The organism is Megasphaera elsdenii DSM 20460 (assembly GCF_003010495.1).
In the GTDB taxonomy this organism is placed as follows: Bacteria; Bacillota; Negativicutes; order Veillonellales; family Megasphaeraceae; genus Megasphaera; species Megasphaera elsdenii.
In genome coordinates this window covers 857,844-973,186 of record NZ_CP027570.1, presented here as the reverse complement: position 1 = coordinate 973,186, position 115,343 = coordinate 857,844, and the positions used below count along the sequence as shown (strand labels likewise).

95 protein-coding genes, 2 tRNA genes, 3 rRNA genes and 1 riboswitch (2 of these 101 cut by a window edge) are annotated in these 115,343 nt (G+C 52.6%); of the genes, 37 read left to right on the top strand and 63 right to left on the bottom strand.

The window, feature by feature from the left end; translation table 11 throughout:
* The 4 genes in view from xdh to ssnA are tightly spaced (at most 17 nt apart) and all read right to left on the bottom strand, a layout consistent with a single transcriptional unit that may run on beyond the window.
* Positions 1-1,723 carry the 5' portion of a selenium-dependent xanthine dehydrogenase gene (gene xdh, locus C6362_RS04555; RefSeq protein ID WP_014015571.1) on the bottom strand. Its footprint begins 968 nt before the window's first position, so 1,723 of the gene's 2,691 nt are visible here — the first part of the coding sequence; it begins with the start codon at positions 1,721-1,723; its stop codon lies off the left edge, out of view.
* A 12-nt stretch (positions 1,724-1,735) separates the two neighbouring features.
* Positions 1,736-3,127: a dihydropyrimidinase gene (hydA, locus tag C6362_RS04550; protein ID WP_014015570.1), complete on the bottom strand. Its 1,392-nt coding sequence runs from the start codon at positions 3,125-3,127 to the stop codon at positions 1,736-1,738.
* A gap of 17 nt (positions 3,128-3,144) precedes the next feature.
* The gene (gene ygfK / locus C6362_RS04545; RefSeq protein ID WP_014015569.1) at positions 3,145-5,655 is read right to left on the bottom strand and encodes a putative selenate reductase subunit YgfK; all 2,511 of its coding nucleotides are present in this window, start codon (positions 5,653-5,655) and stop codon (positions 3,145-3,147) included.
* A gap of 13 nt (positions 5,656-5,668) precedes the next feature.
* Positions 5,669-7,006 (bottom strand): putative aminohydrolase SsnA, encoded by a 1,338-nt coding sequence (gene ssnA / locus C6362_RS04540; RefSeq protein WP_014015568.1) that lies wholly within the window; start codon positions 7,004-7,006, stop codon positions 5,669-5,671.
* 342 nt (positions 7,007-7,348) lie between these two features.
* On the opposite strand from ssnA, the gene C6362_RS04535 reads away from it, so the two are divergent.
* The 6 genes from C6362_RS04535 to C6362_RS04510 all read left to right on the top strand — a co-directional run bounded on the left by C6362_RS04535 (position 7,349) and on the right by C6362_RS04510 (position 14,513).
* Entirely contained in the window at positions 7,349-7,987 is a 639-nt protein-coding gene (locus tag C6362_RS04535; RefSeq protein WP_014015567.1) for a helix-turn-helix transcriptional regulator, read from the top strand.
* Between the two features lie 291 nt (positions 7,988-8,278).
* The gene (dpaL, locus tag C6362_RS04530; RefSeq protein ID WP_041647094.1) at positions 8,279-9,487 is read left to right on the top strand and encodes a diaminopropionate ammonia-lyase; all 1,209 of its coding nucleotides are present in this window, start codon (positions 8,279-8,281) and stop codon (positions 9,485-9,487) included.
* 32 nt (positions 9,488-9,519) lie between these two features.
* Complete coding sequence (locus tag C6362_RS04525) at positions 9,520-10,839, top strand: YgeY family selenium metabolism-linked hydrolase (protein ID WP_014015565.1); 1,320 nt, start codon at positions 9,520-9,522, stop codon at positions 10,837-10,839.
* A gap of 34 nt (positions 10,840-10,873) precedes the next feature.
* The gene (gene ygeW, locus C6362_RS04520) at positions 10,874-12,067 is read left to right on the top strand and encodes a knotted carbamoyltransferase YgeW (protein WP_014015564.1); all 1,194 of its coding nucleotides are present in this window, start codon (positions 10,874-10,876) and stop codon (positions 12,065-12,067) included.
* 109 nt (positions 12,068-12,176) lie between these two features.
* On the top strand, positions 12,177-13,127 hold the full coding sequence (gene arcC / locus C6362_RS04515; RefSeq protein WP_014015563.1) for a carbamate kinase: 951 nt from the start codon (positions 12,177-12,179) through the stop codon (positions 13,125-13,127).
* Between the two features lie 24 nt (positions 13,128-13,151).
* The gene (locus tag C6362_RS04510; RefSeq protein WP_041647413.1) at positions 13,152-14,513 is read left to right on the top strand and encodes a uracil-xanthine permease family protein; all 1,362 of its coding nucleotides are present in this window, start codon (positions 13,152-13,154) and stop codon (positions 14,511-14,513) included.
* Here C6362_RS04510 and C6362_RS04505 read toward each other — a convergent pair.
* Positions 14,479-15,369, bottom strand: coding sequence for a LysR family transcriptional regulator (locus C6362_RS04505; RefSeq protein WP_014015561.1), 891 nt, complete (start codon positions 15,367-15,369; stop codon positions 14,479-14,481). The two genes, C6362_RS04510 and C6362_RS04505, sit on opposite strands and share 35 nt — an antisense overlap.
* Positions 15,370-15,479: 110 nt before the next feature.
* On the opposite strand from C6362_RS04505, the gene C6362_RS04500 reads away from it, so the two are divergent.
* The 4 genes from C6362_RS04500 to C6362_RS04485 all read left to right on the top strand — a co-directional run bounded on the left by C6362_RS04500 (position 15,480) and on the right by C6362_RS04485 (position 18,389).
* Positions 15,480-16,364 carry a DMT family transporter gene (locus tag C6362_RS04500; RefSeq protein WP_014015560.1) on the top strand — a complete coding sequence of 295 codons (885 nt, stop codon included), beginning with the start codon at positions 15,480-15,482 and terminating at the stop codon, positions 16,362-16,364.
* Positions 16,365-16,420: 56 nt separating this feature from the next.
* Positions 16,421-16,816, top strand: a complete 396-nt coding sequence (locus C6362_RS04495) for a hypothetical protein (RefSeq protein WP_014015559.1) — start codon at positions 16,421-16,423, stop codon at positions 16,814-16,816.
* Between the two features lie 380 nt (positions 16,817-17,196).
* Positions 17,197-17,478 (top strand): transposase, encoded by a 282-nt coding sequence (locus C6362_RS04490; RefSeq protein ID WP_014015018.1) that lies wholly within the window; start codon positions 17,197-17,199, stop codon positions 17,476-17,478.
* Complete coding sequence (locus tag C6362_RS04485) at positions 17,475-18,389, top strand: IS3 family transposase (protein ID WP_014015019.1); 915 nt, start codon at positions 17,475-17,477, stop codon at positions 18,387-18,389. Before C6362_RS04490 ends, C6362_RS04485 begins: the two co-directional genes overlap by 4 nt.
* 507 nt (positions 18,390-18,896) lie before the next feature.
* Here the strand turns inward: C6362_RS04485 and rrf are convergent.
* The 4 genes from rrf to C6362_RS04465 form a co-directional block, all read right to left on the bottom strand.
* A 5S ribosomal RNA gene (gene rrf / locus C6362_RS04480) occupies positions 18,897-19,013 on the bottom strand.
* A 267-nt stretch (positions 19,014-19,280) separates the two neighbouring features.
* Positions 19,281-22,193 (bottom strand): 23S ribosomal RNA (locus tag C6362_RS04475).
* 102 nt (positions 22,194-22,295) lie between these two features.
* A tRNA-Ala gene (locus tag C6362_RS04470) sits at positions 22,296-22,371 on the bottom strand.
* A gap of 86 nt (positions 22,372-22,457) precedes the next feature.
* Positions 22,458-24,020: ribosomal RNA gene (locus C6362_RS04465) — 16S ribosomal RNA — on the bottom strand.
* The 16S, 23S and 5S rRNA genes sit together here with 1 tRNA gene alongside, the layout of an rRNA operon.
* 498 nt (positions 24,021-24,518) lie before the next feature.
* On the opposite strand from C6362_RS04465, the gene C6362_RS04460 reads away from it, so the two are divergent.
* Positions 24,519-24,594: transfer RNA gene (locus C6362_RS04460), tRNA-Thr, on the top strand.
* 232 nt (positions 24,595-24,826) lie between these two features.
* Here the strand turns inward: C6362_RS04460 and C6362_RS04455 are convergent.
* The 4 genes from C6362_RS04455 to C6362_RS04440 form a co-directional block, all read right to left on the bottom strand.
* Positions 24,827-25,387, bottom strand: coding sequence for a GNAT family N-acetyltransferase (locus C6362_RS04455; protein WP_014015557.1), 561 nt, complete (start codon positions 25,385-25,387; stop codon positions 24,827-24,829).
* A 131-nt stretch (positions 25,388-25,518) separates the two neighbouring features.
* Positions 25,519-26,088, bottom strand: coding sequence for a hypothetical protein (locus C6362_RS04450; protein ID WP_014015556.1), 570 nt, complete (start codon positions 26,086-26,088; stop codon positions 25,519-25,521).
* A gap of 226 nt (positions 26,089-26,314) precedes the next feature.
* Positions 26,315-27,103 (bottom strand): hypothetical protein, encoded by a 789-nt coding sequence (locus C6362_RS04445; protein ID WP_014015555.1) that lies wholly within the window; start codon positions 27,101-27,103, stop codon positions 26,315-26,317.
* A 95-nt stretch (positions 27,104-27,198) separates the two neighbouring features.
* Positions 27,199-28,551 carry a purple acid phosphatase family protein gene (locus C6362_RS04440; protein WP_014015554.1) on the bottom strand — a complete coding sequence of 451 codons (1,353 nt, stop codon included), beginning with the start codon at positions 28,549-28,551 and terminating at the stop codon, positions 27,199-27,201.
* 139 nt (positions 28,552-28,690) lie between these two features.
* On the opposite strand from C6362_RS04440, the gene C6362_RS04435 reads away from it, so the two are divergent.
* Entirely contained in the window at positions 28,691-29,248 is a 558-nt protein-coding gene (locus C6362_RS04435) for a manganese efflux pump MntP (protein ID WP_014015553.1), read from the top strand.
* A gap of 74 nt (positions 29,249-29,322) precedes the next feature.
* Here the strand turns inward: C6362_RS04435 and C6362_RS04430 are convergent, their stop codons facing one another.
* On the bottom strand, positions 29,323-30,348 hold the full coding sequence (locus C6362_RS04430; protein ID WP_014015552.1) for a branched-chain amino acid aminotransferase: 1,026 nt from the start codon (positions 30,346-30,348) through the stop codon (positions 29,323-29,325).
* Positions 30,349-30,577: 229 nt separating this feature from the next.
* On the opposite strand from C6362_RS04430, the gene C6362_RS04425 reads away from it, so the two are divergent.
* The 3 genes from C6362_RS04425 to bioA are packed head-to-tail and all read left to right on the top strand — an operon-like array spanning position 30,578 to position 33,192.
* Positions 30,578-31,144 (top strand): biotin transporter BioY, encoded by a 567-nt coding sequence (locus tag C6362_RS04425; protein ID WP_014015551.1) that lies wholly within the window; start codon positions 30,578-30,580, stop codon positions 31,142-31,144.
* A 17-nt stretch (positions 31,145-31,161) separates the two neighbouring features.
* Entirely contained in the window at positions 31,162-31,830 is a 669-nt protein-coding gene (gene bioD / locus C6362_RS04420) for a dethiobiotin synthase (protein WP_014015550.1), read from the top strand.
* 15 nt (positions 31,831-31,845) lie between these two features.
* Positions 31,846-33,192: an adenosylmethionine--8-amino-7-oxononanoate transaminase gene (gene bioA, locus C6362_RS04415; protein WP_014015549.1), complete on the top strand. Its 1,347-nt coding sequence runs from the start codon at positions 31,846-31,848 to the stop codon at positions 33,190-33,192.
* Here the strand turns inward: bioA and C6362_RS04410 are convergent.
* The 4 genes from C6362_RS04410 to C6362_RS04395 all read right to left on the bottom strand — a co-directional run bounded on the left by C6362_RS04410 (position 33,189) and on the right by C6362_RS04395 (position 36,686).
* The gene (locus tag C6362_RS04410) at positions 33,189-33,470 is read right to left on the bottom strand and encodes a glutaredoxin family protein (RefSeq protein ID WP_014015548.1); all 282 of its coding nucleotides are present in this window, start codon (positions 33,468-33,470) and stop codon (positions 33,189-33,191) included. The two genes, bioA and C6362_RS04410, sit on opposite strands and share 4 nt — an antisense overlap.
* Before the next feature lie 33 nt (positions 33,471-33,503).
* Entirely contained in the window at positions 33,504-33,902 is a 399-nt protein-coding gene (locus C6362_RS04405) for a NifB/NifX family molybdenum-iron cluster-binding protein (protein WP_014015547.1), read from the bottom strand.
* Between the two features lie 280 nt (positions 33,903-34,182).
* Positions 34,183-35,301, bottom strand: coding sequence for a L,D-transpeptidase family protein (locus C6362_RS04400; protein WP_014015546.1), 1,119 nt, complete (start codon positions 35,299-35,301; stop codon positions 34,183-34,185).
* A 56-nt stretch (positions 35,302-35,357) separates the two neighbouring features.
* Entirely contained in the window at positions 35,358-36,686 is a 1,329-nt protein-coding gene (locus C6362_RS04395) for a nucleobase:cation symporter-2 family protein (protein WP_014015545.1), read from the bottom strand.
* A gap of 222 nt (positions 36,687-36,908) precedes the next feature.
* Here C6362_RS04395 and C6362_RS04390 point away from each other — a divergent pair, with 222 nt between their 5' ends.
* Positions 36,909-37,538 carry a DUF47 domain-containing protein gene (locus C6362_RS04390; RefSeq protein WP_014015544.1) on the top strand — a complete coding sequence of 210 codons (630 nt, stop codon included), beginning with the start codon at positions 36,909-36,911 and terminating at the stop codon, positions 37,536-37,538.
* Complete coding sequence (locus tag C6362_RS04385) at positions 37,531-38,526, top strand: inorganic phosphate transporter (protein WP_014015543.1); 996 nt, start codon at positions 37,531-37,533, stop codon at positions 38,524-38,526. The genes C6362_RS04390 and C6362_RS04385 overlap by 8 nt, the downstream gene beginning before the upstream one ends.
* Before the next feature lie 100 nt (positions 38,527-38,626).
* Here C6362_RS04385 and C6362_RS04380 read toward each other — a convergent pair whose 3' ends face one another.
* Entirely contained in the window at positions 38,627-39,631 is a 1,005-nt protein-coding gene (locus C6362_RS04380) for a 1-aminocyclopropane-1-carboxylate deaminase/D-cysteine desulfhydrase (protein ID WP_014015542.1), read from the bottom strand.
* 67 nt (positions 39,632-39,698) lie between these two features.
* Positions 39,699-41,306 carry a gamma-glutamyltransferase family protein gene (locus tag C6362_RS04375; protein WP_014015541.1) on the bottom strand — a complete coding sequence of 536 codons (1,608 nt, stop codon included), beginning with the start codon at positions 41,304-41,306 and terminating at the stop codon, positions 39,699-39,701.
* Between the two features lie 164 nt (positions 41,307-41,470).
* On the opposite strand from C6362_RS04375, the gene C6362_RS04370 reads away from it, so the two are divergent.
* Together C6362_RS04370 and C6362_RS04365 are read left to right on the top strand one after the other, a co-directional pair.
* Positions 41,471-42,367 carry a diacylglycerol/lipid kinase family protein gene (locus C6362_RS04370; RefSeq protein WP_014015540.1) on the top strand — a complete coding sequence of 299 codons (897 nt, stop codon included), beginning with the start codon at positions 41,471-41,473 and terminating at the stop codon, positions 42,365-42,367.
* Between the two features lie 24 nt (positions 42,368-42,391).
* Positions 42,392-43,648, top strand: a complete 1,257-nt coding sequence (locus C6362_RS04365; protein WP_014015539.1) for an amidohydrolase family protein — start codon at positions 42,392-42,394, stop codon at positions 43,646-43,648.
* 363 nt (positions 43,649-44,011) lie between these two features.
* Here C6362_RS04365 and rpsR read toward each other — a convergent pair whose 3' ends face one another.
* The 4 genes from rpsR to C6362_RS04345 form a co-directional block, all read right to left on the bottom strand.
* Entirely contained in the window at positions 44,012-44,242 is a 231-nt protein-coding gene (gene rpsR, locus C6362_RS04360; protein ID WP_014015538.1) for a 30S ribosomal protein S18, read from the bottom strand.
* A 45-nt stretch (positions 44,243-44,287) separates the two neighbouring features.
* Positions 44,288-44,728 (bottom strand): single-stranded DNA-binding protein, encoded by a 441-nt coding sequence (locus C6362_RS04355; RefSeq protein WP_014015537.1) that lies wholly within the window; start codon positions 44,726-44,728, stop codon positions 44,288-44,290.
* A gap of 16 nt (positions 44,729-44,744) precedes the next feature.
* Positions 44,745-45,029 carry a 30S ribosomal protein S6 gene (gene rpsF / locus C6362_RS04350; RefSeq protein WP_014015536.1) on the bottom strand — a complete coding sequence of 95 codons (285 nt, stop codon included), beginning with the start codon at positions 45,027-45,029 and terminating at the stop codon, positions 44,745-44,747.
* Positions 45,030-45,249: 220 nt separating this feature from the next.
* Positions 45,250-48,993 (bottom strand): phosphoribosylformylglycinamidine synthase, encoded by a 3,744-nt coding sequence (locus C6362_RS04345; RefSeq protein ID WP_014015535.1) that lies wholly within the window; start codon positions 48,991-48,993, stop codon positions 45,250-45,252.
* Positions 48,994-49,167: 174 nt separating this feature from the next.
* Between C6362_RS04345 and C6362_RS04340 the strand changes: the two genes are divergently transcribed.
* Both C6362_RS04340 and C6362_RS04335 read left to right on the top strand, forming a co-directional pair.
* Positions 49,168-49,743 carry a xanthine phosphoribosyltransferase gene (locus tag C6362_RS04340; RefSeq protein WP_014015534.1) on the top strand — a complete coding sequence of 192 codons (576 nt, stop codon included), beginning with the start codon at positions 49,168-49,170 and terminating at the stop codon, positions 49,741-49,743.
* Between the two features lie 10 nt (positions 49,744-49,753).
* Positions 49,754-50,374, top strand: a complete 621-nt coding sequence (locus C6362_RS04335) for a hypothetical protein (protein ID WP_014015533.1) — start codon at positions 49,754-49,756, stop codon at positions 50,372-50,374.
* Here the strand turns inward: C6362_RS04335 and C6362_RS04330 are convergent.
* The 3 genes from C6362_RS04330 to pepD form a co-directional block, all read right to left on the bottom strand.
* A complete protein-coding gene (locus tag C6362_RS04330) occupies positions 50,357-51,058 on the bottom strand; it encodes an FprA family A-type flavoprotein (RefSeq protein WP_014015532.1) in 702 nt (233 codons plus the stop codon). The genes C6362_RS04335 and C6362_RS04330 overlap by 18 nt on opposite strands.
* Complete coding sequence (locus C6362_RS04325; RefSeq protein WP_014015531.1) at positions 51,055-51,312, bottom strand: 4Fe-4S binding protein; 258 nt, start codon at positions 51,310-51,312, stop codon at positions 51,055-51,057. Before C6362_RS04325 ends, C6362_RS04330 begins: the two co-directional genes overlap by 4 nt.
* A gap of 169 nt (positions 51,313-51,481) precedes the next feature.
* On the bottom strand, positions 51,482-52,936 hold the full coding sequence (gene pepD, locus C6362_RS04320) for a beta-Ala-His dipeptidase (RefSeq protein WP_014015530.1): 1,455 nt from the start codon (positions 52,934-52,936) through the stop codon (positions 51,482-51,484).
* A 254-nt stretch (positions 52,937-53,190) separates the two neighbouring features.
* Between pepD and C6362_RS04315 the strand changes: the two genes are divergently transcribed.
* Both C6362_RS04315 and C6362_RS04310 read left to right on the top strand, forming a co-directional pair.
* Positions 53,191-55,281, top strand: a complete 2,091-nt coding sequence (locus C6362_RS04315) for an OPT family oligopeptide transporter (RefSeq protein ID WP_014015529.1) — start codon at positions 53,191-53,193, stop codon at positions 55,279-55,281.
* A gap of 187 nt (positions 55,282-55,468) precedes the next feature.
* Entirely contained in the window at positions 55,469-56,767 is a 1,299-nt protein-coding gene (locus tag C6362_RS04310) for a nickel pincer cofactor-dependent isomerase, group 22 (protein ID WP_014015528.1), read from the top strand.
* Between the two features lie 117 nt (positions 56,768-56,884).
* Here C6362_RS04310 and C6362_RS04305 read toward each other — a convergent pair whose 3' ends face one another.
* The 10 genes from C6362_RS04305 to uxaC form a co-directional block, all read right to left on the bottom strand.
* Positions 56,885-57,472 (bottom strand): phosphatase PAP2 family protein, encoded by a 588-nt coding sequence (locus C6362_RS04305; protein WP_014015527.1) that lies wholly within the window; start codon positions 57,470-57,472, stop codon positions 56,885-56,887.
* Positions 57,473-57,496: 24 nt separating this feature from the next.
* A complete protein-coding gene (locus tag C6362_RS04300; protein ID WP_014015526.1) occupies positions 57,497-57,937 on the bottom strand; it encodes an Rrf2 family transcriptional regulator in 441 nt (146 codons plus the stop codon).
* Positions 57,938-57,949: 12 nt separating this feature from the next.
* Complete coding sequence (locus C6362_RS04295) at positions 57,950-58,294, bottom strand: hypothetical protein (protein WP_014015525.1); 345 nt, start codon at positions 58,292-58,294, stop codon at positions 57,950-57,952.
* A gap of 359 nt (positions 58,295-58,653) precedes the next feature.
* Positions 58,654-59,292, bottom strand: a complete 639-nt coding sequence (locus C6362_RS04290) for a bifunctional 2-keto-4-hydroxyglutarate aldolase/2-keto-3-deoxy-6-phosphogluconate aldolase (protein WP_014015524.1) — start codon at positions 59,290-59,292, stop codon at positions 58,654-58,656.
* 69 nt (positions 59,293-59,361) lie between these two features.
* Complete coding sequence (locus tag C6362_RS04285; protein ID WP_014015523.1) at positions 59,362-60,309, bottom strand: sugar kinase; 948 nt, start codon at positions 60,307-60,309, stop codon at positions 59,362-59,364.
* A complete protein-coding gene (locus tag C6362_RS04280; protein WP_014015522.1) occupies positions 60,302-60,736 on the bottom strand; it encodes an HIT family protein in 435 nt (144 codons plus the stop codon). Before C6362_RS04280 ends, C6362_RS04285 begins: the two co-directional genes overlap by 8 nt.
* Positions 60,737-60,748: 12 nt before the next feature.
* On the bottom strand, positions 60,749-62,182 hold the full coding sequence (locus C6362_RS04275) for a glycoside-pentoside-hexuronide (GPH):cation symporter (RefSeq protein ID WP_014015521.1): 1,434 nt from the start codon (positions 62,180-62,182) through the stop codon (positions 60,749-60,751).
* 12 nt (positions 62,183-62,194) lie between these two features.
* Positions 62,195-63,685, bottom strand: coding sequence for a UxaA family hydrolase (locus C6362_RS04270; protein WP_014015520.1), 1,491 nt, complete (start codon positions 63,683-63,685; stop codon positions 62,195-62,197).
* 3 nt (positions 63,686-63,688) lie between these two features.
* Positions 63,689-65,146, bottom strand: a complete 1,458-nt coding sequence (locus C6362_RS04265) for a tagaturonate reductase (protein ID WP_014015519.1) — start codon at positions 65,144-65,146, stop codon at positions 63,689-63,691.
* A gap of 15 nt (positions 65,147-65,161) precedes the next feature.
* Positions 65,162-66,571 (bottom strand): glucuronate isomerase, encoded by a 1,410-nt coding sequence (uxaC, locus tag C6362_RS04260; RefSeq protein WP_014015518.1) that lies wholly within the window; start codon positions 66,569-66,571, stop codon positions 65,162-65,164.
* A 354-nt stretch (positions 66,572-66,925) separates the two neighbouring features.
* Here uxaC and C6362_RS04255 point away from each other — a divergent pair, with 354 nt between their 5' ends.
* Entirely contained in the window at positions 66,926-67,921 is a 996-nt protein-coding gene (locus tag C6362_RS04255; RefSeq protein WP_014015517.1) for a LacI family DNA-binding transcriptional regulator, read from the top strand.
* A 91-nt stretch (positions 67,922-68,012) separates the two neighbouring features.
* Here the strand turns inward: C6362_RS04255 and C6362_RS04250 are convergent, their stop codons facing one another.
* From C6362_RS04250 to C6362_RS04220, 6 genes are all read right to left on the bottom strand, one after another.
* Entirely contained in the window at positions 68,013-68,651 is a 639-nt protein-coding gene (locus C6362_RS04250) for a GntR family transcriptional regulator (RefSeq protein WP_051014187.1), read from the bottom strand.
* Positions 68,652-68,710: 59 nt separating this feature from the next.
* Entirely contained in the window at positions 68,711-69,967 is a 1,257-nt protein-coding gene (locus C6362_RS04245) for an RNA-guided endonuclease InsQ/TnpB family protein (protein WP_014015515.1), read from the bottom strand.
* A 1,087-nt stretch (positions 69,968-71,054) separates the two neighbouring features.
* Entirely contained in the window at positions 71,055-72,002 is a 948-nt protein-coding gene (locus C6362_RS04235; protein WP_014015513.1) for a 2-hydroxyacid dehydrogenase, read from the bottom strand.
* 121 nt (positions 72,003-72,123) lie between these two features.
* The gene (locus tag C6362_RS04230; protein ID WP_014015512.1) at positions 72,124-72,558 is read right to left on the bottom strand and encodes a MarR family winged helix-turn-helix transcriptional regulator; all 435 of its coding nucleotides are present in this window, start codon (positions 72,556-72,558) and stop codon (positions 72,124-72,126) included.
* A gap of 11 nt (positions 72,559-72,569) precedes the next feature.
* Positions 72,570-73,784, bottom strand: a complete 1,215-nt coding sequence (locus tag C6362_RS04225; RefSeq protein ID WP_014015511.1) for an MFS transporter — start codon at positions 73,782-73,784, stop codon at positions 72,570-72,572.
* 469 nt (positions 73,785-74,253) lie between these two features.
* Positions 74,254-74,808: a 3'-5' exonuclease gene (locus C6362_RS04220; protein ID WP_014015510.1), complete on the bottom strand. Its 555-nt coding sequence runs from the start codon at positions 74,806-74,808 to the stop codon at positions 74,254-74,256.
* Positions 74,809-74,886: 78 nt separating this feature from the next.
* On the opposite strand from C6362_RS04220, the gene C6362_RS04215 reads away from it, so the two are divergent.
* Complete coding sequence (locus C6362_RS04215) at positions 74,887-75,609, top strand: M48 family metallopeptidase (protein WP_014015509.1); 723 nt, start codon at positions 74,887-74,889, stop codon at positions 75,607-75,609.
* On the opposite strand, the gene C6362_RS04210 is transcribed toward C6362_RS04215, so the two are convergent.
* The 4 genes from C6362_RS04210 to C6362_RS04195 form a co-directional block, all read right to left on the bottom strand.
* Positions 75,597-76,766, bottom strand: coding sequence for an ABC transporter substrate-binding protein (locus tag C6362_RS04210; protein WP_014015508.1), 1,170 nt, complete (start codon positions 76,764-76,766; stop codon positions 75,597-75,599). The genes C6362_RS04215 and C6362_RS04210 overlap by 13 nt on opposite strands.
* A 199-nt stretch (positions 76,767-76,965) precedes the next feature.
* Positions 76,966-77,988, bottom strand: coding sequence for a peptidoglycan DD-metalloendopeptidase family protein (locus C6362_RS04205; RefSeq protein ID WP_014015507.1), 1,023 nt, complete (start codon positions 77,986-77,988; stop codon positions 76,966-76,968).
* Between the two features lie 16 nt (positions 77,989-78,004).
* The gene (locus C6362_RS04200; RefSeq protein WP_014015506.1) at positions 78,005-78,535 is read right to left on the bottom strand and encodes a DUF4446 family protein; all 531 of its coding nucleotides are present in this window, start codon (positions 78,533-78,535) and stop codon (positions 78,005-78,007) included.
* A gap of 28 nt (positions 78,536-78,563) precedes the next feature.
* Positions 78,564-79,415, bottom strand: coding sequence for a ParB/RepB/Spo0J family partition protein (locus C6362_RS04195; RefSeq protein WP_014015505.1), 852 nt, complete (start codon positions 79,413-79,415; stop codon positions 78,564-78,566).
* Between the two features lie 162 nt (positions 79,416-79,577).
* On the opposite strand from C6362_RS04195, the gene C6362_RS04190 reads away from it, so the two are divergent.
* The gene (locus C6362_RS04190; RefSeq protein ID WP_014015504.1) at positions 79,578-80,231 is read left to right on the top strand and encodes a hypothetical protein; all 654 of its coding nucleotides are present in this window, start codon (positions 79,578-79,580) and stop codon (positions 80,229-80,231) included.
* A 176-nt stretch (positions 80,232-80,407) separates the two neighbouring features.
* On the opposite strand, the gene C6362_RS04185 is transcribed toward C6362_RS04190, so the two are convergent.
* The gene (locus C6362_RS04185; protein WP_014015503.1) at positions 80,408-81,691 is read right to left on the bottom strand and encodes an adenylosuccinate synthase; all 1,284 of its coding nucleotides are present in this window, start codon (positions 81,689-81,691) and stop codon (positions 80,408-80,410) included.
* A 196-nt stretch (positions 81,692-81,887) separates the two neighbouring features.
* On the opposite strand from C6362_RS04185, the gene C6362_RS04180 reads away from it, so the two are divergent.
* From C6362_RS04180 to C6362_RS04155, 6 genes are all read left to right on the top strand, one after another.
* The gene (locus C6362_RS04180) at positions 81,888-83,012 is read left to right on the top strand and encodes an NADH:flavin oxidoreductase (RefSeq protein WP_014015502.1); all 1,125 of its coding nucleotides are present in this window, start codon (positions 81,888-81,890) and stop codon (positions 83,010-83,012) included.
* Between the two features lie 74 nt (positions 83,013-83,086).
* Positions 83,087-83,830, top strand: a complete 744-nt coding sequence (locus C6362_RS04175; RefSeq protein ID WP_014015501.1) for a hypothetical protein — start codon at positions 83,087-83,089, stop codon at positions 83,828-83,830.
* Positions 83,823-84,236 carry a GerW family sporulation protein gene (locus tag C6362_RS04170; protein WP_014015500.1) on the top strand — a complete coding sequence of 138 codons (414 nt, stop codon included), beginning with the start codon at positions 83,823-83,825 and terminating at the stop codon, positions 84,234-84,236. The genes C6362_RS04175 and C6362_RS04170 overlap by 8 nt, the downstream gene beginning before the upstream one ends.
* 103 nt (positions 84,237-84,339) lie before the next feature.
* Positions 84,340-84,768: an OmpH/Skp family outer membrane protein gene (locus tag C6362_RS04165; RefSeq protein WP_014015499.1), complete on the top strand. Its 429-nt coding sequence runs from the start codon at positions 84,340-84,342 to the stop codon at positions 84,766-84,768.
* Positions 84,769-85,075: 307 nt separating this feature from the next.
* Positions 85,076-85,396 (top strand): metal-sensing transcriptional repressor, encoded by a 321-nt coding sequence (locus C6362_RS04160; protein WP_014015498.1) that lies wholly within the window; start codon positions 85,076-85,078, stop codon positions 85,394-85,396.
* Between the two features lie 13 nt (positions 85,397-85,409).
* Entirely contained in the window at positions 85,410-88,259 is a 2,850-nt protein-coding gene (locus tag C6362_RS04155) for a heavy metal translocating P-type ATPase (protein ID WP_014015497.1), read from the top strand.
* Here C6362_RS04155 and C6362_RS04150 read toward each other — a convergent pair.
* Genes C6362_RS04150 through C6362_RS04135 form a run of 4 tightly spaced genes read right to left on the bottom strand, consistent with a single transcriptional unit; the run spans position 88,225 to position 90,750 of the window.
* Positions 88,225-89,373, bottom strand: a complete 1,149-nt coding sequence (locus C6362_RS04150; protein ID WP_014015496.1) for a sensor histidine kinase — start codon at positions 89,371-89,373, stop codon at positions 88,225-88,227. The genes C6362_RS04155 and C6362_RS04150 overlap by 35 nt on opposite strands.
* Positions 89,360-90,076, bottom strand: coding sequence for a response regulator transcription factor (locus C6362_RS04145; RefSeq protein WP_232501481.1), 717 nt, complete (start codon positions 90,074-90,076; stop codon positions 89,360-89,362). Before C6362_RS04145 ends, C6362_RS04150 begins: the two co-directional genes overlap by 14 nt.
* Before the next feature lie 13 nt (positions 90,077-90,089).
* Entirely contained in the window at positions 90,090-90,479 is a 390-nt protein-coding gene (locus tag C6362_RS04140; RefSeq protein ID WP_014015494.1) for an HI0074 family nucleotidyltransferase substrate-binding subunit, read from the bottom strand.
* Positions 90,466-90,750, bottom strand: coding sequence for a nucleotidyltransferase domain-containing protein (locus C6362_RS04135; protein WP_014015493.1), 285 nt, complete (start codon positions 90,748-90,750; stop codon positions 90,466-90,468). Before C6362_RS04135 ends, C6362_RS04140 begins: the two co-directional genes overlap by 14 nt.
* A gap of 500 nt (positions 90,751-91,250) precedes the next feature.
* Between C6362_RS04135 and ltrA the strand changes: the two genes are divergently transcribed.
* A complete protein-coding gene (ltrA, locus tag C6362_RS04130) occupies positions 91,251-92,642 on the top strand; it encodes a group II intron reverse transcriptase/maturase (protein WP_198407942.1) in 1,392 nt (463 codons plus the stop codon).
* Between the two features lie 265 nt (positions 92,643-92,907).
* Here ltrA and C6362_RS04125 read toward each other — a convergent pair whose 3' ends face one another.
* The 4 genes from C6362_RS04125 to C6362_RS04110 all read right to left on the bottom strand — a co-directional run bounded on the left by C6362_RS04125 (position 92,908) and on the right by C6362_RS04110 (position 95,800).
* Positions 92,908-93,525, bottom strand: coding sequence for a DUF6803 family protein (locus C6362_RS04125; protein WP_014015492.1), 618 nt, complete (start codon positions 93,523-93,525; stop codon positions 92,908-92,910).
* 28 nt (positions 93,526-93,553) lie between these two features.
* Positions 93,554-93,853 carry a hypothetical protein gene (locus tag C6362_RS04120; RefSeq protein ID WP_014015491.1) on the bottom strand — a complete coding sequence of 100 codons (300 nt, stop codon included), beginning with the start codon at positions 93,851-93,853 and terminating at the stop codon, positions 93,554-93,556.
* Positions 93,854-93,952: 99 nt separating this feature from the next.
* Positions 93,953-94,798: a pantoate--beta-alanine ligase gene (panC, locus tag C6362_RS04115; RefSeq protein ID WP_014015490.1), complete on the bottom strand. Its 846-nt coding sequence runs from the start codon at positions 94,796-94,798 to the stop codon at positions 93,953-93,955.
* Positions 94,799-94,825: 27 nt separating this feature from the next.
* Positions 94,826-95,800, bottom strand: coding sequence for a bile acid:sodium symporter family protein (locus C6362_RS04110; RefSeq protein ID WP_014015489.1), 975 nt, complete (start codon positions 95,798-95,800; stop codon positions 94,826-94,828).
* Between the two features lie 454 nt (positions 95,801-96,254).
* On the opposite strand from C6362_RS04110, the gene C6362_RS04105 reads away from it, so the two are divergent.
* The 4 genes from C6362_RS04105 (at position 96,255) to C6362_RS04090 (ending at position 106,581) form a co-directional block, all read left to right on the top strand.
* Positions 96,255-96,602, top strand: coding sequence for a LytTR family DNA-binding domain-containing protein (locus C6362_RS04105; protein ID WP_014015488.1), 348 nt, complete (start codon positions 96,255-96,257; stop codon positions 96,600-96,602).
* A 72-nt stretch (positions 96,603-96,674) separates the two neighbouring features.
* The gene (locus C6362_RS04100; protein ID WP_014015487.1) at positions 96,675-103,772 is read left to right on the top strand and encodes an ESPR-type extended signal peptide-containing protein; all 7,098 of its coding nucleotides are present in this window, start codon (positions 96,675-96,677) and stop codon (positions 103,770-103,772) included.
* Positions 103,773-103,938: 166 nt separating this feature from the next.
* On the top strand, positions 103,939-105,345 hold the full coding sequence (locus tag C6362_RS04095; protein WP_014015486.1) for a sodium:solute symporter family protein: 1,407 nt from the start codon (positions 103,939-103,941) through the stop codon (positions 105,343-105,345).
* A gap of 420 nt (positions 105,346-105,765) precedes the next feature.
* A complete protein-coding gene (locus C6362_RS04090; RefSeq protein ID WP_014015485.1) occupies positions 105,766-106,581 on the top strand; it encodes a basic amino acid ABC transporter substrate-binding protein in 816 nt (271 codons plus the stop codon).
* A 45-nt stretch (positions 106,582-106,626) separates the two neighbouring features.
* Here C6362_RS04090 and ptsP read toward each other — a convergent pair whose 3' ends face one another.
* The 7 genes from ptsP to C6362_RS04055 all read right to left on the bottom strand — a co-directional run.
* Positions 106,627-108,258 (bottom strand): phosphoenolpyruvate--protein phosphotransferase, encoded by a 1,632-nt coding sequence (ptsP, locus tag C6362_RS04085; RefSeq protein WP_014015484.1) that lies wholly within the window; start codon positions 108,256-108,258, stop codon positions 106,627-106,629.
* A gap of 20 nt (positions 108,259-108,278) precedes the next feature.
* A complete protein-coding gene (locus C6362_RS04080) occupies positions 108,279-108,536 on the bottom strand; it encodes an HPr family phosphocarrier protein (protein ID WP_014015483.1) in 258 nt (85 codons plus the stop codon).
* Positions 108,537-108,619: 83 nt separating this feature from the next.
* Complete coding sequence (locus C6362_RS04075) at positions 108,620-110,569, bottom strand: PTS fructose transporter subunit IIABC (protein ID WP_014015482.1); 1,950 nt, start codon at positions 110,567-110,569, stop codon at positions 108,620-108,622.
* 49 nt (positions 110,570-110,618) lie between these two features.
* Positions 110,619-111,524, bottom strand: coding sequence for a 1-phosphofructokinase (gene pfkB, locus C6362_RS04070; protein ID WP_014015481.1), 906 nt, complete (start codon positions 111,522-111,524; stop codon positions 110,619-110,621).
* Positions 111,521-112,282, bottom strand: a complete 762-nt coding sequence (locus C6362_RS04065) for a DeoR/GlpR family DNA-binding transcription regulator (protein ID WP_014015480.1) — start codon at positions 112,280-112,282, stop codon at positions 111,521-111,523. Before C6362_RS04065 ends, pfkB begins: the two co-directional genes overlap by 4 nt.
* Before the next feature lie 518 nt (positions 112,283-112,800).
* Positions 112,801-114,039: an L-lactate MFS transporter gene (locus C6362_RS04060; protein WP_014015479.1), complete on the bottom strand. Its 1,239-nt coding sequence runs from the start codon at positions 114,037-114,039 to the stop codon at positions 112,801-112,803.
* 73 nt (positions 114,040-114,112) lie between these two features.
* Positions 114,113-114,197: riboswitch (ZMP/ZTP riboswitch) on the bottom strand.
* A gap of 50 nt (positions 114,198-114,247) precedes the next feature.
* Positions 114,248-115,343, bottom strand: partial view of a D-alanyl-D-alanine carboxypeptidase family protein gene (locus C6362_RS04055; RefSeq protein WP_014015478.1) — the 3' portion only. Its footprint extends 50 nt past the window's final position; only the last 1,096 of its 1,146 coding nucleotides appear in the window; its start codon lies beyond the right edge, outside the window — the gene reads right to left on this strand; its stop codon occupies positions 114,248-114,250.

Sequence of the window (115,343 nt, the reverse complement as noted above, 5' to 3'; positions counted from 1 at the left end):
CGGCGTCCAGTGTTTCGGCTAAGCCTGTCGACGGATCGGCAATCTGGCCATTGGGCAAAACCTGGCCCGGCCGGATGGCATTGCGGTAGCGGATTTCCCAGGGGTCGATGCCGACGAGTTCCGCCAGTTTATTCAAGTTTAATTCCGTCGCAAAAATAGTCTGAGTGACGCCAAAGCCGCGGAAAGCCCCGGCTGGCGGATTGTTGGTATAAACAGCTTTGCCGTCGATATCGATGGTCTGGTAATTATACGGCCCAGCGGCATGAGTACAAGCGCGCTGTAGAACAGGGCCACCCAAGGAAGCATAAGCCCCGTTATCGGTGACGGCGACGAGTTTCATGGCCGTCAGCTTCCCCTTTTCATCACACGCCGTCGTCAGGTCCATACTGAACTGATGGCGTTTGGGATGGATGAGGATGCTCTCCTGCCGTGTCAACTTCACTTTACATATCCGTTTACACACATAGGCGACGAGAGCTGCCAAATGCTGGACTGTCACATCTTCCCGGCCACCGAAGCCGCCGCCGACGAAGCAGTTTTCGACGATGACTTTATCTTCCGGCAGGCCCAGCATAAGGGCCGTTTCCCGGCGCGTATCGTAAATGCCCTGATCCGACGAATAGATGAAGACGCCATCATCAAAAGGCATGGCGACGGCACATTCCGGTTCCAGGAAGGCGTGTTCCGTCCACGGCGTCTCAAAGTGATGCGTCACTTTATATTTCGAGGCCGCAATGACAGCGTCGGCATCGCCGCGGACCAGGTGTTCATGGGCCAGGATATTCGTACCGGCCGACGGATGGACCAGCGGAGCCCCTTCTTTCAAAGCGTCAGCAGCACAGGTCAGGGGCGGCAGTTCTTCATATTCGATGTCGACGAGCTTCTTGGCCTGTTCCAGTATTTCCGGCGTTTCCGCAGCCACCAGGGCAATGGCGTCGCCCAGGAAGTGCGTCGTCGAGCCCACAGGGATGAGCGTATCCCAATCGGCCTTCAAGTGGCCGACTTTGACAGAACCCGGAATGTCATCGGCCGTCAGGACACAGACGACACCGGGCAGGGCCTTGGCCTTTTCCGCATGGATGGCCTTGACGACAGCCCGCGGATAGGCACTGCGGATGGCACTGCCATAACACATGCCGGGCAGGTCGACGGCATCCAGGTCATCCGTATACTTGCCGATACCCAGGACCTTGGCTTTGACGTTGATGCGCTGGCAAGGATCGCCGACACCGCGGTAGCCGCCGCGGACCGGGATTGCCTGGCCTGTGCGCAGCAAGTCCGCTGCCATGGCGATGGCGTCGATGATTTTCTTATAGCCCGTACAGCGGCAGATATTGTTGCGGATGGCGGCGGCGATTTCCAGCCGCGACGGCACCGGGTTGGCGTCGATGAGGGCCTTGCCGCACATGACCATGCCGGGGATGCAGAAGCCGCACTGGACGGCGCCGGCTTCGCCAAAAGCATAGACGAAGACATCCTTTTCCCGCTGGGACAGGCCTTCGACAGTCAACACGTGTTTACCAGTCATGCGGCTGACCTTCTGGACACAGGTCTTGGTCGCCTTGCCGTCGATGACGACGGTACAAGTCCCGCAAGCCCCTTCACTGCAACCATCCTTGACGGATTTCAGGCGCAGGTCGTTGCGCAGGACGTCGATGAGTTTCCGGTCCCCATCTGCCTCTATTTCACGGTTGTTTACCCATAGTTTACATAATTCACTCATAATGCCACCTTCCTAATGATCAAGATTATCTTTCATCGCGGACCGATGCAACAGGGTTCCATAGCCGCGTTTTCCACAGAATTGGTTGTCTTTTGCAATGATTTCACCGCGAAGCATAGTCAGCCGGATCGTTGCCCGGACGGTCATGCCTTCATATGGCGAATAGCCGCAGGTCGTGTGCAGGTTCTCTTTGGCAAAGGTCCGTTCACCTTTCGGGTCGATGAGGACGAGGTCGGCATCGCTGCCGGGCAGCAGCGTCCCTTTGCGCGGGTACAGGCCAAAAATTTTCGCCACATTGGCACTGGTGACTTGGACGAACCGTTCCAGGGTCAGCCTCCCTTTCAGGACGCCTTCGCTGAACAACAAGGGCACCCGTTCTTCGACGCCGGATACACCGCCGGGACACTGGCGGAAATCACTGACATTCTCCTGTTTTTCAGCTATCGTAAAGGGACAGTGGTCCGTCGCCACCGTCTGTACGGTCCCCTCTGCCAGGGCCTGCCATAAGGCCCGGTTGTCTTCTTCTTTCCGCAGCGGCGGTGCCAGCATATATTTGATGCCTTCCAGGGGGCCGCCCTGGCGGAATTTATCTTCTGTCAGCAATAAGTATTGCGGACACGTTTCACTGTATATGTGGCGCTGGCCCTGGCGCCGGGCCAGGCGTATCTGGTCCAGGCTCTCATGGGCCGACGTGTGGACGATATAGACCGGTGCATCGCCGCAAGCCCGGGCCGCTGCCAGGACATTGGCAACGGCTGAGGCTTCGGCTGCGTTAGGCCGCGTCCTGGCCTGTCCGATAGGCTGCAAATCCTGTGGCCCCAGGGAATCCCGCAAGGCGTTGGTAATGCCGTCGCTTTCGGCATGGACCGTAAGCAGTCCGCCATGCTTCTTGATGACCGGCAGGAGCTGCATCAATTCTCTTTCACCGACAGGATAGCCATACGTCGTATAGGCCTTGAAGCTGGGAAACCCTTCGTCGATGAGCTGGCCCAATTCTCGCAGGACCTGATCATCGACGTGCTGGATGACGCCATGGAAGCTATAGTCGACCGGACAGGGTGCCGCCAATTTTTTATACTGTTCAAAAGGATAGCGCAGGGAACAGCCGGCCGGCCCAAAGGCCATATGGTCCAGGATGGTCGTCGTGCCGCCGCAGGCCGCCGCAACGCCGCCGCTGTAAAAGTCATCACAGGCGCGATACTTCGGCGATTGCTGCAGGTCCATATGGGTATGAGCATCGATGCCGCCAGGGCAGACATAGAGGCCATCGGCGTCGATGACTTTTTCATGGCCATTGTGGACAGCCTTTCCCAGGGCCTGGATCTTTCCCTCCCTGACGGTGACGTCAGCCCGGAAATGTTCCCCTTCCAGGCAGACCGTCCCGTTTTTGATGACGTAATCCATGGTTTCCCCTTCTTTCTCTATTCAATCAGCAAATAGCCGTAATCGCGGCAGACCGTTTCCATAAAGGTCCGGATATCTTCTGGGATGGCTTCATCAGCCGTCCCTAAGGTCGTCGACCGGATTTCCCCATCCAGGCGGACCTTGCAGAAGCCGCTGACCTTGTCGATGACGACAAAGCCCTGATTATCACTGTGTTCCAGGTCCTCTTCGTTGGCAAAGAGGGTGAATTTATCTTTATACGGCGCACCGCCCCAGGGACAGAAAGTCCGGCAGTTGCCACATTCATTGCACATATAGTCGACATGGAGAATCTGGGCCTGCATATGGCCCGGTACGGCAATAGCCACATTGGCCCGGTTCGGGCAGACTTCCACACAGGCTTCACAGACGCTGTCGCAATGGAGGCAACGGCCGTCACAGCCCGTTACCGGCGCCGCTTCCAGGACGCCTCGGCGAGAGTAAACGTCGTTTACATCGGCTGGAATCAGGGTATCGACACTGGTCATCTGTCCCAAGATAGCTTCAGCTGCCTTTTGGCCGTCGGCGATGCATTCTACGACAGACGTGGTCTTACCGTAATGGCCGTCGCCGATGATCGTCAGCCCGTCGATAGTGCTGGCCAAGGTATCCCCAATTTTCCCTTTGACGCCGCAGGCTGCCAAGATTACATCATAACCCTGCAGTTCATCGAGCGAGGCAATCGCCTTGCCGACGACGAGGTGAACGCCCATCTTTTCGATGAGAGCCACATCGCGATCGATGGCTTCCGGCGAAATCTGGCCTTTTTTTTCACATAAGAAGGTCCGCACCAGACCGCCAGGTTCATCGTTCTTATCGAAGACAGTCACATCGAAACCGCCGCGAGCCAAGAAATAGGCAGCCGACAGTCCGGCAGGGCCGGCACCGATGACGGCAGCTTTCTTCCCATTAGGCGACGTAGCCTGCAAGGTCGTCATGACGCTGGCATAGCCCTTTTCAGCGGCAATCAGTTTATTGCGCCGGATTTCGACAGGGTCATCGCAGAAATTGCGCGTACAGCTGTTCATGCAGGTATGGTAGCAGACGGTCCCCGTCGTAAAGGGCAGGGGGTTCTTTTCCAGGATGATCTGCAGCGCCTGGTCATATTTCCCGGCTGCGACGAGGTCCATATAAGCCGGGATATCCTGATGGATAGGGCAGGTCTGGCTGCACGGAGCCATGAAGCAGTCCATCATGGGCAGAGCCTGGTCGTTCTTGCGCTGCTGGGCCTTGGGATCCAGGCGGGCATAGTGGGCATCGCCTTTCGCCTTGGTCAATAAGGCATCCAGGGCATCGACGTTTACACGAGTAAACGACTGACCCATCTTTCCTTCAAAACACTGGGCCAGCTGGGCAAAGCGTTCATAGCCGCCCGGTTTGAGCAGCGTCGTCGCCACCGTGACCGGCCAGATACCCGTCTGGACGATATCGCCGATATTGTGGGCATCGGCACCGCCGCTATAGGAAATCGGCAGGGTCCCGCCAAAGGCTTCGCTCAGTTTCTTGGCCACGTTCATGGCCAGGAAGAACAGGGGCTTGCCGGACATATACATTTCCGTCCCCGGCAATTCATGGCGCGTAATGTCGACGGGGAAGGTATTGGTCAATTTTACGCCAAATACCAGGCCTTCCGCCCGGCCGGCTTCCTGTAGGCGCTTGAGCATGGGCACGGCGTCTTCATACTGCAAGTCGGCCTTGAAATGGCTGTCGTCAAAGACCATATGGCCGTAGCCAAGGTCATCCATGCAGTGGCGGACGAAGTCATACCCCAGTAAGGTCGGATTGCATTTGACGAAAGTATTGAGGTGTTTTTCCTTCAGTAAATAGCGGGCGATCCGTTCGATTTCATCGGGCGGACAGCCATGCATGGTCGAGACGGTGACAGAATTGCAGATAGCTGCCGGAATGGCTTCGACGTCTTCGCGGCGGAGCTTCTGGAAGCGGTCCAGATGGGCCAGGAGCCAAGCCTTGCAGTCGGCAAAGGCAGCCGTATGGGACGCATCTTTCAGATTTTCGATGAACGAATCGATCTTCGCCGTCTGGATACCGGCCAGGTCGTAGCCGACGGACATATTGAACTGCATCCCGTCCGGACTCCCTAAGCCGTATTCGACGGCCATGACGTGGACCAGGAACCAGGCCTTGATATATTCTTCCAGGGCCTTCGGTACGGTCAGCTCCGTCGACCATTCGACGTTATAACATTCATCGTCGGCTTTGATGCACGGCTTGGGGACGGGCAGGTCTTCACCGTCGATTTTCTGGACCGTCTTCAGTTCGAAGAAACGGGCACCGGCCACATAGCCGGCAGCGATATTCTGGGCCAGCTGGGTGTGCGGGCCGGCAGCCGGGCCAAAGGGCATTTCCAAAGGACGGTCAAAGATATGATAAGTCCGTTCCGGGTCGGCTTGTACGTGATGGTGGACGCCGAAAATCGTCCCTGTCGGCGCTTCTGTCAGGACCCAGTTCATTAATTTTCCAAAGGGAATAGATGTCATGCGATCACTCATGATAGATTCCTCCTTATAAATAGCCATTAATGCGTCCGGCCAGGGTAGCAGCGCCTTCGCGGATCTTAGCCATCAGGGCTTCTTCGTCGACACCGGTGAGCTGGCGGTTTTCCATGAGGACTTTACCGTTGGCAATGGTCGTGACGACGTCGTGGCCGTTCATGCCAAACAAGATGTGGCCGTTGATATTTTCTTCATTCATCGGCGTCGGCGCGATGTAATCCATGACGATGACGTCGGCTGCCGCCCCTTCAGCCAGTACGCCTAAGGGCGCTTTGAAATAGCGGTTGGCAATGACCGCATTGTTATAGAACAACATCTGCGGGACTTCCGTCCAGGCGGCCGTAGCGTCGCAGAGGTGATGTTTGTGGAGAATGTTGGCGACTTTATAGGACTCGATCATGTCGTGCGTATAGCCATCGGTCCCCAGGCCGGTCAGTATGCCGCGGTGTACCATGTCCATCGTCGGCGGGCAGCCGCAGGCATTGCCCATATTCGATTCCGGATTGTGGACGACCATCGTGTCCGTTTCCTTGATGAGGTCCATTTCATGCGGATTGACGTGGATGCAGTGGCCGAGCAGCGTCTTCGGGCCCAGGATATTCCAGTCATAGAGGCGGTCGATGATGCGCTTGCCGTGCTTTTTCAGGCAATCCTGCAAATCTTCGATGCCTTCGGCGACGTGGATATGATATCCCACACCATCCGGTTTATGTTCCGCTGCCAGGGCCATCGTTTCGTCGCTGATCGTGAACTGGGCATGCATACCCATCATGCCGGCGAGCATGTCCGTCGTATCGGCTTGGGCGTGGCGGATCCAGGCTTCATTTTCCAGGACGGCCTGCCGGGCTTTATCCTGGCCGTCGCGGTCAGAAACTTCATAACAGAGGCAAGAGCGGACGCCCAGTTCCTGTGCGGCCTGGCCGATGGCAAAGAGGCTGTCCTTGATTTCACCAAAGCTGGCATGGTGGTCGAAGACCGTCGTCACGCCGTTCTTGATACATTCGACATACGTTTCCATGGCACTCAGGTAGGTCAGGTCATTGGTCAAGTGGCGGTCGATGTTCCACCACAACCCGTCGAGGATGTCCAGGAAGCCCTTAGGCGCATAGCCGTTGATATTCAGGCCCCGGGCCATGGCACTGTAAATGTGTTCATGGGTATTGATGAAAGCCGGCATGATGACGCCGCCTTTGGCATCGATGAAGTCCGCATCGGGGAAAGCCCTGCGTATTTCGGCGGTCTGGCCGACGCGGCAGATCTTCATCCCGTCCATGGCTACGGCGCCATCGGGAACATATTGATTCTTGGCATCACGCGTGATAACGTGTCCATTTCCGACGATTAACATATGAATTACCTCCTTCGAACATATGTATAAACCATAATCCGTTATAAGTTCTTGCGTTTTGTTCATGATATTTTTGTCATTCCCGTATCTATCTTAATAGTACCTTCTTCCGACCGACCTGTCAATTTTTTTTTAGCCTAAAAATTTTTTATTATCTTTTTGTTATAACTCGACGGGAAAGATGTTTTTTCGACATACCTTTTTTGGCTTGAAACCGTTGATTTATCGCGAAAATATGATATATTAACAGTACCTAAAAATTTTTTAGCAGGCGAGCTAATAAACTGTTTTGACGGTACGCAAGTTAAGAGAATCGTTGTTTTATAAGAGAGGGGTGCCCCTATGTTAGATGATGTTGTACTGAACTTCTTACGCCATTTGGCCAAAGGCCTGGCTGACCAATTCGGCCCGAACTGTGAAGTCGTCATCCATGACCTGAGCGATAATTACAAAGAAAATTCCATTGTAGCCATTGAAAACGGCCACGTCACCAACCGCAAAGTCGGCGATGGCCCGTCCATGGCCGTCCTCGATGCCCTGCGCAGCGAGCCCGACAAACTCCAGGACCATACGAGTTACCTGACCAAGACTAAAGACGGCCGCATCCTCAAATCGACGACCATCTATATCCGCAATGAAAATCAAAAAGTCATCGGCATCTTCTCCATCAACTACGACATTACGGAATTGATGATGGTTGAAAATGCCATCAAGCCGCTCATCTCCGTCGCTTCCAAAGAAGAACAGGTCAGCCCGATTCCTCAGAACGTCACGGACCTCCTGAACGAACTCATCGAAGAATCGACGCGACAGGTCGGCAAACCCGTCCCCCTGATGACGCGCGAAGACAAGATCAAAGCCATCAAGTTCCTCAACGACCGCGGGGCTTTGCTGATTACCAAGGCCGGCGACAAAATATCCAAACACTTCGGCATCTCCAAATACACCCTGTACAGCTACATCGACAGCAGTGAAGAGTGAGATTAGTGGCTCGTGGCTCGTGGCTAGTGGTTTGTGGCTTATGGCTTGTGGCTCGTGGCTCGTGGCTCGTGGCTCGTGGCTAGCATCGTAGGGGCCGCCCAAAGGGCGGCCCTTTTCCTATGCCCAAATGTAACAGCTTCCTTTCATGCCTTGCAAAAAAAGTGTAGGTGCCTAACAAATTTTTAGCTTTCTCCTATTGCAAATCTGCAAGGTCATGTTATACTCTAGGTATACAAAAACTTTTAGATTTACTAAAATATTTTTTTCAGTTTATCTCAGGAGGTACGGATGATGAAGAAAGATATGAAATGGGCTATGAACCATCTGCCCAAATCAGACGATAAAAATTTACCGATTATGTCCCTCAATGAAATCTCTAAAGCCCGGACATTCCACCAGAGCTTCCCGCAATACAGTGAAACGCCCTTGACTCAGCTCACACAGATGGCCCGGTATTTAGGCTTAGGTTCGATTTTCGTCAAAGACGAATCGTACCGCTTCGGCCTCAACGCCTTCAAAGTCCTGGGCGGTTCCTATTCCATGGCCAAATACATCGCCAAGGAAACGCACCGCGACGTATCGGACCTGCCTTATGAAGTCCTGACTTCGGATAAACTCCGCCAGGAATTTGGCCAGGCCACCTTCTTCACGGCCACCGATGGCAACCACGGCCGCGGCGTCGCCTGGGCGGCTCAGAAGCTGGGCCAGAAAGCCGTCGTCCACATGCCGAAAGGCACGACCCAGACGCGGCTGGAAAACATCAAGAAGCTCGGCGCCGACGTCGACATCCTCGACCTCAACTATGACGACTGCGTCCGCCAGGCGGCTAAAGAAGCCGCTGCCACGCCGCACGGCGTCATGGTCCAGGATACGGCCTGGGACGGCTACGAAGAAATCCCTTCGTGGATCATGCAGGGCTACGGTACGATGGCCATGGAAGCTGGCGAACAGCTGAAAGCGCAGGGCGTCGAACGGCCGACGCACATCTTCGTCCAAGCCGGTGTCGGTTCCCTGGCCGGTGCCGTCGTCGGCTACTTCGCCAATCTCTACAAAGACAACCCGCCGAAATTCATCGTCGTCGAAGCATCGGCCGCAGCCTGCCTGTACAAAGGCGCCGCAGCGGGTGACGGCAAGCCCCGCATCGTCGGTGGCGACCTGGATACCATCATGGCCGGCCTGGCCTGTGGCGAACCGAATACGATTTCCTGGGACATCCTCAAGAATCACGTCACGACCTTCGTAGCTGCCGATGACCCCATCACGGTCCGCGGCATGCGGATGCTGGCAGCGCCCCTCAAAGGCGATGCGCCCATCGTATCCGGTGAATCCGGTGCCGTTCCCTTCGGCACGCTGGCTACGATCATGTTATCCGACGAATGTAAAGATATACGCGCTGAGCTCGGTCTCGATGACCGCTCCCAGGTCCTGGTCTTCTCGACCGAAGGCGATACGGATCCGGAACGGTATAAGAATATCGTCTGGCGAGGATTAAATAAATAAAAACATTATATTAAGATATAGGAGTGATTTTCATGACAGTACCGTACGAAAAAATCAAAGAGGCTGCTAAAGGCTATGAACAGGATATGACCCGCTTCCTCCGGGACATCGTCAAATTCCCCGGCGAAAGCTGCGGCGAAAAGGAACACATCGACCGCATCGCCGAAGAAATGCGCAAACTCGATTTCGATAAAGTAGAAATCGACCCCATGGGCAACGTCCTGGGCTACATGGGCACCGGCAAGACCCTCATCGGCTTCGACGCCCATATCGATACCGTCGGCATCGGCAACAAAGCCAACTGGAACTTCGATCCCTATGAAGGCTTTGAATCGGAAACGGAAATCGGCGGCCGCGGCACGTCGGACCAGCTCGGCGGCATCGTATCCGCCGTCTACGGTGCCCGCATCATGAAAGACCTGGGCCTCTTGTCCGATAAGTACACCGTCCTGGTTACGGGTACGGTCCAGGAAGAAGACTGCGACGGCCTTTGCTGGCAGTATATCATCAACGAAGACAAGGTCCGCCCGGAATTTGTCGTTTCTACGGAACCGACAGACGGCGGCATCTATCGCGGCCAGCGCGGCCGTATGGAAATCCGCATCGACGTCCAGGGCGTTTCCTGCCACGGCAGTGCACCCGAACGCGGTGACAACGCCATTTACAAGATGGCTGACATCCTCCAGGACGTCCGGGCCCTCAATGAAAATGACGCCGCCGACACAACGGAAATCAAAGGCCTGGTCAAGATGCTCGACAAAAAATACAACTCCGAATGGGAAGAAGCCAACTTCCTCGGCCGCGGTACCGTCACATGCTCCCAGATTTTCTACACCTCGCCGAGCCGCTGCGCCGTCGCCGACTCCTGTGCCGTATCCCTCGACCGCCGCATGACCGCTGGCGAAACGTGGCAGAGCTGCCTCGATGAAATCCGCGCCCTGCCGAGTGTCCAGAAATACGGCGATGACGTCAAAGTCAGCATGTACGAATATGCCCGCCCGAGCTACACCGGCCTGACCTACCCCATCGAATGTTACTTCCCGACCTGGGTCATCCCGAAAGACCACAAAGTCACGAAGGCCCTGGAAGAAGCTTATACGTCCCTCTTCGGCGACAGCCGTATCGGTGCCGCTGAAACGGAAGCCATGCGCAAAGCCCGTCCCTTGACGGATAAATGGACCTTCTCGACCAATGGCGTTTCCATCATGGGCCGCAACGGCATCCCCGTCATCGGCTTCGGCCCTGGCGCAGAAGCCCAGGCTCATGCTCCCAACGAAAAGACATGGAAACAGGACCTCGTCACTTGTGCTGCCGTCTACGCCGCTCTGCCTTCTGTATACACCGATAAATAATCACATCCCATAACGATTAAAAGGAGACTACCCTATGAAAACCTTACAGGACTACATCGATAAATTAAACGCCCTCAACTTCAAAGATATGTATGAAAACGACTTTTTCCTCACCTGGGACAAGACCGATAACGAACTGGAAGCCATCTGGGTCCTGGCCGATGCCCTCCGTTTCATGCGGGAACACAATATTTCCACCAAAATCTTTGAAAGCGGCTTAGGCATTTCCATCTTCCGCGACAATTCGACGCGTACGCGCTTCTCCTTCGCCTCGGCCTGCAATCTCCTCGGCCTGCAGGTCCAGGACCTGGACGAAAAGAAGAGCCAGATTGCTCACGGCGAAACGGTCCGCGAAACGGCCAACATGATTTCCTTCATGGCCGACGTCATCGGCATCCGCGACGATATGTACATCGGCAAGGGCCATACGTACCAGAAAGAAGTCGTCGACTCCGTCACCCAGGGTTATAAAGACGGCATCCTCGAACAGAAGCCGACTCTGGTCAACCTCCAGTGCGACATCGACCATCCAACCCAGTGTATGGCCGACGCGGCCCATATCATCCATGAAATGGGCGGCCTGGAAAACTTGAAAGGCAAGAAAATCGCCATGACCTGGGCTTACTCCCCGTCCTATGGCAAACCCCTCTCGGTCCCGCAGGGCGTCATCGGCCTCATGACCCGTCTGGGCATGAACGTCGTCCTGGCTCATCCCGAAGGCTATGAAGTCATGCCGGACGTCGTCGACGTCGCCAAAAAGAACGCCGAAAAATCGGGCGGCTCCTTCCGCATCACCCACGACATGGCCGACGCCTTCAAAGACGCCGACGTCGTCTATCCCAAGAGCTGGGCTCCCTTTGCGGCTATGGAAAAACGGACGAATCTCTACGCTGCTGGCGACCAGGCCGGCATCGATGCCCTGGAACAGGAACTGCTGGCTCAGAACGCTCAGCACAAAGACTGGTGCTGCACGGAAGAATTGATGAAGACCACAAAAGACGGCAAAGCCATGTACCTCCATTGCCTGCCGGCCGACATCAACGGCGTCAGCTGTGAAGACGGCGAAGTCGAAGCCTCCGTCTTCGACCGCTATCGCGATTCCCTCTACAAGGAAGCCAGCTACAAGCCCTATGTCATCGCTGCCATGATCATGCTGGCCAAATGCCAGGATCCGGCTCAGACCTTGAAAGCATTAGAAGAACGCGGCATCCTGCGCAAAATGAAATAACCTGACCGTCAAAGGTGCCGGTCCTCCGGACCGGTGCCTTTTTCATTCCCCTATCATGCGTTTTACTCATCATTTATAAAACTTTTGTACACATAAAAGGAGAATTATCATGACCGAGAAAAAGAAACGTATCGTCATCGCCCTCGGCGGCAACGCCCTGGGAAATACACTGCACGAACAGATGCTGGCCGTCAAGACGACAGCCAAGGCCATCGTCGATCTCATCCAGGAAGGCTGTGAAGTCATCGTCGCCCACGGCAACGGCCCGCAGGTCGGCATGATCAACCACGCCATGGCCGCCCTGAGCCGGGAAGATCCGAACCAGCCCAACACGCCGTTGTCGGTCTGCGTCGCCATGAGCCAGGCTTACATCGGCTATGACTTGCAGAATGCCCTGCGCGAAGAAATGTACAACCGCGACATCTTCGACATTCCCGTCGCTACCATGGTCACCCAGGTCCGCGTCGACCCGGAAGACCCGGCTTTCAAGAATCCGTCGAAACCGATTGGCCATTTCATGACTAAAGAACAGGCGGAATACGCCGCCAAAGAATACGGCTACATCGTCAAGGAAGACGCCGGCCGGGGCTGGCGCCGCGTCGTCGCTTCGCCGCTGCCCCAGGAAATCATCGAAATCGGCGCCATCGACACCCTCGTCGAATCGGGACAGCTGGTCATCGCCTGTGGCGGCGGCGGTATTCCCGTCATGCGTCACGGCAACCATCTCAAAGGGGCCAGCGCCGTCATCGACAAGGATTTCGCCAGCGAACGCCTGGCCGAAGACCTCCACGCCGATTACCTCATCATCCTGACAGCTGTCGAAAAAGTGGCCATCCACTTTGGTCAGCCGGACGAACAGTGGCTGTCGGAAATGACCACTGACGAAGCCCGGCAATATATGGCACAAAATGAATTTGCCCCCGGCTCGATGCTGCCCAAAGTCCAGTCCGCCGTCAAATTCGCTGAATCCCGTCCCGGCCGGACAGCCCTGATAACACTGCTCCAGAAAGCCAAAGATGGTATCCTCGGAAAAACGGGGACCCGCATTTACCGAGCCTAAAGGAGGCGCATCATTGTGGAAAAAATGCCTATTTCAAACAGCCGGAGCGCCTCACTCTTTTCCATGGATGGCATCCCTCATTTCTTTGAAGCCCTGCCCCTGGCCTTACAGCACGTCGTCGCCATGATTGTCGGCTGCGTCACACCGGCTATCATCGTCGCCGGTGCCGCCGGCCTGTCCCAGCCCGACCGGGTTCTGCTCATCCAGGCTTCGCTGATTGCTGCGGCTATCGGCACCTTCTTGCAACTCTATCCTATTGGCCGCCGGACAGGGCTCCATTTCGGTGCCGGTCTGCCAGTCATTTTCGGCGTCAGCTTCGCCTACGTACCGACCATGCAGACCCTGGCCAGCGAGTACGGTGTAGCCGCCATTTTGGGCGCCCAGATATTCGGCGGAAGCTGCGCCATCTTAGTCGGCTTAGCCATCCGCCGTATTCGCCATTTTTTCCCGCCCCTCGTAGCCGGGACCGTCGTCTTTACCATTGGCCTGTCCCTTTATCCCATTGCCATCAACTACATGGCCGGCGGCGTGGGCAGCCCGACCTACGGCAGCTGGAAGAACTGGATCGTCGCCTTGTTTACACTCGTTGTTGTGACATTTTTCACAAACTTTGGTAAAGGCCTGCTGCGCCTGGCTTCTATCCTCGTCGGCATCCTAGCCGGCTATATTCTGGCCCTGGCCATGGGCATGGTCCAATTCGACAACGTCATGACAGCCGGGTATTTCGAAATGCCCCAAGTCTTACACTTTGGCTTAGAATTTGACCCGCCTGCCTGCATCGCCATTTCCCTGCTCTTCGTCATCAACTCCATCCAGGCTATCGGTGACTTCTCGGCCACCACTTCCGGAGCCATGAACCGTCAGCCCACATCAGATGAACTGCACGGTGCCATCTTGGGACTGGGGGCGACGAATATCCTCGGCGCTTTCTTTGGCTTCCTGCCGACGTCGACCTTCGGCCAGAATGTCGGCATCGTCACGACGACGAAGGTCATCAACCGGGCTACGCTGGCCCTGGCGGCTATCATCATCCTCATCGCCGGTATAGTTCCTAAATTTTCCGGTCTCTTGACGACCATCCCCTATGCTGTCCTCGGCGGGGCTACGGTCTCCGTCTTCGCATCCATCGCCATGACCGGTATACGCCTGGCCCTGTCCGATGGGGCAACGCCGCGCAACATGTCCATCATCGGCCTGGCCGTCGCCATGGGTATGGGATTGTCAGCCGCGCCGCAATCGCTTTATCTCTTCCCGGACTGGGTGACGACCATCTTCGGCAAAGCGCCCGTCGTCATCGCTTCGATAATCGCCATCAGCCTGAACCTCATCCTGCCCAAACGCCATGGAACGCCTAGTGAGAATCCTTCGGCTCAAGGATCTGACTGATTCCCTGTTGCACGTAATGGATGAATTTCTTGACTGCCGGTGATGCCCCATCCCGACTGGGAATGGCAATGCCAATGGTAATCGTATGGGGCGGATCCATGGGAAGGATAGCCACGCGGCCCTGCCACTGTGCCGTCATGAGGCGATTGTTCATACTGACACCCAGGCCGGCTTCGACCATGCGATAGGTCGTATAGTTATCGATGGCCGTATATCGCGTTTCATAAGAAATATGTTCTTCCTTGAGGATCCGGACGACATCCGTATCCTGCTGCGGCAGTGGTTCAATAAAAGATTCATGACACAACTGCTTCAACGGGTATACCTCGGCTCGTGCCAAGGGATGATTTTCCGGAAGCCACATGACCATTTCATCTTCACATAAGGGAATCCAGTCTCCGGAAAAAGGGCGCCACGTCGTGATACAACAATCGAAGCGCCCTTCTTCCAATCCATCGTACATCACTTTATTGGCGCATTCCTCGATGTGGACGTGGACTGCCGGATAGGCATGCTGGAAAGCCTGTATAATCTGCGGCAGCCAGTTGGCGGCTACACTGAAATAAGAGCCAATGTAAATATCCCCGGCCGTCAATCCCCGGATCTGGGCACTGTACTGCAACAAAGCATCTTCATCACGGATGAGGCGGCGCAGATAAGGGAGCACTGCCTGCCCTTCACGGGTCAGATAAATGCCTTGTGCCGTCCGCCCCAGCAGGGGAAAGCCGATTTCTTTTTCCAGCGATGCAATGGACCGCATGACGCCAGACGGGGTATATCCCAATCGTTCGGCAGCTGAAGAAAAACTGCCCGCCTGGATGACTTGCAGCAAGAGCCTGCATTTTTCCGTATTCATGTCTATCACCTTTGCCTTTTTATCAAAACTATATATATTATTTTGCTATTCTCTCCATACTACTTTTATCGTATCATAAAAGCAAGAAAAAAGTAAGGAGGGACTTTTTCATGAAACAAAGAAATGCAGAAATACTGCTCATCATCGTCATCGCTTCCCGCAGCATTTCCTATCTCCTGTCGAAAATCGGACTGAACGGGATACCGCCTTTAGAATTACTGGCAATCCGCTTCGCCCTGACGACACTTATCCTGCTGCTGCTCTTTCACCGCCGCCTCCCGCTGTTGACGCGCCAGCTATGGAAGGCTGCCGGCCTCTTAGGGACCTTCCTCTTCGCCTGCATGGCCTGTGAACTCATCAGCCTGACGACAATTCCCTCGTCGACAGCGGCCTTCCTGGAAAATACATCCGCCGTCTGGGTCCTGATCCTAATGGCCGTCGTCAGCCACCATTGGCCGGGAAAGCAAGTCCTGACGGCTACGAGCCTGCTCCTTATCGGCATCGCCTGTCTTACCCTGCAAGGCGCCGTTTTCCATCTGGCACCGGGAGAAATCATCTGCCTGACCGGTTCCGTCTTCTACGCCATTTGGATCTGCCTGACCGCCCGCCTGGCCCGGCAGTACGACCCATTGCTGCTGGGGATCTTGCAAATGGGATTCCTCGCCGTGTACAGTACAGTAGGCATGGTCTTATTTGAAAGCCCGGCCGTTCCTGCCGATACGACGACGTGGGGTGCCATCCTGGCCCTGGTCTTCATCTGTTCCGTCTTTGGCTTCACCTTCCAGCCCGTCGCCCAAAAGTATACCAGCGCCGAAAAAGCCGGCCTGTTTACAGCACTGAACCCGCTCATCGCCGCCGTCCTGGGCGTCATTTTCCTGAGCGAAACCTTTACGCCCGTCCAATTAGCCGGAGCCATCTGTATCCTCCTGGGCATCATCATCGTCCAGCTTCCCGAAAAATATCGCTGCAAAACGCATAGCTGTCAAAATGGATGACACCTGCCTTGACAAAACACCTCCGCCCGGCCTATGCTGAATGCGGAGGTGTCTTTATGAAAAAAAATCGTCTTATCGCAGCCGGACTCTTAGGCCTATTGTGGCTTCCCGGCCTGGCACTGGGCCAGGAAGAAGGCGTACAACAAGCCAAGCCAGCAACGGTATGGCAGGACCTGTATTACAGTCGCCAAGAAAAAAAAGACCTCATCATCAGTTCTGATAACAAAGTCCCTCATTCTTTCTACGGCCTGCAGATTGGCGACAAAAAAAGTGACGCCCTGAAAAAGCTGCGTCCAGCCTTCAAATTCATGTATGAACTCAAGGCCATCGGTAACGAATACCTCTTGACCGACGTCGTATACCCGGACTATTACCTGACCCTCATGTTCGACGAAAATGACCGGCTGTTCATGATGATATACCAGGAAAACAAAAAATACGAATTGCAGTAAAAGAACATTTAGAAAAAAGCCATTAGCGGGCGGTCCACCGGACCGCACCCGTAGGGGACGCCTAAAGGGCGTCCCGCCGTGAATCGTGGGTATGACCATTCTGGTATATGGGGCTTTTTTTCACACATCACCTGTCATGAATAGCGTGTACACCATCATTTCAGGCGGGCCGCCCTTCGGGACGGCCCCTACGCACCAGGCCGATGGCCGTATTTTTTTTGTGGGCTGCATTCATTTCCATCGCCTGTATGCGATATCGTAGGGGACGCCCAAAGGGCGTCCCGCCGTGAATCGTGGGTATGGTGTTAGCATATAAATAGGACAAGTCAAACTGAGGTTCCTAATGGTGGTACAATAGGATTAACTAAGGAGGCCTCAGTATGGCAAAATTCAACAAAGAATTCAAAATCAACGCAGTTAAATATTATCATGAACATCGGGAACTCGGCTTGGTTGGCTGTGCTACGAATCTAGGTATTGCTCCACAAACCTTGTCCCGTTGGCAAAAGCAGCTGAAGGACAATGGCGAAATGCCTTATCGTGGTTCCGGCAACTATGCTTCGGATGAAGCTAAGGAAATCGCCCGTCTGCAGCGTGAACTGCGGGATGCGAAGGATGCGTTGAATGTCCTAAAAAAAGCTATCAGCATTCTGGACAAATGACCATTGCCATCTATCGCAGTGTCCAGGAAGAAGCCGAAAATGCCCATCAGGCAGAACGTCGTTTTTCGGTGTCCGGAGTGCTTTCTGAACTCGACGTTTCTTCTTCAGGATATTATGACTGGGCGGCGCGCAAACCATCGAAACAGGCCCAGCACCGCAAGGAGATGAAGAAAAAGATTCAAACTATCTACGACGATTCCAAGCAGATTTACGGAGCCCCGAAGATTGCCCAAGTTATGCAGCAGAACGGGGACAGTATCTCTGAACGCACAGTTGGCGTATACATGCGGCAAATGGGCATTCAGGCCTGCTGGGTAAAGCATTACACCGTAACGACCCGTAACAGTGACTTTGACGTGGCGCTGGTGAATATCCTTCAGGAATGCTTCAATCCTGAAGAACCGGATCAAGTATGGTGCAGCGACATCACCTATATCTGGACAGCTGAAGGTTTCGTCTATTTGGAAAGCATTATGGATTTGTTCTCCAGGAAAATCATCGCCTGGAATCTGGCCCGTAATCTGGACGTCGCCGGCATCGTCAAGATGCTGCAGGAAGCCAAACAATGCCGGAAACCCGGACAGCTGTTGGTTATCCATTCGGACCGTGGCTGCCAGTATGTTTCGCAGGCATATATTCGGGAGACATCCCAAATGCGCCGCAGCTATTCGAAGAAAGGCTATCCATGGGACAATGCCTGCATCGAATCCTTCCACTCCCTGATTAAACGGGAATGGCTCAATCGCTTCAAGATTCAAAATTATCAGCAAGCGTACTTGTTGGTGTTTGAATACATCAATACCTTTTACAACACCGTACGCATTCATAGCCATTGCAACTACATGTCACCGGATGACTATGAAAAGCTGTATGCTGATTTCCAGAAACATAATATGCGTCTGGGAATCTAAGAAACGAAAAACCTCAATTTAATTTGTCCGAAATCTTGACATAGGACCAGTATGACCATTCTGGTATATGGGGCTTTTTTTCACACATCACCCGTCATGAATAGCGTGTACACCATCATTTCAGGCGGGCCGCCCTTCGGGACGGCCCCTACGCACCAGGCCGATGGCCGTATTTTTTTTTGCGAGCCCTATTCATTTCCATCGCCTGTATGCGATATCGTAGGGGACGTCCTGATTAAGGCGTCCCATTGTGAATCGTGGGTATAGCCGGAATTTATGACGAATGACACTCGGTCGTAATACAATCATGAGTCTGTCGCGGCGGTACGCCGCATCTGAGTCCGCGAAAAAAGCCGTGGTTCGTGGTTCGTAAAAGCACACCATCATTCCGAATGAGCTGTGGTCAAATATCACAGCGGGCCGCCCTTCGGGACGGCCCCTACGAGCCACGAGCCACGAACCACGAATCACAAAAAAGCACTAGCATAAGCTAGTGCTTTTTTCTTTAATCAGCGGCTTCCTATCCTCCCAGGGGGCCTCCCCCCAAGTACTTTCGGCGTTTGCGGGCTTAACTGCTGTGTTCGGCATGGGAACAGGTGGATCCCCGCAGCTATCGCCACTGAATTATATTGTTCAGGCGTCGGACAAGTCCGACGTAAGCGATTCACACAGTTTTGCGTGTCGTCTCCGACTCCTTCAAAACTGGTTCTCTGCTTATCGTATCCTGACAACTGCATAAAAATGTTTTTCTTAACAAACTCTCTGCTCGTCTCCGAATCGTCGTTCCCTCTGTGTACCTGTTTCCAGTTTCACAGTTTTCTGAGATTCGGAGTAAGCGATTCACTCAGTTTTGCGCGTCGTCTCCGACTCCTTCAAAACTGGTTCTCTGCTTAAGTCAAGTCCTCGGTCTATTAGTACCGGTCCGCTCCGTACATCGCTGTACTTCCACTCCCGGCCTATCAACCACATCGTCTTTGTGGGACCTTACTTGTTAAAACAATGAGAAACCTCATCTCTAGGCTGGTTTCACGCTTAGATGCTTTCAGCGTTTATCCGTCCCCGACGTAGCTACCCAGCTGCACGGCTGGCGCCATGACTGGTACACCATTGGTCGGTCCACTCCGGTCCTCTCGTACTAGGAGCAGCCCCTTTCAAGTTTCTTACGCCCGCGATGGATAGGGACCGAACTGTCTCACGACGTTCTGAACCCAGCTCGCGTACCACTTTAATGGGCGAACAGCCCAACCCTTGGGACCTACTTCAGCCCCAGGATGTGATGAGCCGACATCGAGGTGCCAAACCTCCCCGTCGATATGGACTCTTGGGAGAGATAAGCCTGTTATCCCCAGGGTAGCTTTTATCCGTTGAGCGATGGCAATTCCACTCTCTACCACCGGATCACTAAGCCCGACTTTCGTCCCTGCTCGACCTGTCCGTCTCGCAGTCAAGCTCCCTTCTGCCTTTGCACTCTTCGCGCGGTTTCCGTCCGCGCTGAGGGAACCTTTGGGCGCCTCCGTTACTCTTTCGGAGGCGACCGCCCCAGTCAAACTGCCCGCCTGAGACTGTCCGCAAGCTCGTTACGCTTCTCGTTAGAATTCCAATAAAACAAGGTTGGTATCCCACCAATGGCTCCACAAATACTGGCGTACTTGTATCTAAGCCTCCCAACTATCCTGTACATCTCTTACCGGAATCCAATCTCAGGTTACAGTAAAGCTCCATGGGGTCTTTCTGTCCAGTCGCGGGTAACCTGCATCTTCACAGGTACTTCAATTTCACCGGGTCCCTCGTTGAGACAGTGCCCAAATCGTTACACCTTTCGTGCGGGTCGGAACTTACCCGACAAGGAATTTCGCTACCTTAGGACCGTTATAGTTACGGCCGCCGTTTACTGGGGCTTCAATTCACTGCTTCGCTTGCGCTAACACTTCCTCTTAACCTTCCAGCACCGGGCAGGTGTCAGCATCTATACATCAGCTTTCGCTTTAGCAGACGCCTGTGTTTGTGGTAAACAGTCGCTTGGGCCTCTCTTCTGCCACCCATCTCCGCTCCGTGCGCTTCTGCACTTCACGTACGCTGGGTTATCCTTTTCCCGAAGTTACGGATATATTTTGCCGAGTTCCTTAACGAGGGTTTTCCCGCGCACCTTAGAATTCTCATCCTGCCTACCTGTGTCGGTTTCGGTACGGGTGCCTGAGTCCTCACTAGAAGCTTTTCTCGACAGTTTAGTGCCAGCCCCTTCGCTTCTGTCTCCAGAAGCTCCCCATCGCATCTCGGCCTCTCGGGAAACGGATTTGCCTGTCTCCCAACCTACCTGCTTGGACGTGCTCTTCCAATCGCACGCGCGCTTTCCTTCCTGTGTCACTCCTTCGCTCAAACGGCCTCAGCCAGTACAGGAATTTCAACCTGTTGTCCATCTCCTACGCGTCTCCGCCTCGGATTAGGTCCCGACTTACCCTGGGACGACGATCGTTGCCCAGGAACCCTTAGGCTTTCGGTGGAAGGGATTCTCACCCTTCTTTTCGCTACTCATACCGGCATTCTCTCTTCCTGCCTGTCCACCTGTCCTTCCGGTCAGGCTTCTCCCATGCAGGAACGCTCCCCTACCCAATTGACTAATGTCAATTGCCAAAGCTTCGGTTCCGTACTTTAGCCCCGGACATCTTCGGCGCAGAGTCTCTCGACCAGTGAGCTATTACGCACTCTTTTAATGGTGGCTGCTTCTGAGCCAACATCCTGGTTGTTTTCGAAATTCCACATCCTTCGCCACTTAGTACGGCATTGGGGACCTTAGCTGTTGGTCTGGGCTGTTTCCCTCTTGACTATGGGCCTTATTACTCACAGTCTGACTCCCATGGATAAGTACAGCCATTCGCAGTTTGATTAGGTTCAGTAGCCGGATAGGCCCCTACCCCGTTCAGTGCTCTACCGCCTGTACTCTCGCCATGAGGCTAGCCCTAAAGCTATTTCGGGGAGAACCAGCTATCTCCACGTTCGATTGGCATTTCACCCCTACCCACATCTCATCCAAAAGCTTTTCAACGCTCACTGGTTCGGTCCTCCACACATTTTTACCTGTGCTTCAACCTGGACATGGGTAGATCACTGTGGTTTCGGGTCTACTCCAACTAACTATACGCCCTGTTCAGACTCGCTTTCGCTTCGGCTCCACGTTTTCCGCTTAACCTCGCTAGCTGAAGTAACTCGCCGGTTCATTCTTCAATAGGCACGCCGTCGACCATATAAAGGTCTTCGACTGCTTGTAGACATACGGTTTCAGGTTCTCTTTCATTCCCCTCCCGGGGTTCTTTTCACCTTTCCCTCACGGTACTATGCGCTATCGGTCCATATCAGTGTTTCGCCTTGGAGGGTGGTCCCCCCAGCTTCCCACAGGGTTTCTCGTGTCCCGTGGTACTCTGGATCCTGCTCCATGCATTTGCTTACGCCTACGAGGCTCTCACTCTCTCTGGCTGAGCTTCCCAGCTCATTCTGCTTCACTCATGCATTTGATAGCAGTCCACAACCCCGGATTGGTTTCCCATTCCGGTTTGGGCTCTGCCCCGTTCGCTCGCCGCTACTAGGGGTATCTCTGTTGATTCCTTTTCCTCCGGCTACTTAGATGTTTCAGTTCACCGGGTGCCCTTCCTCATAGAGGATGACAGCACTACTGCTGCCGGGTTTCCCCATTCGGAGACCTGCGGGTCAAAGGTTACTTGCACCTCACCGCAGCTTATCGCAGCTTATCGCGTCCTTCTTCGGCTGATATGGCCAAGGCATCCGCCGTACGCCCTTACTTACTTGACTAATTTCTATAAACAAGAATTCAAGGTTCGTTAAGATCTCTTTTTAAAAAGAGGTATTTCTAACATTTTTATGCAGTTGTCAAGGTACGATGATAAAAAAGTTTGGTGGAGATGAGGAGAATCGAACTCCTGACCCCCTGCTTGCAAGGCAGGTGCTCTCCCAGCTGAGCTACACCCCCAGCTTCTCTATCTCTTGAGAGGATGGCCTCTCAAAACTGAACAATGAATGAATTGCCAAAGTGCCGACTTCTTAGGTTTTCCCTAGAAAGGAGGTGATCCAGCCGCACCTTCCGATACGGCTACCTTGTTACGACTTCACCCCAATCATCGCCCCCACCTTCGACGGCTGGCCCAAAAGGTTACCTCACCGGCTTCGGGTGTGAATGACTTTCGTGGTGTGACGGGCGGTGTGTACAAGGCCCGGGAACGTATTCACCGCAGTATGCTGACCTGCGATTACTAGCGATTCCTGCTTCATGCAGGCGAGTTGCAGCCTGCAATCCGAACTGGGACTCTGTTTTTGGGGTTTGCTCCGGATCGCTCCTTCGCTTCCCTCTATTAAGAGCCATTGTAGTACGTGTGTAGCCCAAGCCATAAGGGGCATGATGACTTGACGTCATCCCCGCCTTCCTCCGCATTGTCTGCGGCAGTCTCTCCTGAGTCCCCGGCCGAACCGCTGGTAACAGAAGATAGGGGTTGCGCTCGTTGCGGGACTTAACCCAACATCTCACGACACGAGCTGACGACAGCCGTGCACCACCTGTTTTCTTGTCCTCCGAAGAGGAACTGGATATCTCTACCCATAGCAATCAATGTCAAGGCTTGGTAAGGTTCTTCGCGTTGCGTCGAATTAAACCACATACTCCACCGCTTGTGCGGGCCCCCGTCAATTCCTTTGAGTTTCAGCCTTGCGGCCGTACTCCCCAGGCGGGATACTTATTGCGTTAACTCCGGCACAGAAGGGGTCGATACCTCCTACACCTAGTATCCATCGTTTACGGCCAGGACTACCGGGGTATCTAATCCCGTTTGCTCCCCTGGCTTTCGCGCCTCAGCGTCAGTTGTCGTCCAGAAAGCCGCTTTCGCCACTGGTGTTCCTCCTAATATCTACGCATTTCACCGCTACACTAGGAATTCCGCTTTCCTCTCCGATACTCTAGCATCGCAGTTTCGGTCCCCTCACGGGGTTAAGCCCCGCACTTTTAAGACCGACTTACGACGCCGCCTGCGCGCCCTTTACGCCCAATAATTCCGGACAACGCTTGCCACCTACGTATTACCGCGGCTGCTGGCACGTAGTTAGCCGTGGCTTTCTCTTACGGTACCGTCACTTACGACGGGTATTGACCGTCGTACCATTCGTCCCGTATAACAGAACTTTACAACCCGAAGGCCGTCATCGTTCACGCGGCGTTGCTCCGTCAGACTTTCGTCCATTGCGGAAGATTCCCCACTGCTGCCTCCCGTAGGAGTCTGGGCCGTGTCTCAGTCCCAATGTGGCCGTTCATCCTCTCAGACCGGCTACTGATCGTCGCCTTGGTGGGCCGTTACCCCTCCAACTAGCTAATCAGACGCAAGCCCCTCCTTCAGCGAAAGCTCCGAAGAGCCTCCCTTTCTTCCCTCTGCCATGCGATAAAGAGAACGTATTCGGTATTAGCAGCCGTTTCCAGCTGTTGTCCCCATCTGAAGGGCAGGTTGCTTACGCGTTACTCACCCGTTTGCCACTCGAATCAATAAGAAGCAAGCTTCTCATCTCTTCTCGTTCGACTTGCATGTGTTAAGCACGCCGCCAGCGTTCGTCCTGAGCCAGGATCAAACTCTCCATGATATATGGAAGAGCTGTTTGGCTCTTGTTTATTGATTGGTATTACTCATTGTTTGACGTTCTATTGAAATAGAACCTCGCACTCTGGCGTTCATTCAGTTCATTGTTCAGTTTTCAAAGGTCATCGTGTCATCGCCTCATCGCGACGACTTGTATATCTTACCAGACCTCTTCCATCTTGTCAACACATTTTCCCAAAAAACTTGAAATAATTTCTATTCGTCCCTGTATATCGATGTTAGTAACAAGAAATCCGTAGTTAGTCCCCCAATTCGAGAAAATCCCTATAATGTTATTATATAATATGAACAGGCCAGTAGAACCACCTCACAACTACAACCTGAAACCCTTTCACAATCATCACGGAAACAGCCCTGCCAGGTTCTCCTTCCCCGGCAGGGCTGTTTCCGCACGCCATAAGTGTCTCTTCAAAAAAAATCAGAAAAGTTTAAAAAAAGTGTTGACAACTATAGGGCTCGTGAATATAATATAAGAGTACTTGCCACTATAGCTCAGCTGGCAGAGCATCTCATTCGTAATGAGAGGGTCGTAGGTTCGAATCCTATTAGTGGCTCCAATAAAATCAAGGCTTCCGAGAAATCGGAAGCCTTTTTTCTTTGTATTTACGCCTAAATCAATTTATTCTGTTTAGCAAGTTCTTGAATCATGGACAACGATAGCTTGTAAAAGCCTGCAGTATGCCAGAATTGGCTGTGGTTGAATATCACAGCGGTCTGCCCAACTACAGCTGTCCGTTTTGGCAGCCGCATCTGAGTCCGAGGAAAAAGCAGTGACTCGTCGTAAGGGCCTCATTTTTTTGCTGGGAATTTCGGATGAATGGTATGGGGGCCAAGCATTTTTTCCATCCAGACAATATCGTACCAGCGGTCGAATTTGTAGCCACTATGGTGAAGATGACCTGCCAGGATATAGCCCAGGTGCTTATGGAAATTCAGGCTGTCATAGGTAACATAAGGATCATCTTCATCGCGGGGTATAGCAATGCAGGCATTGATGTTTAGGATTCCCATAGATTTCAACGCTTCTTCCAAGGCTTTATAGAGTGTACGGCCAATGCCGTGTTTACGGACATTTACATCAACGTAAATGCTCGATTCGACCGACCAGGCATAGGCTTCACGACCGTAAAAGGCATGGGCATAGGCATAGCCGACAACCTGGCCGTCTAATTCGGCCACTAAATAGGGATAGTGCTGCGAAATTTCTTGGCGCCGCCGTTCCATTTCTACAGCATCCGGCGCGGTGTACTCGAAGGTAATGGCCGTCTGATTTACGTAATAGGCGTAAATCCGAGCCAAAGCCCCTGTATCATCTCCGCAGGCTTGCCGAATCAAAATGCTACTGTTCATCTGCATCACTCCTTTTTAAGAACCTCTCAGACTGCCTTCGGCAGCCAGCTCCCCTACCATGGGAGCCTAAAAAAAAGACTATGGCATGTTCTCAGAAATTCCATGCTATAGTCCCTGTTCTCAGTATGTGATTATTTCCAAAATTCCCACCAATGATGGTTGGCTTTTTCAGCCAGCTGCTGGCGCAGTTTGTCCCGTTCGGCCTGGACGGTGGCCAATGTTTCCTGGAGTTGTTTGTGTTCGTCTTCGATGAGGCTGCCTTCTTTTTTCAAGCGGTCGACTTCGCTCTGCAGGGCGTCGGCCTGGTCTTTGTTCTGCTGGGCTTCCAGGGCTTTGACTTTGACTTCGGACAATTCGTTCTGTTTGGCAATGAGGTTCTGCTGCAGCGTGATGACCTGCTGCTGGGCCGTGTTGAGGTCCTGCTGGGCTTTGAGCAGTAAAATACGCAGGTTGTGCGATTCTTGCTGGGCATTGGATACTTTTTCGCTTTCAAGTTCGGTAATCGTCGCCTGGTCGTGGAGGCCGCGCAGCTGGTCGAGGATGCGAACGGCTTCGGTGTCGAAGGCCCATTCGCCCTTCTGCATGGTAGCGTGTTCTTCGCCATCATGGTTGATTTCATCCAGATGCTTCTTGACGAACTGGATAATGCCCTGGCGGGTTTTGATATTATAACGGTCCATTAAGTCTCTTGTCGTGATCACGTGTTTTCTCTCCTTATATTTACTCTATCTGTTTCAGCATTTACCTGGCCCATTTCTCTAACCAAAAAAAAGGCTTAACCATGCCATCCAGCATAACAGCAACTCGTATAAATATATTTCCTTTAGTTTACATTATTTCAAAGGATATTGCAACGAAAAGGGGGCTGTCGCATGAAAACAGCTCGCATGCGAGGCCCCATTCCTATGTGCAGTTCCGGATACCGGCTTAGATGGAAAGCTGGACGAAATTCTGGCCGAAGCGCAGGTATTCCCCTTGCGGCAGTTTATAGGCCTTGGAAATGGCGTTGGCTTCTGTCGGCACTTCCGGTGTCGTTTCTAATTCATAAGCTTTGGCATAGGCGCCAGTCGTATCGCCGGCAGTCAGGCCGGATTTATCGAATTTCAAATCGCTGCCATCGTAAATGCGGATGCCGATGACGATACCGCCCTGGAGGTAGGCATCCATATGATGGCTGTCATAGATCCAGCGGTCCGTCCCCTGGTCTTCTGCAGTGCTGCTCGGCTGGCCATAAGCGGCAGTTAAGTCGGCTTCGGTCATGCCCAGGTATACGCCGCCGATAGATTCATAGCGGTCGGCATTGAGGGAACGGCGCAGAGGCATTTTATTGTCGACGATGAGGTACTGATGGGATTTATGGCCCATGAGATCCATCTTGATGGTCCGGTCGCCAGTCTGTTCATGAATGGTAAAGGTCCCGGTCCGCGGATAGTCATAGGTGCAATCCTTGGGGTCCGTAACGGCACAGCCGTTGATGGTGTTGCCTTCGATGGTCATGACCAGGTTGCCCTTGGTGCTGTACCATTCGCCGGCAGCCGGGTCGAGCCAGTCGACGACATTCTGGTCCGGTGCCGCCTGGGTCGTTGCCGTAACCGTAGCCGTAGCCTGCGGTTCAGCAGCCGTCGTCGTTGCCGTCGTATCTTCGGCTAAGCAGACAGCGGACAGGCTCATGGTCATGAGCGCACAAAGTATCATATTTCTTGCTATTTTTTTCATTTTAATTCGCTCCTCTTGAGTTTACTTCTTTTAATTGTCTATTATACACGGATTTGCTCGAGAAAACAACTCCATCGTAAACGAAGAAGGCTCATCTATTTATTTTTGTTTACCTTCTGTTTCTTCGATTTCTTGACCGCTTTTTTATCTTTTTTCTGCTTCTGGCCAGATTGTACGGCTCCTGTATCTTTTACCGCTTCCGTAGTTTTGACGACAGGTGCCTTGGCCGGAACCGATACGGTGTCGATCAGCGTGCCATCATTCTTCAGGGCACTGACACGAAATTCATCCGGTTCGACCTGGAGCGTCAGGTACATCGGCATATCCGTCGGATTGTAATAGACGACATCTGTCGGCTTCTTTACGGAGCCATCCCACGATTCCGTCCCGGAGCGGCCGGTGGCAATATAGACAGTTCCTTCCGTTGCAGCCTGGTCGTTTTTGATGGGAACCGTCCGTTCATAGCAATGTTCATGCGCTGTGAACACTAAGGGGACGTTATATTTATCGAAGAGGGGCATGAAGTATTTCCCGTTTACATCGAGTTGCCCATCGTAAGGACTATCCCAGGGCGGACGATGCATGAGGACGACCACTCGTTTACCCGCTTTCTGGGCAGCTGCCAAGTCCTTATCGAGCCAGGCCGCTTCATCTTCCATCATCGTCGGCCGCCAGCCGTTCAATTCTTCGTAATCCGTGTTGAGAGATACGTAGTGGACGTCGCCATAATCGAAGGAGTAGGCCAGGCGGTTCTGGTCCTTCGGGCCGCCATACGGTACGGCAAAGAGGCCTTTATAGGTATACGGCTCGGCAAACTGCCAATCCATGCTGTAGGCTTCGTGATTCCCCAAGACCGGCGCAAAGGGGATATGGCTGGTCAGGACATCGGCGTTTTCAAACCAGTCACGCCATTGGAAATAGGCCTGGCCGTTGTCGGTAATGTCCCCCATATTGATGAAGAAAGCCGCATCATCGTTCTGCTGCCAGGCAATCTGTGCCGTCTGCCCCCAAACGCTGTAATCGGTAGACTGGGAATCACCGAAAATAAGGACTTTATATTGATTTAAATCTTCTTTGGTCGTCGAAAACGTAATCCAATCCGTTGCGCCGTCGGCATTGACGATACGGTATTCATATTCCGTCGCCGGCGTCAATTTCTGCATATACGCACCGTACGTATAGGGCGCGGGATTATCGGCGTCGTAAATGGGCGGCCGTTTTCCTTCGGTTACATAAGCCAGCTGGACATCTCCCTGGTCCTTATGGCGGTATTCTACGCTGTAGTCATTACGGTTGCTGTCCGACTGCCAGGAAATCGTCTTGCCCGTGGCGCTGTCCTTGGCGACGATCTGCATCAGATTATCCACTGACATGGCCAGGGCCTGGCTGGAAAATAAAGTAAACGCACTGAGGAGAGCCGCAACGAGATGGCTCTTTTTATACTTCATGTATTTTCACGTCCTTTCTTGTCACAAAATGTATTGTAGCACAATCCCTTGATTTGGCAATCTTTTTGTTGACATCAATTTCCGCATCTCTTATAATGAGTAAATTGTATATTTGTTTACATCGCGAGGGGAGAATAAGATGAATACACTCGATTTACTATTATTGGCCGTCGGCCTGTCCATGGATGCTTTTGCCGTTTCCATCTGCAAAGGCTTGTCACTCGGTAAAATCAGCTGGCGCCATATGGTCCTGGCCGGCCTGTGGTTCGGCATCTTCCAGGCCCTGATGCCGGCTATCGGTTACGGTCTGGGCAGTTTCTTTGCCGATATGATCGACGCCTATGACCACTGGGTCACGTTCATCCTGCTCGGCGCCATCGGCCTCAACATGATCAAAGAATCCTTTGAAGACCAAGAGCACTGCGATGCCTCTATGCGGCCTTATACCATGCTCATGCTGGCTATTGCCACCAGTATCGATGCCCTGGCCGTCGGCGTTACCTTTGCCTTTATGGACATCGACCTGCTCCCCTCGGTCACGCTCATTGGGATAACGACCTTCTTATTCTCGGCAGCTGGCGTCAAAGTCGGCAGTCTCTTCGGGACGCGCTATAAAAATAAGGCCGAATGTATCGGCGGCATCGTCCTCATCCTGATTGGCCTGAAGATATTGCTGGAAGGCTTGGGAGTGTTATAAAAAAAGGCTTGTCGCATGTGCGACAAGCCTTTTTTCTGTAGGGGCGCCACGTGTGAGCCCCTACGAAATATAAATTATTTTACTTCGTGAATCCAGCCTTCGGGGCCTTCGATTTCGCCCATCTGGATGCCACGCAAGGTCTTGTAGAGTTTCGTCAGGACAGGACCCATTTCATCCATACCGCTGGGGAGGCAGACTTCTTTGCCGTGGTCGACGACTTTGCCTACCGGGCAGATGACGGCAGCTGTGCCGCAAAGGCCGGCTTCAGCAAATTCGCTGACTTCCGAGAATTTAACCGGACGATGTTCGACTTTCATGCCCAACATATCCGTTGCAATGGTGATGAGGGAACGGCGGGTAATGGAAGGCAGGATAGAGTCCGATTTCGGCGTAACCAAGGTACCGTCTTTCTTGACAAAGAGGAAGTTAGCGCCGCCCGTTTCTTCTACGTACGTGCGCGTAGCCGGGTCGAGGAACATGTTTTCATCGAAACCGTTCTGATGAGCTAAAATGTAAGGATACATGCTCATGGCGTAGTTCAAGCCGGCTTTGATATGGCCTGTACCACGCGGAGCTGCACGGTCGAAGTCAGAAATGCAAATCGTAATCGGTTTTACACCGTTTTTGAAGTAAGAGCCAACCGGTGTGCCGAAGAGGCGGAACTGATATTCGTCAGCCGGTTTAACGCCGATGACCGGGTTGGTCCCAAAGATATACGGGCGCAGATAGAGAGCACCGCCGCTTTCAAAGGGAGGAATATAATCCTTGTTGGCACGGACGACTTCGTCGACAGCTTCCATGAACATATCTTCAGGAACCGGCGGCATTTCAAGCCGTTTTGCCGAGTCCATCAAGCGTTTTGCGTTCTGGTCCGGACGGAAGGTAACGGTACGGCCGTCTTTAGTCTTGTATGCTTTCAGGCCTTCAAAGACTTGCTGGCAGTACTGCAAAATGCCGGCACATTCATTGAGGACGACATTCGGATCATCCGTCAATTCTCCTTTGCCCCATTTACCGTCTTTATAATTGGCAACATAACGCTTTGCAATCGGCTGATATTCAAAGCCTAATGCCGACCAGTTAATATTAACATTTGACATAACAATCCCTCCATTTCTTTTATGTACAAAATAAATTTCTAAATATTTTGTACTTATAGATTAATCACTTCTATCTCCTTTGTCAATGGGAGATTTTTTTATTTGCTTATTGTCAACTTATTTATTTTTATCAAAATTGACAATAAGCAAATTGTCGGGTATAATCCAGATTATCGTAAACTAATTCATGGGTAGATATAGGTTTACATTTTCTCAAAGGAGTGATTTCATGGTTTCTTCTGCCCTCTCATCTCATCGCTGGGATACACGGGACCTCGTCTTATTCGCCCTGTTCACAGCGCTCATCGCCATCGGGGCTTTCATCCGCATCCCCGTTCCCTTCTGTCCCTTCACGCTGCAGTTATTGTTCACGACGCTAGCCGGTCTGCTGCTGGGAAGCCGCCGCGGCGCCGCATCCGTCGCGGTCTACGTCTTCTTGGGCCTGATCGGCCTGCCGGTCTTCACCTCTGGCGGCGGCCCGTCATACATCTTCCAGCCGACTTTCGGGTATCTCCTCGGCTTCATCGGCGGCGCCGGCCTGACGGGATATATTGCCCACCAAGTTCCGGTCCCGTCCCTTCGCCGGTTGCTGGCCGCTGATTTCGCCGGCCTCGTCATCGTTTACGCCTGCGGCATGGTCTATTTGGCCTTGATCAACAACGTGTACCTGGGCACGCCGATCAGTTTGTGGACGCTCTTCGTCTACTGCTTCGTCCTGCCCATCCCTGGCGACATCTTCTTGTGTATCGTCGCCGCTTTCCTGGCCCGTCGTGTCCAACGGACCATAGCCGCTTAGAAAGGAGTTCGTTTACTATGAGTAAAGGATTATTCATCACCGGAACGGGGACAGACATCGGCAAGACCTATGTCACAGCCCTGCTCATCAAGACCTTGCGCCAGCATGGCTACGACATTGGCTATTACAAGGCAGCTATCAGCGGCGCCCCGACGGTCGCGGCCAGCGATGCCGGCTATGTAAACGCTACGGCGGGAATCGGTGAAGCGCCGGACCTGCTCTTGTCTTATCTCTACGACCACGCCGTCTCGCCTCATCTGGCAGCCCTCTGGGAACATAAACCTATCGAAAAAGACGTCATCCTCCGGGATTGGCAGCGCGTCACAGCGGCCTACCCGTATGTCACGGTCGAAGGCAGCGGCGGCATCATCTGTCCCCTCCGCGATGACGACCAGGCCTTCTTCCAATTAGAAGATGTCATCTCCTGGCTCCATCTGCCCTCGCTCATCGTCTGTCCGGCCGGTTTGGGGACGATCAACGGCGCCGTATTGACCGCCTTTTATATGAAAGAAAAAGGACTGCCCGTCCAAGGTTTCATCGTCAACCATTATACGGGCAGTCCCATGGAAAAAGATAATATCCGCATGATCGAAAAGCTGAGCCAAAAGCCGGTCTTAGCCGTCGTCGCCGAGGATGACACGTTGCTCCATGCCGATGCAGCCTCGCTCATTTCATTGTACCAATAAGGAAAGGGGATTTACATGAGTTTACTTGAAGCCGATTTAAAATACATCTGGCATCCCGCCCAGCAGATGAAAGATGCCGAAGTCTTCCCGCCAGTCGTCATCGACCACGGCAAAGGCTGTTATCTCTATGACATAGACGGGAAAGAATACATCGATATCATCAGTTCCTGGTGGTGCAATCTCCTCGGCCACTGCAACGATGAAATCAACGCCGCCATCAAAGACCAGCTCGACAAATTGGAACACGTCATTTTCGCCAACTTTTCCCACCGCCCGGCCATCGAGCTCTGTCAGGAACTCCTGCCCCTGCTGCCGGAAGGATTGAAACATTTCAACTTCACCGACAATGGCTCTTCATCCGTCGAATGTGCTCTGAAGATGGCTTTCCAATACCAATACCAGTCCGGTCATCCCGAACGGCAGCGCTTCATGTGCCTGTCCGAGTCGTATCACGGCGAGACCATCGGCGCCCTGTCCGTCGGCAGCATGGACCTCTACGCCCGCATCTACAAGCCCATGATGATGAACAATATCCATTTCGATGGCCTCGACTGCTACCGCTGTCCCTATGGAAGGACGCGGGAAACGTGCGACTGTGAATGTTTCGTCGGCGCCGAGAAGGCCTTCGCCGCTTACGGCAAAGAAACGGCCGCCCTCATCGTCGAACCGATTCTGCAAGGCGCGGCGGGCATGCGTATCTACCCGCCGGAATACCTGCGCCGCCTGCGCCGGCTCTGCGATGACTACGGCGTCCTCCTCATCGACGACGAAGTTGCCGCCGGTTTCGGCCGGACAGGCAAGATGTTCGCCATCGAACACGCCGGCGTCAGCCCGGACATCCTCTGTACATCAAAAGGCCTGACCGGCGGCTACCTGCCCATGTCCCTGACGATTACGACCGAGGCCATCTACCAGGCCTTCTACGACGATTTCAAGACGCATAAAGCCTTCGTCCACAGCCATACCTATGCCGGCAATCCCCTGGCCTGCCGAGCCGCTCTGGCCGTCTTGCACATCATGAAGCGCGATGACATCTTAAAAAAAGCTGCCGAAAAGAGCATCTACCTTCATGAAAAGTTAGACGCTGCTCTCGGCAGCCATAGCCATGTCGGCGAAATCCGCCACATCGGCCTGATCAATGCGATTGAATTAGTAGAAGATAAAAAGAGTAAACGCGCCTTTGATCCGGAAAAACGGATTGGCTGGCACATTTTCCGAAAAGCCATGGACCTGGGTCTGGTCCTGCGCCCCATTGGCGACGTCATTTACTTCAATCCGCCCCTCACCATCGACGAGCCTACTATGGATGAAGCCGTCCGCCGTTGCCGAGATGCCGTTCATGCCGTCTTAGGAAATGATTAAGCCTTCAAAGCCGCATCCAGAGCTGCTTTGACATGAGCCTTGATGGCGTCATAAGACTGGCCCGGCTGGGCTTCATAGAGCTTTTCCGTACCGATGAACATGGACGGGACATAGTAGTAAGAATGGCCTTGTACGACTTCGGGATGTTCCGATTCTTCGTACCAGTCGACGGCTACCTGGCGGTATGCCGGATTTTCTTCAATCAGTTCAGCCAAGGCTTCTTTAGCGCCCTTGCAATAGGGGCAGCCATTGAGATAAAAAGCAGTGATATTCTTCAAGGGAATCGTCTCCTTTCGGGGAATAGACAAAGGTTACTGATGACCCCCGCAGCCATGTGTACCACAGTGGTGTTCACCATGGTCATGCTGGTGGTCGTGGTGGCTGCAAGCTACGTCAGGATTGAATTTCAGCGTTCCGTTGAGCAATTCTTTGACGGCATCATCAGCACTGCCCGTGACACCGCCATAGAGGTCGATAGAGGCTTCTGCCAGGCCCTGTTTGGCTCCGCCGCCGATACCGCCGGCAATGACAGCATTGACTTCCTGGGCCTGCAGGAATCCGACTAACGCGCCGTGGCCCTGGCCGTTCGTATCGACGACTTCAGCCTTGACGATATTCCCGTCTTCGACATCATAAATCTTGAACTGCGACGAATGACCGAAGTGCTGGAACACATTCCCATTTTCATACGTAACTGCTATTCTCATCATAACAATTTCTCCTCCAATCTGCAATAACCTGACGGGTCTCCATAGCCCGTCTTTTTTCCGACATATGTCATTAATTTGGTTATAGTATATGACATATGTCATTTTTTGTCAACGTAAAAAGAGGCTGTCGCATTAAGACAGCCTCTTTTTACGTTAATCGTAGGTCGTTCATCGTTTGTCGTAGGGGCGCCCACGTGGGGCGCCCGTTCACGCCAATCGGTGCACGAGCATCTTGCATATACCTGACGGGCTAAAAAACCATCGCATCAAACATCAAACGTCAATCATTCCCGCTTCCCGGCGAGATGACGACGGTCGGTGTATTATTGCCTTTTACGGAATACATGTTATAGACGTAGTCCGGCGTCAGTTCGCCTCTGAGATGGAACAGGGAATAGGCATCGACAGCGTTCATGTAAACGACGTCGCTCTTGACGTAGCCCGGAGCGATGCCATAGGGACTGGTCAGGATGCCCTGCTGGGAGTTCCATTGCAAGTCCAGTTTCAAGGCCGTCGCAACGGCGACAGAAGGCAGATAAATCTGTCCATTTTTGCCCAGCGCCCGTTTCGCCAGTTTATTTCCGTTTACGACCAAGTCGTAGGCTTTGGCAACGTAGGTTACATTGCCGTCGGAAGCGTTTATTTTATCGGAAATATCTTGGAATTCCACAAAATCTTCTACTCCGTACCCGGCCAAAGCCTTCTTGACCTGAGCTACACTCAGAGACTGCCAGCCGTAGCCATCGGGATAGACATAATACGACACAGTATGGTCCGGATCGACATCGATGACTAACCGGTCATAGTAGACCGTGACCGGCGTCCCGACGGACACATACTGATACAGGTCTTCTACATCGGCTTCGTTCATGCGTACACAGCCATTGGATACGTAGCCACCAATCGATTCAGGGTGATTCGTCCCATGGATCCCGTAGTTGCCAGAAAAGCCGATCCAGCGGTAACCGATGGGGTTACTCGGGCCGGGCCCGATCTGGACGCTCGTATCATCCGGATCGACCCAGGTCGGATTGACTTCCTTGTACTGGACGGCATAGTAACCGGTCGGCGTCGGCGTCGACGTCTTACCGACACCGACGTGATACATCTTGACCTTCGTATCGCCTTCATAGAGCGTCAAGATACGGCTGGCCAGGTTGATGCCAATTTTCTTTTCTGATGCATTTTCCTGCGCCTCCACCGGTTGAGCCGGCGTTTCCTTTTTCGCTGCGGCTGCCGGTTGAACGGGTTTCGTTTCCTCTGGCGGCGCTGCTGTCGGCTTGATTTCCACTTTGACCGAAAAAGGAGCCGGCCCAGTCTTCAATTCTGGCGTATCTGCCCAAGCAGCCCCGGCCGTCAAGGCCAGGACACAGGTCAGCGCCATCATTCGTTTTAGCAAAAAAATCTCCCCACTTTCATGGCGCTCATGCGCCTTTATTTTTAATTTACATTTGTTTAATCTTCGTTTACATCATCTTTCTGAGCACTGCCATTCAAGATCAAATTGAGGACGACAGCCGTAATACTGCCCAAGGTAATGCCGCTGTGCAAGACGATATTAGCCCACGATGGGAAGCTGTGGAAAAAGTTCGGCGCCGTCAAGGTGATCATGCTGACGCCGATACTGACGGCGACAATCATCAAATTATACGTCCCGTCGAATTTGACTTTACTCAAAGCCCGGATACCGCTGGCAATGACCATGCCGAACATGGCGACACCCGCACCGCCTAAAACAGAATTTGGGATAGAGGCGACGACGGCTGCCATCTTCGGGAACAAGCCTAGGGCGATGAGGATGATACCCGATGCAGCGACGACGAAGCGGCTCTTGACGCGGGTAACAGCGATAAGGCCGACATTCTGCGCAAAGGCGGTATAGGGGAAACTGTTGAGAATCCCACCGATAAAGGTCGATAACCCATCAGCCCGGAGGCAGCGTGCCAAGCGGCTGCGGCCAATCGGACGGCCGACAATGGAACCGATGGCGATACAGTCCCCTGTCGTTTCTACCATAGTAACGATCATGACGACAATCATCGACAAGATCGATCCGATGTCAAAAGTCGGAAAGCCGAAGGAAAAAGGCGTGACCAACCCAATCCAAGCCGCATTGCCGACTTCTGAGAAATTCGTCTGCCCTAAAATCATGGCAATAATCGTCCCACCGATGAGTCCAAGCAGAACAGAAACATTGCTCAAGAACCCTTTGCCGCAACGGTAAATAGCGATGATGATGACCAAGGTGATGAAGGCCAGGAACAAGTTCATCGGTGATGCAAAATCTTGAGCCTTGGGATTGCCTCCGCCCATCCAATTGACGGCTACTGGCAAGAGGGTGATACCAATGATGGTGATGATCGTCCCTGTGACAACAGGCGGGAAAAAGCGGATGAACCGGCTGAAGAAAGGCGCAATGAAGAACGTAAACAGCCCGGCAACGAGAATCGCTCCGTAAATAGCCGTAATCCCGTGCTCTGCCCCGATGAGGATCATCGGCGTAACGGAAGCGAAAGTAACACCTTGAATCATCGGGATCCGGGCACCGATTTTCCAGAACCCTAAAGTCTGTATCAGCGTGGCAATGCCGCAGGAAAATAAGTCGGCATTAATCAGATGGACCAGTTCAGCCGGCGACAAGTGCAAGGCCTGGGCAATGATGATCGGTACGGCTACAGCCCCGGCGTACATAGCCAGGACGTGCTGCAGACCGTAGGCAAAGAGCCGGCCAGCCGGCAGCATTTCGTCAACGGGATGAATCCGTTTAGTCAGGTTTTCATTCATTTCGTAAAAGTCACCTCATGTTCAAAAAAAGCCTGCATCATGGCAAGCGATTTTTCTTTAACAATATACATACCTGTAAAAATAGCAATATCATTTTTATTATACCATTGCCTCAAAGAAAATAAAATATGTAGTTAAATTTTACTCAATCCTTACATATTCTTTTCAAAACACTGATATGGCTCCCATATACTGATTTAAGTACATAGAGGAGGAAATAAAATGTTCAGTATCAGCAACAAACATGAAGAATTTTTCGATTATCTCATGACCAATGCCGAAAACTTCCACCGCGGTGCCATTATCGCCCATGAAGTCATGGAGGACGTTTCGACCATTTCACTGCATCTCAAAGAAATCGTCAAGCTGGAACATACATCAGCCAAGACCAACCAGGAGGTCATCTTCAAATTGTCCCGGGTCTTCATCACGCCCATCGACCGGGAAGATTTCTATAAGCTGACGTGCCAGCTCGAAGACTGCATCGACTCCCTGCAGGGTGCCCTCATGCGCACCAGCATGTATCACGTCACGGAAGCCCCGAAGGCAGCCGTAGCCATGACGGCACAAATCGTCGCTATGGGAGAAGAACTGAAGAACATTTTCTCCCTTTTAAAGGACATCGACCATAACGAAGCCCGGCTCATGCGCCATGCCGAACGACTGAACCGGATGGAATCAGAAGTAGACCATATTTACCGTCAGGAAATTTCCCGGCTGTTCAGCGGAGATGAGGCGGACCTGCTCAATGTCATCCGCTGGAAAGACATCCTGGGGACCTTGGAAGAAGCGGCGGATCACGTCGAAACCCTGGGAAATACCATCAAAGAGGTGACCATGAAATATGCTTGATACGTCACTCATCGTCATGGTCGTCATCCTGGCCCTGGTCTTCGACTTCATCAATGGCTTCCACGACACGGCCAATGCCATCGCCACCTGCGTATCGACGCGGGCCATCCGTCCTGGTGTCGCCATCGTCGGCACGGCTATCCTCAATTTCCTCGGCGCCATGATTTCGACAGGCGTCGCCAAAACGATTGGCGGCGACATCGTCATCTCGCCGACCTTAGTCAATGAAATGATCATCATCGCCGGCCTCGTCGGGGCTATCATCTGGAACCTCCTGACCTGGTGGGTCGGCATGCCTTCCAGTTCATCGCATGCTCTGATTGGCGGCATGATTGGTGCCATCATCGTATCTGCCGGGGTGGCCGCCCTCAACGGCTGGGGAATCTTGAAAATCGTTTTATCCCTCATCATCTCACCCGTCTCGGCCATCATTACGGGCTTCATCATCATGAAGATCATCTTTGCCGTCTGTCATTCCTTCAAGCCGGCCAAAGTCAACCTGGCTGCCAACAGGCTGCAAGTCGTATCGGCAGCCCTCATGGCCTTTTCCCACGGCTCCAATGACGCCCAGAAATCCATGGGTATCATCACCCTGGCATTGGTATCGGGCGGTTTCATTAACAGCCTGGAAGTACCGGACCTGGTCAAATTCCTCTGTGCCCTGTCCATGGCCTTGGGGACCAGCGTCGGCGGCTGGAAAATCATCCGTACCGTCGGAGGCAAAATATTCAAGATGCACCCCGTCCACGGCTTCGCAGCCGACCTCAACTCGGCTGTCGTCATCTTCTCGGCTACGCTGCTGCACCTGCCCGTCTCGACGACACACGTCGTTTCCGGCTCCATCATGGGTGTCGGCTCGGCGCAGCGCGTCAAAGCCGTCCATTGGAGCGTCGCCCGGCAAATGGTCACGGCCTGGGTCATGACCATTCCCTGCACGGCCGTCATGGGCGCCTTGTCGTATGTCATATTGACACAAGTGTTCTTTTAACTAAGGAATCAAGCGGGACGCCCTTTGGGCGTCCCCTACGAAAAAAACGTGTCCCTTGGGACACGTTTTTTTATTTCACTAACTGCTGACTGCTAACCCCTTACTTCACAATCTCGATCTGGTCTTTGAGTTCGTTTTCAAATTTGATGCGGTGAGCTTTGGTGTACAGGCCGGGCATACCGCCGGTGTGCAGGAGGATGACCTGGCGGCCCAGTTTGATTTTCTTTTCTTTGATCATCGACAGGACGCCGGCAAACATCTTGCCCGTGTAGCACGGGTCGAGGAGGATGCCTTCGTGGCGGGCCATGGTGTAAATGGCTTCGCGGACCCGCGGTTCCGGTTCATTGTAGCCCTTGCCGATATAGCCCGTTTCGACGTGGAAGTCGCCGTCAAAATCAAAGCCGTATTCTTCTTTAGCCTGCTGGAAGTACGCCTTCAGTTTTTCCATATCGAAGGGCATGACGGCAATCCCTACCAGCTTCAAGTTCGACTGAATGGCTTTCAGGCCGCAGTATAAGCCGAGATATGTGCCCATGCTGCCGACGGCGACATAGACCGTCGCTCCGTCGATCTGCTGTTCCTTGGCCTGGGCATCGAGTTCGCGGGCACAGTCCATATAGCCCAGCATGCCCGTCGTATCGCTGCCGCCCATGGGAATGAAGTAAACTTGTTCCCCCTTCTTCAATTCGGCAGCCATGACTTTTTTGACTGTTTCTTCGAGCTGGACGTCCTGGTCGCGGCCATCATCATGCTTGAGGACGACGCGGGCGCCGAAGATGCCGTCGAGGAGCAGATTGCCGCTCAATTCGCCGTCCGTATCGCCAACGGCGACGATGATGCATTTCAAGCCGAATTTAGCGGCAACGGCAGCGGTCAGGCGGCCATGATTGGTCTGCGGTCCGCCGACGGTGACAATGGTCGTCGCCTGAGAATTGAGGGCTTCGATCATCAAATACTCTAATTTACGCAGTTTATTGCCACCGCCGCCGAAAGGCGTCAGGTCATCGCGCTTGATGTAGATTTCACGGAATAATTCCTGCGACAAGCCGGACAGGTACTGAAGCGGCGTCGGATTGGGGTCTAAAATAGAAAGTTTCGGTTTCATCGGGATAATCCTCCTTTAGTTTTCTCCATCCTATCACATTTTACGGGAGAAGAAAAGTAAACGAAGTTTACCAGGCGGCGACGCCGCCATCGGCCCGGGGTTCGGTCCCGCCGATGAGCGTCCCCTGTTCATCACGCCAGATGATCTGCCCCCGGCCGTAGGTCTGGATGTCATCCTTGACGACGACGTCGTGACCGCGGCGGCGCAATTCTTCAACGACAGCGGTTGGGAAGGCCCGTTCCATTTCAATCGTCTTGCCGCCGACCCACTGCCAGCGCGGCGCATCCAGGGCGGCCTGGGGATTGAGGTGATAGTCAATCGTATTCAAGAGGACCTGGAACTGCCCCTGGGGCTGCATGAAAGCCCCCATGACGCCAAAGGGCCCTACAGGGCTGCCGTCTTTCGTCAGGAAGCCGGGAATGATGGTATGGTACGATTTCTTTCGCGGCCCGACGCAGTTATCACTGGCCAGATTCATGGAGAAGTTGTGTCCCCGGTCGCTGAGGGAAATGCCATACCCCGGCACGACGATACCCGACCCGAAACCATTGTAGTTGCTCTGGATGAAAGAAACCATATTGCCTTCGCCATCGGCGCTGCACAAGTAAACGGTACCGCCACAGTTTACATCGATGGGCTCCGGCAACAAGGCCTCATCGGCAATGAGGGCCCGCCGCCGGTCGGCATATTCAGGGGACAGCCACTCATCGACAGACGTCTTCATGAAGCACGGGTCGGCGATATACTGCTTGCCATCGCAAAAAGCCAGCTTCATGGCTTCAATCTGCCGGTGGAGCGCTTCAGCCTCATCGCGTTTACTAAAGGTAAACCCGCTGGCAATATCCAGGGCCATGAGGACGACCAGGCCATGGCCGTTGGGCGGCATTTCCCAGACATCATAGCCGCGGTAACTCGTATGAATCGGGTCGACCCACTGCGGCCGGTAGACGGCTAGATCATCTTTGCGGATCAAGCCGCCCGTCTCCCTCGACCAGGCATCAATGGCATCAGCCAATTCTCCGTCATACAGGGCCTGGCAGTGACTGTCCCGCAAAAGTTCCAGGGACTTCGCTAAGTCGGGCAGCTTGAGGATATCGCCGGCTTTGGGCGCACTGCCGTGCGGGAAAAAGGTATCGAACAATTCCTGAAAAAGCTTCTTCCCCTTATAGGGCACAAAAGCCTTCGCGCCATCAGCCAGCATGGCCGCCAGGTTCGGCATGACGGCATAGCCGTCGCGGGCATAGGCAATGGCCGGTTCAAAGAGGTCTTCAAAGGGCAGGCGGCCAAAACGGCGATGGACTTCGGCCCACGTCGCCGGTGCGCCAGGGACCATGACCGGTTCCCAGCCCCGGAGCGGAACCTGGTCATATCCTCGTTTCAACAATTCGTCCCGCGTCAGTCCGGCTGGCGACCAGCCGCTGCCGTTGATGCCATGCAGCCTGCCCTGCGTCCATATCAGGGCAAAGGCATCGCTGCCCAGGCCATTGCTGGTCGGTTCCAGGACAGTCAGACAAATGGCCGTGGCCACGGCGGCGTCGATAGCATTGCCGCCCTTTTTCAGCATATCCAGTCCGGCCTGGGAAGCTAAGGTCTGAGATGTACAGACCATGCCCCTGCGGCCATAGACGACTTCCCGATGAGATTCATAAGGATACACAGATGCATCAAAATTCATTTCATCCTCCCCTTTTCTAAAAATGCCAAGGAAACCTTTATAGAAAGAGTTCGACGAAAATCAGAGAAATCCTTGTTTACACCTTCACGAACGACTTTTTTACCGCTATAATAGTAATAATCAGTCATTTCAAGGACTAATTTACAAGTAAGGAGTAGAGCAAGTTGAAACGGTGTATGTTAATCGTCAACCCTACAGCAGGGCGTGAACGGGCGAAATATCACAAGGATAATTTAAGGCGACAGCTGGAAACGATGTTCGATGAAGTCGAATTGCGGGAAACGCAGAAAGCCGGCGATGCGACGGAATGGGCCAAAGAAGCCGCCCTGACTGGTTTTGACTCGGTATTTTCCATGGGCGGTGACGGGACGCTGAATGAAACAATCAACGGCCTGGCTCAGGCCCAGGACCACAGCACGATCCATTTCGGCTTCATCCCCTTGGGTACAATCAACGACCTGGCCCGGGCCTTGAACATCCCCCTTCATCCAGAAGCAGCCATCGCCATGCTACAGCATTGCAAGACCGTCAAAGTCGACATTGCCAAGGCCAATGACCGCTACTTCGTAAACACCATTGCTGCCGGTATCATGCCCGATGCCGTCGGCCACGTATCGATTGAACAGAAGACACGTCTCGGTCCGCTGGCTTATTTCCTGACCGGCATCAAGGCCATGCAGGCCCACCAGACATCGTTATTCAAGATTACGACGGCCCAAGGATCGACGGTCCACCGCTCCCCCCTCATCGTCGCCATGCTGACCAGTTCCGTCGGCAGTTTCCGCAACCTGGCCCCGCAGGCCCGCGTCGACGATGGAAAGATATGGCTGGGCATCTTCAAGGATTTCAACTACCTGGACCTCATCAAGGTCATCCCGGAATTTTTAGCCGGCCAGCCCCTGACGTCTGAATTGATGACCTTAAAGACCATGGACCAGGTCCGCATCGAACTGTTGGATAACAGCCATCTTTCCACCAATATGGATGGTGACGAAGGACCGGACTTCCCCTTGGAAATCAAAGTACTGCCCTCATTCCTATCCGTTTACGTACCTGCGTAAACATAAAAAGAAGGTGACGTTTACATGTTCCTTAAAGGAAATTTTCTCTATACGCCGTCGCGGACGGAATTGACGATCCGCGAAAATCAATATGCCCATATCGAAAACGGCATCGTAACGGGCTTCACGACGTCCCTGCCCGAATCGGCGGGGGCGGAAAAAGTCATTGACTACGGCCAGGACATCATCATCCCGGCCTTTGTCGACTTGCACATCCATGCCCCGCAGTATATCAACCGCGGCCTCGGCTTCGATGAAGAACTCCTGCCCTGGCTGGAGCACTACACCTTCCCGGCTGAAGGGAAATTTGCCGACCCTGTCTTTGCCCGCCGCGTTTACACAGCGTTCCTGGAACGGCTCAAAGCCGAAGGGACCTTGTGTTTCTCTGCCTTTGCGACCATCCATAAAGAGGCGACATGGCAGCTCATGGAACTGGCAGAAACCATGGGCTTCAAGGCCTATATCGGCAAAGTAAACATGGACCGCAATGCACCGGATTATCTTTTAGAAGATACAGACCAGTCCCTGGCCGACACGGAAGAATTGACCGTCCGCTGCCAGGAGGAACTGCACCGCGTCCGCTTCATCGCCACGCCGCGCTTCGTCCCGTCGACAACGGAAAAACTGATGACCGGCCTTGGGCGTCTCTGTGAAAAGTACGACTTGCCCGTCCAGTCCCATCTGTCGGAAAATCGGAATGAAGTCGCCTGGGTCAAAGAACTCCATCCGGACCTGCCGTCGTATACTGACGTTTACGACGCTTTCGGCCTCTTGCGGCAAGATAAGACGATCATGGCCCATGCCATCTATCTGTCTGACAAAGAAAAAAGTTTACTTGGCAATAAAGGCGTTTACTTGGCCCATTGCGCTCAGTCCAATGCTAACCTGACCAGCGGCATCATGCCTTTGCGGCGCAACCTGGAACAAGGCTTGACCTGCACCATTGCCAGCGACGTCGCCGCCGGCCATACACCGGCCATGAACAAACAGATTGCCCTGACCATCGAAATATCGAAGCTCCATGCCCTGCAGCACGATACAGAAAAAGCCCTCACCATCGGTGAAGGCCTGTACTTGGCCACCAAAGGACCGGGCCGCTTCTACGGCCGGACAGGCAGCTTTGAAACGGGCTATGCCTTTGACGCCTTGGTCATCCACATGGACGACATGGAAGGCCTGGAACGGACGCCCTTCGAAAAGCTCCAGCAATTCATCTACGACGGCGACGACCGCAACATCATCGCCCGCTATGTAGATGGGGAGTTAGTGGTTCGTGGTTAGTAGTTAGTGGTTAGTGGCTCGTGATTAGTGGTTCGTGGTTCGTGGCTCGTGGTCAGCAGTCAGCTGACAGCTGTTCGTAGGGGCCGTCCCAAAGGGCGGCCCGTTGGGCCTTTGTATGATTCGCCTAGCACCCTGACAGGGAAATCGTACATATTCCGGTGCGGGCGCCCCACGTGGCGCCCCTACAAAAAAAGGGACGTCACACGAAGGTTTATACCATAATGCGAGGTCCCTTTTTCTTAAATGTTTGAGGTTTGATGTATGACGTTTGAGGCGATGGCTTTTAAATTTTGTCCCCTCCACATCAAACTTTCAACTTAAAACTTAAAAAGGGCTTGTCGTCATGCGACAAGCCCTTTTTTATTATTCAGCCGTATACGGCAAGAGTGCGATAGCACGTGCGCGTTTGATGGCAACAGTCAGTTTACGCTGATGTTTAGCGCAAACGCCGGAAATGCGGCGCGGCAAGATTTTACCGCGTTCTGTTGTGAAACGGCGAAGTTTTGCAACGTCTTTGTAATCGATCTGTTCAGCATGATCTACGCAGAAGCTGCATACTTTTCTTCTCGGTTTTCTCGAGCGATCTCTTCTCATGTATAGTTTCCTCCTTCAAGAATTAGAAGGGGTGTGTCTGACCTTTTAGAATGGGATTTCTTCGTCTGTGCTGGAACCCATGCTGTCAAAGCCGGTTCCCGGTGCAGCCGGTTTCGGCTGCGGCGCACTAGCACGCGGTGCCGGAGCAGCCTGCTGGTGTTCTGATCCCATTGTCTGGGCAACGAAGTCGCATACAACTTCCGTGCGGTAGCGTTTCTGGCCATCCTGCGTTTCATAAGAACGAACGGAGATACGGCCCTGGACGAATACACGGCTGCCTTTGGACAAGTTATTGCCACAGTTTTCCGCCAAATTACCCCAAGCAACACAAGGAATAAAATCAGTTAACTCCCGCGGTTCTGAACTGCCGGCCGGAATATACGACCGCGTGCAGGCGACGGTAAACATAGCGACTGCCCGTCCGGTCTTCGTAAAACGGATTTCCGGGTCACGAGCCAAATTCCCTAATAATTGGACTGAATTCATACCTTTGCGCCTCCGGTTATTCGTCGATCTTGACGATCAAGTGTTTCAGAATAGTATCGTGGATCTTGATGACACGGTCGATTTCTTTGATGACGTCAGGTTCGCCTTCAAAGTTGATCAAAACGTAGTAGCCATCAGCCTGTTTTTTAACAGGGTATGCGAGATGACGTTTACCCCAGCGATCTACTTTTTCGATAGTGCAGCCGTTCTTGGTGAGAAGGTTGGATACCAATTCAACGATCGGATCTACTTCAGCTTCTTCGAGCGGTTTTGCAATAAACATGACTTCGTACTTGTTCACGAAATCACCTCCTCTTTTGGACATATGACCCTTCCCGCAGAAGGGTTAGGAGCTTGACACAGTTCAAGCTTGTTAAGTATATCATAAGTGGCGGAGAAAAGCAAGAAAAAAGTGATGCTGCTTCCGCAGCATCACTTTTGTGGTTCGTTTGGCGTTTGGCGTTTGCCGAAAAATTCACGCATTCAACGGCAAACGATGAACGACCCACGGCAAACGGCTTTTACTTAAAATATTCGACGCCCGATTTGAAGATCGGCTGGAGTTTGTTGCCAGCAATGTTCTGGAAGACGTCTTCAGCGCTGAAGCGTTCTGTGTGTGCCATCTTACCGAGGACGCGCCCATCGGGACTGGTAATGCCTTCGACAGCCAGGACGGACTGGTTCGGGTTGTATTCGCTATCATAGGTAGCTTTGCCAGAGAGGTCGACGTACTGTGTCGCAATCTGGCCTTTGGCAGCCAATTCACGGATCTGTTCCGGCGTAGCCACGAAACGACCTTCGCCGTGGGAGATAGCCACGGTATGGACGTCACCGGCCTTGCAGCCGCTGAACCACGGGCTCATGACGGAGACGACTTTCGTTTCGACCATGCGCGACAGATGGCGGCCAATGGTGTTGTACGTCAAAGTCGGGCTGTCAGCCTTCAAAGGCTGTACATGGCCATACGGCAGGAGGCCCAGTTTAATCAGAGCCTGGAAGCCGTTGCAGATGCCGAGAGCCAGGCCATCGCGCTGATAGAGCAGCGTTTCCAGAGCTTCCGACAGGACGGGGTTGCGGAACAAGGTGGCAATGAACTTGCCCGAGCCTTCCGGTTCGTCACCGGCACTGAAACCGCCGGGGAACATGATGATCTGTGCCTTGGCAATGCGTTTGGCCATTTCATCGATGGATTCTGCCAGATCCTGCGGCGTGTTGTTGCGCAGTACCATGACATCCGTCGTAGCGCCGGCCCGTTCAAAGGCAGCAGCCGAATCGTATTCGCAGTTCGTACCCGGGCAGACGGGGATGAAGACCCGCGGAGTACCGAAAGCTTCGCTGCGGCGCGGACCATACGTCGTGAATAAGGGCAGTTCGGCATCGCCTGTGCCGCTTTCGCTCTTGATGGGGAAGACGTGGCTGAGCGGTTTTTCCCAAGCGTTCTGGAGGTCTTTCAGGGAAATCGTCACGCCGTCGACAGTCACATCGGCAGCAGCCGTCGTCTTGCCGACGAGGGAGACGTGATCCCGTCCAGCCCATGCAGCAGCCGTAGCGGCGTCGGTTTCGACGAGGATCGAACCATAGCGGAGATTGAACAGTTCCTGTGCAGCAAAGGCCTTGTCGACAGCGAAGCCGATGCCATTGCCGAAGGCCATCTGAGCCACAGCCGCTGCGATACCGCCCTGACCGACAGCATGCATCGCTTTGACTTTGCCATCGAGGACAGCCTGATGGAGGAAATCGCAATGGGCTTTGAAGGTATCGAAGTCCGGCATTTCTTCGCCGTCACGAGGCAGGTCGAAGAGGAGGACTGCGTCATCGGCAGCTTTAAATTCCGGCGAGATGATATTTTCCGTATGTTCCGGTGCAATGGCGAAAGAAACGAGCGTCGGCGGAACGGTGAGGTTTTCAAAGGTACCGCTCATGCTGTCTTTCCCGCCGATAGCAGCGACTTCCATGACCTGCTGGGCCGTGAAAGCACCGAGGAGGGCGCTGACCGGCTGGCCCCAGGCTTTTTCATTCGTGCCCAGGCTCTGGAAAAATTCCTGCATGGTCAGGTAGACTTTCTTGCGGTCGCCGCCGAGGGCAACGAGTTTGGCAATGGACTGGATGACGGCATAGAGGGCACCGTGGAAGGGGCTCCAAATAGCCAGGTCCGGATCATAGCCGTGCGTAAAGATGCTGGCTGTCGTCGTGTTGCCGTGTTCCACGGGAATCTTGGCAACCATGCCTTCGACAGGTGTCTTCTGGTACTTGCCGCCAAAGGGCATGAGGACCGTGCGGGCACCGATGGTGCTGTCGAAGCGTTCAGCCAGGCCCTGTTCCGAGGCGATATTCAAGGTACCCATCGTATCGAGCCAGGTCTTGGCGACGTCTTTGACTTCCGGCGCTTTGAAGAAATCTTTATCTTCCGGAGCGACGACGACGGCTTTGCGATGCTGGGTGACGCCGTTGGTATCGAGGAAAGCGCGGGTAATATTGACGACGTTCTGGTCGCGCCAATGCATGACCAGGCGTTTCGTATCGGTAGCGACGGCGACGATCGTCGCTTCCAGGTTTTCTTCAGCTGCGTATTTCATAAATTCATCGACGTGTTCCGGAGCGACGACGACGGCCATACGTTCCTGCGATTCGGAAATAGCCAGTTCCGTACCGTCCAGGCCTTCGTACTTCTTCGGGACTTTGTCGAGATTGATGTCCAGGCCGTCCGTCAATTCACCGATAGCGACGGAGACACCGCCGGCACCGAAGTCGTTGCAGCGTTTGATGAGGACCGTAACTTCATGGCGGCGGAAGAGGCGCTGGATCTTGCGTTCCGTCAGGGCATTGCCCTTCTGGACTTCGGCGCCGCAGGTTTCCAGGGATTCGACGGTGTGCTTCTTGGACGAACCCGTAGCACCGCCGCAGCCGTCGCGGCCGGTCTTGCCGCCGAGGAGGATGATGATATCGCCAGGAAGCGGTTCTTCACGGACGACATTATTGCGCGGTGCAGCGCCGAGGACAGCGCCGATTTCCATACGTTTGGCGATGAAGCCGGGGTTGTAATATTCCTTGACTTCGCCCGTAGCCAGGCCGATCTGGTTGCCATAGGAGCTGTAGCCCTTGGCAGCGCCTGTCGTCAGTTTGCGCTGAGGCAGTTTGCCGACGAGCGTATCTTTGACCGACTGGCGCGGGTCGCCGGCACCGGTGACGCGCATAGCCTGATAGACATAGGAACGGCCGCTCAAGGGATCGCGGATACAGCCGCCCAGGCAGGTAGCCGCACCACCGAACGGTTCGATTTCCGTCGGGTGGTTATGGGTTTCATTTTTGAAGAGGAGGAGCCATTCTTCTTCGACGCCATCGACATCGACAGGGATGATGATGGTGCAGGCGTTGATTTCTTCCGATTCGTCGAGATTGTCGAGCTTGCCGGCCGCTTTCAGTTCTTTGACGGCAATGGTCGCCATATCCATGAGGGTCTGCGGTTTCTTGCGGTTCAATTTTTCCCGGGTCGTCTTATACGATTCATAAGCGCGCTGGATAGGCGCCGTGAAGGTGCCATCTTCAAAGGAAACATCAGTGAGTTCGGTCATGAACGTCGTGTGACGGCAGTGGTCCGACCAGTACGTATCGATGACGCGGATTTCTGTAACCGTCGGATTTCGTTTTTCTTCATCCCGGAAGTAGGCCTGGACGAATTTCAAATCGTCGAAGCTCATAGCCAGGCCCATGTGCGCCGACAATTCTTTCAGAGCAGCGTCGTCCATGGCGTCAAAACCGTCGATGACGGGAACGTCAGCCGGTTTTTCCCAAGGCATTTCCAGAGTCGAAACGGGATCCAGCGAAGCTTCGCGGGCTTCGACGGGGTTGATGCAATAATGTTTGATTGCAGCGACGTCATCAGCGGATAAGTTGCCCGACAGGACGAGGACCTGTGCCGTGCGGACGAGGCTGTCGTTCTTCATGGTCAGCATCTGCAGGCACTGCATAGCCGAATCGGCGCGCTGATCATACTGGCCAGGCAGATATTCAACGGCCAGGACCGTATCGTCCTTGCCAGCCGGTAATTCATCGTATACGGCATCGACAGGCGGTTCAGAGAAAATCATATTTTTAGCCGCTTCAAAAGCCGCATCATCGAGACCGGATACGTCATAGCGATGGAAAATGTGAATATCGGTCAACCCTTTAATCAACAGGTTTTCCTGTAAATCAGTGAGCAATCGTTTTGCTTCATCAGCAAAAACACCTTTCTTGGCAACATACAAACGTCGGATAGACTGCATGTCATGACCTCCCTCAAAGATAGATAACTTATCATTAGACAACCTTAGTATACCTGTTTTAAAACCATAAGTAAACTTAGAATTTTATTGACTTGCCTATAAAATCGTATTAGACTAGTACTATTATAGTAGACAAAGTTTACCATTTTTCATCACAGGGAGGACATGGAAGTAATGGAAGAATTGAAACAGCGAATTTTACAGGATGGCCTGGTCATCGACAACCGAATTTTAAAGATTGATAACTTTTTGAACCAGCAAATCGATACGGCCCTCATCAATCACGTCGGTCAGGAGTTCGCCCGCCGTTTCAAAGACGTACACATCGACCGCATCGTCACTATCGAATCTTCGGGCATCGCTGTGGCTTATGCCGCTTCCCTGGCCCTGAACAACCTGCCCATCGTCTTTGCCCGCAAGAAAAAATCCCTGCTCACCAAAGGGGAACAGTATACGGCTAAGATTTATTCGTACACCAAAGAAGAAGAATACACGGCTACGATCAGCAAGGCCTATCTCCACGCCGGCGAATCGGTCCTCATCATCGATGATTTCCTGGCCAGCGGCGCAGCGGCTGTCGGCCTGACGGACATCGTCGCTCAAGCCGGTTGTACCGTCGCCGGCATCGGCATCGTCGTCGAAAAGACCTTCCAAAGCGGCCGCAAGACCTTGGAAGACGCCGGCTTCCGCGTCGAATCCCTGGCCCGCATCGCCCGTTTCGAAAATAATAAACCCGTCTTCGTCGAGTAAGGAGGACATGATGCGCGCTCAATTTTTTGACGGCTTTGATTTCGCCACCTATAAATTCAGCATCGTCGCCATCGAAGACGTAGACGAATTTTTTAATATCGAAGAATTTGGCCTTCACCCCATCATGTACAATGAAGCCTGCCTGCGCGGTTATACGGCGATTTTCGGTTTCAACGATGAAAAGATGCTGACTCTCCATAAATTACTGACCAACAACAACGGCATGGAACCACCGGCCATCGACGGCATCCATCCCGTCCCCTTCCATTCGCCGGCAGGGGATCTGAAATATGAGCTCAATCACGTCATGGACTATAGCGGCTCCATCCTCATCGCCAACAGTTTCATCGATAAATATTTCGTCCCCTTCGGCTTCCAGCTCCCTCATGCCTTCCGGAAAGTCTATGAGCTGACCTTCGACAAGGGCTTGTTCGTCAAAGTCCAGGACCATTCCCAAGAAGCACAAGAACTGCGCATCGAATACGAAGAACCGTTGACTTCCAAGAAGAAAATGCAGATTAAATGGGGGAATCTGACACATAAATCGGAAGAATACGGGTTCGACGACGAAACGATTGCGCAGTACATGGACCTCAGTTACGATACGAAATATTTATTTGAGCACCTTTGAAACATAAAATTCACGGACAGCCGGCCATTGGTTCTGCAAGATGAGACCATGGCCGGTTGCGACTGTCTGGATCGGCATGGCGGCGATATCGGCGATGATGGCCTTATCTTCAGTCGAAGCCGGTGCAAAAACCTTTTCAAAATACGGTTCTGCTCCTTTGAGAATGGCTTCTTTCGTATAGCCTTCGTCGACAGGCGTTTCTTCTGCCAAATACTGGCCGAAGAGGTCGTTCGAGAAGAGGATGCCTTCTGAAGCCAGCCAGGTGACCATATTGTCCGGCCAGTGGAGGCCCGGCGTGTGGATGAACTGGAACGTATAGTCGCCTAAGGTCAGGCTTTCACCGTGCTGGACGACGCGGAAATCAGCTGACGGATATTTTTCCTGGAGGCGTTCTTTCGTAGCCGGCGTGCAGTATACGGGCAGGTTGGGGTGACGGTCCAAGACGGCCTGCAGGGCGCCGCTGTGATCTTCTTCAGAGTGGTTGAGGATCAGGGCATCGATCTGGCTGACAGGCAGGACGCTTTCGATATCCTGGATATAGGCTTCGGCGGCTCTGTCGGGAACCGTATCGATGAGGATATTCTGTTTGCCCCGAAGCAGGTAAGATAAGAAAGAAATAGAAATCTTCGGCTTGTTGATGGTCTTGCCAAAGACAAAGATGTGTGGATTCAACGAGTATTTCATAATGAAGACCTCCCGATATGCTCATGTTTTTTCTGGGGAATGTAATAACACTTGTAGATTTCACAGGCATCCATACAGCGGTTACAGCGCAGGCACTTGCTCATATCGACGCGGGGCCGCCGGACACCGTCGGCACAAAGCTCCATGGATAAAGCATGATAAGGACAGATGCTGACACAGCAGCCGCAGCCTTCACATTCTTTCCGATTAAAATAATCAGGTGTAATCAGTTGATCAATATGCGTTTTTTCCATCGTACTCCCCCTTTGTTCCCCTATACTATAGCAAAAATATCCGAATAAAACTGTTGCAAAAACAACAAAACGGCTTGTCGCATATGCGACAAGCCGTTTTAAGTGGCTAGTGGTTAGGGGTTAGGGGTTAGTGAGCCCCTACGAACTACGAGCCACGAATCACGAGCCACTAATTATTTAATTTCCCCAAGGTCTTGGCGACGATGCGGGTCAGGAGAGCTACCGTATCGAGTTCGACCGATTCGTCGGCGCTGTGGATGTCGTGTGTCGTCGGCCCTACGGAGATGATATCCAGTTTCGGATTCATAGCGAAGAAGTACCCCGTTTCCAGGCCGCCGTGCATGGCTTCGATGCGGGCTTCTTTGCCGGCTTCTTCTTTGTAAACGTCGGCAACGAGGGGAACGAGTTTGCTATGCGGATTTTCTGTCCATGCCGGTTCCGGCGAAGCCAGTTCGATGTCACAGCCTGTCAACTCAGCGTAAACGGGCAGGGTTGTCATCAGTTCACGCAGGCGGGCATCGGCCGAAGCACGGGGGAAGTACTGAATAGCGACATGGTCGTCTTCCGTACGGATGGTGCCGATATTGGCCGACAAATCCGGCAGTTTCGGCAGCATCTGGTTCATGGCGAAGACGCCGCAATGAAGGATGTTCAGCAGGCTGACCAGGTTCTTTGTATCGTCAGCCGAGAAGGTCTGAGCCGGTACGTCGGTGCTTTCGACGAGGAAATGGGCGTTCTTTTCGACTTCGCCGTACACTTCGGCGATTTCAGCCTGTTCTTCACCGACAACCTGTTTAATCGTTTCGCCGGCGTTTACATCGTCGACAACGATGACAGCCGATGCTTCCGACGGAATGGCATTGGCTGCGACGCCGCCGCTGATGGAGGCCAGGACATAGGATACGCCGGCCTGAGCGACGCGGCGGAGAGCCAGGCTCAGAGCTTTGATGGCGTTGCTCTTGCCGTCATTGATGGTTTCCCCGGAATGGCCGCCGGCAAAGTCTTTCGCCGTAATAGTAAACGCCTGTTTACCTTTGGCAGCCTGCCAATGGAGAGGACGGCTGAAATGCGTATGGACGCTGCCGGCCGAACCGACGCAGAGGACATCCATATATTCCGAGTCGCAGTTGATGATGTACTGTACATCCTGGACGTATTTCGGGTCCAAGTGAGTGGCCCCGGTCATGCCCGTTTCTTCATCGACGGTGAAGATGAGACGCAGCGGGCCATGCTGGATATCCTGCTGGATGAGGTACAGCGACAAAGCGACAGCAATGCCGTCATCGGCACCGAGGCTGGTCCCATCGGCATGGAGGATATTGCCTTCACGGACCAGTTTGATTTCACTGGTCAAGGGGTCGAAGTCGACGCCGGGTTTGGCGACGCAGACCATATCCATATGGCCCTGGAGGACCGTAAGCGGCCAGTTTTCGCAGCCCTTGCTGGCGGGGACATTGGCGATGACGTTATATACTTCGTCCTGTGTAACATCGGTTACGCCCAATTCATGGAGGCGGCTGACGATGTAGTCGCTAACGCCTTTTTCGTGGTGGGACGGACGCGGGTGCTTGGCCAGTCCTGCAAATTCATGGATGACTCCTTCAATGATTTCTTGATCGTTCATATGACAAACGCTCCCTTCAAAAAGTATCTGCGATTGATTACTTAATCGTTTATTTATTATACCACGGACGAGGCCTTCGGGGCTACTATCCTCATATGTATACTTTTACTTGCAAAAAAGTAATTATACAGCCCATTTTCCGCCTGTAGTGTACAATTCGGCATATGACGAATTAAAAAAAATTGAGTATAATAGAATTATCAATGAAGTAGTACGTTTTAGTACGCTTAAATTTTTATTTGGGAGGTTTTCTTATGAAACCACAATCAAACTTGACTGTGAACTACCCAAGTATGCCGGAATTGACGGCCCGCGGTATGATCCTCGGCGCCCTGATCACCGTTATCTTTACGGCTTCCAACGTATACCTGGGCTTAAAAGTCGGCTTGACGTTCTCGTCGTCCATCCCGGCTGCAGTCATCTCCATGGCAATCCTGCGCATGTTCAAACATTCCAACATCCTGGAAAACAATATGGTACAGACGCAGGCTTCTGCTGCCGGCACTTTATCTGCAATCATCTTCATCCTGCCGGGCCTGCTCATGCTCGGCTACTGGCAGGGCTTCCCCTTCTGGCAGACCTTGCTGCTCTGCGCCTGCGGCGGTTCTCTCGGCGTCTTGTTCACCATTCCCCTGCGCCGGGCTATGGTCGTCAACAGCGACCTGCCCTATCCGGAAGGCCGGGCGGCTGCTGAAATCCTGAAAGTCGGCAGTGAAATCCGCCGAGAAGAAGCAGCCGGTGAAGACACGAGCAAAAAAGAAACGGGCATGAAAGATATCGTCGGCGGCACGGCCCTGGCCGGCCTCTTCAGCCTTTGTGCCAACGGCTTCCACGTCGTTTCTTCCGAGTTCAGCTATTGGTTCAGCATCGGCTCGGCTGTCACAAGGATTCCGTTAGGTTTCTCGACGGCCCTCCTCGGTGCAGGCTATCTTATCGGCATCGCCAGCGGCATGGCTATCTTAGTCGGTACGCTCCTGGCCTGGTACATCTTCGTCCCCTATCTGACATCGACGCTTATCCCGGCTGATGGTCAGTCTGCAGCAGCTTTTGCCAATGCCATTTGGGCGCAGAAAGTCCGCTTCATCGGCGCCGGCTGCATCGGTATCGCCGCCGTCTGGACCTTGATTCGCCTGGCCAAACCGGTCGTCGACGGTATCAAGATGTCCATCAACGCCCTGCGCGCTAATGACACAGAAGAAAAGAAGGCTCTCCATCATACGGACATCGACATGTCGCCGAAATCGGTCAGCCTGGTCTTCCTGGCCATCCTCATCGGCCTCTTCATCACGTTCTATGCCTTTGTCAGCAATGCCGGCCTTTCCCTGTCGGTAACGATTATGTTCATCGTCGTCGGCATCCTCGTCGCCATCCTCATGGGCTTCTTCGTAGCCGCTGCTTGCGGCTACATGGCAGGCCTCATCGGCACGTCGGCCAGCCCGATTTCCGGTATCGGCATCCTGGGCATCATCATTTCGTCCCTGGTCGTCCTCGGTATCGGCTCTTCGGCCGGCGTCTTCGCCACACTGGAAGGAACGCAGTTCGCGACAGCCTTCGCCATCTTCATTACCAGCGTCATCGTCAGCATCGCTTCCATTTCCAACGATAACCTGCAGGACTTAAAAACAGGTTATATTGTTGGCGCTACACCGTGGAAACAGCAGGTCGCCCTCATCCTGGGCTCGATCATCGGCTCCTTTGCCATCGCTCCGGTCCTGAACCTGCTCTATCAGGCCTATGGCTTCACCGGCGCCCTTCCCCGTGCCGGCATGGATCCGACCCAGGCCCTGGCAGCTCCGCAGGCAACCTTGATGACGACCATCGCCCAAGGTATCTTCAGTGCCAGCCTCGACTGGAACTATATCCTCTTCGGTGTCGGTGTCGGTATCGCCGCCATCATCATCGACCTCATTTTGACGAAAAACACGAAATCCCTGGCTCTGCCGCCACTGGCCGTCGGCATGGGCATTTACCTGCCGCCGACCTTGGAAATCCCTCTGGTCATCGGTTCGGTCATGGGTTACTTCATCCATAAGTCCTTGAAGGCCCGCGCTGCCCGCCGCAGCCCTGGCCACGAAGAAGAAGACGTAGAAGCCTGCAACCATCGCGGCGTCCTCTTTGCTTCGGGCCTCATCGTCGGCGAAAGCCTCATGGGCGTCATCATCGCCTTGCTCATCGTCGTCTCCGTCACCTCTGGCGGCAGCGAAAATCCGCTGGCCCTGGTCGGCAAAGACTTCCAGTCTACGGCAGACATCCTCGGCCTGCTCTGCTTCATCGCTATGATCGTCATCTTCGTCCGCCACATCTTCATCACCAAGTTCAGCCCGGAAGATGCTGAAAGCAAGTAGGAAATCTACCGCTTAGATTAGAATTTCATTAAAATTTCGACAAAATCCTCAAAAAAAGTCCTCGTGCACAATACATTTTGTGGCACGAGGGCTTTTTTTGCATATTTCTTCTTTTGCCATATCAGCGTATAATAGGGGTATCTCGTAGATTAATCCTATGATTACACGTTAAAAGGAGGTCTTTTCTTTGTTCTTTCCCAAACTCGACAAACAATCCCTGACCGATGGCATCGTCATCCCGCAGATGGTCAAAGTCCATCAATCATTCCCTCATACAGATCTGGCCGATCCCGTCGGCGTCCTGAAAAAACAGCTCCTGACCTTGGATACGGCAACGACAGAAGCCCTCAAAGGCAAGCGCATCGGCATCACTGCCGGCAGCCGTGGGCTCCCGCATTATAAGGAAATCATGAAAGCTCTTTGCGATCAGCTCAAAGCCTGGGGTGCCAAGCCCTTTGTCTTCCCGGCTATGGGTAGTCATGCCGGGGCCACGGCCGAAGGCCAAAAAGAGCACTTAGCCCAGTTCGGCATCAACGAAGACTATTTAGGCGTCCCCGTCCTGTCGACGATGGACGTCGTCGAAGTGGCCACACTGGAAGACGGCTTCCCCGTATACTGTGACAAGAATGCCTATGAAGCCGACGGCATCATCCTGTTCAACAAGATTAAACCGCATACGCACTTTAAATATAAACACGAATCGGGTTTGCTGAAGATGATCTGCATCGGCTGCGGCAAGCACAAAGGCGCTTCGACCTTCCACGGCTGGGGCTACGATTCCTTCGGCCCCAACCTGGAACGCGTGTCAAAAGCCTTCTTGCAGCATGTAAACGTCGTTTTCTCGGTCGGCATGGTCCAGAGCCCCAGTGACGACATCGCCGCCCTGGAAGTCATCCCGACCGATAAATTCTTTGAACGCGATGCGGCCTTACAGACCATGGCCAAAGCGGAAATGCCGCGCCTGAAGCTGCCCCACATCGACGTCCTCATCGTCGACGAAATCGGCAAGGAAATCAGCGGTACCGGCATGGACCCAAACATCACAGGCCGGACAGAACGATTCAGCCAGGAAACGGCCTTCCGCGCCTTGGCACCGGATATTGAACGTATCGTCATCCTGGACATTACCGAAGCTTCCCATGGCAACGGCGCCGGCTGCGGCATGGCCGACATCGTCAGCTACCGCTTCGTAAACAAGATGGACTTCTCCTCGGCATACACCAACTGCATTACAGCCAAGTCCTTCCGCATGGCCCTTCTACCTTTATACGGCAACAGCGATAAAGACGCCATTGAAATGGCCATGGCCCATGCCTTCCTGACCGACCCGAACCAGGCCAAAGTCGTCCGCATCAAGAATACACTGAAACTGGAAGACATCGAATGTTCCCTCTCGTGCTTAGAAGATATAAAAAACGATCCGGACATGACAATCACATCCGAACCGTTTACATGGAAGTTTAACGAAGAAGACAATCTGTGGTAAAAAAAGGGCTTGTCGCACGACGACAAGCCCTTTTGAGTATTAAGTTTGCAGTTTTTAGTTTGTAGTGAATGTTTTTAAATTTAAAGCCATCGTCTGCAAACTACAAACTCTGTTCCATCAGCATTTCCGCCACCAGGTCTCTACTACGGCAGTCCCGACATGCCAATAGTAAAGGATGTGATCAGCCAGTTGTGAACAGCGTTTACTGTGGTAAACGACATGGCTGGCCGCAGCTCCGATGAAGAAGCCGCCGATGACGTCACTGACGTAATGGAGCCCGCTGAGTATCCGCGACGAGGCCAGGACGCCTGTCCAGACCAGGGCCGGCAGCCCCCAGGGATTGCGCCGGGCCAGGAGCATCAGGGAAATGGCCAGGCTGTTCATGGAATGGTTGCTGGGAAAGGAAGCGTTGGCCTTATGCGGCACGAGCGCCGCTGCATCGCCGCAGGCGAAAGGCCGGGGGCGATGCCAGATTTTCCCGATGACCCAGGAAACGGAAGATCCCGGGATGACGGAAAACAGGCAGTAAACTAAAGTCTTCCGACGTTTAATCTGTTCCGCTATCGGCCGCGGCCGGAACCACTCAAGCAGGCCATAAAGGATGAACAGCCAATAGCCGAAGCGGGTAATCCAGGTAAGGATACGGAGCCAGGTCCTGCGCCGGGCAATGAGCCATTGGGCGAAGAAAAAGATGGATCGTACCATCGTCGTCTCTCCTTAATAGAAGAATCAAGCTTCTTTTTGAAAAGCCGTGTGCATCGTCCCAGCCACATCGGCCAGGGAAATGCTGCGCATCTTATCTTCCATGGTATCCTGTATTTCATGAAGCCTGTCATCCAGGCCGGCATGAATCGTCTTGCCTACAGGGCACTGGGGACAAGGATGTTCATGAAAATGAAAGAGCGAGTCATTGCCGACACAGTCTACGGCATGGTAAACATCATATAAACTGATGTCAGATAAAGGCTTTTCCAAGGCCGTCCCCCCGGTCCCGCGCTTTACCTGGATCAAGCCAGCTGCCTTGAGCTGGATGAGCAGTTTGCGGATGATGACCGGATTGGTGCCTACACTGCCTGCAATGAAATCACTGGTCACTTTTTCGGTCTTGCCAAAAAAGTCGATGCACAATAAGGTATGGACGGCCATGGTAAACCGACTGGAAATCTGCATAGGGACGACTCCTTAAAGGGCTTTCAATTCGCGGAGGATAGCCAAGTCAGCCGAGCAGGCCGGGCAATCACAGAATTTAGCACCTTTAGCCTGAATGTCTTTAGCATGAGCCAAGAGCTGTTTAGCTCCATCAGCCCCCATGAGCTGTACGGCATGTTCCGAAGCCGCGAAAGCCAGGAGTTCGTCAATTGTCGAAACGCCCTGTTTCAGAGCTTCGACATAAGCCGGCGTAGCAGCATCTTTATCAGCGGCGTCGAGCCAAGCCTGAGCTGCTGTTTTCAAAGCCGGGTTGCAGCTGGGAGCTGCCATCAAATCGTGAGTTTTCGTCGTAACAAATTCTACTGTTTTTGCATCCATGTCAAAAAACCTCCTATAAAAGACGAATCAAAATATCCAGGATAGAATCACCCTGATTACATCCTTATCATACGACATTTTAATTGTAAAGTCAACGGTTACAAATTTTGTATTTTGTTGAACTATTTTAAACTAATTTATTTTCATTTAATATGCCTTCATTGGCTTAGTTATCATATTTTTATTTTATGTATTTTCTTCATTTAAACATTTTCCTCTGGTTGTAAACAGATAAAAAAGGGCTTGTCGCACGACGACAAGCCCTTTTTGAGTATTAAGTTTGCAGTTTGTAGTTTTTAGTGAATGGTTTTAAACTTAAAGCCATCTTCTACAAACTACAAGCTCCGTACTATAAACTTTTACTTTCTAGCAGCTTGGACAGCAGCGATGAATTTTTTGGCCGTAGCCGTGATTTCATCAGCCGTCTTGCCGCCACCGGTGAGGGCACCGCCGGCACCGACGGCGACGCAGCCGGCTTTGATCCAGTCGCCGGCGTTTTCGACGTTGACACCGCCTGTCGGCATGAGCGGAGCCTGCGGCAGGGGGCCGTGGATGGCCTTGATGGCTTTCATGCCCAGGATTTCCCCAGGGAAGATTTTGACGACGTCAGCGCCGTATTCCAAGGCCGTAATGACGCCGTTGAGGGTCGTCGTCCCCGGCATGACGGCGACGCGGTAGCGGTTGCAGAGCTTGATCGTTTCCACGTCCAGTGCCGGCGATACGATGAACTGGGCGCCGGCGAGGATGGCAATGCGGGCCGTAATGGCATCGAGGACCGTGCCGGCACCGATGATGACATCCGGGTTGTCGGCGTACTTCTTGGAAAGGGCTTCGATGACTTCATGAGCCCGCGGCGTCGTGAAGGCCAGTTCGATGGCCGTGACGCCGCCTTTGATGCAGGCTTCGGACATCATCATCGCTTCTTCCGGGGTCTTGCCGCGGACGACAGAAACGATGCCGATTTCTTTAATTTTATTGACAACATCAAGTTTATCCATTGTTCAGAACTCCTTTTTCACACACTTCAGGCGGGCGCCCCACATGGGCGCCCCTACGCATTTAACAGGTTAGTGCTGCGCATCCATGAACGCTTCAAGCTTCTCTCTCGTCGGCAAGCCTTCGTTATCACCGGCGACCTGGATGGCCATGGCCCCGATGGCGGCACCCCGGCGGGCAGCGTCTTCCAGGTTCAATCCGTCGAGGATGGCGCTGGTGAAGCCGACGGCAAAGCCGTCACCGGCACCGACGGTGTCGACGATGTGGTCGACGTGATAACTCGGCACGCGGTATTCCTGGCCGTCGGCCGTGCGGATATACGTCCCATGGCTGCCGCCCATCTTGATGACAACGGTCTGGACGCCGCGCAGCAAGTAGTACCCGGCAATATCCTTTTCGTCTTCCATCCCCGTCAGGATCCGGCCTTCATTGAGGCCGGGCATGACGATGTCAGCATACTGGGCGGCGTCGTTAATGACGCGGGCCATGATTTCCTGGGATTTCCAGAGCATGGGCCGCAGGTTCGGGTCGAAGGAAATGTGCACGCCCTTGCTATGGGCCCGCATCATCAGCGTATAAATCGTTTCCCGGCACGATTCCGACAGGGCCAGGGGAATCCCCGTGACGTGCAGGTGGTCGACGCCGGTCCAGTCGATACCGGCGAGGTCTGCCGGCTGGAAGTGGGAAAAGGCCGTATGTTTACGGATATTGGCTACCTTCGGGTCCCCTTCCAGGACCTTTTCCTTCATCTGGAAGCCCGTCATATGGTCGTCATCGGTCCAGACATAATCGTCATGGATATCATTGGCCTTGAGGAAGTTGCAGATGCACTTCCCAAAAGGGTCGACGCCGACCTTGGAAATATACGACACATCGTTGCCCAGACGAGCCATACCGACGGCATAATTCAATTCTGCCCCGCAGACATGGCGGGAAAAATGTTCCACTTCTTCCAGCGGCCCCATTTCTTCAGCAATCAGCAAGCCCATGGCCTCGCCGATTGTAAGCACTTTACTCATGGTCTGCCTCCAATTGTGCCTTTATTTTATCAATCATGTCCTCATAGGCGGCGTCTGTCAAGTAAACGCGGTCCGGGTTCATGACAAAGGTACTGTTCCATTCAAAATCATCTTTGTATTTCGGCACCAAATGAACGTGGAGATGATGTCCCGTATCAGCATAGGAACCATAGTTTACCTTATTCGGATGGAAAGCCTGATGAATCGCTTTCGCAGCCTTGGCGACGTCGGCAAAAAAGGCATTGCGTTCGTCATCGCTCAAGTCCGTCATTTCACTGACATGGTCCTTATAGGCGACGATGCAGCGGCCGGGGTGGCTCTGTTCCTTGAACAGGACCAGCATACTGACCGATAAGTCGCAGATGTAAATACCGAATTTAGCAAGCGGTTCGCCTTTGACGCAATAACCGCAGGTGTTATCTTTCATGACAAAGCCTCCTTATTCAATCGTACCGTGTTCCCACTTACCATGGTTCAGATCATCGGCGATTTTTTTGAATTTATCGTCGGTCAGGCCATAGAAGAAATAGAGAATGATAGCGGCAATGCCCAGGGCAACGCCAGGATACAAGGTCATTGCGGCTTTGATGCCCATCAGCGTCATTTCACTCTGGACGGCATTGGCGACATAGCCCGTCAGGACCAGGATGCCCGAACTTACAACAGCGGCCAGGGCCTGTGCGATTTTACGGGAGAAGTTGAAAGCCGCATAGGTAATGCCTTCTTTACGGATGCCGTTATGCCATTCGCTGTAGTCGATGACGTCAGAAACGAAAGCCCAGGTGACGCCGTTCGGAATAGCCAGGGCGACGTAGCCGATGGTGACCAAGATGATGAAAGTGTAAATATTGGTCGGAATGACGAAGTTCAGGAGGTCCGCAGCACAGCCGATGAGCAGGCCGCCGATGGCCGTCTTTTTCTTGCCGAACATCTTGACCAGTTTGGGAATGAGCAGGATACCGACGACGGAGCAGCCCATCATGATACCGTTTACAATCGGCTGTAAACCCATATGGCCCAAGTTATACTGGCAGAAGAAAATCATCATCTGGTTATTCGTATTCATGGCCGAAATAGTAAACAAGGTCATCAAAATGATGCACAGAAGCGGTTTATTAGTAAACACGAGTTTAATGTAGTCCGAGAATTTCGCTTTCTGTTCATTCTGAGTATTGCGCTTGACCGGAACATGTTCATGGCAGTTGAAATAGCAAATAGCAAAGCCGATGACGCCGATGATGGACATGACGATAGACGCGGCAAAGAAGCCTTCATGAGGCGATGCGAACATGAGGACGACCGGTACGAAGGCCATGCCGGTAATGAGCTGGGCCCCGATAGAACCGGCCTGACGAGTCGTCGCCATCTGACTTCGTTCTTCGACATCGCGGGTCATGACGCTGGCCAGGGACGAATATGGAATGTTAGTAAACGAGTAAACGAGGCCCCAGGCCATATAGGCACCATAGGCAAAGAGAATCTTACCCGTCGGTGACAAGTCCGGCATGGTAAAGGTAATGACCGTCAAAATGGCCAGGATGACAGCCGAAGCCATCATGACCGGGCGGAACTTGCCGCGGGGCCCGATATTCTTCCGGCCGTCGATGACGGACCCGGCGATAGGATCCATGAAAGCATCGAAAATTTTCGTAAAGGCGAAGATGCCGGCTACGGCGGCTGCCGGAATGGTGCAGACGTCGATCCAGTATTTCGTCAAATATGCCTGGCCTAAGTCGAACATGAAACCGTTGCCAAAGTCACCGAAACCATAACAGATTTTTTCACGCCATGATAATTTCACATGGCCTTCCTTAGAAGCTGCCGTTTCAGTCGTTACGCTCTTGTTCGGCAACGTCCCTTCTTGTGTGCTCATTGCACTCCCTCCTTATAAAGTAACTCCGTTTTTAAATATAGCCAGTTCGTGCTTGTCCAAGGCTTCCGATTTCGCATGGACACGACCTGACGCTACGTCAAGGATATATTGGAAAAGGCGGTCCGCTGCGGCTTCCCGCGATTCCCCTTCAGCAATGGTCCCGGCGTTGAAATCGATCCAATTCCGCTTGAATCCGGCCAGGTGGCTATTGCTGGAAATCTTGATCGTCGGTACCGGGCAGGCAAACGGCGTGCCCCGTCCCGTCGTAAACAGTACCATATGGGCTCCGGCAGCGGCTAAGGCATTGGAGGCGACTAAATCGTTCCCCGGTGCCTGCAGCAGGTTGAGGCCTTTCTTCGTTGCCCTGTCGCCATAGGCCAGGACATCTTCGACGAGAGCCCGGCCACCTTTCTGAACACAGCCCAGGGACTTATCTTCCAATGTCGTGATACCGCCGGCCTTATTGCCTGGCGATGGATTTTCATTGATTTTTTCGCCGTAACTCATGAAATATTCTTTGAAGTGATTGATGAGGCCCACCGTCTTATCAAAGACTTCCTGGTTGCGGGCCCGGTTCATGAGCAGCGTTTCGGCTCCGAACATTTCCGGCACTTCCGTCAAAATCGACGTGCCGCCGGCTGCGATGAGGCGGTTGGAAATCTCTCCGACCAGGGGATTGGCGGTAATGCCTGAAAAACCATCGGAACCGCCGCACTTCAGGCCAATCGTCAGCAGCGAAGCGTCGCAGGGCTGGCGATGGAACTGGCTGGCATAGGCGCAAAGTTCCTTGACAATGGCCGTCCCGGCTTCGATTTCATCTTCCACATCCTGGCAGACCAGGAATTTGACCCGGTCCGGATCATAATCGCCGATGACGTCTTTCATCAAGCTGACCTGGTTGTTTTCACAGCCCAGGCTCAGGACCAGGACGGCGCCGGCATTGGGATTGTGAATCAAGCCACTTAGTATCTTTTGTGTATGGACCTGGTCATCGCCTAATTGCGAGCAGCCGTGGGGATGACTATAGGCATAGATTCCATCGATATTTTCTGTTTTATAGTTTTGCGAAGCCGTTTCAATGGCCCGGGCAATGTTGTTGACACAACCGACGGTCGGGATGATCCAGACTTCGTTGCGGATGCCGGCACTGCCATCTGTCCTCTTATAGCCGAAAAATTCGTATTTTTTTTCACATTTCCAGGGAGAGCGATCCGCCTTTTCCGGTTCGTAGGTATAGTGAAGTAAATCACCGAGTTTACTTTGGACATTCTGCGTGTGGACCCAGGCGCCGACAGGAATATCCACTTTGGCCGTCCCGATGGGGAAGCCGTACTTGATGACGTCTTCGCCTTTGGCAATGGGCTGCAAAGCCACTTTATGCCCGGCCGGGATATCCTGGCAGACCGTAAAGGTCTTGCCGCCTGCCGTGACGACGCTGCCTTGGGCAACGGCGTCGACAGCTACGGCGACATTATCATGAGGGTGGATTTGGAATACGTTCATCGTTTACTCCTTTGTCAATTCGGCAATATGGGCCTTGACGCCGATTTCAGCCATGCGGTCCAAATGAGCCGTAACGGCATCGGCAAAACCGTCGATAGCCGACAGGTCTTCACCCCACCAGTCACTGCGTGCCATAATAGCCTTGACGTAATCAGCCGTGCCCTTGCCGGCCTGTTCTTTGACAAAGGCCAGTTTGTCTTCATCATCATGGATTTCATAAGTATTGCCCGGACGCGAGCCGATGAGGCAATGTTCTCCGGCCTGGGTCGTCCGATAGAAGGCCAGAAAAGCCGCAAAGGAATAGGTCAGCCATTTCGGCAGTTTCCCCGTCGCTGCCAGACTGTCCTTAAAGGTCGGCAGGACGCGGGCTTTCCATTTAGAAATAGAATTCAAGGAAATGGCAAGCAAGGCGTGCTTGACAAAGGGATTTTCAAAACGTTCATAGACGGCCTTGGCAAAGGCGACGGCCTTTTCTTTCGGCAGATGGACGGTCGGTACGATTTCATCGAAGACCGTCTGGTCCAGGGATTTGCGGATAATCGGGTCTTCCATGCACTGGCCGACATAGTCGAGGCCGGCCAGATAGGCACCGAGGACCATCGACGTATGAGCGCCGTTGAGGATGCGGACTTTCTGTTCCTTGAAGGCCTGGATGCTGTCCGTAAATTCGACATTGAATTTACTTGAGTTTAAGGGCAGGCGCGAAGCCAGGGCAGGGGCACCGATGACCCAGAGGGAGAACGGTTCAGCCTGGTCAAGCAGGTTGTCTTCATAGCCGAGTTCTGCCTGCAGGGCGTCGATCGAGTCTTTCGGATAGCCGACGACAATGCGGTCGACGAGGGTATCGACGAAAGAGCAGTGCTGGTCCAGCCAGATCTTGAAGCCTTCGTTCAATTTCCACGTGTTTACATATTGGTTTACACAGTCTCTGAGGAGCTTGCCGTTGTTGTCGTTCAGTTCTGTCGGCAGCATGGTCAGGCCTTTGTCGGCTGCGCCTTTATAGAAAGTATAGCGTTCATAGAGGAATTTCGTCAGTTTCGCCGGGAAAGTCGTCGGCGGGCAGTCCGTAAAGGCATCCTTTTCATCAAACGTGATGCCGGCTTCCGTCGTATTGGAGACAACGAATTCCAGCGAATCTTCATGGGCCAGAGCCATGAAGGCGTCGTATTCATCGCAGGCGCTGATGACGGTCTTGACGGAAGTGACGACGCGGTTTTCTTTGTAAACTTTGCCGTCCTGCTGACCGCGCAGGCAGACCGTGTAAATGTCATCCTGCTTGGAGAAGCGGTCCGTCTTGCCCGAACGAGGCATGATGACAGCTACGCTGCCGTCAAAACCGTTTTCTTCATTGGCTACATCGACGGCGTAGTCGACGAAGGCACGCAGGAAGTTGCCTTCACCGAACTGCAGGATACGCACGGGATGCTGCGTTTTTTGATAAAGTTCACTTACATTTTTCATCGTTTACACCTCCGTTTACATCTGAAACTGGAAGTAATTAGCCACGTTGTTATAGCAAATATCTTCGACGAGCTGGCGAAGTGCCTCTTCATCATTCGGATATTCGCCATTTTCTACCAAATTACCGATCCAGTTGCAGAGGATACGGCGATAATATTCATGGCGGGCATAGGACAGGAACGAACGGGAATCGGTCAGCATCCCCAGGATGTTGCCGAAGACGGACAAGTTGGCAATGCTGGTCATCTGGTCAATCATGCCCTGTTTCGTATCGTTGAACCACCAGGCAGCGCCCTGCTGGATCTTGCCGCGGGCTTCAGGGCCCTGGAAAGCGCCGATAATGGTACCGATCATGGCGTTATCGTTCGGCGTCCCGGAGTAGAGAACCGTCTTAGGCAGGATATGGAGTTCGTTAAGATGGTCCAGGAAAGCGATGAGGCCTTTGCAGCAGTTGCCTTCGGCGATGCTGTCAAAACCCGTATCCGGCCCTAATTTGCGGTACATTTCCGAATTGAGGTCGCGCAAGGTGGCGAAGTGAAGCTGCATGACCCAGCCGCGTTTGTAATATTCACCGGCCAGGTAGGTGAGGACAGCCGTCTTATAAGCTTCTGTTTCTTCTTTGCTGATGCTTTCGCCCTTCAAAGCTTTGGCAATGATGGCATCGACCGTCTGTTCATCGGCTTCACGGCAGAAAACATATTCCAGGGCATGGTCCGTAGCCCGGCAGCCCATTTCTTCAAAGAAGGCGATGCGCTTATCCATGGCTTTGCGGATATCGGCAAAGGTCTTGATTTCAACACCCGCAGCCTGACCGAGGCGGGCCATATAATCGGCATACCCAGCTTTATCGACGTTCATCAGCTTGTCCGGGCGCATAGCCGGATAGACTTTGGCACTGCACGTATTTTCATCCTTCAATTTCTGGTGCCATTTCAGGTCGTCTGCCGGGTCGTCTGTCGTGCAGATGACTTTGACGTTGGACTGTTTAATCAAGCCCTGGACGCCCATATCTTTTTCCTGCAGCTTGGCGTTGCAGCGATTGAAGATATCTTCAGCATTCTTTTCGCTCAACGGTTCGGTAATGCCGAAATAGCGCTGCAATTCCAAATGACTCCAATGATAGAGCGGATTGCCAATAGCTCTTGGAAGAGCTTTCGCATATTCGACGAATTTTTCCAGGTCTGTCGATTCTGTACCGGTAACTTTTTCTTCCGGTGTCCCATTGGAACGGATGAGGCGCCATTTATAATGGTCACCGCCGAGCCATACTTCAGTAATGCTGCGGAAGTGGTGATCTTCTGCGATTTCCTGCGGGGAAATATGGCAATGGTAGTCAATAATCGGCATATGTTCTGCATAGTCGTGGAATAAATGCTTGGCTGTCGCCGTATCCAATAAGAAGTCTTTGTCCATGAATTGTTTCATTTTGTCCGTCTCCTCCTAAATATAAGGCCGTTATATCATCGGTCATTCTCAACTTTTATTGTAAGCTCTTACACTTATCTTTACCGAAAGAATACCATGTCATGTTTCAAGTGTCAACATGATATGATTTTTATGTATTAATTTTGAAAAATTAGCCGTTTTTCATGCTTTTAGCTCATAAATATGAATTAAAAATTTACCTTCCTATTCCTTTCGTGCCTAGATATTGCTATTTTTCTATTCCAAATGGTTAAGCGCTTACATTTAAATCGTGGCGATTTCTCATTTATCCAGAAAAAAAGTATGCTATAATGTAAGCAACACAGATTTTTTACACAAAGAGGAACGATTGCTATGAACATCACCATTTACGACATCGCCCAGAAGTGCAATGTATCCATTGCCACCGTCTCTCGCGTCCTCAACGGCAGCACACGGGTCAGCGAAAAGACACGGGCAAAAGTCCTTCAAGTTATGAAGGAAATGGGTTACAAGCCCAATCCCTTCGCCCGGGGCTTAGGCCTCGATTCCATGAAAATCGTCGGCGTCATTTGCACCGATGTGGCCGATATTTTCTATGCCCATGCCGTATCCTTGCTGGAAGACGGCCTGCGGAAACACCATTTCGATGTCATGCTTTCCAATACAGGCAGCGATACGGGCCATAACGGGAAATACATCTCTGACATGGCCGATAAACACGTCGATGCCATCATCACTATTGGCACGCCTTTTTCATCTGAAACCGACGTCCGTCTCCTCTGCGACACGGCCCGGCAGATTCCCGTCATCACCATCAACAGCGACTACCATCAGCCCAACATGTACAGCGTCGTCTGTAACGAAAAAGAAGGCATGAAAATGATCGTTACTGCCTTGGCTGCCAAAAACTGCCACGACATCCTCTATATCTACGACTCCCTCACCTACAGCGGCCGCCATAAGCTCGACGGTTTCCGGCAGGGAATCCGGGATTTGAACTTAACGGAAAAGCCGGAACTCATCCAGCAAATACCACGTACCCTGGATGACACAGAAGTGCTCATCGACCGCTTGGTCGCAGGCGGCATCTCATTCGATGCCATCGTCACCTCAGAAGATATCTTCGCCATCGGTGCCCAACGGGCCGCTTTGCGCCACGGCAAAACCATCCCGGTCATCGGCTGCAATAACTCCATCCTGGCCCAATGCGCCACGCCGACCATTACCAGCCTGGACAACAAACTGACCAGTCTGTGCAATGCCGCCGTCCATATCGTCACCGAACTGACCGGAAAAGAACCGGATTCCGTCCCAGTCCGCACCGAATTTAGTGCCGACCTCGTAGAACGGGAAAGTTTCAGGAGGTGAGAAAAGGGCTTGTCGCGTATGCGACAAGCCCTTTTTGAGTACTAAGTTTGCAGTTTGTAGTTTTTAGTGAACTCTGTACTACAAACTATCTTTACTGGAAATACTCTGGATATTCTTTTTTCAATACTTCTACGTCGCCCATGACCTTATTGATGTGTTCGGTCATGATGCGTTGCGCCATTTCGGTATTGCCGGCAAAGATGGCTCCGACAATGCCTTTATGCTGTTCATAAAGAAGGTTCATCTGCTCAGCGGCATCGCTGACGTTGAGGACGCGGGCCCGAGCATAATCCAGGTTTGATTCCTGGACGATCTGCCAGATATGGGGCTTGCCGCAACCTTCATAGAGCAGGGAGTGCAACGTATTGTCACTCTTGAAAAAGTTTTCTGCATCTTTCGAGGTAATGAATTTCCCCTGCTCGAAAATGCAAAATTCTAGTTTCGTCCGCCACGGATCCGGAAAAGCCTGACAGGCCAATTCTATAATGGCCCGTTCCAAGGTAACCCGGAAAAAGCGGAACTCTGCCAGCTGTTCCGTGTGAATCTTGGACACGAAGGTCCCGCGCTGCGGTAAAATCTCGAGCAGTCCCTTTTGTGACAAACGGATAAAGGCTTCCCGTACCGGCGTCCGGCTGACATTCAAAATGCCCGACAGTTCCTGTTCCGACATAGCCGTACCTGGCGGAAGCTTCAAAGACTTGAACCTCTCCCGCTTATAGAAGCGGGAGATTCTTGAGAAGTTTGATACACGGACTAATGCCTGACAGCCTATCCCAAAGGAGTTAGCTGTCAGGATATCCTTATTCTCAAAGGGCTGTCCAAAAGCCCCTTACACAGTCCCTCGAAATCGAAGTTCTGCTTACTTTTACGGAGTATGTTGTATGCTCCATTCACATCCGCGTTGGCCATCCTGCCATCGGCGAACTGGTACAAGCCACGGTGGATACGCTTCCCACTAAACGTGCCAGTATACGGCTGTTCCGGATGATAGACAGGAATATCGTCTAAATCCAAGCAACTTGCTTGAGAAGTGTAAGATTCTTCCTGTTCGATATATCGCATACCGTAACGCTCGCAAAGTCCTTCCAGTGTTTCACGCAGATTACCGAAACTGATTTGCGTAAACTGTTGGTTGGTTATCCTACCCAGGTTGATACTACGTTTAAAGTCACCGTTATAACCACAGACGATAGTTCCGATACGGTGTTCGATACAGTAGTTGATGATATAGCGGGCAACCTTGCGGAGGTAGTCCTGTGTCCGATTGTTACGTTTTCTTGCTAAGGCATAGAGCCTGTGCGTTTTCTTCTGTCCTTGTTTGTCGGCAATCCCCTGATAGTAGGCTTTCTGCTTGTTCCAATACTGGTTGATTGATTTAAGTTTACGCCCGTCCATGATGAACGCCGTCCCGGTGTTGGTCACGCAAGTTGCCAGATTTTCAAGACCGATGTCGATAGCAAGAACATTGTCCGGTGAAACGTCTTGAGGTTCTTTCTCCTGAAGATAGCAATACTGGATTTTGAAGTATCTGCCATTATATACGGGGCAGATACGGACTTCCTTGATGCTTTTTTCTTTCAGTCTCGCAGGGAAAGGGATTTTGATTGGCTTACGGCCATGCCGTTTAGAAAATCCCCGACTCATGGGGATCGTCAAGAATCCATCTTTTACGTTTATGGCGTTCGTGGAGAGAATCAGGTTGAACATGCCGCCCTTTTCCCGATAGTGAGGCATTTTGATATCCTTGAAGCGATATTCTCCTGATTTTGCCTTTTTTATGAGATTGAAGAATGACTTGAAACTGCGGTCAGCCACCTTCAATATCTGCTGAGAAACGCCAGCCTGCAACAGACCGTAGTTTTCGTTTTCCTTGCAGACATGGTAATTTTCTTCGTATTTCAAGAACTTCTTCTCTTGGAAATAGTATTGCCTGATGTTGTAGAGAGCCACGTTGTAGAGGTTATTGCTGTATTGGCACATCTCTCGCAGCATGGCATAGTCTTCTTTGGAAAGATTTCTGATGACATTTGATTGAGTAAGATACACATTTTTCACCTCCTTTTTTTATTATATGATTATTATGTGGGAAATAGTGATGATTTTCAAGATGAATTACAGAGTTTTGTGCTTTTTACGGGCATTGAACCCACTCAAGCCCCGCCATTCATCCCCACCTAAGAGGCGGGAGTCTTCTGGCGGGGCTTAAGCGATAAAACAGGCGCAAATTGTATATTTTCAGAAGAAAAAAAAACACTGCTTCCAGTGTCAGTAAATTGGTTTATTTAGATTTACATATATATAATTGGCTTAATAACTATGTTTTTATTTCAAACATCACGTAATGTAAACTAATTAAGTAAACTGATAAACCAATAAAAACTACACACTATAAAAAGTAAGCAGGCTTTTTCCTAACGAATTGGATTCCAGGCACAACAAAAAGCGGATTAAGACGGGAAGCGTCAGCTTTCGTTTGCGTATAAAATCAATCCCTGAATGACGGGAATACACAGAAATATTCGCTTTTACTTGGTATATCGCGTCCTTAATGCAATTCTTGACTTGAACAATGATGTCCATAGAATCGCCCCCTTTACTACTGTTTTACACGTTTTTTCTCTTATTACAAGGGAGTTCAGAGGAAAAAGATTGCTGAAGAACCCCTCAGACCGCCTACGGCGGCCAGCTCCCCTTCACAGGGGAGCCTTTTCAGGCGCTCCCGCGCCCTTACAATCCAGTGTACTTAGCGGCAGCGCCGCAAACTGAGTCCTAGAAGCATGAAAGCACTCAGCAAATCACATACAAAAAGACCGCCACATGTATCTGGCGGTCTTTTATTTATGAATTTCCTAAACTTACTGACATTGCCCACGTGGGCGCCCCTACACTGAAAACGTTCACACTGAACGCAAAAAGGGATTGCCGCACGAAGGCTTCTGCCAACATGTGCAATTCCTTGTTTCACGTCGTTTGCCGTGGGTCGTGGCTCGTTTGCCGTGATGAAAAACGCAGTCCGCGGCCCGCCTGAATCCTGTACATTGCGTATTTTTGCATTTGCGAGAATTTTCGGCAAACGAATCACAAAAGGGGCTTATCGCTGAATGCGACAGCCCCTTTGTAAAAAGGTGTGAAATTAGAGGATGACGTTTTTCTGGTTACCCGCTAAGTAAGCGTCAATATTGTCAAAGACAATGACGGCGCGTTTTGCCATGGATTCGGCCGTAGCGAAGGCGACGTGCGGCGTGACGATGGTATTCTTAGCGTGAAGCAGCGGATGATTGGTGTCAAGAGGCGGTTCGTTTTCAAAGACATCAATGCCGGCGCCGGCGATTTTACCGCTGTTCAAGGCATCGGCCAAGTCCTGGGATACGACGACAGGGCCACGGGCTTCATTGATGAGGAAGGCTGTCGGTTTCATATACGACAAAGTTTCTTTATTGATCAAGCCCTTCGATTTATCCGTTACCGGGCAATGGAGGCTGACAATATCGGCCTGTTCCATCATTTCTTTCATGGGCAAGTATTTGATCAGTTCCGTATCGGCTTTATGAGAGAAGCCGTTATAGGCGATGACTTTAGCACCAAAGGCATGGACCAGTTCGGCAACGCGATGACCGATGTGGCCAGTGCCGACGAGGGCAACTGTCTTCCCTTCCAGTTCGTTGCCGACAAGGCCGGCCTTCGTGCCTCCAGCACGGCAAGCCGCATCGACCTGGGGAACGCGGCGGAGCAAGTCGAGCATCATGGCGATGGTCAATTCAGCAACGGCAACCGTCGAATAGCCCGATGCATTGCTGACTTTGATGCCTTTGGCTTTGGCAGCATCCAGGGCGACGTGGTCGACACCGGTAAAGGCAACGTCGATGTACTTCAGGTTCGGGCAGGCATTGATGACTTCGGCTTTGAGGGGCATGTTGGCGATGATGAGGATATCGGCGTCCTTCGCTTCTTCAATCTGGACGGCTGGGTCATCATTGCGTTCATACGCAGCAAATTCATAGCCTTTTTCCTTCAAGGGTTTTACATACGAATCAAGCAATTCCTGGCTGATACCTAACGATTCCAACAAGACAATTTTCATTTTTAAAATCTCCTTTCAGCATAGGTAATATCTTGATTTAATTATACGCATATGCCGATGATTTGTAAGCTATCTATGGGAAATCAGTATAGGTATACCCTCTATATGATAAAAATATATACTATTCCGCCTCTAAAGCCGCTTGGACTTTCGCACACAACGTCAATAGCTGCTGACGTTCCGTTGCTGACAATCCCTGCAAGGCCTGTCTCCGATGGGCCGTTACAAAAGGTTCCGCTTTGGCAAACAGGTCCCGGCCGGCTTCGGTCAATTCGATGTACTTACCCCGCCCTTTCTCCATAGGATGACGGCTAATCAGGCCTTTCTTCTCCAGCCGGCTCAACGTGCGCGTAATCGCCGCCGCTTCCACCTTGAAATAACGAATCAAATCGGCCTGGGCAATGCCGTCATTCAAGTGAATGAAGTTCAGGACCATCCATTCCGAGCTGTGAAGTCCTAAAGGGGCCACACAGCCGTTCAAAGTCCGGGAAAAAATCCGGGTCGTACAGAATAATTGTCGTATCAATTCATCATCTTTCCGATCTCGTACGTCCATTAGGATACCTCTCAATCTTTATGGATATCGGCGACGGCTCCTTTTCCCACTTTCTGACTAGCCATGACATCGCTGCCATAGCGATAATGACAGAACATGAACAGGACAGCAAAACAAATCATAAGGGCTGTGACACTCCAGTACATGTGGCGATAGCCTACCATACCGGCGATGACGCCCAAGACGAGGATGCCCGTGCTGGTACCGATATCGAGCATATTATAGAAGGTCGCGCTGGCGGAACTGCGCCGTTCCGGGCGGACCATATTCAGGATCCACGTCAGCAGGGCCGGGAGCAGCAGGCCGGCACCTAAGCCGTAAAAGACAGACGCTGCCAATAAGACCATGAGCGAATGGGCGGCCATGATGAGCAACAACCCGATCAAATACAAGACTGACCCGGGCATGACGACGGCAAAGGCGCCTTTGGCATCGAGGAGACGGCCGCCAAAGGGACGGGAAATGAAGACAAACAGCGTCCCGATGATGAAGAATAAACCGGCATTTTCAATATGGGCTTCTGCAGCCATCATGGCGATATACGTATTGACACTGCCATAGGCGGCGCCGAAGAAAATCGTCAAAATAGCCGGAAGGCCCGTACCGGTTTCGCAGATGCGGTCACGCAGGGAAGCCTTTTCCGTAACTTCGACACGACGGACTTTCTTACCGGCATGACAGAAGATACTGACAAGGACGGCCAAGAAGGAGAAGGCGGCCGACGAGAAGAACAAGGCTGCCGGGCTGATATCATTGAGTAAAAATAAACCGACAGCCGGAGCCAGAGCCATCATGACCGTACTGCCTAAACCAAAATAACCAATTCCTTCGCCGCGGCGGCTGGCCGGTATGACATCGGCGACGATAGCCGCTGCAAAGGTCGTGCTCAGGCCAAAACCGAAGCCGTGGAGGATACGGGCGGCTACGATGGCGTGGATACTATCAAACATATAATACGACACGGTGGCTAAAATGGAAAGAGCCAGGCCCAGGTAAAGGCACTTCTTTTTCCCTAAATAGTGGACACCGGTATCCGTGAACAGGCGTATACAAATGGCCGAATAGCCAAAGATGCCGCCAATCAGACCGATTTCCCCGCCAGTAGCCCCTAAACTGGCAGCATAGAGGGTAATGGTCGGCAAGAGAAAATGGAAACCAGCGAATAAAAAGCCATTGGCCAGGACCAAAGCCACGAAATCACGAGTCCATAATCTTTCTTTTATCAATGCAATCGCTCCTTTTATAATTGACTAGTCAAATTTATTGACGGGATATATCATAGCACTCTTAAATTGACTAGTCAATACTACAGTGAGGCTTTCTGCCATTATGCCGGACGCTTTTATCTCAAAAGTTGTTCGTTCATCGTTCATCGTGACGGCTTATTATTTTTATTTCCATATGACGAACGACCTACGACCTGAGAACGGGCAGTTCATGGGATTCCCACAAGCGGGCCGTCGCCACTGCTGTCCGTTCCGCCAGCTGTCTTGAGTTCATTTCCATCGCCTGTATGCGATATCGTAGGGGACGTCCTGCTAAGGCGTCCCGCTGTGAATTGTAGACATAGCTATTCGGGCAGATGAATGATGTTTTCACACATCACCCGTCATGCATTACGTGTACACCACCATGACAGACGGGCCGCCCTTGGGGACGGCCCCTACAACTACAAACTACATGCTACAAACTTTATTACAAGGTTTTCAAAGTAAGGTGCGTCGCGTCGAGGAGTTCTTCCATGGACGAGGCGCCGACGATTTCTGCGGCTTTGAGGACGATGTAGGCGCAGGCCCGGGCATCATCCAGGGCCTGGTGATGGCGGAAGGAGTAGCCGAGATAGCCGGCGACGGTATCTAATTTATGGTTCGGCAGGTCCGGCCAGACGCGGCGGGAAATTTCCACCGTACAGGCATAGGATGCCTGGGGCTTTTCCAGGTGATACGTCCGCAGCAGGCTGCGCAGGACCCGCGTATCGAAGACGGCATAGTGGGCGACCAGGATACGCCCTTCCAGGTGCGGCCGGATGCGGTCCCACAGGGCGTCGAACTTTGGTTTATGGGCGACCTGGTCCGGCGTGATGCCATGAATCTGGATATTGCCCGGATCAAAACGCATGAAAGGCGGCTGAATAAGCGTATAACCTTCTTTGACACAGCGATCATCATTCATGGTAACGGCTGCCAGGGAGCAGGCGCTGTTGGCATATTTATTGGCCGTTTCAAAGTCAATGGCCGTAAAATCGAGCATAATCTACCTTCCTTTTTTTGACAAACGAACAGATTCTATTTACAATAGCTACAAATCTTATTTCTGCGAGGTATCACCATGACGAACGAACAACGCCAATTCACGGCCCAGGGCCAGACCTTCCCGGTCATCCTGGTCCGAAAAAAAGTGAAAAACATCAATCTCCACGTCCACAGTGACGGCACGCTGTATATTTCGGCACCGGCCCGTGTCCCTTGGGAATATATCGAAGATTTCCTGCAAAAAAAGACAGATTTCATCGTCCGCGCCATGGATGAGATGGCAGAACGGAAACGTAAATTTCCCATGCTGACCCTCAGCGACGGCGATACGCTCTATCTCGCCGGCCAGCCCTATAAGCTCGATGTCCGCCTGGGACTACAAAACAGCATCCGCCGCAGCGGCCAGACAGTCTTCATGGAACTGGCCGATGATACACTGGTCATGAAACAGAAGCTATACCATAAGCTGCTGCAAAGTCTGGGGAAAAAGCTCTTTCCTGCTAGTTTATCCCGGATGCAGCCCTTATTCGACGGCCTCGCCTTGCCCGACCCAGTCCTGAAACAGCGAGTCATGCGGTCGCGTTGGGGGTCCTGTATGCCCCTCAAAGGCATCGTCACCATGAACACCTACCTGGCTATCATGCCTGAAGAAATCATCGACCACGTCATGCTTCACGAACTCTGCCATTTTCTTCAGCCCAATCACTCCCGCCATTTCTATGATGCCATGACCATCCGCATGCCCGACTGGAAGGCACGGCGCCAAGCCATGACAAAATATCTGCCTTACTGTGTCTGACGGTCTTTGGGAATCGTCGCAGCCAGTTCGGGCTGGCCGTCTTTAAAGGTCATGATGAAGACATCTTTAATCGCATCATGATTGGCATCGAGAGAAATAGTCCCGGTCGCTCCGTCATAATCGATGGTCTTTTCCAACTCCCGGGCCACGTCAGGCGCTTCTGCCGACTGGCAGCGTTCGACGGCTTCGGCCGTCATCATGAAGGCATCATAGCCGAGAGCGGCATAACTGTCCGGCCATTCTCCGTATTTTTCATAGTAAGCCTGGGAAAACCGTCTGGCCGCTTCACTGGCGTCATGACCGGCATAATGGTCCGTATAATAGACCTGGGTCAAATAGGATGTATCGACGTCCCGTTCCATCTTGGGCCCGTTCCAGCCATCGGGACCCAGCAGGGGCTGGGAAATACCGTGACTGCGCAGCAGCGTAATGGCCGGTATCGTCCAGTCATCGTAGCCGGGAAGATAGATGACATCGACATTTTCTCGCTGCAATAAGGACAGGTATTTGGTCAAATCCTGCACCTCTTCCACGGGGATATAGACGGGGACCTCACCGCCACTGGCGGCAAAGGCACTGCGGAAATATTCGGCCAGGCCCTGGGCATACGTCTTATCGGGATAATAAAAGACGGCGGCCCGCTTGACATGGAGCTGTTTCAAAGCATAATCAGCCATGGCCCGTCCCTGAGAGGCATCGATATAAGCCGCCCGGAAAATATAGCGGTAGACTTCGTGAGACTTCGGATCGACGGTGATATCCGGCTGGGTGCAGGCCGGGCTGATGAGGGGGATCTTCACGGCTTCCACATTAGGTAAGACCGCCCGCGTACAATCCGTCAGGTCCGGCCCGATGATGGCCGATACGTGGCGTACTGTCAGCTGCTGGATAGCCGCTTCGGCATCTTCCGGCTTGCCGTGGTTATCTACGGATACAATCTGGACGGGCCTGCCCAACAGTCCGCCTCGGTCATTGACCATATCCTTGGCCAGTTCGATGCCCCGTTCTGTCGAAGTCGAATAGGACATCCCCTTGCCGCTCAAAGCCAGGTTCGTCCCGATGAGGACACCCGTATTCGTCGGAGACAAGCTGCATCCACTCAGGAAAAAAGCCATAAAAAGCATACAAAAAGCCAGTATCTCCATGTATCTCTTCATAAAATCCTCCTTCCTGGGGGTAGTGAAAAAGGACTTGTCGTTCTACGACAAGCCCTTTTTTAGTTTGATGTGTGAAGTTTGATGTGTGATGTCGAGGGACATAAAATTTTCCCATCACCTCAAACTTCAAACATCAAACCCCAAACCTTTGATTAAAAGGGCCTAGCATAATAACAACTCCCCTTGTATGCTAATCCCCCTACGGCAAGAACAGCAGCGGGTTGGTCGGGGTTCCATTGACGCGGACTTCGTAATGGACGTGCGGTCCCGTGCTGCGCCCTGTACTGCCGGCTAAGGCAACAATCGAACCAGCCCGGACTTCTTGTCCTACCGTAACTAACAGCATGGAGTTATGGCCATAGCGGGTAACGAACCCATTGCCATGGTCGATTTCAACGAGGTTGCCATAACCATCGACCCAACCGGCCATAGTGACTTTCCCGGCTGCCGTCGCCCGGACCGGTGTCCCGTAGTCGACACCGATGTCGATGCCTTCGTGGAAGCCGGAGCCGCCGCCAATAGGATTGCCGCGATAGCCGAAATTGGACGTAATCGTCCCGCTGACGGGCCAGATGGAAGGCGTCGTCGACGTGCTGCTGGCATCGCCCCCTTGGCCGCCGGCCAGGGCTCCTCCCTGGTACTTATGGGTAATCTGCTGCATTTGCCGAACCTGTTCGCCTGCCGTATCGCTCAAGACCGTCTTCAAGGTGATGAAGCTGATGATGCGGGCATTACTGCGGGTTTCCAAACGCGAGGTGGCCAATAACAGGTCATTGTAGCTGGCATGAGAAAGGTCCGGAGATTTCTTCTGTCCCCCTGCTACGCCACCGTCACCTTTTGGGCTGTCACCAGCCCCCGAACCCTTGACCATTTGCCGCAGTTCCTGGTCCAGGGAATCCATCTTATCCATCTTTTCCTGGAGGGATGTCGTCTTTTCACGCATCAATTCCAGCTGTTGTTCATGCAGGGCTTCCTGTGCTTTAGTCTGCTGAAGCGAAACGAACTCGTAAATGCCGATGCCTGCAGCGATTACAATGACGACCACTGCGACAGCACAGGCGCGAACGAGTTTCTTATATTGAGCCGGTGTCACGACCAGGGGCTCCGTCCGGTCCGTTTTCAGGAACGACGGCCACCATGACGGTGTTTCCCAGGCTTTCATTCGTTGGAACCATGATTGCAGGGTGCGCATCCATGGATATATCTTGATGTGGATCTTCACACTTTTCCCCTCTTTATTATTCTTCCAGATCCTTTTGAACAGCCTGCATATCGCCGCTGTAATTCAAGGCATTGTCCAGGCTTTCCCGTTCTTCTTCGCTCATCCCGTAGAGGCATTTCCCTTCAACGATCGGTTTGGCGAAAATACGCGATTCGTTGCGTCCATAGACGCTGGAAAGGCAGAAACCGTCATTCTTCCCGTCGAGGACGGTAAAGGCAAAGCTCAGATTATTGCCGATATTGTCAAAGGCATTATATTTAACGAACCCAATTTTACGGAAACAATGGTTCTGGACAGCCATGATGTCCTTCTGCGTCTGGTGGATCATGTCGAGCGTCCCCTGCAGATTATGCAGTTTATCGACGTCGTCACGCAGCTTGGATTCGACGCTGGCTCCCGTTTCGTCTTGCATAAAAAAGGTATAATTCGTTTCTAATTTTCTGATTTTCTTGTGTAAAATGACGATATAGACGAGCAAAATCAATAAAATCAGCCCGCCAATACCGGCAAGCGCCATCAGGGCAGCCTGCATATCGACATTCAGCATTTCTTTCCTCCCATGAACTGCAAAAAATTTATATGTGAAACGAAGAAAGAGGGGACGGCGATGGGTCTTCTTTTTCTTCGGTAAGGATCGACAGCAGCCGTTCAAATTCTGCTTCCGAAGAAAAGGAAATCTCGATTTTCCCCTTTTTCCGGTCCTTCCCCACTTGGATGGCAACGTCAGTCCCCAAGGACATCTTCAGCTTATCCTGCAACCAGGCCAGGTGAGCATCCGGCTCCGGACGAGGCTTGGCCTGGCTCATCAAATGGCGCACCAGGGCTTCGGCCTTGCGGGCCGACAGGTCATGCTTCAAAATGTGCAGGGCCGCTTCACGCTGCAATTTCGCAGAAGGCAGCTGTAAAAGAGGGCGGGCCTGTCCCATGGATAAGCGTCCCGCCGCAATCCATTCCTTGATGTCAGCTGGCAGCTGCAATAACCGGACCATGTTGGCCACGTGAGACCGGCTTTTCCCGACTTTCTGCGCCGTCTGTTCCTGGGTCAAGCCGAAGTCCTTCATGAGCCGCTCATAAGCCAGGCCTTCTTCAATGGCATCCAGGTCCTTGCGCTGCAGATTCTCGACAAGGGCGATTTCAGCCGCTTCATCCGGCGTATACTTGCGGATGATGGCCGGCACCGTTTTCAAGCCGCAGCGCTTCGCTGCCCGCAGCCGCCGTTCGCCGGCAATCAGTTCATACCGGCCAGGTCCTGTCTTTTGGACGACGACGGGCTGGACAAGCCCATGCTGACGGATGGAATCCGCCAAAGCGGCCAGCCCTTGTTCATCAAAGGTCTGCCGCGGCTGATGGGGATTGGGGACAATACATTCTACGGCGATTTCTGCCGGGGCGCCCCGTTCAGCCGGGGACTCGTCGACTGCCACCATGTCCACCTCATTTCTATCAAAATTATTTTTAAAGTCTATATTATAGTATATCGTCTATCCACCATTTAATCAAATATTTATTGCCCCGATTTCATTGATTTTTCTAACAATTTCTATGGTATAATAAGAAGCAAATGTACAGATTCAGAAAGGATGTATAAAATGCCAACATTTACCGACCCCTTGCGGGAAATCGACGCCGCCAGCGTCAAAGAATATGCCTTGCAGCGCGGAGCTGCCGAACTTTCCGATGATTTCGTCCAGGAAGCGTGCCAGCGCGTCATGGAATTGGCCAAACCACAGGCCATCTGCCAGCAGTGCTTCTATGACAATACATCTCATATGGTCCTCTGCGACAGCCCCTTCACCATCAGCAGCCCGACGGCCTGCCAGCGAATCGAAGATTCAGCCATCGTCCTGATGTATGCCGTCACCTTGGGCGAAGCCGTGGAAAAAGAAGTCGATGCCTTGTTCATGAACAAAGACATCACCCGTGGCCTGGCCCTCGATTCGGCCCTGGCCGTCGCTACTGCCGGCTATACGAAACAGCTCGTCGACATGCTCGACGAAGCCGGCGCCGATAAAGGCTATAAAGCCGCCTGGATCATGAATCCCGGTACCGGTGACTGGCCAGCCGGCCAGATGGCCAACATCGCCCAGGCCGTCCACGCCGAACAAATCGGCGTTTCCCTCCTGCCCAGCGGCATGCTCATGCCGAGAAAAACCGTAACCGGCGTCATCGGCCTGAACTTCATCGGCGGCGGCTGCTCCGGCTCGTGCAGCGCCTGCGCCATGGCCGGCCATTGCGGGGAATGATTCGTGGTTCGTGATTCGTGGCTCGTAGGGGCCGTCCCAAAGGGCGGCCCCTACGGATGCCCCGATTGGGGCGTTTATTCTTGGCGAACCACGAACTACTAACAACTAACAACTTGAAAGGTCCTGCCGCATAAGCGGCAGGACCTTTCACATATTATGGTGTAATTCAGTTGTTTTTAGAAAATCTTTTTGAGGATGATCGTCTGGCTGCGGTTCGGGCCGACGGAGACGATGCCCAGGGGAACGCCCGTGAGTTCGCTGATGCGTTCGACATAGTGGCGGGCTGCTTCCGGCAATTCATCGTACGATTTGCACTTGGAAATATCGGCTTTCCAGCCCGGCATTTCTTCATAAATCGGTTCGACGTTTTCCAGGACGTCGAGGCTGGCCGGATATTCTTTCAGAATCTGGCCCTGATATTTATAACCCGTGCAGATTTTGATGGTATCCAGGTCATCGAGGATATCCAGGCGGGTAATAGCCAGGTAATCGAGGCTGTTCAGCATAGCTGCGTATTTGACGACAGCCGTATCGAGCCAGCCGCAGCGGCGGGGACGACCGGTGACAGTACCAAATTCATGGCCTGTATTGCGCAGGTATTCGCCAACTTCGTTGAGCTGTTCTGCCGGGAACGGGCCAGCGCCGACGCGGGTCGTATAGGCTTTGGCGACGCCGACGATATTTTCCATACGACGGGGGCCGACGCCAGAACCGGTGCAGGCACCGCCAGCCGTCGGATTGGAGCTGGTAACGAAGGGATATGTACCATGGTCGAGGTCGAGCATAGCAGCCTGAGCCCCTTCAAAGAGGACTTTCTTGCCTTCACTGACATAGAGATTGGCCGAATAGTTCGTATCCTTTACATACTGGCGGATCTGGTCGGCATAGCCGAGGTATTCTTTGAGGACTTCATCATAATCGAAGCCTTCGCAGCCATAATATTTTTCAAAGAGACGGTTTTTAAGGTCAATATTGACGCGCAGTTTCTTGGCAAATACATCGCGGTCCATGAGGTCGCCGATGCGGATGCCTACGCGGTTGACTTTGTCGGCATAGCACGGTCCGATGCCGTTTTTCGTCGTGCCGATCTTAGCGTCGCCCTTGAGTTTTTCATCTTCTTCATCAATGCGGATATGATACGGCATGATGACATGCGCACGCGTGGAAATTTCCAATTTGCTGATCTGCACGCCTTTGGAGGTCATGCCTTCGATTTCTTCAAGGAGGACTTTCGGATTGACAACGACGCCGCTGCCGATGATGCAGGTTTTGTCGGAAAAGAGGATCCCCGACGGCAAGAGACGCAGTGCAAAGGACTTATCGTCGACGACGACCGTATGGCCGGCGTTATTCCCACCCTGGGAGCGGATGACGACATCGGCCTTCTGGGCCAAATAATCTACGATCTTACCTTTACCTTCGTCGCCCCATTGGGTTCCGATTACCATTGCTGTAGCCATGTATTCAACATCCCTTCGTGAATTGTAAAATTAACAAACACTTGTATTATATCATACTCGCTTAATGAAGCCAACTAAAAACATCACACTTTATAAAAGGAGTAAAAAACAATGCATTGGCTTATTTCTGCAAATATTGTATAATGTTCAAGATAAACTGAAATTCATTTTATATTACCAAGGAGAGATTTCTACCATGTCATTTGATACATGTCGCATTGGCGGTATTGAAGCGAAGTGCCGCCTTGTCCGTTCTGCTACTTTTGAAGGAATGGGGAATTACGGCCTTCCGACAGAAAATCTGGCCGAAATGTATGAAAACCTGGCTGATGGCGGCGCCGGCCTCATCATCACGGGGATGATGGCGACCAATAAGATGGAACCGCGCCAGCACTGTCAGATACGCATCGACGACGATGAATGTATCGCTCCTTTGTCCCAGGTCGTCGACCGCGTCCACCAGCACGGCGGCAAAATCGTAGCCCAGCTCGTCGTCATGGGCTCAGCCATCCTCATGCCGGAAACGCCGGAAGGCGAAACGCGCATCATCTTCAGCCCCAGCGGCGTCACGGAAAAGGTCGGCAAATGGACCCAGGAATCGCAGGCCCTGACAGTCGACCAGATCCATGAATTGACGGACGCCGTCGCAAAAGCTGCCGCTCGGGCCAAAAAGGCTGGTTTCGACGGCGTCCAGTTCCACGGCGCCCACGGCTATTTGGCCAGCAAATTCCTGTCGCCCCATTTCAATACCCGCACCGATGCCTACGGCGGCAGCCTGGAAAATCGGGCCCGCTTCCTTTTGGAATGTATCGCTGCCATGCGCCAGGCCGTCGGCGCCGATTATCCCATCTGGGTTAAATTGAACTGTGCCGACTTCATGAAAGACGGCAGTCTGACCTTTGAAGAAAGCAAACAGGTCATGGCCTGGCTGGCCGACCAGGGCGTCAACGCCATCGAAGTCAGCGGCGGCAATACGTCGTCCCTGCCGCGCAAAGGCCCAATCCGGGCTATCCGCCGCACGAAGGAACCGATGTACTTCAAAGCCTATGCAGCAGAGGCAGCTGCCCTGCTGAAAGGTAAAACCGACGTCGGCGTCGTCGGCGGCTTCCGCACTATAGCCGATATCGAAGAAGCCCTGGAATCGACAGACCTGGCTTTCATTTCCATGAGCCGCCCCTTCCTGCGCCAGCCGGACCTGCCGAACCGCTGGAAATCGGGCGATACGGAACCGGCCCTGTGCATTTCCTGTTCCCGCTGCTTCGGTGCCGAAAACGTAGACTGCATTTTTAATAAAAAAGAAAAAGAAAAACAGGACGCCTAAAAAAAAAGGAACTTGCCCCATATATATAGAATAAATAAAAGTAACGGATTATTTTCACAAAAGGGGGCTGCACTATGGCGATTGTCGTCGTCCTTGCCATTTTATTCAGCTGCATACTGCTCATCCTCTGCCTGCCCATTACCTATGCCCTGACCGTCCATATCGGCACGCCCTTCCAGGTCGAAGGCCAGGGAAGCTGGGGCCGGAAGCTGGCCGATGCATCCTGGTCCTATTCCCTGGGCGAAGAACCGCATCACGAGCTGCATACCTGCTGGAAGCGCAGCCCTGCCGTGAAAGAGCCGGTAGAAACGCCGCCCCCGACGCCGGAAGAAGCCAAGAAAGCCTGGGAGGAACTGGAAAAAGAAAGCCAGCACCTCACGTATGAAGACCTGCTCCGCGAAAAAGGGCCGGAGGCCCCGGAATCGACAGAGTCAGGAAGCCCCAAAAAAAAGCCGCCGATATGCCAGCTCCTGCCGGGCATCTTCAATAGCGATTTCTTGGCGGCCTTCTTCACCTGGCTGTCCCGCCTGCTCGGCCATGGCCAGATCCGCCGCTTTACCCTGACCGGCATCATCGGCCTCCCGGAACCCCATGAAACGGGGATGCTGGCCGGCGCCCTCTATGCCATCTGTCCGGGGAGCGTCACAGACTTACAATTCAATTTCGTCGAGGAACAGTATGACTGTACCGTCCGTGCTTCGGGCCGTCTATATCCGGCAGTGCTGCTTCTGTTTACAGCCGTCTTTGCCGCCTCCCGGCCTGTACGCCGTCTATGGGCTGAGTGGCACGCTGTGAACAAGGAGGAAGAACATGGATAACTCGTACATCAAGAACAACTTGGAAGAAATTTTTGAAAGTTTCAAAGAAATGATCAAAGTCGAAACCGTCGTCGGCCAGGCCGTCCACATCGGCGATGCAATCCTGGTGCCTTTCGTCGACGTCACCTTTGGTTTCGGGTCCGGCGGCGTCAATGGCAAGACGGAAAACGGCCGCAGCAGTGCCGGCAGCGGCGGCGGCGCTAAGATGGAACCGGCAGCCATCCTGGTCATCAAAGGCGACCGGGTCGAAATGTTCTCCATCAAGAAAGATGGCTACCAGGCTTCGGCTTTTGAAAAACTCATCGCCATGGCTCCGGAAATCATCGATAAGATGAAAAAGGATAAATATATCTATATCCACGATGATGACGAAGACAAGACAGAAGGGGAAGATGAAAAGGCCTGAAGCCGTGCATGTTGTACTTTAGCAGTAAGTTTGTTATAATATACGAATAGAACATTGTAAGAAAGAGTAATTCAGCCGCTCTGCGGTACAGGAGGAATACATTATGAAACTGAAAAAACAATTGGCATCCCTTGCCGTTATGGGAATGATGAGCCTTGTCGCTGCTTCGTCGGCCTTCGCTTCCGGCGTCGGTTACGTCAACTTCGATACCTTAGTACAGTCCCACAAGGACTTCCCGAAAGTCAGCGCTCAGATGCAGGCTGCTGTCAAAGATGCTAACGAACAGTTTGCTAAAAAAGCTCCGAAAATGAAGACCGATCAGGAACGCCAGAACCTCGGCCGTGAACTCGCTCAGAACCTGAGCAAGCTGGAAAACAAGCTGATCGTCCCCATTGAAAAAGACGTCGTTTCCAAAGTCGACCAGGTCCGCAAGGACAAAGGCCTCGACTGCATCGTAGCCCAGGGTGCCATCATCTCTGGTAACGAAAACGCTACGGACGAAACAGAAGCCGTCAAAGCATTGTTGAAATAAGGATAAAAAAAAGGCGCTGTCGCGTGAAGACAGCGCCTTTTTTTTAGTGGTTCGTGGTTCGTAGCTCGTGGCGGCCTCATGGCCGCACCGTAGGGGCCGTCCTGTTAAGGCGGCCCGTTTGGATGATTTTCCTGGCAAACTGATTGGGAAATCATGCATATTCCGGAGCGGGCGCCCCACGCGGTCGCCCCTACAAATAAAAAACCATCTACTAACCACTAACAACTCCCCCTTGACATATACCCCTTGTAGGTATATTATAACCATGTACCCCATAGGGGTATTTATTTGAAAGGAGTATTCAATTATGGGCGAAAAGAAAGTCTGTCCTTGCTGCGATACGGAAAAGCATAAGTATCGCAATAAAGAGGGCAAAGAGTATAAATCACTCATTTCCCGTCTGAACCGCATCGAAGGCCAAGTACGGGGCGTGAAAAAAATGGTCGAAGACGATCGCTATTGTATTGATATCCTGACTCAGGTCAGTGCCATCCAGTCGGCCTTGAATTCTTTCAATAAGGAGCTCCTGGGCCAGCACATCAAGTCCTGCGTCGTCCACGACATCCGTGAAGGCAAAGACGAAGTCGTCGATGAACTCGTCTGCACTTTACAAAAACTCATGAAATAAAGGAGTGAGTATTTTGAAGCACGAAAAATTCACCATTACCGGCATGAGCTGCTCCGCCTGCTCAGCCCGCGTGGAAAAAGCCGTCAACAAGCTGGACGGTATCGACAAGGCCAGCGTCAACCTGCTGACCAACAGCATGCAGGCCTCGTATGATGAAAACGTCGTCAGCGAACAAGACATCATCCAGGCCGTCGTCGATGCCGGCTATGGCGCCAGCCCGGCTGAAAGCGGCAGCCCGCAGTCGGCCGGTGCGTCCCAGAAAAGCGCATCCGACATTGCCAAGGAAGAAATGAAGGCCATGAAGCACCGCCTCATCGGGTCCATCCTCTTCCTGATCCCGGTCATGTACATCGCCATGCACCACATGTTCTATGAATGGTTCGGCATCCCCGTCCCGGAAGGCTTCCAGTACGTCTTCCACGGCGATGAAAATGCCATTACCTTTGCCTTTACCCAGTTCTTATTAATCCTGCCCATCATGTACTTGAACCGCAAGTACTATGTCAACGGCTTCCGCAACCTCTTCCAGGGTGCACCGAACATGGACAGCCTGGTCGGGCTCGGCTCCATGGCCGCTGCCGTCTACGGCGTCTTCGCCATCTTCCGCATGAGCTGGGGCATGGGCCACGGTGACTGGGCCCTCGTCGCCCAGTACAGCACCAACCTGTACTTTGAATCAGCCGGCATGATCGTCACCCTCATCGACATCGGCAAGTTCCTCGAAGCCCGCGCCAAAGGCAAGACCAGCACCGCCATTGAAAAACTCATGGACCTGGCACCGAAACAGGCGACGGTCCTGCGCAACGGCGTCGAAACGGTCATCCCCGTCGAAGACCTTGTCGTCGGCGATGAAATCGTCATCCGCCCCGGTGAAAGCATCCCGGCTGACAGCGTCATTTCTGAAGGCACGACCAGCATCGATGAAGCCGCTATTACCGGCGAAAGTATTCCTGTTGAAAAACAAGTCGGCGACAAAGTCACATCGGCTACGATAAATAAGACGGGTTTCATCCACATTACAGCCCGCCGCGTCGGCGCCGATACGACCATCAGCCAGATTATCAAACTCGTCGACGAAGCCAGCGCCAGCAAGGCGCCCATCGCCAAGATGGCCGATACCATCTCTGGCTACTTCGTCCCGGCCGTCATCACTATCGCCATCATTACCGGCCTCATCTGGTACTTCGTCATGGGCGTCGATGCCGAATTTGCCTTCTCGACGGCCATCTCCGTCCTGGTCATCTCCTGCCCGTGCGCCCTGGGCCTGGCTACACCGGTTGCCATCATGGTCGGCACTGGCAAAGGGGCTGAAAACGGCATCCTCATCAAATCTGGCGAAGCCCTGGAAACGGCCCATGCCATCGATACGGTCGTCATGGACAAGACCGGCACCATCACCGAAGGCCGGCCGAAAGTTACGGACATCGTTCCCTTGAAAGGCACAAAAGAAGACCTCGTCGCCATTGCGGCAGCTCTGGAAAAAGGCAGTGAACATCCCCTGGCTGAAGCCATTACGACCTACGCCAGCGAACACCAGCTGACCGGCAAGACGGCCAGCGATTTCAAGGCCCTCTTCGGCCGCGGCGTCCAGGCCGTCATCGACAGCAAGACTTATTATGCCGGCAATATGCGCCTCATGGACGAAGCCCATATCGACACCAAAGCTATCACGGCCAGCCTCAACGCTCTGGCCGACGACGGCAAGACACCGCTCCTCTTTGCCGACGACAAGGAAATCATCGGCATCATCGCCGTAGCCGACGTCGAAAAAACGACCAGCGCCGAAGCCATTGCCGACTTTGCCAAAATGGGCATCCACGTCGTCATGCTCACTGGCGACAACCAGCGCACGGCCGAAGCCATCCGCCAGCGCCTGCACATTCCCCGGGTCATTGCCGGCGTCCTGCCGCAGGATAAAGAAAAACACATCGCCGCCCTCCAGGCCCAAGGCCATAAAGTCGCCATGATCGGCGACGGCATCAACGATGCACCGGCCCTGGCGAAAGCCGATCTGGGCATGGCTATCGGTGCCGGCACAGACGTCGCCATCGAAAGCGCCGATGCCGTCCTCATGCGCAGCGACCTCCTCGACGCCGTCAGCGCCATCCGCCTGAGCAAGGCCGTCATCAAGAATATCAAAGAAAACCTGTTCTGGGCTTTCTTCTACAATATCATCTGTATTCCCCTGGCAGCCGGGGTCCTCTATCCGGCCTTCGGCATCCGCCTCAACCCGATGATCGGCGCCGCTGCCATGAGCCTGTCGAGCTTCACGGTCTGCATGAACGCCCTGCGCCTGCGCTTCTTCAAGACGACGCACAGCACTGATGTTTCACGTGAAACATCGGCACAGGAAGCAGATAGCCCTAAAGCCACACAGGCAGCTCCGCAAAATCCGGTTCCCGAAGTGGCAGCGGCTCCGGCCCCGTTCCACTATACCCTGTCCATCGAAGGCATGATGTGCCAGCACTGCGTGGCTACGGTCACGAAAGTCCTGAAAGCCATGGACGGCGTCACCGATGCCGTCGTCGACCTGGATGGGCAGAAAGCCGATGTCTCCGCTGATAAAGCTATTTCCGCAGAGGACTTCAAAAAAGTCATCACCACTGCTGGATATACATTAAAAAATCTTATTACCCCAAAGAAAGAAGAGGATGAAACCATGGAAAAAACTTTGAAAATCGAAGGTATGATGTGCCAGCACTGCCAGAAACACGTACATGATGCATTAGCCGCTATGGACGGCGTCACAGCCGTTACGGTCGACTTGGAAGGCAAAAAAGCCGACGTCACGACCAGCAAAGACATCCCGACGGAAGACTTTGCCAAAGTCATTGCCGACGCTGGCTATGAATTGGTAAAATAAAGGTAAACGTCGTCCCCCTGCCGACTTCACTGTCCGCCCATATCCTGCCGCCATGACTGCGGACGAACTGCTGAGCCAGAGCCAGGCCGATACCACTGCCGCCGCTCTTGCGGTTCCGCGATTTTTCGCTGCGGTAAAAGTACTGGAAGATATGCTGTAAATCTTCCGGCGCAATGCCGCTGCCCGTATCGGCAATCTGAACCTGCACATAAGGCTGTCCCTTCACGGTGACGGCTAAGGTCGAAACGGTAATCGTACAGCCCGCTTCGATATAGCGGATGGCGTTGTTGAGCAGATTATAAATGACCTGATTGATACGGTCCACATCGATAGATACCTTCGGCAAATCCCTGGCCAAGTCCAAATGGACGGCCAGGGATTTTTCGTCACATAAAGGCTGGAGCATACTGACGGCCCGTTCCAGGAGAACGTTGATATCATGCGGTGCTTTATGGAGCGTCAGCTCATTAATTTCCGCCAGTGACAAGTCCCGCAAGTCCTGGATGAGGCGGCCCATGCGCAAGGTTTCATCTTCCATGGACAAGAGGACCTTCTTATCCGTCGGGATAACATCGTCGATCATCCCTTCCAGATTGCCCTGCAAGATGGCCAGGGGCGTCCGCAGTTCGTGAGCGATGTTGGCAAAGAGACGGCGCCGCATCTTATCGTTTTTCGCCAGTTCCTGGGACATGTCGTTGAAAGTCTCGGTCAGGGTCCCGACTTCATCACGGCGTTCGACGGGAACCGTCTGGCCATACGTACCGGCCTTGACTTTTTGCACGGCGTCGGTCAGAGCTGACAAGGGACGCATGATTTCCCGGACGATAAAATAACTGATGGTGACGCTGACGGCCAGCATGACCAGGCCGACCCAGAGCAACGACCGGTGGACGGCCGAGATATAGGTAATTTCCGCCGGCCCATGCCTCATGCCGTGCATCATGCCCATGCCTTGATGTCCATTGCCCATCATCTGGGACATATTCGTTAAATACTGGGAAAAATGGTTGTCCATCTGGTTATTGACCAAGATGAGCAAAATGGCGATGGTCAGGAAGATGAGGATAAAGACCATCCCGGTCAGGCGGATGACGATGCTGTCAGCTTTCTTCATGATTCCCTCCGTCGAATTTATAACCGATGCCGTATACGGTCAGGATATACGTCGGATGGGCCGGGTCGGCTTCCAGCTTCTTGCGCAGGTTGCGGATATGCGTGTCGATAGTCCGTTCATAACCTTCAAAGCCATAGCCGCCCTGTACTTTGTCCATGAGCTGCATGCGGCTGAACACCCTGTCCGGAGCCGAAGCCAAGACTTCGAGGAGATTGAACTCCGTCGGCGTCAGGGGCACCGGCTGATTTCCTTTCAAGACAGTAAACTTTTCCTTGTCGATGGTCAAATCCCGTATGGTATACGACGTCGTCTTCTGCAGTACTTCGCCGCGGGTCCGCCGCAGCAGGCTGTAAACGCGGGCAATAACTTCTTTGACGTGAAAAGGCTTGGTCACATAATCGTCGCCGCCCATATTAAGACCGACTAGGCGGTCCGTTTCATCGTCCTTGGCCGACAAGAAGATAATGGGAATATCGCTGAACTGACGGATACGGCGGCAGACCTCGAAGCCATCCATGCCGGGCATCATCAAATCGAGGAGCATAATCTGCGGTTTCTGGTTGCGCAGCGTATGCAACGCCGTCATGCCATCGTGAGCCACATAGACGATGAACTGTTCCTGCTCAAAATAAGATTTCAACAAAGCACAAAGCTTTTCATCATCATCGACGATTAAAATCGAATTCGTTCGCAAAAAATCCACCTCCCTATCATCTTCACAACCAATTTTTTTCTATTTCCTTTTGCAGCCCTTCAAACATGGTAATGTACTTCTCTTTGCTGTCTTTAATGATATTATTGGCAATTTCTTCATTATAAGAATTGACTACATTGTTCCGGTCCCGCAAGGCCTCCAGCCAGCAATCCTCATCGTCAATCAGATTTGCCTGATAAGCCATTTTGATAATTGTCCGCGATGACCCTATCTTATGCTGGCTATAGCCATTATTTTCCAATACTTCTTTCATGGCTTTCCAAGCCTGTTCAAAACAGATTTCATAAAGAGAAACCATTCCCGTTTGGACGACCGTCGAATAAGGTGGTATTTCTTTTTGTATTTCTTTGAGGTTATTCAAGGCTTTGCAGAAATTCTCATACTTTTTCATATATAACGACTCCTTCCCGTTGGATAGCGGCTCGCAGTTCAGGCTGGACCGGTTCATCTAAATCGACGACATCGAACATGAGCAGTGTCGGGATGACCTCATCGACATCAAGAGAAAACCGCGTGACATCTCCACCGCAGACAGCCAGGTCAATATCGCTGCGTTCCCAATTATCGCCACGGGCACGGGAGCCAAAAAGAATGACCTTTTGAATATCGTATTGTTTAGCCAGAACGATGATGCCCTCTAAAATCGGCTGCGCTAAATCCATCGTGTTTCCCCCTTTTTATATCAATTATAGCATGAAAAAAGGGCTTGTCGCACGTGCGACAAGCCCTTTTAGGTGCGCCCGGCATGGGCGCACTCTAATGGGTGAAAGTCCCTAAGCCGCCCGGTAGCGGGAAGGCTATAGCCAGAACCAAGGGTGTCCATCGTGAGATGGAATCTGAAGGAAGGTCGAGGCAAATCTCTGGTCTGACGAACAGAAATCACATAAGGCTAGTCATGGGGATAAGGCCGCCTAACAGGTTGAAGTCCCATAGCTACACGGAACCATGAATAGTAGATGTGGCAGACACATGGAGAGAAAGAGTGCGTTCTTACCCGGGGAGGCCTCATGGACATGATGGTGCCATATAGATTGGACATCATGGTTGAAATAAGATTTATCATGAGGAGTCAGCCGAGGCCATAGTACCTTATGGGCTATAGACCATGAGGAAAGGGCCGAATCCTAGGAGATGTTAGTTAATGAAAGTAACCAATCATGGAATGAAAGACAGAAAACTTCATCAAGAAGGCTGTCCACAAAAAGAGGTTGCGGAACAACCGGGATATGTGGAAGCGTCTGCCCATGCGAGGATTGCTGAACACAACGACATCATTGCAAGCTTGCCAGCGGACAGTCTGTTGAAGCAGATTTTATCACGAGACAACTTAAATGGTGCCTATAAGAAGGTAAAGTCTAATCGAGGAACCGGCGGGGTCGACAGGATGAGTGTAGATGAACTTCTACCCTACCTGCGGGAACATCGCCTGGACCTCCTTCAGCAAATACGGAATGGGAAATATAAGCCCCAGCCAGTCCGTCGGGTTGAAATACCCAAAGAGGAAAAAGGGAAATTCCGGAAATTAGGAATCCCTACGGTCGTAGACCGCATGATACAACAGGCGATTACGCAGGTTCTTGTGCCTATCTACGAGCCACAGTTTTCAGATAGCAGTTTCGGGTTCCGTCCCAAACGGGGCGCCCACGATGCGTTGAAACAATGCCAGGCCTATGCAGATGAGGGCTATGTCTACGTCGTAGACATGGACTTGGAGAAATTTTTCGACAATGTCTGCCAAAGCAAATTGATAGAAGTTCTGTCAAGGAGCGTAAAAGACGGCCGGGTCATCTCGCTGATACACCAATATCTCCATGCTGGTGTTATCCGGCATGGGATGTTCGAACGAAGTGAACAGGGGGTTCCCCAAGGAGGGCCATTGAGTCCGCTCTTGAGTAACATCATGCTGAATGAGCTGGATAAGGAGCTGGAACGGCGCGGACATAAATTTGTCCGCTATGCAGATGACTGCATGATACTCTGCAAAAGCAGAAGAAGTGCCGAAAGGACCTTGGAAAGCATCACTCGATATATTGAGAAGAAATTATTTCTCAAGGTGAATCGAAATAAGACGCACGTAGCCCACATCCGCTATGTTAAATATCTGGGATATGGCTTCTACCGAAAGAATGGAAAATGCCGACTCCGGGTGCATCCGAAATCCATTACTAAGATGAAAGACCGTTTGCGGTTTATATTGAAACGAAGCAATGGAAAAGGAAACGAAGTGAGAGCCCTTCTATTGAAACGATTCATAAAGGGATGGGTGAATTACTTTAAACTAGCGAATATGAAGGAACTGCTAATTCAAATTGACAGATGGATTCGACGCAAAATACGAACCATATACTGGAAACAATGGAAGAAGGTACGGACGAAACACCGGATGATAAGCCAATACGGCGCGCCCAAGTGGGTAGTGTTGGAAATGGCTAACTGCCGAAAAGGTCCGTGGCGAGCAGCGGCAATGCTGAACTCAGTTCTTACGAATAAAGAAATAGCCCGCCTTGGCTACATAACCATGACGAGCTATTACAAGCAAGTATGCGAAAACTAGGAAACCGCCGTGTACCGAACGGTACGCACGGTGGTGTGAGAGGTCGGGATTTCTACTCAGAAATCCCTCCTACTCGATTGGTTCGTTGTTATAGTGGTTCGTGGCTCGTATAATGGCTCCCCTTATAGGGGAGCTGTCAGCTATAGCTGACTGAGAGGTTAAACCTCTCCGGCCCTTCGAGCCACCTCTCCTAACAGGAGAGGCGGCCCGCCCTCTGGGACGGCCCCTACGAAGCCACGAACCACCGAACCACTAGCCACGAATTTTACATCTTACTGTGGTCCATCTGGCCGTTATTGTTATTCATCTGGCCATTCATTTGACCGTTCATTTGGTCATGGTTCATCTGGCTATGGTCCATCTGACTGTGGTCCATGGGCATATTGCCGTTCATCTGCATCTGCATGTTGTTCTGTTTCGGCGGAACGTAACCTGCGAGCTGTGGGTCAGCCATGCCGAAGACCATGGCTAAGTGCGTGAACAGGACGAAGAGAATCATGAGGACGATGTGTTTCTTGATCTTGGCCGTCGAATCGGAGCTCTTAAAGATAATGCCCAATTCCTGCAAGAGGATGAGGACGGCTGGGATGACGCCTAAGACATAAGCCCAAATAGAAATATAATCAATCGGGCCGCGCCACTGGATAGTCGGCACATAGGATGTGACGATGTATACCGTAGCTACAATGAAGAAGACGCCTAAGATGAGTCCGCAGACGTGGCTCAGGCTGTCCCATTTTTCACTGCGGCTGTCCTTGTAGAGCAAGGAAAAAGCACCAGACGCTAAAATCGTTTCAGCCAATACCATCGGTACCAGCATGAAGAGAATCAAGAACCAAGGTTCATGGAGCGATAAGAGTTCCATGTAGTGAGTCATTACCATATTGTTTTCCCCCTTTGATTAGAACGGCTTACTGTTGTTCGCTATAGGCAGGGCAATCTTGACGGCCCTGACAGCCGCGCTGGCCATCGGCCCGGCAGCCGCGGCGCGGTCCCTGGCAATAACCATTTCCAGTATAGCAGTTATCGTGGTCATCATAGCAGGCCTGCGGCCCCCGGCAATACCCGTTACCGTTGTCATAACATGTATAACCTGAGCCGTAAGTCCCTGACGATGAACCTTCTAAAGCAGCTGGTGTGGCTGCAAAGGCGGAAAAACCGGCAATTACGACGAGTGCCGCCAATCCGGCTAGGATTTTTTTCTTCATCATGAAAACCTCCTTTGTAGTACCCCTCTGTTTATGCTTTTACTATACCAGAGACGTGCGAAAAAGATGTGGAGGAAATGTGAAGAAAATGTGAAGATTTCCTTAGCCTAAGATGACATTATCGATGAGGCGCGTCTTGCCGATACGGACGGCAATGGCCAAGAGGCTTTCCTGGTCGACAGTCTGGATCGGTTTCAAAGCCGGGAAAGAGAAGAGATCAACGTAATCGATAGAAGCCATCGGTTCAGCCTGGATTTCCTTGGTGACGATGGATTTCAGCGTTTCTACGTCTTTTTCGCCGCCTTCATAAGCTGCTTTAGCTTTGCGCAGGCTACGGGACAAAACCAAGGCTGCCTGTTTTTCTTCCGGCGAAAGGTAAGCATTGCGCGAGCTCCGGGCCAGACCGCTTTCTTCACGGACGATGGGGACCATATTGATGTGGACCGGGAGGTTGAGGTCGCTGACGAAACGGCGGACGACGACGACCTGCTGAGCATCTTTCTGACCGAAGAAAGCTTCATCGGCACGGGTGATGTTCATCAATTTCGTAACGACCGTAGCGACGCCGCGGAAATGGATAGGACGCTGAGCCCCGCAGAGTTTATGGGTAATGTCGCCGTCGACGTTGACATACGTGCAATAACCTTCCGGATACATTTCCGACGGTTCCGGATGGAAGACGGCATCGACACCGACGCTTTCCAACTTCTGGCAGTCTTCATCGAAGCGGCGCGGATAAGCGTCATAATCTTCGTTCGGGCCGAACTGGGTCGGGTTGACGAAGACCGAAGCGATGACGACGTCGCATTTGGCTTTAGCAGCCCGCATCAAGGTCAGATGACCTTCGTGGAGAGCCCCCATGGTCGGGACCAGACCGATGACCTTACCAGCTTTTTTCTGTTCACCAGCAAATGCCTGCATTTCTTTGACAGTACGGAAAATTTTCATGATATTAAGACTCCTTTGGAATATAAATTAATGAGTAGGAACACTCGATTTATCGACAGACAGGGCGCGGGCCTTTTCTTCGGCTTTTTCATCGCGGCGCGAGAAGAAATTGGCCACGATGGACCCGGAAATATTGTGCCATACGCTGAAGATAGCGCCGGGGATAGCCGCTGCCGGATTGAAATATAAGACAGCCAGGGAGGCAGCCATACCGGAATTTTGCATCCCCACTTCGATGGCCACGGTCCGGGATTTACGCGAATCGAGGCGGAACAATTTGGCCATACCATAGCCCAGGGCCAGGCCAAAGACGTTGTGCAAGATGACGATGGCTGCCATGAGCAGGCCAACGTCGAACAGGCGCGATGCGCTGAGGGATACGACGCAGCCGACGAGGATGACGATGGTGACGACGGAAATGACGGGCATCGCCGGCAGGACCTTTTCGACGCGGCTGGCAAAGAAATGATGAGCTGCCAGGCCGAGCAGGACCGGTACCAGGACCATTTCCGCAATGGAAATCATCATGGACACGAAGGAAACGTGGATCCAGGCGCCTGCCAGGAACCAGGTCAGGGTCGGCGTCACAATGGGCGCCAGGAGCGTCGTCGACATGGTCATCGATACGGACAGGGCGACATCGCCCTTAGCCAGGTAGGAAATGACATTCGATGCCGTCCCGCCCGGGCAGGTCCCGACGAGGATGACGCCAATAGCCAGTTCCGGCGGCAGGGTAAAGAGACGGACCAGGGCCCAGGCCACGAAGGGCATGATGATGAACTGGGCGACGACGCCGATGAGGACTTCCCACGGCCGTTTGAAGACGGTCTTGAAATCCTGAACGGTCAAGGTCATGCCCATGCCGAACATGACGATACCCAGGAGCCAGCCGACATAAGGCTTGACCCACTGCAGGGTCTGCGGCCATACGGCGCCGACGATACCGATGAGGACGACGAAAATGGCCATGTTGTTTACCAGAAAATCACAACACTTTTTCAACAAAAAAACCTCCCTATTGGAATCTGGGGCAAAAGAACAAAAAAACACCTTCCGGCACAGACCGAAAGGTGTCTAAGCGACAAATATCCATAGTGCAGGTGAAATCTGTAACAATCCCACCTAATCCTTTCTGTCTCGGTCTGAATCAGATCCAAGCAGATGACAAAACCATCTTTAGAAATATCCGAAAAAAAAGTATAACTCACACCAGGTGATGCTATCTTTTGCCTCGGCCGTATCATACCATATTTAGGAACACGATGCAATGGCCTTTCTCGCTCTCATCGGAGATAACTATATACTTTTCTGTTTTATAATTCTATAAGTTACATTTATCAATTTACGCCAAAAAATGTGCATTTCAGTTCGCGTTGAATATTTAATCAGAAAATTACGCTATAATAAGATTGCCAATACAAGTGCTTCCCTATCACGAACAGAAAGGAGGTATCCTATGCGGAAAAAAGTCATCTTTCGCCTTGTCGGTGGCGGCATCCAGGTCGAGGAAATCAATCATATCCTCTTCGTCGAGAGCAACGGCCACGTCCAACAAGTCCATACCGTAGATGGCTCCATGCTGGAAACGCGCCAGTCCCTGCTGGCCATGCTGCAGACCTTTGAAACCCTCGCCCCCGGCCAGTTCGTCTCTCCCGGAAAAGGTTACATCGTCAACCAGTCCGCAATTCACATCATAAAGAGCGAATACATCGAAGTGAAGGGACACAAAATTCCTCTGGCCAAACGGAAATATCGCCAGTTCCAGGAAGATTATTTCAAATTCATCTTCAGCAAAGATGCATAAAAAATCAAAAAAAGTTCGTATTTCATCAGGTTCTATTTTTGTACGCAAAAATAGGGTCGAGGACGAATTTTAATGCAGAAAGGATGCGAAAATATGAATAGGATATTTAAAGTCATATGGAGTAAAACAAAAAATTGCTACGTCGTAGCTTCAGAATTAGCCAAAGGAACGAGCAAATCCACGAGCACGGGCCGTATGGCGAAACGGGCTGTACTGGCAGCCGTAGCAGCTTTATTGATTAGCCCCCTCGGAGCGGGATATGTATCAGCTGCTGATGATTATGTTACTGTCAAAGATGTGTCTGGTACAGAGCAGACGGTTTATACGAAAGATGGCGTAGACATTCAGCTAGGTGAATATGCCAAAAATACGACTGTAAGTAAAAATACCAGTGATATTTCGGATCTGAAAACTGCGGATGAACAGCTGCAGACCAATATCGATAATGAAGCAGCAGCCCGTGAAGCGGCGGATACCAAACTGGATTCCAGAACTTCCGCGGTTGAAACTAAGACAGCCTCTCTTACCAGAGTAGCAGATGCTAATAGTACTTCTATTAATGAATCCATGACATATAAGGGCAATCAGTATAGCGCAACTCTTCAGGTCAATGGAAGCGGAGCACAGATTGGTGTAGTCAATAATGAGGCGGCAGGACTTGCCAATGATGGCGGTACAGCTTATACAGAATATCGCGCCAGAACTGGAGCGATTGTGAGCAAGGCAACTAATGACATTTCCAGTACATCTTCAAATGGACAGATTATTGATACTGCGGGAGATACTGCAGGAGAATATTCCCAGGTTGCTACTGCTAAATCGACCGGGACAACCTTTACTTATAATGATGGAACTTCTTCGTCCTCTACCACCATTAAAGGCAATGCCATTTCCACGGGCAGCATCGACGCTACGGGCAATATCAGCGCCGCTTCTGTCGATGTAAGCGATAAACTCACTGCCGGCTCTGCCAGGGTGACCAATTCTATCAGCGTAGGCCACAACGCCAATGTAGGCGGTGCCGTCAATGCGGGCAGCCTGAACAGCCGTGGCAACCTGAACGTGGATGGCAATGCTCTGGTCAAAGGTACCTTGACTTCCCAGTCTACCATCAACGGTAACGAAATCGTTTCCCAGACCAATATTACCGCTAAAAATAAAGTCGTCGGCATGCAGGGCGTCGTGGATAATACCCTTATCAGCGGGAATTATGTAACGGCCGGCAATACGGTAGGCGAAAATATCGTTGCCCTCGATACGCAAGCCAAAGCCAATGCCGATGCCATTGAGGAAGAAGCACGGAAGCGCAAATATTCGGTTACCAATCTGGAAAATGCGGATAAACAGCTGCAGACCAATATTAATAACGAAGCTGCGGCTCGTGAAGCTAAAGACAATGAACTGAATGAACGGATTACGAACGAAGCCAATGCAATCCACGAAACCACGAATAAATTGCAGGATGACCTGAATACGGAAACGACTGCTCGTGAGGCGGCCGATAATGAACTGAACGAACGCATTACAAACGAAGCAAATGCGATTCACGAAACGACGAATCAGTTGCAAAGTGACCTCAATACGGAAACGGCTGCTCGTGAAGCTGGCGATACAGCTCTGAACGAACGTATCACCAATGTGAAAGAATATCTGGAAAAACAGACTTCTGACAATTATGTGAGCAAGACCGATGCCACCGTACAGGATGGGGCCATTGTGAAAGCGGCCAAAACCATCGGTGAAAACGTAACTAATCTCGATGCGGCCCTTGCTAAGGAAACGTCAGCCCGGATCGGTGCCGATGCAGCCCAAGACAAGGTCATTGAACAGGTCAACCAGAATATGGTGGATGGGTTCAATACCATCAATACCAATATGGCCAATGGGTTTGCGGCTCTGAACGCAGCCGACGCCGCCGAAAAAGAAGCCCGCATCGGGGCTGATAAAAAACTGGCGGAAGCCGTGAACAGCGGCCTGAGCCTGAGCGAAGACAACGTGCTGCAAAAGAACACCACGACGGTGGCTGATGACGGTATGGTGACCACTTCCAAGACCGATGCCAATGAAATGATCCTGAACAAGGGCAAGGACAACCAGATCACCATGAACGAAAATGGAATCAAGGTTGGCACCAACAGCACGGTGGTGGATAAAGACGGTGTCTACACCGGCGGCGATACCTATAGCGAAGCCAAAGCAGCTATGAGCGCTGACGGCAAGATCAAAGGGGCCAACGGGGCTTTCACCGTGGATGAAAATGGAAATGTCACTTCTAAGGCAACTATCACCGGCGAAACAGTAACCGACGGTAAGGGTGCTTCCATGAGCAACGGAACAGTAACCGGCAAGACCCTGACCGATGGGATTGCTACCATTACCAATGGCAACATCAATACCAGCGGTACCATTACCGGCGGCACCGTAACTTCCACAGGCAACATCTCTGCAGTGGGTGATATCCACGCAGGCGGCGCCATTACGGGAGCCAGCGCTTCCATCCAGGGCGCTCTCACAGCAGGCAGCGCCACCATTACCGGTGACCTGACCGCCGGCGGCGCTATCCAGGGTAAGAGCATCTCTGATGGCACGGCAACTATGCAGAATGGCAACCTCACCGGTGTGAAGAACCTGAGCGCTGAAACCATCACCACCAGCGGCAATGCCACCATCGGCGGTGACTTAACGGTCAATGGCAAGCTGAATGTGGATGAAATCGACCTGACCAAGAATGGTATTGTAGGTGACAACAACGTAACGGCCAGCACGAAAGTGGCAGCCGGTGAAATCACGTCCTATAAGAAAGCTACCAGCACGAAAGATGGCAGTGAAAAAGAAAGTGCCATTGATTATGATGAAAACGGCACTTCTACATGGGCGAAATCTACCGATGCAGATGGTAACTGGAACAAGAGTACTTTGACTGTAGAAGGCAACGATGTAACGTCCAAGGTTATCGATTCTGAAAAGAACAGCAACCTGTCTACACAGACATCTACTCAGTCACAGAGCACACTGAAGGATAAAGATAGTAACACCAATACAGCAACTCAGAGTGCAACGAAATCCAGTAGTGTCCTCCAAGATAAGGAAGGTAAGACCTCGACGTTCCAGCAGCGTGTCAATGAAATCCTGAATCAGATTAATTCGTCTGATACGGTATTCTCCAAGGTAGATCAGAAGGTAGATAACATCACCAGCGAAGTCACCGATGGAACCAACACGACTTCTTCCGCCCAGACTACGACGGATATTACCAATACGGCAAAACAGGGTACTATCACTAACGAAGCTCAGAAATTGGTCAATAAAGCATCGGATACGATTTCCAATGAAGCAGCAAATAACATTACCAATACATCGACCAATGGAAATATTTCCAATACAGCTAATAACGGTACTATTTCCAACACTGCTAAAAATATCGAAAATACAGCTTCGGAAAATATCACTAATACAGCTAAGAATGGAAGTATTACAAACGATGCCAAGAACATTGCTAACATTGCTTCGGAAACCTTGAGCAACAACGCCAAGAACATCACCAACACTACGACAGATAACATGACCAATACCATTGGCAAGAATCTGACGACGACTGTTGGTGGTGATATGAGTACCGAAGTAACTGGTAACCAGAGCAATACCGTAAAAGGAACTCTGACGGAAACAGTTACCGGCAAGGTCACAGAAGACTACAAGTCCGACCTGTCTACCAAGGTTGGCGGCAATGAAACCCATTATGTAGCTGGCAGCCAGACCAATACCGTGTCCGGAGACCGTACGGTCAATGTGAAAGGGACGGAAACGGAAAACTTCAATGCCCAGGTCACCAGCATCAAGACGAATCAAAGAACTTCTGTAGGTGGCAACCAGACCAACATCGTAGCCGGCAATCAGCAGAATACCGTAAGCGGCAGCAAGACCGAAACCGTCAAAGGTGCTGTGAGCGAAACTTATGGCAGCCAGGCAACTACGGTTGATGGTGACCAGAGCACCCATGTGGGCGGCAATCAGGAAAATGTGGTAACTGGCAACCAGACCAATACCATCAGTGGCAGCAAGACGGAAACCGTCAAAGGCGCGGTGAGCGAAACTTATGGCAGCCAGACTACGAAAGTCAATGGCGACCAGAGCATGACAGTAACCGGCAAGCAGACCAATAGCATTACCGGTGACCAGGTCAACACCATCGGCGGCAGCCAGACTACCACGGTGACCGGCGATGTAACGGAAGACTATAAAGCTAACCTGAGCACCACGGTAGGTGGCAATCAGACCACGACTGTAACTGGTGACAGCAGCCTGACGGCAGAAAACATCACCAACGAAGCGAAGAACAAGATTACCAACAAGGCTATCGATGTAGAAACCGATGCTACCAGCTCCATCGTACAGAAAGTGACGAACGATGCCGGTTCCAATACTTCCACCCAGCTGTCTTATCAGACTAAAGAAGAAATGAGCCAGGCTGATGGCAAGACCGCTTCCTATCTCCGCGGTGCAGCAGAAGAAAAATCCCAGCTGATTGATGGTGACAAGAAGACCACCATCGACACCGTAGCCGGTCAGACCAACACCAACATTACCGATGGAACCAATACCTCCAACAGCCTGCAGAAGGCGGACCAGGTTGCCTCTTCCGTAACGGACGGCACCAACACCACGGTTGTGAACCAGAATGCCGGAAGCCTCGCTTCCTCCATTACCGACGGAACCAAGGTCAACAACAGCAGCAACACCGTAGACAAATCGGAACAGCTGATCAAAGCCAGCGATACCCAGTACAGCGCTACGTCTAAGACAGCTACTAAGATGGAAGATGCCCTGGTGAACGGTTCCACGATCCTGGATGTGGTGAAAGATTCCGGCACCGGTACCATCAGTGCAGCCGTGACCGATGGCACCAATACCACCGGCAGCACCATGACGGCCAGCGGCATCACCAATACCACCAGCGGCGATATCAGCAACAGCGCTGCAAACATCAGCAATACCACCACTGGGAACATGACCAACACCGTCGGCGGCAACCTGATCGACACCATCATGGGGACCAGCACCACCACCGTAACCGGCAAGGTCACGGAAGATTACAAGTCCGACCTGAGCACGAAGGTGGGCGGCGACGAAACCCATGCGGTAACGGGCAACCAGACCACCACGGTTTCCGGCAACCGTACCGTCAATGTGAAGGGCACCGAAACTGAAAACTTCAATGCCCTGGAGACCAACGTCAAGACCGACCAGAAGACCTCTGTGGGCGGCAACCAGACTACCATCGTAACCGGTAACCAGACCAATAATGTCAGCGGCAGCAAGACCGAAACTGTCAAGGGTTCTGTAACCGAGAAGTACGGCAGCCAGGCAACTACCGTAGATGGCGACCAGAGCACGAACATTGGTGGCAACCAGACTACTGTGGTAGCCAAGGATCAGACCAATACGGTCAGCGGTAACAAGACTGAAACCGTGAAGGGTGCCGTGAACGAAACCTACGGCAGCCAGACTACGAAAGTCAATGGCGACCAGAGCACGACAGTAACTGGCAAGCAGACCAATAGCATTACCGGTGACCAGGTCAACACCATCGGCGGCAGCCAGACTACCACGGTGACCGGCGACAGCAGCCTGAGTGCCAAGAACATTACCAACAAAGCTTCTGAAAAGATTACCAGTCAGATTGGTGATGGCTCTGCTGTGAAGAGCGAAATGACTGCTGATGGTATCACCAATACTGCGGAAGGCGGCACTATTTACAACAAGTCGAAAGATATTCTAAATGAAGCTTCCGGCGACATCCTGAACTTTGCTGATGGAGAAATTGGTAACGTAGCCACTAAGATTACTAATATTACCGGCGATAACACAGTGACCAGTGATACCAATGGTACTACCTTCGAAAATAAGGCACACAATACGGCCATTAAAGAAGGGACTGTCACAAAGACCACCATTTCTGGCAACACGATTGAAACGGGTCAGGCTAAGATGGATTATGCCGAAGTCATGAAGGACCTCGGTGTCCATGGCAATGCAACGGTTGATCAGAAACTGACTGTCAAAGGCGATTCGGACCTGCAGGGCAATGCAAACGTTGGCAAGAACTTAACTGTCAATGGCACATCTGACCTGAAAGGCAACGTCACCATGGAATCCAACGCTACGGTTCAGAAAGACCTGACTGTAAACGGGACAACGACGACAAATAAACTTGTCGTCAACAACGGTGCTACTATCAAAGGTGGCACGACGACGGATACGCTCCACGTCACCAGCACGTCTACCTTCGATGGCACAGCCACCTTTAAGGATATTGTCACTATGGAAAAAGATCTCAGCGTCGGTGGCAACGCTACGGTTGCTGGCAGCATGACCGCTTCTTCCTACAAGGTCGGTGACAAGACTTACATCAGCGAAAGCGGCATCAACGCCAACAATCAGAAGGTTGTCAACGTGGCAGCCGGTGACCTTTCGGCCAATAGCACGGACGCCGTCAACGGGGCCCAGCTCTATCAGACCAATGAACGCGTCACGGGCGTTGAAAACAAGGTCAACAAGCTGGACAGCCGCGTCGACAAAGTCGGGGCTAACGCAGCAGCACTGGCCAACCTGCATCCTCTCGAATTTGACGCTGATTCCAAGTGGAACATTGCAGCTGCCGTCGGCGGTTACAAAGGCGAAACGGCTACGGCCATCGGCGCCTTCTACCGGCCGAATGAAAACGTCATGGTCAATGTTTCGTCGTCCTTCGGCACTGGCGAAAACATGTATGGCGGCGGCATTTCCCTCCGCATCGGCCAGGGCGGCAACAAGGCAAGACGCAACGCCACGAACGGCTTGACGGAACGGGAAAAAGCGATGCAGAAGCAGATCGACTCCCTGACCAACCGCCTCGATGCCCTCCTGTCGGTCATCAATCCGAATATGTCCAAAGACTTCCCGGACGTTCCGGAAAACCACTGGGCTTATGAAGCCGTAAGCCGCCTCGCTGGCAACGGCGTCATCCAGGGCTACGAAGACGGTAAATACCACGGCGACCGTACGATGACCCGCTACGAAATGGCAGAAATCATCTACAACGCCCTCTCGAAAGGCGCCAAAGCCGAAAAGAAACTGGTAGAAGAATTTAAACCAGAACTCCAGGCCATGGCCGCACAGAAAAAAGCATAGCGTAAAAAAAGGGCTTGTCGCACGGCGACAAGCCTTTTTTCCTCCTCCTTGTATTTTTCTTCATTTTAGCCTATAATAATGTCAATTATTGGCATATTATGTTCCTGTAGATGGAACCAACGTTGCGAATTTTAAATTTTATAAGTTAAAGGAGGATGGAGAGAAAATGTCGATTCAATTGTGTATTGTCATCTTATACATCATTTTATTATTTGCCATTTCTTTCTATGTCAAACGCCGGGCCAGTCAGAACCCGACGGAGTATTTATTTGCAGGCCGTCACTTTTCTTCAGGCCTGGTCGCCGTCAGTATCACCGGCATGGCCGTCGGTGCGGCTTCGACAGTCGGCGTCGCTGAAAGTGCGACGAAAATCGGCCTGGCTGCGGGCTGGTACAATGCGGCTTGGGCTATCGGCGCCATCGTCATGGGTTTCGTCGCTGCCGGCAAGTATCGTTCCCTGAACTGCACGACGATTCCGGAACTCTTTGAACGGAGTTACGACAAAAAAGCCCGCATCATCAGCGTCATCGGCTTGTCCCTGATCATGATCTGCATCACGTCCCTGCAGTACGTCGCCGGCGGTTCCATTTTACACGCCCTCATGCCGGACATCTTCTCCATGCACGCCGGCATGATCACCAGCGCTATCGTCTTCGTCGGCATCACGGCCATTGGCGGTCTCTGGTCCTCCGGGTTATCCAATATCCTCAGTGTCACCGTCATTTATCTCGGCATCATCTATTCCCTGGTCCGCATCCTGCTCCGCGACGGCGGTATCAGCGGCATCAACGCCGCTCTGCCGGCAGCGGACTTCAACTGGTTTTCGCCCATGGGCGGCTTGTCTTTTGCCGTCCTCATCGGCTGGATCATCGTCATGACGACCCAGGCCATCACGGCCCAGGGCCCGGTCCAGATTGCCTGCGGGGCTAAGAATGCCAGCGCCGCCCGCAAAGGCTTCATCCTCGGCGGCCTGCTCATCTTCCCGATCGGCTTCTTGTCGGCTATTCTCGGCCTGGCTGCGAAAGCCCAGTTCCCGGGCATCAACCCGACCATGGCCCTGCCCCAGATCATCATGAGCCTCGACCCGTTCTCGTCAGGTATGACCCTGGCTGCCCTCTGGGCGGCCGATGTATCGACGGCCTGCACGATTCTCCTCGGCGCCGGTACCCTCATCTCTCAGGACATTTTTAAACGTTTTATCAAACCGAATATTTCAGAAATGAGCTATGTCAAAGCCAACCGCCTGATCATCCTCATCATCGGCGCTGGTACGCTGTGGCTGGCCTTCAATGCCGTCGGCATCGTCAAAGTCATGCTCATCGGCCTGAGCCTGACGACGGCCTTCACCCTGGTCTTCCTGTGCACCATGTTCTGCCCGTCCCTGTGCCGCAAGAACACGGCTTTCTGGACGACCCTTGTCGGCATCATCGGACTCTTTGCCTGGCAGCTCTGCCCGCAGATCCGCATTCTGCCCCACGTCATTTACTTTGAATGGGTCATCTGCATCATCACCCTCCTCATCGTCCGCCTCGTAGATAAAACACCCATCAAGATGCCGGAGTTGAAGGAGTAGCAACTAGCAGCTGACTGCTAGTTGCTTGTAGGGGCCGTCCTGTCAAGGCGGCCCGCTTGTGGAAATCCCGTTGAATTGTGGCTCGTGGCTCGTGGCTCGTGGCTCGTGGTTAGGAGCTCGCAGCCTGTAGGCTGCATCGTAGGGGCCGTCCTGTCAAGGCGGCCCGCTTTTGGGAATCCCGCTGAATCGCAGTTCGTGGCTCGTGGCCCGCTTCGGGATATGTACGATTTCTCCAGCAAGTTAACCGTAGGCGGAAGATTCGTACATCCCCAGGAGCGTGCGCCCCACGTGGTCGCCCCTACGAAATATGAACAACGATAAAGGGCTAGTCGTTGTGCGACAAGCCCTTTACTTTTTTCCATAAAATAGGTATAATAATAAACATAAATTTATTTTTATTCAATTTCTGGAGGGGATTGTATGGATACGAAAAAATTAGGTGCTGCTTTACTTACGGGTGTCTTGGCTGCGTCCATGCTGGCCGGCTGCGGCAGCGACAAGAAAGATACTGCCAACGATGCGAAAAAGCCGCTTCGCGTCGCCACCAATGCGACGTTCGTTCCTTTTGAATTTAAGGACAGCGACGAATCGTCGGAATACAAGGGTTTTGAAATGGATCTGATCCGCGCCGTCGCCAAAGAAATGGGCCGGGACGTCGAATTTAACAACATCGCTTTTTCGGGCATCATCCCCATCATTCAACAAGGTGACATGGATATTGCCGCCACGGGCATGACGGTGACCAAGGAACGGGCACAGAAAGTCGCCTTTGCCGCTCCGTTCTACGAATCGAAACTGGTCATCCTGACGCCGAAGAACAGCAACATCCATTCCGTAGCCGACCTGCAGGGCAAGCAGATTGCCGTCCAGATTGGTACGACTGGTGCCAAATACGCGGAAGAACAGGGCTATACAATCAAACAGTTCGACAATAACTCCGAAGCCATTATGGAACTCCAGGTCGGCGGCTCGCCGGCAGCTATCCTCGACAAACCGGTTGCCGATTACTTCCTGACCCAGGACGGCAAAGGAAAATTCGATGTCATCGACATCCCCAATATCAAGCCGGAATACCTGGCCTTCGCCATCAACAAAGACAATAAAGAATTGTTGAAACAAGTCAACGACGCTATGGCAAAACTGAAAGAAACAGGCGAATTCCAGAAAATCTACAAGAAATGGTTCAACACCGATATGCCGAACCTCCCGACCAGCTCGGATGAAGTGTTGAAATAAGTAATAAAAAAGAGGCTGTCTTAATGCGACAGCCTCTTTTTTTTATCACTTGCTCAAATCGAGAGAGCGTACTTTTTCACGGAGCGGCAGGACCGACGGTGGGCTGACGGAGAGTTCGTCTACGCCCATGCGCAGGAACGTTTCGGTCAGTGTCAGGTCTGCACCAAGTTCGCCGCAGATGCCGACCCAGATGCCGGCTTTATGACCGTTTTCGATGGTCATCTGGATGAGCTTGAGGACAGCCGGATGATGGGGATCGAAGAAGGCATCGAGCTTGGTCTGCTGACGGTCGATGGCCAGGGTGTACTGCGTCAAGTCATTAGAACCGATGCTGAAGAAGTCTACTTCTTTAGCCAGTTCTTCACTCATGACGGCAGCGGCCGGCGTTTCGACCATGATGCCGATTTCCATGTCCTTATCATAGGCAATACCTTTTTCATCCAATTCCTGACGGACTTCATTGAGGATTTCTTTGCACCGCTGTACTTCCCAGACGGAAATGATCATCGGGAACATGATGGCAATCTTGCCATAAGCCGAAGCGCGCAGGAGGGCGCGAAGCTGCGTCTTGAAGAGGTCGACGCGGGTCAGGCAGATGCGGATAGCCCGCATGCCCATAGCCGGGTTTTCTTCCGGGTCGAGCTGGAAGTAGTCGACTTTCTTATCGGCGCCGATATCCAGGGTACGGATGACGACGGTTTTGCCGCCCAAAGCTTCGGCCGCCTGTTTATAGGCTTCGAATTGCTGGTCTTCTGTCGGATAATCGCTGCTTTCGAGATAGAGAAATTCACTGCGGAAGAGGCCGATGCCTTCGGCATCGTTGGCCAGGACCTGAGGCAGATTGCCCGGGTTGCCGATGTTGGCATAGAGATTGATCTTCTTGCCATCTTTCGTGACCGTCGGGACACCGCGGACCTGTTCCAGGGCGGCGACGCGCAGTTCTTCTTCTTTCTGTTTCTGCTTCATGGCAGCCATCGTTTCGTCATCGGGGTTGATGTAGACCGTACCCGTCGTACCGTCGATGATGGCCGTCATGTTGTCGACGTCATTGTGGAGCTGTGTGCCCGTGCTGACGACGGCGGCAATGCCCAGCGTGCGGGCCAGGATTGCCGTATGCGAATTCGTGCTGCCTCCCGAGGTTACGAAACCGAGAATCTTATCCGTATCGAGCTGCAGAGTTTCGCTGGGAGCCAGGTCGTCAGCAGCAATGATGACGTGGTCATAGTTGCTGAAATCGATGCCAGGGCCGCCACAGAGCTGCTGTTCGACACGACGGGAAATATCCAGGACATCAGCGGCACGAGCCTGCATATAAGCGTCTTCCATGGAACGGAACATTTCGGCAAATTCCTGGGCCGTCTGGTCGACAGCCGCTTCAGCATTCATTTTTTCATCGCGGATTTTCGTTTCGATGCCTTCGACGTAATCGTCGTCATCGAGCATCATCTGATGGACTTCAAAGACAGCCGCTTGTTCTTCACCGACTTTATCTACAGCCTTGACATACAAGTCCTTGAGCTGGCCAATAGCTTCTTCGCGGGCTTTCTGGAAGCGGGCGACTTCAGCTTCGGCATCATCAATAGGCCGTACGGCCGTAGAAATCGTATTGCGATGGAACAGTGCCAAGGGTCCGATGCTGATACCGGAGAAGACACTTTTACCTTTTAACGTCAGCATGTACTTTCCTCCTCAAAGAATTAGAAGTTTTCTTTCAAGAAGGCTTCTACAGCGCTAGCTGCCTGTTCTTCGTCTGCGCCTTCTACCTGTACTTTAATCGTTTCGCCCTGTTTTACGCCAAGGGCCATGATGGTGAAGATTTTCTTCAAATCGCCTTTGCGGGCGCCTTTGAATACGCTGATGTTGGATTCAAATTTCTTCGCTTCTTTAACCAAAAGGCCAGCCGGACGAGCGTGGATACCCTGGGGATCGGTGACAACAAATTCGAATTCTTTCATGACAAATTCCTCCTTTTAGGAAATATAAAATAGTGAGATAAATCTATATTATATAGTGTATACGATTTATAAAGATAACGCAATTAGTCTTGCGGACGTTTTTTGCGGAAAATACCGAGCAGGATAGCTGCGACGATGACGCCGGCGACTAAGGCTGCGATATACATAGGCCAGTTTGTGATGACGCCGAAGACGAAAATGCCACCGTGCGGAGCCGGAAGAGTGCAATTAAAGAGCATGGAAAGAGCACCAGCAACGGCTGCGCCAATAGCGCAGGGCGGGATGACATGGACCGGGTCCGATGCGGCGAAAGGAATAGCCCCTTCGGTAATGAAGGACAGGCCCATGATGAAGTTGGTAATCGTCGACTGGCGTTCTTTCGGCGTGAATTTGCCTTTAAAGAGGAGCATGGCCAAGGCAATAGCCAGAGGCGGAACCATGCCGCCGACCATGACCGAAGCCATGATGCCCGAGCTGACAGCCTGACCGCTGGCACTCATGAGGGATGCCGTGCCGAAGACGTAAGCCGCTTTGTTGATCGGGCCGCCGAAGTCGATGGACATCATGCCGCCGAGGATGAAGCCGAGGACGATGCGGCTCGACGTGGTCATGCTGTTGAGGACATCAAAAAGCCAGGTATTGAAGATGGACGTCGGCGGATTGATGATATAGGTCATGATGACGCCGATGAGGACCAGGCCGAGGACCGGATAGAAGAGGATGGACTTCGTGCCGTCCAAAGCTTCCGGCAGATGGGACAAGGCTTTTTTCAAGAAAATGATGAGGTACCCTGCAATGAAACCAGCAAAGAGGGCGCCGAAGAAACCGGATCCGCCTGTCGTCGCCAGGAAGCCGCCGACGATACCGGGCATGAGGGCCGGCCGTTCGCCGATACTCATGGCGATATAGCCTGCCAGGATCGGCATCATCATGCTGAAGGAAAGGCCACCGACGTTCTTCAGGAAGGCAGCCAGCGGTGTGCCGCTGCCGAAGTTGGCCGCACCGGCGTTGTCCATATCGAAGAGGAAGGCCAGGGCGATGAGGATCCCGCCGCCGATGACGAAGGGAAGCATATGGGATACGCCGTTCATCAGGTGTTTATAAATCTGGCGGCCGACGCTTTCTTTTTCAGCGCTTTCGACGTCGACAGCTTCCGACGAAGAATCATTGCCCTGATAAATAGGAGCCTTGCCGTCGAGGACGGTCTGGATGAGTTCTTCCGGAATCTTGATACCGTTGGCGACTTTCGTGAAGATGACCGGTTTGCCGGCAAAACGCTGGACCGGTACGTCTTTATCGCAGGCGACGATGACGCCGACAGCGCGGTCGATATCGGCCTGGGTCAGGTGGTTCTTGACACCGCCGGAGCCATTCGTTTCGATTTTGATGTCGACACCCATGGCAGCGGCTTTGTTTTCCAGGGCTTCTGCCGCCATGTAGGTATGGGCAATGCCCGTCGGGCAGGCTGTAACGCCGATGACGTAAGGACGGTCCGACGGAGCTGCCGTTTCCGGTTCAGCCGGTGCTTCTTCGGCGGCCGCTTCGGCAGCAGCTTCTTCTTCTTCGGCTGCGACCTGTTCGGCTTCAGCTTTATCGATGATAGCCAGGTATTCTTCCGGTGTCTTGGCATTCATCAGGTTGTCGCGGAAATCGTCGTCCATGAGCATACGGCTCAGGCGGCTCAAGACTTCCAGATGGACGTTGGCACCGCCAGCCGGAGCGGCGATGAGGAAGAACAGGTGAGCCGGTTCGTCGTCGAGGCTTTCGTAGTCGACGCCGTCGCGGACGATCATCGAAGCCAGGCCCGGTTCATTGACGGCTTCCGTCTTGGCATGGGGAATAGCGATGCCTTCGCCGATACCCGTACTTCCTTCCTGTTCACGAGCCAGGACGCGCTGTTTGTACAGCTCTTTGTCGTTCAGGTTGCCACCGGCAGCCATGAGGTCGACCAGGTGGTCGATGGCAGCAGCTTTGTCGGCTACAGACGCATTGAGGTCGATGCTCTGTTTCTTGAGTAAATCTACAATACGCATTATTTCTCTCCTTCTCTTCTCAACTTTCTACACAAAACTACGTGTTTCTTTATAAGGCCGCGTATACTTCTTTGATATCGTCTTCCGTAGCCAGCCATTCATGGAAAGCCGAAGCACTACCGGCGCTGATGCCCATTTTCAGGGCTTCGTTGAGGTCGCCTTTCGACGCTTCAAAGCCGGCCAGGAAGCCAGCGACCATGCTGTCGCCGGCGCCGACGGAGTTGACCAGCGTGCCATTTGGGGATTGGCGGCGGTATACCTGGCCGTCTTCGCCGAGGAGCAGGGCGCCGTCGCCGCCGAGGGAGACGAGGACGTTGCGGGCCCCCATGGCCTGGAGCTGTTTGGCGCAGACCGTGATTTCTTCATCCGTATGGAGGTCGACGCTGAACAGTTCGCCTAATTCAAAGTTGTTCGGCTTGATGAGGAACGGTTTATATTTGATGACATTCTTCAAAAGGTCGCCCGTAGCATCGACGACGACGCGGATTCCGCGGCCCTGGAGGCGTTTGAGGATCTGTTCGTAAATATCATCGGGGATATCGCTGGAAATACTGCCAGCCAGGACCAGCGTGTCGCCAGCTTTGAGGGTATCGATCTGAGTCAGCAGGGCCTGCAGTTTTTCTTCCGGAATATGCGGTCCCATGCCGTTGACAGCCGTTTCATCATCGGCGCTGACTTTGAGGTTGATGCGCGAGCAGCCTTCATCGAGGACGATGAAATCCGTATCGCCGCCATTGGCTTTGGCCAGCCGTTCAATTTCCCGGCCCGTAAAACCGGCGATGAAGCCGAGCATCTTGGACGGGATGTGAAGGTTCCCCAGGACGAGGGATACATTGATGCCCTTGCCGCCGGGATAAATCATTTCCTGTTCGGCGCGGTTGATATCACCGGCCGTAAAGGTCTTCATGTGGACGACATAGTCTAAGGATGGATTGAACGTAACTGTATAAATCACAGGATATGCACCTCCGTAATCTGCTGATACGGCCGGTAGTCAATGTGCTCTTCGGCCTTTGCCGTAATCAGCGTAACCATTGATAAATCTGCAAAAGTAATGTGCGAAGATAAACCGAATTTACTGGAATCGGCCAGGACGAAGCGGTCCAGGCACTGGCCGACGGCAGCGCGCTTGCAGACAGCTTCTTCATCATCTGGCGTCGTACAGCCGGAATGGGGAGCGATCCCATTGGCTCCGAAGAACCCTTTGGTGAAATGATAGCGGCCGATCATGTCCCGCATTTCGCTGCCGACAATGGCTTCCGTATCGCCTTTGACCCGTCCGGGCAGGATATAGATGCGGCTGCCGCTGCGCCCTAATTTCTGAGCCAGCGGGATGCTGTTGGTCACGAAAGTCGCTTCGGACCCGGCCAGGAAATCGGCCATCTGCTCTGTCGTCGAACCGGCATCGAGATAGACGAAATCATCTTTCTTGATCAGGCTGGCCGCATACTGGGCGATGCGGCGTTTGTCGCTCATATGGATGGAATATTTATCCTGCAGGTTTTCCATATCCGCTTCATACGAAGAATCATCGCGCAGCGTCGTGGCCCCGCCATGGACGCGGCGCAGACGGCCTTCGCGGTCCAGCGTGAGCAAATCCCGGCGGACCGTCGATTCGGAAATGTTCAGAAAACTTACTAAGTCCTGGACCGAAACGGCACCGCTCGTATTGACAAGACGCATGATTTTTTCATGTCTTTCTTCTGTCAACATCGTATCACTTCCCTTTTATCCTCCTTTGGCCTCATTATACCGTTATATTCAATCAATTTCAATCAAATCCAATCATTATAATCAAAAAGCAATCATTTTCATTCATCTATGCGCCCAACTCATTAAGTGATTTTATTCACATTCGTAGTAGGGGCCGTCCCAAAGGGCGGCCCGTTGTGGGAATCCCGCGAAATGCTGTTCGTCGATATCATTATTCGCCGGCCGCAAAGCCATGCCTCATGGACCAGTTGGGTATATCTTCCATTGTTCACAACGGGACGCCTTAACAGGACGTCCCCTACGCACAAGGCCACAGGCCGTGAATGATTTACCGCTTTCAGCGATGGCGTTCATCGTTCGTCGAAAAAAAGCTGCCGCATAAGCGACAGCTTTTTTCATTGTAGGGGCGACCACGTGGGGCGCCCGCTTCAGGATATGTGAATTTTCCAATCATTTTTCTAGGAGAATCCCCCAATTTCCGAACGGGTCGCCCACGTGGCGACCCCTACGATGAACGATTATCCCCGCGCTTCTGCGACCCTGGCGATGCCGTGGCGGGTGCGGTATTTCAGGAAAATCATCAAGGCCAGGGCAGCGACGAAGGCGCCGACGAAGAAGTACAGCGTCACGGCGTAGCTATTGGTATTTTCTTTGATAAGCGACAGGACCAGGGGACCGGCGACGCCGGCAGCCCCCCAGGCCGTGAGGATACGGCCGTGGATGGCGCTGAGGTATTTCGTGCCGAAGAGGTCGCTGAGATAGGCCGGCATGCACGAGAAGCCGCCGCCATAGCAGGAGATGATGAGCAGGACCAGGACCTGGAAGCTAAAGGCGCTGGTAACGCGGGCCAGCTGCCAGAAAGCCAGGATTTCGATAAGGAAGAAGAGGACGTATGTAGCCGAGCGGCCGAGGTAGTCGGATACAGTCGCCCAGGCAATGCGGCCGGCACCGTTCATGAGGCCGATGAGGCCCACCATGGAAGCCGCTGCCAACGGCGACATGCCGACGACGTCCTGGGCCATCGGCGAGGCGACGGACAGCAGGGCGATGCCGCAGGTGATGTTGGTGAAGAAGAGCCACCAGATGGCGTAGAACTGCCAGGTCTTCATGGCCTGGCGGACGGTGAACTGCGGCTGGGCGTCGGCATATTCGACAGTTCCTTCTTTTTCGGCCTTGGCCGGGACGTCACCGGCAGCAGGCGACGCCAGGTAGAGCGACGAAGCCGTCATGATGACCATATAGACGCAGCCAAGGATGATGAAATTGGCGACCAGGCCGAAATGCTGGACCAAGAGCTGCATAGCCGGGCCGGCAATGAGGCTGGCAAAGCCGAAGCCCATGATGGCCAGACCCGTAGCGAAGCCCCGGTTTTCCGGGAACCATTTGACCAGAGTCGATACGGGCGTGATATAGCCCGTTCCCAGGCCGATGCCGCCGATGACGCCGTAAAAGGCGTAGAGCATGGGCAGGCTGTGGGCGTAGAGAGCTGCTGCCGTACCGAACATGGCCGTGACGAAGCAGGTCATCGATAAGAGGCCCGATTTACGGGGCCCGATTTTCTGGACAAAACTGCCCAAAAAGCCGGCCGACAAACCGAGGAACAAGATGGCCAGGGAAAAGGTCCACGTCGTTTCCTTGAGGGTAAATCCCATAGATTCCATAATGGGCTTGGTGAGGACGCTCCAGGCATAGACACTGCCGATACAGAGGTGGAGCCCCATGGCAGACAGGGCGATGAGCCAGCGATTTCGTTTCATTAGACAACACTCCTTATGAGGAGCCAGGCTGGCGAAAAAAAATACCGGCCGCCTGGCTCAAGAATATGTAGCATACTCTTGCCCAGACGGTCGGCATGAAAGGGTCCGTACAGTTCACGTGGTGACTCCACTTGATTCCGTCAGTCCTGTACGGATCTGCTGATGCGTTTATTATACGAATATGGACAGAGATTGTCAATATCCTTTTTTAGGCGGCCGGCGAAAAGGGAACGTAAGGCTGGCTGGAAACAGCCGGCTTACTTGTCTTAGCCGTATCCGCTTTGGCAGCGGTCTTCACCGTCGTCTTAGCTGCCGTTTTAGCCACTGTCGCAGCCGTTGTCTTTACGGCCGTATCTGCTTTAGCAGGTGCTTTGGCCGCAGCCGTAGAAGCTGCCGCCGTGGCTGCTTCTTTCTTCTGCTGGGAAGCTAATTCAGCAGCCTGGGCCTGTTTTTCCTTGATATCCGACAAGGTCTGGCCTGCCGGTGCCTGGCGCAGGATATAGACGTTTTCTGCCGGTTCGACCGGTTTCAGTACGGAGAAGCCATAGCTCATGAGTTTCTGGGCATCGCCGAAGCGGTCGTCCGAATTCATGATAGAGGCGATGACGGTCCGGCCGTCCTGCGTAGCCGATGCGACCAGACAGGGACCGCCGGCATTGGTCGTACCGGTCTTGATGCCGTTGGCACCGGGGAAGCCGCTGGTCAGGAAATAGTTCGTCGTCGTGCAGTGCTTGGAGCCGCCGTTGATATAGGGCATGTCGTATTCACTGTGGCTGACCATATCGCGAAATTCCGGCAGTTTCATGCCGTAAGCGGCCATCGTCGCCATATCGCGGGCTGTCGAATAGTGGTCGCTGTCCGGCAGGCCATGGGGATTAGCGAAATGAGTATTCGTACAGCCCAGGGCGGCTGCTTTTTCGTTCATCTTGGCGACGAAATCGGCCTGACTCGGCGTAACCGTTTCGGCGACGGCAATGGTGGCATCACAGCCGGATACAGTCATCATACCGGTCATGGCATTGCGCAGGGTAATCTGGTCGCCCGGGTCGATACCCAGGACGGACGCATCGCTTTCGATATCGTAGACATCTTTCGTAATGTTGATAGGCTGATCCAATTTACCCTGTGCCTTTCCCAGTTCGACGCCTAGGATGCAGGTCATGATTTTCGTCGTGCTGCCCGGATAGGCCCGGTCATCGGCATTTTTCGCATAGAGCGTGTCGCCTGTATCGGCATCCATGACATAGGCAGCATGAGCACTGATTTCAGGCGGCTGCGGTGTATCGGCAAAGACAGCAGCCGAT

Excerpts from the sequence above, each read along its gene's own strand:
- hydA (WP_014015570.1), bottom strand. The coding sequence starts at position 3,127 with ATGGATTACGTCATCAAAAACGGGACGGTCTGCCTGGAAGGGGAACAT.
- ygfK (WP_014015569.1), bottom strand. The coding sequence starts at position 5,655 with ATGAGTGATCGCATGACATCTATTCCCTTTGGAAAATTAATGAACTGG.
- ssnA (WP_014015568.1), bottom strand. The coding sequence starts at position 7,006 with ATGTTAATCGTCGGAAATGGACACGTTATCACGCGTGATGCCAAGAAT.
- C6362_RS04535 (WP_014015567.1), top strand. The coding sequence starts at position 7,349 with ATGTTAGATGATGTTGTACTGAACTTCTTACGCCATTTGGCCAAAGGC.
- dpaL (WP_041647094.1), top strand. The coding sequence starts at position 8,279 with ATGAAGAAAGATATGAAATGGGCTATGAACCATCTGCCCAAATCAGAC.
- C6362_RS04525 (WP_014015565.1), top strand. The coding sequence starts at position 9,520 with ATGACAGTACCGTACGAAAAAATCAAAGAGGCTGCTAAAGGCTATGAA.
- ygeW (WP_014015564.1), top strand. The coding sequence starts at position 10,874 with ATGAAAACCTTACAGGACTACATCGATAAATTAAACGCCCTCAACTTC.
- arcC (WP_014015563.1), top strand. The coding sequence starts at position 12,177 with ATGACCGAGAAAAAGAAACGTATCGTCATCGCCCTCGGCGGCAACGCC.
- C6362_RS04510 (WP_041647413.1), top strand. The coding sequence starts at position 13,152 with ATGCCTATTTCAAACAGCCGGAGCGCCTCACTCTTTTCCATGGATGGC.
- C6362_RS04505 (WP_014015561.1), bottom strand. The coding sequence starts at position 15,369 with ATGAATACGGAAAAATGCAGGCTCTTGCTGCAAGTCATCCAGGCGGGC.
- C6362_RS04500 (WP_014015560.1), top strand. The coding sequence starts at position 15,480 with ATGAAACAAAGAAATGCAGAAATACTGCTCATCATCGTCATCGCTTCC.
- C6362_RS04495 (WP_014015559.1), top strand. The coding sequence starts at position 16,421 with ATGAAAAAAAATCGTCTTATCGCAGCCGGACTCTTAGGCCTATTGTGG.
- C6362_RS04490 (WP_014015018.1), top strand. The coding sequence starts at position 17,197 with ATGGCAAAATTCAACAAAGAATTCAAAATCAACGCAGTTAAATATTAT.
- C6362_RS04485 (WP_014015019.1), top strand. The coding sequence starts at position 17,475 with ATGACCATTGCCATCTATCGCAGTGTCCAGGAAGAAGCCGAAAATGCC.
- C6362_RS04455 (WP_014015557.1), bottom strand. The coding sequence starts at position 25,387 with ATGAACAGTAGCATTTTGATTCGGCAAGCCTGCGGAGATGATACAGGG.
- C6362_RS04445 (WP_014015555.1), bottom strand. The coding sequence starts at position 27,103 with ATGAAAAAAATAGCAAGAAATATGATACTTTGTGCGCTCATGACCATG.
- C6362_RS04440 (WP_014015554.1), bottom strand. The coding sequence starts at position 28,551 with ATGAAGTATAAAAAGAGCCATCTCGTTGCGGCTCTCCTCAGTGCGTTT.
- C6362_RS04435 (WP_014015553.1), top strand. The coding sequence starts at position 28,691 with ATGAATACACTCGATTTACTATTATTGGCCGTCGGCCTGTCCATGGAT.
- C6362_RS04430 (WP_014015552.1), bottom strand. The coding sequence starts at position 30,348 with ATGTCAAATGTTAATATTAACTGGTCGGCATTAGGCTTTGAATATCAG.
- C6362_RS04425 (WP_014015551.1), top strand. The coding sequence starts at position 30,578 with ATGGTTTCTTCTGCCCTCTCATCTCATCGCTGGGATACACGGGACCTC.
- bioD (WP_014015550.1), top strand. The coding sequence starts at position 31,162 with ATGAGTAAAGGATTATTCATCACCGGAACGGGGACAGACATCGGCAAG.
- bioA (WP_014015549.1), top strand. The coding sequence starts at position 31,846 with ATGAGTTTACTTGAAGCCGATTTAAAATACATCTGGCATCCCGCCCAG.
- C6362_RS04405 (WP_014015547.1), bottom strand. The coding sequence starts at position 33,902 with ATGATGAGAATAGCAGTTACGTATGAAAATGGGAATGTGTTCCAGCAC.
- C6362_RS04395 (WP_014015545.1), bottom strand. The coding sequence starts at position 36,686 with ATGAATGAAAACCTGACTAAACGGATTCATCCCGTTGACGAAATGCTG.
- C6362_RS04390 (WP_014015544.1), top strand. The coding sequence starts at position 36,909 with ATGTTCAGTATCAGCAACAAACATGAAGAATTTTTCGATTATCTCATG.
- C6362_RS04385 (WP_014015543.1), top strand. The coding sequence starts at position 37,531 with ATGCTTGATACGTCACTCATCGTCATGGTCGTCATCCTGGCCCTGGTC.
- C6362_RS04380 (WP_014015542.1), bottom strand. The coding sequence starts at position 39,631 with ATGAAACCGAAACTTTCTATTTTAGACCCCAATCCGACGCCGCTTCAG.
- C6362_RS04375 (WP_014015541.1), bottom strand. The coding sequence starts at position 41,306 with ATGAATTTTGATGCATCTGTGTATCCTTATGAATCTCATCGGGAAGTC.
- C6362_RS04365 (WP_014015539.1), top strand. The coding sequence starts at position 42,392 with ATGTTCCTTAAAGGAAATTTTCTCTATACGCCGTCGCGGACGGAATTG.
- rpsR (WP_014015538.1), bottom strand. The coding sequence starts at position 44,242 with ATGAGAAGAGATCGCTCGAGAAAACCGAGAAGAAAAGTATGCAGCTTC.
- C6362_RS04355 (WP_014015537.1), bottom strand. The coding sequence starts at position 44,728 with ATGAATTCAGTCCAATTATTAGGGAATTTGGCTCGTGACCCGGAAATC.
- C6362_RS04345 (WP_014015535.1), bottom strand. The coding sequence starts at position 48,993 with ATGCAGTCTATCCGACGTTTGTATGTTGCCAAGAAAGGTGTTTTTGCT.
- C6362_RS04340 (WP_014015534.1), top strand. The coding sequence starts at position 49,168 with ATGGAAGAATTGAAACAGCGAATTTTACAGGATGGCCTGGTCATCGAC.
- C6362_RS04335 (WP_014015533.1), top strand. The coding sequence starts at position 49,754 with ATGCGCGCTCAATTTTTTGACGGCTTTGATTTCGCCACCTATAAATTC.
- C6362_RS04330 (WP_014015532.1), bottom strand. The coding sequence starts at position 51,058 with ATGAAATACTCGTTGAATCCACACATCTTTGTCTTTGGCAAGACCATC.
- C6362_RS04325 (WP_014015531.1), bottom strand. The coding sequence starts at position 51,312 with ATGGAAAAAACGCATATTGATCAACTGATTACACCTGATTATTTTAAT.
- pepD (WP_014015530.1), bottom strand. The coding sequence starts at position 52,936 with ATGAACGATCAAGAAATCATTGAAGGAGTCATCCATGAATTTGCAGGA.
- C6362_RS04315 (WP_014015529.1), top strand. The coding sequence starts at position 53,191 with ATGAAACCACAATCAAACTTGACTGTGAACTACCCAAGTATGCCGGAA.
- C6362_RS04305 (WP_014015527.1), bottom strand. The coding sequence starts at position 57,472 with ATGGTACGATCCATCTTTTTCTTCGCCCAATGGCTCATTGCCCGGCGC.
- C6362_RS04300 (WP_014015526.1), bottom strand. The coding sequence starts at position 57,937 with ATGCAGATTTCCAGTCGGTTTACCATGGCCGTCCATACCTTATTGTGC.
- C6362_RS04295 (WP_014015525.1), bottom strand. The coding sequence starts at position 58,294 with ATGGATGCAAAAACAGTAGAATTTGTTACGACGAAAACTCACGATTTG.
- C6362_RS04290 (WP_014015524.1), bottom strand. The coding sequence starts at position 59,292 with ATGGATAAACTTGATGTTGTCAATAAAATTAAAGAAATCGGCATCGTT.
- C6362_RS04285 (WP_014015523.1), bottom strand. The coding sequence starts at position 60,309 with ATGAGTAAAGTGCTTACAATCGGCGAGGCCATGGGCTTGCTGATTGCT.
- C6362_RS04280 (WP_014015522.1), bottom strand. The coding sequence starts at position 60,736 with ATGAAAGATAACACCTGCGGTTATTGCGTCAAAGGCGAACCGCTTGCT.
- C6362_RS04275 (WP_014015521.1), bottom strand. The coding sequence starts at position 62,182 with ATGAGCACACAAGAAGGGACGTTGCCGAACAAGAGCGTAACGACTGAA.
- C6362_RS04270 (WP_014015520.1), bottom strand. The coding sequence starts at position 63,685 with ATGAACGTATTCCAAATCCACCCTCATGATAATGTCGCCGTAGCTGTC.
- C6362_RS04265 (WP_014015519.1), bottom strand. The coding sequence starts at position 65,146 with ATGAAAAATGTAAGTGAACTTTATCAAAAAACGCAGCATCCCGTGCGT.
- uxaC (WP_014015518.1), bottom strand. The coding sequence starts at position 66,571 with ATGAAACAATTCATGGACAAAGACTTCTTATTGGATACGGCGACAGCC.
- C6362_RS04255 (WP_014015517.1), top strand. The coding sequence starts at position 66,926 with ATGAACATCACCATTTACGACATCGCCCAGAAGTGCAATGTATCCATT.
- C6362_RS04235 (WP_014015513.1), bottom strand. The coding sequence starts at position 72,002 with ATGAAAATTGTCTTGTTGGAATCGTTAGGTATCAGCCAGGAATTGCTT.
- C6362_RS04230 (WP_014015512.1), bottom strand. The coding sequence starts at position 72,558 with ATGGACGTACGAGATCGGAAAGATGATGAATTGATACGACAATTATTC.
- C6362_RS04220 (WP_014015510.1), bottom strand. The coding sequence starts at position 74,808 with ATGCTCGATTTTACGGCCATTGACTTTGAAACGGCCAATAAATATGCC.
- C6362_RS04215 (WP_014015509.1), top strand. The coding sequence starts at position 74,887 with ATGACGAACGAACAACGCCAATTCACGGCCCAGGGCCAGACCTTCCCG.
- C6362_RS04210 (WP_014015508.1), bottom strand. The coding sequence starts at position 76,766 with ATGAAGAGATACATGGAGATACTGGCTTTTTGTATGCTTTTTATGGCT.
- C6362_RS04200 (WP_014015506.1), bottom strand. The coding sequence starts at position 78,535 with ATGCTGAATGTCGATATGCAGGCTGCCCTGATGGCGCTTGCCGGTATT.
- C6362_RS04195 (WP_014015505.1), bottom strand. The coding sequence starts at position 79,415 with ATGGTGGCAGTCGACGAGTCCCCGGCTGAACGGGGCGCCCCGGCAGAA.
- C6362_RS04190 (WP_014015504.1), top strand. The coding sequence starts at position 79,578 with ATGCCAACATTTACCGACCCCTTGCGGGAAATCGACGCCGCCAGCGTC.
- C6362_RS04185 (WP_014015503.1), bottom strand. The coding sequence starts at position 81,691 with ATGGCTACAGCAATGGTAATCGGAACCCAATGGGGCGACGAAGGTAAA.
- C6362_RS04180 (WP_014015502.1), top strand. The coding sequence starts at position 81,888 with ATGTCATTTGATACATGTCGCATTGGCGGTATTGAAGCGAAGTGCCGC.
- C6362_RS04175 (WP_014015501.1), top strand. The coding sequence starts at position 83,087 with ATGGCGATTGTCGTCGTCCTTGCCATTTTATTCAGCTGCATACTGCTC.
- C6362_RS04170 (WP_014015500.1), top strand. The coding sequence starts at position 83,823 with ATGGATAACTCGTACATCAAGAACAACTTGGAAGAAATTTTTGAAAGT.
- C6362_RS04165 (WP_014015499.1), top strand. The coding sequence starts at position 84,340 with ATGAAACTGAAAAAACAATTGGCATCCCTTGCCGTTATGGGAATGATG.
- C6362_RS04160 (WP_014015498.1), top strand. The coding sequence starts at position 85,076 with ATGGGCGAAAAGAAAGTCTGTCCTTGCTGCGATACGGAAAAGCATAAG.
- C6362_RS04150 (WP_014015496.1), bottom strand. The coding sequence starts at position 89,373 with ATGAAGAAAGCTGACAGCATCGTCATCCGCCTGACCGGGATGGTCTTT.
- C6362_RS04140 (WP_014015494.1), bottom strand. The coding sequence starts at position 90,479 with ATGAAAAAGTATGAGAATTTCTGCAAAGCCTTGAATAACCTCAAAGAA.
- C6362_RS04135 (WP_014015493.1), bottom strand. The coding sequence starts at position 90,750 with ATGGATTTAGCGCAGCCGATTTTAGAGGGCATCATCGTTCTGGCTAAA.
- ltrA (WP_198407942.1), top strand. The coding sequence starts at position 91,251 with ATGAAAGACAGAAAACTTCATCAAGAAGGCTGTCCACAAAAAGAGGTT.
- C6362_RS04125 (WP_014015492.1), bottom strand. The coding sequence starts at position 93,525 with ATGGTAATGACTCACTACATGGAACTCTTATCGCTCCATGAACCTTGG.
- C6362_RS04120 (WP_014015491.1), bottom strand. The coding sequence starts at position 93,853 with ATGATGAAGAAAAAAATCCTAGCCGGATTGGCGGCACTCGTCGTAATT.
- panC (WP_014015490.1), bottom strand. The coding sequence starts at position 94,798 with ATGAAAATTTTCCGTACTGTCAAAGAAATGCAGGCATTTGCTGGTGAA.
- C6362_RS04105 (WP_014015488.1), top strand. The coding sequence starts at position 96,255 with ATGCGGAAAAAAGTCATCTTTCGCCTTGTCGGTGGCGGCATCCAGGTC.
- C6362_RS04100 (WP_014015487.1), top strand. The coding sequence starts at position 96,675 with ATGCAGAAAGGATGCGAAAATATGAATAGGATATTTAAAGTCATATGG.
- C6362_RS04095 (WP_014015486.1), top strand. The coding sequence starts at position 103,939 with ATGTCGATTCAATTGTGTATTGTCATCTTATACATCATTTTATTATTT.
- C6362_RS04090 (WP_014015485.1), top strand. The coding sequence starts at position 105,766 with ATGGATACGAAAAAATTAGGTGCTGCTTTACTTACGGGTGTCTTGGCT.
- ptsP (WP_014015484.1), bottom strand. The coding sequence starts at position 108,258 with ATGCTGACGTTAAAAGGTAAAAGTGTCTTCTCCGGTATCAGCATCGGA.
- C6362_RS04080 (WP_014015483.1), bottom strand. The coding sequence starts at position 108,536 with ATGAAAGAATTCGAATTTGTTGTCACCGATCCCCAGGGTATCCACGCT.
- C6362_RS04075 (WP_014015482.1), bottom strand. The coding sequence starts at position 110,569 with ATGCGTATTGTAGATTTACTCAAGAAACAGAGCATCGACCTCAATGCG.
- C6362_RS04065 (WP_014015480.1), bottom strand. The coding sequence starts at position 112,282 with ATGTTGACAGAAGAAAGACATGAAAAAATCATGCGTCTTGTCAATACG.
- C6362_RS04060 (WP_014015479.1), bottom strand. The coding sequence starts at position 114,039 with ATGAAACGAAATCGCTGGCTCATCGCCCTGTCTGCCATGGGGCTCCAC.